Consider the following 109,805-nt stretch of genomic DNA (forward strand, 5'->3'; position numbering starts at 1 on the left):
CGTTTCCTGTCGCCCGAACTTCATCGCCGAATACTGGCGAAGCGCCAACCACCTCCTAATCTCCCCCCTTGTGGGGGAGATGGCCGGCAGGCCAGAGGGGGGGCGCGACATTGCGGATGCTTGCTAGGTTACGGCTGCACGTAGTCCGAAGCGTTGTGCTTCTTCAGCACCTCGTCGAAGCGGCGGGCAAACGCGTCGTCGGCCAGCTTCTTGCGGCGCTGGATGTCGGCCGTCGCCACCATGTTTTTCTCGTGCAGTTCGAGCAGGTCGCCGATGTGCTTCTGGGCGGCGGCGCCGATGCCGGCCATGGTCTCTTCGGCGGTGTTGTCGACCTTCGAGCCCAGCGTGTTGATCTTGTGGGCAACGTCCTGCTGCGCTGCCGTCTTCAGCGAGTCTTCCAGCGCCTTGTACAAGACGATGCGCTGCTCGGTGTCGATGGTCAGCTTGTTGATCAGCGTCGCCTGCGCTGCGATCTGGTTGTTCAGCGAATCGACGAAGGTCTGGAACATCGAGGTATAGCGTTCGAGCGTCTGGCTCTCGGCCAGGATTTCCTGCTCCTTGGCCTGCTTCTCGTTGTATTCGGTGGCGAGCTTGGAACGCTCGGATTCGAGCTCGGTGCGCTCCTTCTGGCTGGTCGAGGCCGCGATCTTGTTTTCGATGTCGAGCAGAAGCGGGTTCAGCTCCTCGATGCGCTTCTGGGTCGCTTCGAGGTTTGACATCGTCACCTTGCGGCGCTCGATCACCTGGGAAAGGCTGGCCTCCGAGGTCTTGTAGCGCTCGTCGAGGACCTGCTTCTGCGCCTTCAGGATGCCGACGATGGTGTCGGACTTGACCAGCAGTTCCTGCAGATTGCCGGCCAGCGACATGTTGCGCACGCGGTCGGTGCGCATGCGCTGCTTGCTGGAATCGGAGAAGATGCCGACGAAGGTTTCCCAGCCGGTGAAGCTCTTCATGCTCTCGAATTCCGAACCGAAGACGTTGGTGGCGTCCTCAAGTCCGATGATCAGGTCGGCGATGTTGCCTTCCATCACCTTCTGCTGCTTCAGCACGTCCTGGATGCGCGCGTTCTCGATGTCGAAGTCGGAGGCGCCGATCTTGGCGTCGGTCGTGGCAATCTTGTCGAGCACTGTGCCCGACTGCTCGATCTTGCTCCGCATGTCCTCCACGACCTGCTTGGTCTTGGCGATTTCGGCATCGAAATTCTGCAGCGTTGCCATACGTTCCTCCGGTGTCGAATGCGGGACAGTGGCGCCGAATATATGTGGCGCATCTTGCGATTGAAAGACACACAGCCGCGGGCGAAAGCAATTATGCCGGGGCTACTTAGCTTGGTGTGGCAAATCCGATGAAGTCGTCGGGCTGGGCGCGGCCCATTTCCTCTTCCCAGTGGCGCCGACACAAGGAGACGTAGACGTCCTTGCCGATCGCCACCTGCTCGCCCTGGCGGGCGACCTTGCCGTCCGGGCCGAGCCGCACGACCATCGTCGCCTTGCGGCCGCAGCGGCAGATCGTGCGCACCTCGCGCAGGTCGTCGGCGATGGCGAGCAGCGCCCGCGAGCCCGAGAACAGATTGCCCTGGAAGTCGGTGCGCAGCCCGTAGCACATGACGGGAATGCCCAGCCTGTCGGCGACGCGCGCAAGCTGCCAGACCTGCTCTTCCTCGAGGAACTGCGCCTCGTCGACAAAGATACAGTGGACGGTCGTGTGCTGGTGATGCTCGGCGATGCGGGCATAGAGGTCGTCGCCGCCGCGGAACATCTCGGCGCCTGCTTCAAGCCCGATGCGCGAGGAGATGTAGCCGGTGTCGCCCTTGCGGTAGTGGCCGGCGACAAACAGCATCGTCGTCATGCCGCGCTCGCGGTAGTTGTAGGACGCCTGCAGCAGCATGGTCGTCTTGCCGGCATTCATCGTGGCGTAATGGAAATAGAGCTTGGCCATGGTTCTTCTAATCAGAAGCCGTCGGGCGCGGGGAGGGGGCCACCCTGCCATCCACCGCAAAAAACCTTTGTGATGTCGCTGATGGATAAGCCGGCGGCGTCTGTCGTTGCGTCATGTCACTTGAATCCAAAGGAAAATGGTGTTTGGCTCGCGACAAAGACGAACAACAACAATACCGCGTTGCCGTCATAAATACGAATGGGAGATTCCATATGTCGCGCTTGAAACTACTCGCCGCCGCTGTCGGCGTGTCGGCGGTCATGACTGCCGGTGCCGCCTTTGCGGGCGATGCCGAAAGCTGCAAGAAGGTGCGCCTGTCCGATGTCGGCTGGACCGACATCCAGGCCACGACAGGCGTCGCTTCGGTGCTTTTGACCGCACTCGGCTACGAGCCGGAGGTTATCCAGCTGTCGGTGCCGGTCACCTACGCCTCGCTGAAGAACAAGGATCTCGACGTCTTTCTCGGCAACTGGATGCCGTCGATGACCGCCGACATCAAGGAATATGTCGCCGACGGCTCGGTCGAGACCATCGGCGAAAACCTGTCCGGCGCCGGCTACGGCATCGTCGTGCCGAGCTACGTCGCCGAAGGCGGGGTCAAGACGCTGACCGATCTCGGCAAGTTCAAGGACAAGTTCGGCGGCAAGATCTACGGCATCGAAGCCGGCAATGACGGCAATCGCATCATCCTCGACATGATCTCCAAGCCCGAGAACAATCTCACCGGCTTCGAACTGGTCGAATCGTCTGAGGCCGGCATGCTGACCCAGGCCGAGCAGTCGATGAAGTCGAACGAGTGGATCGCCTTCCTCGGCTGGACGCCGCATCCGGTCATGGGTGCGATGAAGATCGCCTATCTCGATGGCATGGGTGACTCGGGCTTTGGCGCTGCCACCGTCAGCACCAACGTGCGCAAGGGCTATGTCGCCGAGTGCCCGAATGTCGGTAAGTTCCTCGGCAATCTGAAGTTCAACCTGGAGATGGAAGGCACCATGATGGATGCCATCCTCAAGGGTGGTAACGCCAATGACGTTGCCAAGGACTGGCTCAAGGCCAATCCGGATGCAGCAACGCCCTGGCTCAACGGCGTCACCACCTTCGACGGCGGCGATGCAACGGCTGCGGTGAAGGCTGCTCTGGCGAGCTAAAGCCGGCGTCCTTGCCTGCAAATGACATGATGAAGGGCAGCGAAGCGAGACAGCTGCCCTTTTTCGTATCAAGTTAAGCGAGAAGCGCCGGCGCGACCGGCGCCTGCGAAAGCAATAGAGAGGGGACAGATGGATCCGGTATCGAACTTGCTGGCTGCCTACAAGATTCCGATCGGCCTGTGGGGCAAGGCGTTCTTCACCTTCCTGACCGACAATTTCAACGCCATCTTCCGCGGCTTTTCCAACGGGCTCAACTTGTTGCTCGACGGGCTCGTCGACGGGCTGCTGCTGCTGCCTCCGGTGGTGGTGGTGGCGCTGGTCGCGGCTCTCGCCTGGTATCTTCAGCGTTCGCGGGCACTGGCTATAGGGGTTGCGCTCGGCCTGCTGTTCATCATCAACCAGGGCCTTTGGAAGCAGACCGTCGAGACGCTGGTGCTGGTCGTTGCCGCCGCTGCCGCCTCGATGGCCATCGGCGTGCCGCTCGGCATTTGGGCTGCCCACAAGCCCAAGGTCTACCGCTTCATGTTGCCGGTACTCGACCTGATGCAGACACTGCCGACCTTCGTCTACCTGATCCCTGTGCTCACCTTGTTCGGCCTTGGCAACGCGCCCGGCCTGATCGTCACCATCATCTTCGTCATTCCGACGGCGGTGCGCCTGACCCATCTCGGTGTCACGTCGGTGCCGACCGCGATCATCGAGGCCGGCCAGGCCTTTGGTGCCACCAAGCGCCAGCTGCTGTGGAAGGTCGAATTGCCGGCGGCCCTACCCACCATCATGGCGGGACTCACCCAGTGCATCATGCTGTCGCTGTCGATGGTCGTGTTTGCCGCCCTCATCGGCGCCGGTGGCCTCGGCACCGAAATCAACCGCGCGCTCGGCTCGCGCAAGATCGACCTCGGACTTGAAGCAGGGCTGGCGATCGTCGTGCTCGCCATCGTTCTCGACCGCATGACGCGCATCGGCGTGGGAGGCAAGAAATGAACGTCGCCGTCGATTTCAAGAATGTCGACATCGTCTTTGGTGCCGACACCTCCGCTTCGCTCGCCATGCTCGACAAGGGTGCCACTCGCGCCGAGATCCTCGAAAAGACCGGCAATGTGCTGGGTTGCGCCGGCGCCAACCTGACCATCAACGAGGGCGAAATATCTGTCCTGATGGGCCTGTCCGGCTCCGGCAAGTCGACGCTGCTGCGCGCCGTCAATCGCCTCAACATCGTTTCGCGTGGCCAGGTCATGGTCAAGGACGGCGACAGGATGGTCGACGTCGTCTCCTGCGACGAGCCGACCTTGCGCCGCCTGCGCCAGCACCAGGTCGCCATGGTGTTCCAGCAGTTCGGCCTTTTGCCCTGGCGTACGGTCGAGGAAAATGTCGGCCTCGGCCTCGAGCTTGCCGGCATGCCCGACGCCGAGCGCAAGGCCAAGGTCGGCAAGCAGCTCGACCTGGTCAACCTGACGCCCTGGGCCAAGAAATACGCGCATGAGCTGTCCGGCGGCATGCAGCAGCGTGTCGGCCTGGCCCGCGCCTTCGCCACCGAAGCGCCGATCCTGTTGATGGACGAGCCATTCTCTGCGCTCGACCCGCTGATCCGTACCAAACTGCAGGACGAGCTGCTGCAGTTGCAGAAGACGCTGAAGAAGACGATCATCTTCGTCAGTCACGACCTCGAAGAAGCGCTCAAGATCGGCAACACCATCACCATCATGGAGGGGGGGCGCATCGTTCAGTCCGGGCCGCCAGAAGATATCGTGCTGCGTCCGGCCAATGACTATGTCCGCGACTTCATCGCCAACGTGAACCCGCTGTCGGTGCTCACCGCATGGAATGTCATGCGTGACCGCCGCGACCTTGAGGATGCGGGCGAGGGCTGGCTCTGGCTCGATCGGCGCAAGACCACGCGCTTCAAGATCGACGCGCAGGGCCTGGTTACCGCTGCCGAGCGCAACGGCCAGCCGGCCGTCTGGGTTTCGGTCGACGAGATCGACAAGTCGACCGACGAGGCTTCGCACGTCTTCTGGGCGAAACCAGGCACATCGCTCAAGCTGGTGATGCTTGCCATGCACCGCTCGCAGACATCGCCCGTGGCGCTGTTCGACGACCAGTCCCGCTTCGTTGGCGCCATCGGCATCCGCGACGTGCTAAGTGCTGTGCTGAGGCGATGACAGCTTTTCTTCTCCCCGTGAATGGGGAGGTGAGATGAGTTCCGCGTAGCCGACGAAGAGCCGGCTGCTTGGCTTTTCGATCATCGGACGCCGGCACGCAGATAAGGGGCAGCGCTAGCGTCTCAGAGTTCGCTCTGCCCGTCGGGCCATCTTCTCCCCGGTGGACGGGGAGAAGGAAAGCCTTTCACTCTTCCTCATCACCCAGAAGCTCGTCCAGCCTGGCCGCATAAGGCTGCACGGCGTCGATATATTGCGCGCCTTCGGCGCGCAGGGCCCGTGTCTCGGCGATCTTTTCCTCGACGAAGCTGCGCATTTCGGTTTTCTGCTCGGCATTCAGGTCGCTGGCATCGACCTTTTCCGTAAGGCCAGAGAACGTCGCTTCGAAGCGTTCGGCGGCGATCGTCGCGAGATAGCCGCGGAAGGTGGCGCCGAGCGCCTCCTTCCAGCTTTCCCTGGTGAATCCGGCCTTGGCGATGCGGCCTTCAAGCCCGGCATCGTCGTCGAACCACTGGTCGGCCTCTTCCTCGTCATAGGCGAGGCGACCGAGTTCGGGTTCCAGTTCACCGAGCAGTTGCACCACCTTGCCGGCCTCTTCCAGCGTCAATGCCCGGGCCGGCAGCACCAGCGCTCCGAGCGCCAGGCTCGCCGCCAGCAAGCCGCCAGCGATGCGGCGTCCGAGGATGGCGCTCATCCCATGCACTCCGCATCGAGTGCCTTGTCGGCGTCGTTCTGCGCTTTGGCCTGAACCAGCGAACCGCCGACCGAGGCGACCGAGCCGGCGATCGCGCCGCCGCGGCCAAGTCCGCCGAAGCCGCCGACCATCGACAGCGCGCCGCCGAGCATGGCGGCATTCGTCTGCGCCTGGGTCGCCTTGCGCATGGCTTCGTCGCAGCGCTGTGCTGCCGTCTGCTTCTTGCCCTTGGTGGCCAGCTGCGCCGCCGTCTTGGGCGCGCCTGCCGTTGTCGAGGTGCTGGTTGTCGACGTCGTCTGGCTGCAGGCGGCAAGCACGCCGCACATCATCAATGCAATCGCTCTTTTCATGGGTCTCTCGATTTCGCTGGAGAAGGCGCGAACTCCGTGGGGCGGGCCATGCGCGGACCGTCGACTCTGCCCAGTCGACGGTCCGGCGATGGCCGGCCTCGCATGCGTTCGAAGAGCGCCCCCGCCCGTCGGATGCATCGGTCCGCCACGGCGCCGATTTACGATGGCAGCACAAATGTCGTCTTGGCGTGGGGCGAACAGGTGCGGTCTGGAGCGAACAGGGCGGTGCGTCTAACGCATGCGCCGAGAACCGGAACCGATATTTCGGCAAGCCGATACGAAGCCTCCATGAGGTTAATCGGCTTTCATGCGTCGGGAGGCACGGCGCTTTATTGACAGCGGCGCAGCGCTGCCGCCTTGATTTCCGACGGTGTCACGCCGAAGCGCTGCCTGAAGGCACGGTTGAAGTGGGACAGGTCGTTGAAGCCGGCATCGAAGGCGATCGCCGACACCGTGCTGGCGCCGGCAAGGTCGAGCGCGTTGTAGGCGAGGTCGAGCCGAGCATCGCGCAGGAACTCGGAGAAGGTGATTCCTTCCTGCTCGAACAGTCGCTGGATGTAGCGCGGGGTCACGCCCTGGCGCCGCGCAATCGCGGTGACTGTAAGCTCTGGATCGGTCAGCTGGCGCAACATCTCGGCCTTGATCAGTTCCAGCCGCGCGGCGCCAAGGCTGGCGCGCACCGGTTCGGCGTTGGCTGAGGTCGCGCCTTGCACGACGAGGGCCGCGAGGTCGTAGATGTGGTTGCCGGCAAGCCGGCGGCCGGCCTCGCCCTCGGGTGCCTGCGACCGCAACAGGTCGGCATAACCCGTCAGCAGCCCGGCGCCGGCAGCGTCGACACGGATATGATGAAACGCCTTTTGGCGGATGCGCGGCGCAAGCGCTGCCAGCCTCGCCTCGTTCAAGGACACGACCTTCAGCAGCGTGTTGGGCAAGGCGAAGGCCATGGACGTGGCCTCGTTGAGCAGCGTGATGTCGCCGGCCTTGATCGACAAGGGCGGCTTGCCTGCGACCGCCACCTCGTAGTCGGTGGTGTGGATGGTCATCAAATAGTCCTGGCGGCCGTCGGCCGCCATCAGGTCTTTTGGGCGCTCGCCGAGCACGGCCGAATAGCAGGCAGTACCGACCGTCGTGCCGGCGTCGAGAAAGTAGGCGGAAACGTCGAAGGCAAAGTTGTCGGCATCTTGCGGCCGAAAGCGCAGGCCGGCGACATGGCGGGCGACAAAGTCGTGCAGGTAGGCGAGGCGGTCGCGCGCGGGAACATCAAAGGTCGAAAGGCGCTGCATCGAACGGTTCCGTTTCAGAATGCACCCGACAGCTACCTAGGCGGGAAGGTTTTTCTGTTTCAATCTATGCGGGGTTGCATCCTTATTCACGGAACGGCTGTTGCGGTCAAGATGGCGGTTTGCCGGTAGCTGCCAGTAACCGCCATCAATTGGCCAGAGGGATCAGGCTTCTACAAACGGCTTGAAGCCGCCATAGATCATACGCTTGCCGTCGAACGGCCATGACGCCGGATCGCCCTCCAAGCGTGGGTCGGCCATCACCTTCTTCATGATCTCGTCGCGGTCCTCGCGCGAGCGGTAGACGATCCAAGAGAAGACGACGATCTCGTCGTCCGTGGCCTGCACCGCGCGGGGAAAGGAGGTGACTTCGCCATAAGGCACGTCGTCGGCCAGGCACTCGACATAGGCGATTGCTCCGTGGTCCTTCCAGACCTCGCTCCCGAGGCGCGCCATCTCCTTGTAGGCCTCGATGTTGCCTTTCGGCACGGCGAGCAGGAATCCATCGACATAAGACATGCTTCTTCTCCTCGTGTTGTGACGTTGCAAGGACGAATGGCTGCCGGCCGATCCTACAATGCCGGCCAAAATTTCTTGCAGGCGTCCTCCAACGCATAAAGGTCGGATAGAGGGCCGGGTTCCGAAACCGTTGCGGCGCGCTGCGATCAACCCCATACTATGGCGAGGTGAGCACGAGGCGCGATTGCCATGCCCGAAACCACCACGGCTCCACGCACCAAACTCCGTCCCAAGACCGAGCGGCCGAAGCTGCACAAGGTCATTCTCGTCAATGACGACTTCACGCCGCGCGACTTCGTCGTCACGGTGCTGAAGGGCGAATTTCACATGTCGGAAGACCAGGCCTACCGGGTGATGATCACCGCACACCAGCGTGGTGTCTGCGTCGTTGCGGTGTTTACCCGGGATGTCGCCGAGACCAAGGCGACGCGGGCGACGGAAGCCGGCAAGGCCAAGGGCTATCCGCTGCAGTTCACGACAGAACCGGAGGAGTGAGGAGCGTCCGCGCAGCAGAGGGCAAGATGCCCGCAGGCAGGCTGCCGCCAATCCGCTACAATGCTGCCGGTCCCGTACCCGAGGCCGGGCCGACATAGAGTTCGTGTCCGCCCCAGTCGCAGATGCGGACCTGGTCAGGCACCTGCGGCATTGTGAGCGTATGGAAAAGCGAGCTGGCGACATCGACGGCCGCGTCGATATCCGGCGCTTCGAGGGAAATGCGGTCGAGCGTCGCGTGCGCGCCGTCTTCCTTGCGCAGGCGATAGAATTCGATGACGAAATTCACATCTGCCTCCAGCCGCCTTCGCGAACAGGTCAGCCTTTCGGCTTGCCTTTGTAGGATGTTGTCTCTGCCTGCTTGACCTGCGAACCGAAGGTGGACGCGGCTTTGACTTCGACCTTCTCCTTCTTGGGCTTTCTGGTTTCGCGGTTGCTGCGTTGTTGGCCCTTGGCCATGGTCATGCCCTTCCTGTTGCGAAGCGAACCTATTCGGCTACCGCTTCGACGCCCTCGAGATTGTCTTCCGTGGTGACCCGCTCGTGGTTTTCGCCGTCACTGCGGATGCGGTATTGCGGCGAGCCGTCCTTGGCCGGCAGCGTCGCCTTGACGTGGAAGGTCTCTGCGTCCTTCACCGCGATGCCGATCCGGCTCTTGATCCGCACCATCTGGCCGACGGTGAAGCGATGCGACGGCTTTTCCACACGCGGGGCTGAAGCCGGTCCTTTTGTGAACCTGATCATGCGGCCTTTTCCTGATCCTGCCGCAGCGCGGCTTCGAGTTCGGCATAGTCGATGGCGAGAACCTGGCTGGTCAGCAGATTGGATGATCGCGCGGGCAGGTGAATGTAGGTGGCGACGCGGCGGTAAGCGATCCACGAGATGCCGTCGATCAGCTCTTCGTCCTGGTCGATGTCGTAGTCGCCTGCCGGCTGGATCTCCTCGATCCCGCGCAAGGGGAACGGCCTGTCGAAATGGACGGTTGAACGTTTGGTGCGCCCGGTCATCGATGTCTCCCGAAATGAACGAAAAGCGGAGCAATGCCCCGCTTTCGCCGCCTCAAGCGTGCCTGGGTCGGACCGGATGGGTGCTGCCAGTACATCCGTGGTCAGCGTCCATCGATCCGGGCCAAATGAAATCAGAGCAGCTGAAGATTGGTGGCCGACTCGCGGCCCTTGTTGTCGCGCTCCAGCTCGAAATTCAGCTTCTGGCCTTCGGCCAGGCCGGAAAAGCCGGCGCGCTCGAGCGCGCTGACATGGACAAAAACGTCCTTGCCGCCGCCGGCCTGCTCGATGAAGCCAAAGCCCTTCTGGCCATTGTAGAACTTCACGGTCCCAGTGTTCATGTGAGTATCTTTCGAATGAGAAAAGTCGTCGCGCGGCAAGTATTGCCGCACATCAATAGATCGACGATTTGGAAAGAGTTTGGCGGGTCGAGAACCTCTGACGCCGCGATAGCCAAGCTGGCCCAAAAAACGATTGGTTACTTCTAAACCTTAATTGCGGTTTATGTAAGGTGTTTTTTTGCATGCTGGGTTCTATTTCAAAATTTATTTCGGATCGTGTCCGTCTAGCTGCGGTCGTGGAATGCTGATACCGTCTCAGCACTAGCAGACAATTGGCAGTTGCTTTCCCGCAGGACCGTCTGGTCCTTCGCGGCGGACTGCATTTCCCCCATGCGAGGACAAAGCCATGATGTTCACGAGAAGGCCGAAAACCTCAGTCGTCAACGTTTCCGCGCCGCCGGCCAAGCTGGTCAAGCTGACCGCGCGCAAGGACGAAATCGCGCGTCTGCGGCTCGCCGACAGCGACGGCTCGCGACGTCGCGAGCTGCAAATGATGGAAGACAATCGCCTGCGCTGATTTATTTCGAGGGGCTACCGGCCCTCGCGGTACCACATTCCGCCAAGCGCCAGCAGCAGCAAGCCAAGGCCGAGGAAACCGCCGAACAGCGGCACACGCGACACTGACTTCAGCACGCTGTCGTCGGTGGTGCGGAAGCCGAGCCAGTCGCGGCCGGAGGCTTCGGCGTTGCCGCGCACCGGTACGATGCTTGGCAGCGAGATGCCGTTGGACAGGGCCGAGATGCCGGTCGCGGCGAGGCGGCGCACGTCGCCGCCGGTTGCCTCGGCGGCTGGGCGCAGCACGTTTTCGGTCGAGACCACGTCGGCGAATTCGGGCGCGTTGACCGGCCCGACATGGGCAAGCGCGGTCAGGTCGCCATTGCCGACCTGGTAGAGGCCGATCTCGCCGACCTCGACGCTGCCGGTGAAGATGCCGGGGTCGCTCTTGGCGAGCTGGACGTCGAGCGTCTTGCCGGACGGCGTGATGACGCGGGCAGGACCAGCTTCGTCGCGCATCGTCTGGCGGCGGATATCGAGCACCATGCCACGACCGTCTGCGGTCAGGCGCTCTTCCTCGAGCTCGGGCTCCTTCATCAGCCAGTGCGCGATGCGGCGGTAGAGCGAGACATGCGGGCCGCCACCCTCGAAGCCGCGTGCCCACAGCCAGCCCTGGTCGGACAGGAACATGCCGACCCGGCCTTCGCCCTTGCGGTCGAGCAGGAGCAGGGGCCTGTCATCGGCACCCTTCATCACCACTTCGCCCTCCGGCTGTTCAATGCCGATCTGGCGGAACCAGCGGCTCCAGCGCGGCGGCTCCTGCGCCGAACCCTCGAGGCCGCGCGTCACCGGGTGGCGCTGACCGAGTTCGGTCAGGCGCGGATAGAAGGCTTTCTCGACAACGTCGCCATTGGGCATGGCGGGCAGGGCGGAGATCAGCGGTGTGTTGGCGATCGACTGCTCGCCGGCATATTCGGGGCCGGCGGCGATCAGCAGCGCGCCGCCCTTTTCGACATATTCGGCAATGTAGTCGTAATAGAGGATCGGCAGCACGTCGCGGTGCTGGTAGCGGTCGAAGATGATCAGGTCGAAGTCGTTGATGCGCTCGACGAACAGCTCGCGCGTCGGAAAGGCGATCAGCGACAGTTCGTTTATCGGCGTGCCGTCCTGCTTTTCAGGCGGCCGCAGAATGGTGAAATGCACGAGGTCGACCGAGGCGTCGGACTTCAAGAGGTTGCGCCAGGTACGCTCGCCGGCATGCGGTTCGCCCGAGACCAGAAGTACGCGCAGGTTCTCGCGGATGCCGTCGACGAGGGCTATGGCGCGATTGTTGGTGTCGGTCAGCTCGCCCGGAACCCGGTCGATCGACAGTTCGACGATGTTGCGCCCGGCCGAGGGCACGGTGATCTGCAGCGGCATTTCCTGGCCGACAAAGGCGCGCTGCACCGACACCTGGTTACCGTTGATCGACACGCGCACGTCGACCGACCCGGCCTCGCCTCCGGTGTCGATCACGCGATATGTCATGTCGAGCGGCTTGCCGACGATGCCAAAGCGGGGAGCGCTCTCGAAGCGGATGCGGCGGTCGCGCTCATTCTCCTCGCCGGTGATGAGTGCGTGCAGCGGTGCGCTGATCGCTGGGGCGCCGGGCACGTCATGCACCTGGCCGTCGGTGACCATCACGGCGCCGCCGATACGCGACGGCGGAACATCGCGGAATGCACCTTCGAGTGCCGCAAACAGCCGCGTTTCGGTGCGGTCGTCGGCGGCCTCGGAACGGCCGGCCTCGACGACACGCACCTCGAACTGCCTGAAGCGCGCCAGCCGTTCCTTGAGGCCTTCGACCGCTGCATTGGTCTGGGCGGTACGGTCGCCGATGTCCTGGCTCTGGCTGCGGTCGACGATGATCGCGACCACGCTCTTCAGCGGCTCGCGCTCTTCGTCGAGGATCACAGGGTTTGCCAGTGCCAACCCGAGCGCGCCGAGCGCAACCAGTCGCAGCCAGGCGCCGCGCTGGCGGAACCAAAGGCCGACAAAAGCGAGCAGGGCGAGCGGCACGAGCAGCGCCGCCAGAAGTGGCCACGACAGCAGGGGCTCGAAGGCGACGGACCAGTTCATGCTATTGCCCCAGCCGTTCGAGCAGGACAGGTACGTGCACCTGGTCGGATTTGTAGTTGCCGGTCAGCATGTACATCATGATGTTGACGCCGGCGCGTAGCGCATAGACGCGCTGCATCGGGTCCGAAGGCACCGTTGGCAGCATCGGGTCGCCGTTTTCGTCGATGGCCCAGGCGCCGGCGAAATCGTTGGCGGTGATCATGATCGGGGTCACGCCGTCACCTGTGCGCACCGGCCGGCCCTCCGCGTTCGATGCCTCAAGCGACGCCTCGACCCACAGCGGGCTGCCGTTGAAACGGCCGGGGAAGTCCGGAAGGATGAAGAACGCCTTGGTCAGCACATGATCGGCCGGCACCGGCTCCAGTGGGGGCACGTTGAGGCTGGAAAGGATATCGCGCAGCCGCACGGTCGCCGGGCTCGCTGCATCGGCGCCAATGCCATTGGCGAACTGGTCGCGGGTATCGAAAAGCACGGTGCCGCCCTGCTTCATGTAGGCGTCAACGCGGGCGATCGCCGCTTCGCTCGGCATCGCGGCGGCCGGGTCGATCGGCCAGTAGATCAACGGGTAGAAGGCAAGTTCGTCCTTGGCGATGTCGACGCCGGCCGGCTCGCCCGGTTCGAGCGCGGTCTTCTCGATCAGGAATTTTGTCAGCCCGGCGATGCCGGCACGGCTTATGGCATCGACCGCGGATTCGCCGGTCAGAACATAGGCGACGCGGGTCTTCGAGATAGCCTCGACGGCCTCGACGTCGCCTGGCTTGGCGTCGTCGGCATGCGCCAGATCCGGCTGCGCCATCAGTGCGCCGAGGCAAAGCAATACTGCCGCGGCCGTGCCGGCCGTTCGCCCGCGTCTCGCGCCACGGCGCGAGAACGTGCCGCCCATCCAAAGCACAGCGAGCGTGTCGAGCGCCATCAATGCCAGAGCTGCTGCCACAAGCGAGCCTTTCAGGTCGCGCGATTCGTCGAAAGCGTAACGTATTTCGGTCACCGGCGCAGAAAGCTGCGGTCGCACCAGCGGCGACAGCGTGCTGTCGGTTTTCAGCAGATTGTGGGCGAGCACACCTTCTTCGCTGCCATAGAGGCCGGGTGGGTTTTCGAGCGTGACGGGCAGGGCGCCGGCACCTGCCAGCAGCGGCCGGGCATCCGGCGTCGGCGGCACAATGCGGCCGTCCGCCGAAATCATCCGGTACGGTGCCAGCGATGCCGGCTTGCCCTCGATGCCTGTGGTTGCCGTGCCCTGGTTACGCGACAGCTGCACGATCCGGCGCAGCATCTCGACGAAGCTGCCCGAGATCGGCAGGTTCGACCATGTCGCCTGCGGCGCGATGTGGAACAGCACCAGCGTGCCCTTGCCGCGCCGGGCGCCCGTCACCAGCGGCGTGCCGTCGGCGAGATTGGCCCAGGTGCTGGCAGCAAGGTCAGGCGTCGGCTCGGCCAACACCTGCTTGCTCACAGTCACCTCGTTGGGCGGCGACAGGTCGGCAAACGGGCCGGCGTTGGGGAAGTCGCTGACCGGTTGCGGTGCCGTCCATGACAGGGCGCCGCCGAGCGAACGTTCGCCGAGCCTGAGCCGCACCGGCAGCAATTCCTCGTCATTGCCGGCCGCGGCGAGGCGGGAGCCGGCGAAACGCACCAGCGTGCCGCCCTCCTTGAGCCAGGTCAGCAATTTTTCGCGCGCCTGCGGCGGGATGGTGCCGACGTCGGCCATGACAATCATTGCCGGCTTCTGCTCCAGCATTTGCGGGATCGCCTCGGCGAGATCCGAACTCGTCGGCTCGCTCAGGTCAGCAAAGGGTTCGAGCGCGCGGCGAATGTAATAGAGCGGCGCCAGCAGCGGCTGCGAGTCGTCGGCGTCCGACTGCGACAGCAGGCCGACACGGCGGCGTTTGGAGCTGTCGTCGAGCACCCGCACGGCGCCTGCCTGGCCCTGGCCGTCGAGCGCGATCGAGGCAAAATCGTTGCGCAGTTCGAAAGGCACGGTCATCGTGCCGCTTGCCACCGTCTCGCCCGGCGCGAAGGCCAGCGTGGCGTCGGCGATGCGGCGGCCCTTGTCGTCGAAGGCACCTGCCGTCACGGCCCCCGGAGCGGGGTCGCCCGGCGCGCGGATGGCGGTCAGCGCAAAGCCGTCCATTTCGTTTTCGGCTGATGTCAGGCCCTTGGCGTCGAGCCGTTCGGGCGAGGCCCACAGCACATTGGCTGGGTTCTGGCCCAGCAGCGTCGAAAACGCTTGCTCGTCGCCTGCACCCGCCAGCCCGTCGTCGAGAATGGCTATGCTCGTGCCGGGCAAAGTTGCCAGAACGGTGGCGACGCGTGCGTAAACGGGGCCTCTGTCGGTCGGCACCGGCCGCGGTTCGGCGGCGCGCAGGCGATCGAGTGCTGCCTGCGCATCGAACGGACCGATCTCGGCATTGGGCTTTTCGGCGGTGAAGGCCAGCACGACCGGCTGTCCTGATGCACCGGCATCGGCGATAAGCCGTTCGGCCGTGGCAACGCGGCGTTTCCAGTCCGGTGCGCTCGCCCAGCCATTGTCGACCACAAGTGCCAGCGCAGCTCCGCCCGTCGGCAGTTTCTCGCGCGGATTGAACACCGGCTCGGCCAACGCCAGCACCACCAGTCCCGCCATCAGCAAGCGTAGCAGGGTGAGCCACCACGGGCTTTGATGTGGGGTCTCTTCCTTCTTGAACACCCGCGCCAAAATCTTCAGCGGCGGGAAGATTTCGGCCTGCGGCTTGGGCGGCGTCAGCCTGAGCAGCCACCAGATGACGGGCAGGGCGAGCAGCCCCCACAGCACGGCTGGAAATCCGAACGACAGCGGCAGCCAGCTCATCGGCGCCCTCCCGGTCCGTGGCCTTCCGAGGTCAACGCCATATGAACGCGCACCAGCGCCTCGGAGGCGAGGCGGTCTGTATGGTTGACCGTGTAGCTCCAGCCGAGCCGCTTGCACCAGGCGGCCAGTTCCTCGCGGCGCGCGCCGTAGAGATTGCGATAGGCGTCCGACAATTGCTCGGCGCGGCCGGCGGTCAGCTTTTCGCCCGTCTCGGGGTCGGTGAATTCGGTGCGGCCGGCATAGGGGAAACTCTCTTCTGCAGGATCGGCGACCTCGATCAGATGGGCGCGGGCGCCATGGTGGGCCAACGTATCGAGCCAGGCCATCGTCTCTTCGACCGGATCGAGGAAGTCACCGATGATGACGATGTCGGAGAAGCGACGGATGCTGGACAGATCAGGTTTCGCCGGCAGTGAAACGGCTTGCGCCAGATGCGAGGCCAGCCGCTCGGCGCCGTTGCGGGCGCTGAACGGGTCGGTCAGTCCCGGCCATGCTATGCGCTCGCCGCTGCGTGACAGAAGCTCGGCCAGCGCAAAGACCAGCACCAGTGCGCGTGATTCCTTCGACACGGTCGCCGTCTTCGACTTGTACAGCATCGACGGCGACAGGTCTGCCCACAGCCAGACCGTGTGGGCCGCTTCCCATTCGCGGTCGCGCACATAGGTGTGGTCGTCGCGGGCCGAGCGCCGCCAGTCGACGCGCGCCATCGCCTCGCCCTGCACATAGGGTCGGAACTGCCAGAAATTCTCGCCTATTCCGCGCTTCTTGCGGCCATGCCAACCGGCGATGACAGTGTTGACGATGCGGCGGGCCTCGACCAGCAGGTCAGGCACCAGCGAGGCGCGCAACCTGCCACGGGCAAGCGCATCGCTGGTCGCAACCGGTGCCGATGCCTCGCCGATGCGCGCCATCAGATGTCCTTGACCAGCCGCGCCACCACGTCGCGGACCGTCATGCCTTCGGCGCGGGCGGCGAAGGTCAGCGCCATGCGGTGCTGCAGCACCGGCTCCGCCAGCGCGCGGATGTCGTCGATCGACGGCGCAAGCCGCCCGTCATAGAGGGCACGCGCCCTGGCACACAGTGTCAGCGCCTGGCTGGCGCGCGGACCGGGCCCCCAGGAGACGTGTTTGTCAGTCTCGGCATGGCCCTGGCCGGGGCGCGCCGAACGCACCAGCTTGAGGATCGCCTCGACCACGGTTTCGGGCACCGGCATGCGCCGGATCAGCAACTGGATGTCCTTCAGGCGTTCGGGATCGAGCACATTCTGCGCCCTGGCGTCTTCGATGCCGGTGGTTTCCAGCAGGATGCGTCGCTCGGCTTCGAGCTCGGGATAAAGGATGTCGACCTGCATCAGGAACCGGTCGAGCTGGGCTTCCGGCAGCGGATAGGTGCCTTCCTGCTCGAGCGGATTCTGGGTTGCCAGCACATGGAAAGGGGCAGGTAGGTCGTGGCGCTCGCCGGCGACCGTCACGTGGTACTCCTGCATCGCCTGCAGCAGTGCTGACTGGGTGCGTGGGCTGGCGCGGTTGATCTCGTCGGCCATCAGCAATTGCGCAAAGATCGGCCCTGATATGAAGCGGAAGGAGCGTTTGCCCTGGTCGTCCTGCTCCATCACCTCGGAGCCGAGGATGTCAGATGGCATCAGGTCGGGCGTGAACTGGATGCGGCGCGAGTCGAGGCCGAGCACGATGCCGAGCGTCTCGACCAACTTGGTCTTGGCAAGGCCGGGCACGCCGACAAGCAGCGCATGGCCGCCGGCCAAAAGCGCCACCAGAGTGCGTTCAACGACGCTTTCCTGGCCGAAGATGACGCGGCCGACGCCAGCGCGGATCTTGGCGATGTCGGCAAGCGCACGTTCGGCTGCGGCGATCATCTCGCTCTCGCTCATCGCCGTTTCCTTGATCATCACGCTCATGCGGGCCGGATCCTTCTTCTGGCGCGGCGCCTGAAATCAAAACCGATTCCCGGACTGCCGATGCGCTCACTCAAAATGCTACAGCGTGCCTCTCTCGTCCATCAGAACAGGGGGCCGCTTCGTCAATCTACAAGGATTATTTGCCTCTTGGTCCGGTGCGTCGTCCGTGTGGACGTCGTGCCTGCCGCCCAATCCCCAGAGGTCAAACGATCCCGGGCGTCGCGATCTCCATGCCCGCACCTTTGCGAGGTCATGGCATTGAACTTAAATCACTTGCCTATGCTGACAAGCGCAACAACAGTGACTATTTCGTGACCATGACTGGCGACCTTGACCATAGCCGCGAGGCGGCAACTGACCTTGGCCTGACCCGCGCCGGCGACACCGCCGGCCTCGAGGCGCTGATTTCGCGTGCCGCCCGCGCCGGCAAGGGCCTGCCGCCGGTCGAGCGCTGGAATCCTGATTTTTGCGGCGATCTCGACATGGAAATCAAGCCCGACGGGACCTGGTTCTATTTGGGCACGCCGATCGGCCGCATGCCGCTGGTACAGCTGTTCTCGACCGTCCTGCGTAAGGACGAGGACGGCAAGACCTACCTAGTCACCCCGGTGGAACGGGTCGGAATCCGCGTCGTCGACGCGCATTTCGTTGCTGTCGAGATGAATGTGACGGGCGAGGGCGCTGACCAGATCCTGACCTTTCGCACCAATGTCGGCGATGTCGTCGAAGTTGGCCCGGAGCATCCGCTGCGCTTTGTCGACGAGCCGGAGACAGGCGGCCTCAAGCCATACCTGCTGGTCCGCGGGCGCCTCGAGGCGCTGGTGGCGCGTCCGGTGATGTACGAACTCGCCGAAGTTGGCGAGCGCATCGACATATCAGGTAAGGACATGTTTGCCGTGCGTTCGAAGGGTGAGGTCTACCCCATAATGCCCTGGGACAAGCTGGAGCGGCTGAGCGCGTGATGGTTCATGCCCTGACAGCGCATTATTCGGCGCAGGATTTCCGCCAGCGCGCCGCACAGGAGCATCTCAACGATGCGGTTGCCGACTATGGCGACCACGTGCTGAACCCGGACATGCGCGAACTGTTCGTGCACGACCGGCTGCGCGATGCCGCGGTGCTGATCCCCGTGGTGGATCACGGCGATGCCTCGACGGTCATCCTCACGAAGCGTGCCGAAAAGCTGAAGAGCCATTCCGGCCAGATCGCCTTTCCCGGCGGACGCATCGACCCGACTGACGTCTCGCCCGAGGCGGCGGCGCTGCGGGAAACAGTCGAGGAGATCGGCATAACCTCCGACTACATCGAAATCATCGGGCGCTTGCCGGATTATGTCACCGGCAGCGGTTACCGCATCGCGCCGGTGCTTGGCATCGTGCGTCCCGGCTTCCGCCTGACAGTCAACGAGGGTGAAGTGGACGACGTCTTCGAGGTGCCGCTCGGCTTTTTGATGGATCCGGCCAATCATGGCCGCGCCAGCCGCACCTGGCAGGACCAGGAGCGCTTCTTCTATGCCATGCCCTATGAAAAGCGTTACATCTGGGGCGTCACCGCCGGCATCATCCGCGCGCTCTATGAAAGGCTCTACACATGAGCGCAACTATCGCCGACGCCTCCTGGCTGAGCGACCCGCAGCTGCAGAAACTGCTCGCAGTGCTGAACGCCGACGGCGGCGAGGCGCGCATCGCCGGCGGTGCCGTGCGCAATACGCTGCTCGGCGAGCCCGTCGCAGATGTCGACATCGCCACGTCAAATCTGCCTGACGAGACCGTCCGCCGCGCCGAAGCGGCCGGCTTCAGGACCGCACCCACCGGCGCCGAGCATGGCACCATCACCGTTGTTGCTGGCGGCAAGCCATTTGAGGTCACCACCTTGCGCGCCGACGTCGAGACCGACGGTCGCCGCGCCAAGGTCGTCTTCGGCAGCGACTGGACGGCTGACGCCGAACGACGCGATTTCACCATCAACGCGCTCTATGCCAGTGCCGACGGCAGCGTGATCGACCTTGTCGGCGGGCTGACCGATCTCGACAGCCGGACGTTGCGCTTCATCGGCGACGCCGAGACCCGCATTCGCGAGGACTATCTGCGCATCCTGCGCTTTTTCCGCTTCTTCGCCTGGTACGGCAAAGGCCGTCCCGATGCCGAAGGGCTGAAGGCCTGCGCCCGGCTCAAGGACGGCATCGCGCGGCTGTCCGCCGAACGCGTCTGGTCGGAGCTCAAGCGGCTGCTCGGCGCGCCCGATCCGTCGCGTGCCATGTTGTGGATGCGCCAGGCCGGCGTGCTGACCGCCGCTCTGCCCGAGAGCGAAAAATGGGGCATCGATGCCATCCACGCGCTGGTCCGCGCAGAGAACGATCTCGGCTGGAAAGCCGACCCGCTGCTGCGGCTCGAATCGATCGTGCCACCGGATGCGGCGCGCATGAAAACCCTTGGCGACCGGCTGAGGCTTGCCAATGTCGAAACCGACAGGCTGGTCCAGTGGGCGGCAACCGCCAAGGTTGAGCCAACCGTTACCGAGGGCGAACTGGCCAAGCGGCTCTATCGCGGCAATGTCGACGCCATCGCCGATCGCCTGCGCCTCGATCTCGCCTCAGCGCGCGGTCGCGCCGAGCAGGACGACAAGGCGCTGATCGAAGCCGGCGGCTATTTCCGCCTGGTGTCCTTCATCGGCACATGGCAAAAGCCCGACGTTCCCTTGCGCGGCGGCGATCTTGCTGCGCTTGGCGTCGAGGGCGCGGCACTCGGTTCGTTGCTCAAGGCATTGGAAGGAGAGTGGGTCGACAGCGGCTTTGTGCTGGACCGCGACGCGCTGCTCGAGCGCGCCGCCAAGATGCTGAAAGTCTAGCGCATAGGCCCGAAAATTGGTGTCGATTTTCGGAAGGCACTATGCGTGAGATTCAGAGGTCAGGCCGCGTTGCGGACCTTCTCGATGCGCGAGCGAATGGCTTCTATCATCGTCTCGCGGATGATGGTTTCGCCATGGGTCTCGCGCATATGCTCGGCCACGCGGCGAATGATTTCAGCTTCGTCCTCGTGGCGGGTGTGCCACTGGCAGCCGGGGACAAGCGACCCGCACTGAAATTCCTTCATCGGATGTCTCCTTCCTCGTCCGTTTCGGGGGTGCACTATAACACGCAATCGGGCGATTGGTTGCGCTTGGTGGTGGGCCAGTCGACAGTTTGAGTTGGTCCGCCCGAGCATTCGTGGAAAAATCCCGCTTTGTCAGTGCGTTGACGCTGCAGGTTGAAAAAATGATTCCGCCGGCTCGCAATGAAAAGGGCGGAACCTCGTGTTCCGCCCTTTTTTGCAGCGCGCGGCTTGGGCGCTACTTCACGATCTTGACGGACTCAGCCACCTTGTTTGTGCCGCTCATGTCCCAGGTGATCGAAACCGTTTCGCCTGCCTTCAGGCCGGGATCCTTGAACTTCTTCGACAGCAAGAAGGATGTGCCGTCGGCGAGCGTCAGGCTCATCGCCTTGGCGTCGAAGGTCTTGATCGTCCCATCCGTATGCTGGACGGCGGCGAAGGATACGGCAGCGGTTGCAAAAATGGCAGCTGCGGCTGCCGGAACAAGAAGCTTGCGCATGGCATGCTCTCCGACGAATGCGGGCGCCCGAATGGACCGACCCGCCTTATGAAGGGCCGTCCAGTCACGTCGCGTCGCGGCCCAAGAGATCGAGCCGCCGGCGTTTCCCGGCCCCGGCGATAGAAATAGCCGTGCTTTGCCAGGGGCATATTAGACGAAAAACATATTTTCAAACGGTGACTTAGCCACATTCGGCGCCCAAATCTCTGTTTGTGGCGCCGAATGTGGCAACTGCGCACTTTACGAAAAAGTGAGACCCCGTGAGAGCTTGGCGATTACTCGACGAACCTCTTCTTCGGCTTGTACTTCTTGGCCGCGCCAGCACCCGCCGGTTTGTCGTAGGCCGGCTTGTCACCCGCACGCTTTTCGAACGGCTTCTTCTCGTAAGGCTTCTTTTCAAAAGCCTTCTTCTTGAAGGGTGGCTTGTCGGCGGGATCGTATTGGCCCTTGCGGTGCTGCTTCTTCGGCTTGGCGCCGTGGTCGGATGCAGGCGCGGCACCAGTACGGGTGATGGTCACGCCCTTTTCGCCGGTGCCTTGTTCCTCGACGGCCGCAGCAAAGGCGTCGGCACGCTCGGAGATGATCTCGAAATGCGAATCGTTCTCGAAGATGCGGATCGAGCCGATCTCGCGCTTGGTGACGCGGCCTGCCTTGCAGATCAGCGGCAACAGCCAGCGTGGTTCGGCGCGGTGCTTGCGGCCGACCGAGACGGCGAACCAGACGCCGCTTTCGAAGCGGTTGTCGGGACGTTCCGCCTTGGCGGCGTCGAACACTGGCACAGGGCGGTCCGAGAGCTCTTCGGCGGCGGGACGCGAGGCCATCTGCTGTCGCAGCCAGGCCAGCGCGATCGTCTCAGGCGAGTGGGCGGCGAGGATTTCGGCGACCTGCGTTGCCTCGTCCTCGGCGGCAGCCTCGATGTCGGTGAGTTCCGCCAGCATGCGCTCGCGGTTGCGGGCATCGATCTCTGCCGGGCCGGGTGCTGCCTGCGTCGTTGCCTCGAGCTTTGCCAGCTTGAGCAGGCGGGCAGCGCTGCCACGACGGTGGAACGGCACGATCAGCACGCACACGCCCTTGCGACCGGCACGGCCGGTACGGCCCGAGCGGTGCAACAACGTATCAGGGTTGGTCGGCAGGTCGGCGTGGATGACGAGGTCGAGGTTCGGCAGGTCGATGCCGCGGGCGGCGACGTCGGTCGCCACGCAGACGCGGGCGCGGCCGTCTCGCATTGCCTGCAGCGCGTTGTTGCGTTCGGCCTGGCTCAGCTCGCCCGACAGCGCCACAACGGCGAAGCCGCGATTGGCAAGGCGCGCCGAGAAGTGCTTGACCGCTTCGCGCGTCGCGCAGAACACCATTGTGCTCTGGGCATCGAAGTAAAGCAGCGTGTTGATGATGGCGTTCTCGCGCTCGGACGGAGCGACCAGCACGGAGCGGTATTCGATGTCGTCGTGCTGGCGGCTTTCGCCTGCTGCGGTGATGCGCAGCGCGTTGCGCTGGAAGCGCTTGGCCATCTGGGCGATCTGCGGCGGCACTGTTGCCGAGAACAGAAGCGTGCGGCGTTCCTGCGGTGCTGCCGCCAGGATGAACTCCAAGTCTTCGCGGAAGCCGAGGTCGAGCATCTCGTCGGCTTCGTCGAGAACCACGGCGCGCAGACCGGAAATGTCCAGGGAACCGCGGGTGATGTGGTCGCGCAGGCGGCCCGGCGTGCCGACGACGATGTCGGCGCCTTCGTCGAGTGCGCGGCGTTCCTTGCGCATGTCCATGCCGCCGACGCAGGAGGCGATGCGGGCGCCGGTCGCGGCATAGAGCCATTCGAACTCGCGGCGCACCTGAATGGCGAGCTCGCGCGTCGGCGCGATGATCACTGCCGAAGGTGCTGCGCCCGGCGTGAAGCGCTCGCGGCCGTCAAGCAGGGTCGGCGCGATGGCTATGCCGAAGGCCACCGTCTTGCCCGAGCCGGTCTGGGCCGAGACCAGGAGGTCGACGCCGCTGGCCTCGGGAGCCAGCACCGAGGTTTGCACCGGGGTCAGCGTTTCGTAGCCACGCGCGGCGAGCGCTCCGGCCAGCGCCGGAACCATGTTGTCGAAAATCGTCACGAAAATCTTCCAATGAGAGCAAGGCCCGTCACCAAAGGACGAGGGCCAAGGAAAGCGCGCTCTCTAAAGCTTTGCTGCCCGCACGTCAATGCGACGGCGGGCAGGGCAGCCATGCGTCCGGCTCAGGGCCACCTGACCTCAGGTGGCATGCTCGACAGGATCGAGGCGATGTTGCCGCCGGTCTTCAGGCCGAAGATCGTGCCGCGGTCATACAGCAGGTTGAACTCGACATAGCGGCCGCGGCGCACCAGCTGTTCGTCGCGGTCGCCGTCGGTCCAGTTGGTGTTGAAGTTCTGCCGCACCAAATGCTGGTAGGTGACGAGGAAGGCGCGGCCGACGTCCTGGACGAAGCGGAAGTCTGCGTCCCAGCCGCCCTTCTCCTCAGGCGAATGCTGCCAGTCGAAGAAGATTCCGCCGGTGCCGCGCGGCTCGTTGCGATGCGGCAGGAAGAAGTACTCGTCGCACCAATCCTTGTATTTCTGGTGGTCGGCAACACCGGCGTGCTTGGAGCAGGCAAACTGCATCGCCTTGTGGAAGGCGACGGTATCGGCGTCGTCCTGCGTGCGGCGGCGGTCGAGCACCGGCGTGAGATCGGCACCGCCGCCGAACCACCAGCGCGAGGTCACCACCATGCGTGTGTTCATGTGCACGGCGGGTACGTTCGGGTTCTGCGGGTGGGCAATCAGCGAGATGCCCGAGGCCCAGAAGCGCGGGTCTTCTTCGGCGCCCGGCATCTGCTTGCGGAATTCCGGCGAGAACTCGCCATGCACGGTCGAGGTGTGCACGCCGACCTTCTCGAAGACGCGGCCATGCATCATCGACATGATGCCGCCGCCGCCCTTGCCGTCGTCGCGCTGCCAGGGCGTGCGCTCGAAACGGCCCGGTGCCCATGACGCCAGCGGTCCCTCGACCTCATCCTCCAGCGCCTCGAAGGCGAGGCATATGCGGTCGCGCAACTCCTCGAACCAGGCGCGCGCGCGCGCCTTCCTGTCTTCGATGTCGGCCGGCAGTCCCGCCGGGATTTCAGGACGCTGCAATTTAGGCTCCGCACAAATGACTCGTAATTGTCCGGCGCGATCCCTAATCTCCTTCTCGCAAGGGTCAAGGAGTTCTTTATGGGCACACCGACCAGACCGCCGCTGGAGGATCTCGCCAAGAGGCTCCAGCGCAGCCGGGCCGAACGTGAGCGCAGGCCGCGCGACGGGTTCCTGCGCGAGACCTTCGTGTTGCCGCGCAACGACGCACGGCTCAAGGCGCAGGAGTGGTTCTCGCGCTGGCCGAAGCAGGCTTACTGGACCGAGATCGAAAGCTGGTTCGAGCGCCCCGGCGACGTCATCGAGTTCACCATCCGCCGCCTGCCGACATCGGACTGATCTTCTCTAAACCGAGACTGAGTCGGGCTGCCGCGCAACCGCAGCTGGCGTCTGCAAGCCATTGGTGCGAGATTCCAAACTGCCCTTCGGTGCCCTGGCTAACCAGTCGGCCGTTTCGCAAATCCCTTGACCAGGATCGGTCCCGTCGGCTTCCCGGTCGGCGAGCCCGGGCGCGGTTCGAGCGTGATCTCGTAGAGCTGGTCGGCCGCGGGCACAGGCAGCGTCTGGCCCTTGAGCGTGGTCACCTCGGCGCTGGACAGCGTGCCCAGCGAAACCGGGCCGACCGAGGCGTCGTAGAGCGTCCACACCTGCATGATCTTGTCCTGCGGCACCTCGAAATCGGCAAGGGGGATGATCTTGACGCTGTTGTCGGCAAAGGCCTCGAACACCGCTCCCGTGGTGTTGTCGGGCGTCTGCAGCACCACGAGCACAACCGGCTCCGGCACCGTCTTCATGACGAAGCCGCCGGCATAGCCGAGGCCGAACGCGGCCGCGAGCGACGCTGCCAGGGCGAGTTTGCGCCAGGGGGGCGTATGCGTCGCGCTGTTCTGATTGGCAGCGTTTTGTGCCGGCGGTGAGGTGCCGTGGTCCTGCGGCAGGGTTGCAATCTTGCCCAGGATTTCGTCCCACATGCCGGCAGGTACCTCGGCGGGCTTCGCCGTGTGGTCGAGGCTGGACATGCGTTCGGCGAGCCGTCGCACTGTCTCGGCAAATTCCGGGTCGCGCTCCATATCGCGCTCCGCTTCGGCGCGGGCGTCATCATCCAGCAGACCGAGCACATAGTCGCCGGCGTGGGCAAAGCGTTCGTTGTCGCGGCTCATGACAGGCACTCCTGCAAGGCGATGACGCCGCGGCGAATCCAGGCTTTGACGGTGCCCAGCGGCGCGTTCAGCTTCGCTGCGATCTCGCCATGTGTGTAGCCCAGCACATAGGCCAGCAGGATCGACCTGCGCCGCGCCTCATCCAACTGGCTCAGGCAATGCTTGAGCGCGTCGGTCTCGTCGAGAGCCTCGAAGGCCGCGTCGGCGCTGCTGTCGCTTTCGCCGTGCCTGGCCATGTCGTCACCTGTCAGACGGAGGCGCTGGCCGTCACGCAGCATGTTGAGCGCGCGGTTGCGGACGATGGTGGTCAGCCAGGCGCGGGCACTGCCGCGCGCCGGGTCGAAGCGCGGCGCATGCTTCCAGGCGGCGATGAAGCCTTCCTGTACTGCTTCCTCGGCGAGATCCTTGCGGCGCAGGATGCGGCGGGCGATGGCGATCAGCCTGCCGGCCTCGCTGGCGAAAAGGTCGCCGAGCGCCTCGCGGTCGCCGCTTGCGACCCGAAGCATCAGGCCGTCACAGAATTGGTCGCTTCGTTCGACAGCCGACATGCGGTCCCTTCTCGCCCGTTTGCAATGATACACGCCGGATGCATCTGGGGATGCAAGCCCTTCTGAGAAATTTGCGGCGTCCTGCATCCAGAACCCGATCTCGTGGGTAAGGCCGGCGAGCGACGCAAAATCACCAGCGCTCACCGACCAATGAGAAGGAGATCGACATGAACCGCATCGCACTGCATATCGCCCTTGCCGGCACAATGCTCGCCGGCTTTTCCGCAGCGGCAGTGGCTGCTCCGGCGCTTGGCCTTTCCGGCGACAAGACCTTGATCTGGTTCGACACCGACAAGCCGGGCGAGGCCAGGAAGATCGAGGTGACCGGGGTCGACAAGCTCCATGGAATCGACCTGCGATCGTCCGATAACATGGTCTATGGCTTGGCCGGCGACGGCTCGCTGGTCACCATCAACCTCGACACCGGTGCGGCTGCGGCGGTGTCGAAGCTGTCCAAGCTGCCGCCCGAGGGCGCCAAGGTCAGCGTCGACTTCAACCCGGCAGCCGACAAGCTGCGCGTTATTGCGTCCGACGGCACCAATCTGCGTGTCGATCCCGCGACCGGCGCGGTAACCGAAGACGGCAAGCTCGCCTTCGAGGCTGGCGATGCGAGCGCCGAGATGCCGACTGAGATCATTGCCACCGCCTATACCAATTCCTTCGGCAAGCCCGAAAAGACGGCGATGTACGACATCCATGCCGGCGGGCTGTTCCTGCAGCAGACCAAACCGAATGACGGTACACTGAAGACGATCGGCAAGCTCGGCATCGAGCCCGGCGACGCCGTCGGCTTCGATATCCAGACGTCGGAAGATGGCGCCAACACCGCGTGGCTGGCCACAGGCGGCATGCTCTACAAGGTCAACATGGAGAGCGGTGCTGCCGAAAAGGCGGGCGAGGGCCTCGATGCCGGCTTACGCGACCTGGCTATCCTGCGCTGACGCATCGAACACCACTGATCCGGGGAGGCAACGCCCCGGGTCGGCCTGTTTCACTCCACCAGCAGCCGCCGCGGCCCTGGGCCCTGGCGCGCCAGCCGGTCCTCGCGGTTGCGCAGCGGGCACTTGTCGATCGACATGCAGCCGCAGCCGATGCAGTCGGTCAGGCCGTCGCGCAGCTTCTTCAACTGTTCGATGCGGTGGTCGAGGTCGTGGCGCCAACCCGTTGAAAGCAGACTCCAATCTTCACGCGTCGGCGTGCGCCCGTCAGGCAGGGCGGCGAAGGCGGCGGCAATGTCGGCGAGCGAGATGCCGACGTCCTGGGCGATCCGGATCACGGCCACACGGCGCAGCACGTCCCTGGAGTAACGCCGCTGGTTGCCCGCCGTGCGGTGGCTGTGGATCAGCCCGCGCGTCTCGTAGAAATGCAGCGCCGAAACCGCAACGCCGCTGCGCTTTGCCACCTCGCCGACAGTCAGTTCGCTTGCCATCGAAATTTCCCGCTTGACCTCAATATTAGTTGAGGTTGTACGAGGATATCCTTCACCGTGCAAGGAAGGATGACGACATGGCGAGATCCGCTGCAGACGACTGGAACGACGGTTTGCCAGGAGGCTGTTTCGCCGCGGCCGCACTGCGACTCGCGGCAGCCATTTCAGCCGAGCTGGCGCATCGCCTCGCCGGAAACCATCGCAGCAGCCAGCGCGACGTTGAGGCTGCGACCGCCGCCGGGCATCAGGATGAGCAGCCGCTCGAAGGCGAGATCGTGGATGTGATCCGGCACACCGGCCGATTCGCGGCCGACCATGACGACGTCGCCTGGCTCGAAGCGGAAATCCGTGTAGGGCAGGGTGGCTTTCGTCGACAGCAGCACCAGGCGTCGGCCTTCGCCTCGGCGCCAGTTCTCGAAGCGGTCGAAGTCGACGTGCCGGGTCAACGCCGCCATTTCGAGATAGTCCATGCCGGCGCGTTTCAGCGAACGGTCGGAGATGTCGAAGCCGGCGGGTTCGATCAGGTCGACGGCGACGCCAAGGCAGGCGGCCATGCGCAGGATGGTGCCGGTGTTGCCGGCGATGTCGGGCTGGTAGAGCGCGATGCGGAATGGGCCGTTCATGTTGATATCCTAATCTGTGGCAGCAAGGCCACAGCAAGTCGTGCCCAAGCAAAAAGTGAAGATGATGCTGTGGCGTTCTGCCGCGAAGGGGAGTATACGGCCTGCATTGTCAACCCGAACCGATGGAGGGGTACATGATGCTGCTTGACACACACCGCCCCGACTGTGGGCGACGTACTGCCTGAGGGCGGACCGGTTCGACGACTTTTCCTGACAATTCCAGGCATATTCGCATCGCGGTCCGCAGAAGCCCTTATCCGGTTTTCGAAGGACAATTCCGATGTTTGTCAACATCCCCACCGGGCACAACGCCCGTAACGAACACGACTCTGCATTTTTCGCCCACCGCAACGAGTTAGCTGAAGCAAGGCACCATGCCATGATGCTGGCGCTCGGCGCGCATCAGCCCAAGGCGCACCCTCCTGTACGCCGGCGGCCGCATCGCGGCATGCTGCCAGACGTCGACCTGTCGAATGTCGTCGTCGATCCCAGCTACAGGCCGCTGTTCGGCCGCATCGCTGCCCTGATCGGCCGGCTTGCCGGCCGGTTGGGTGCTACCCGGCCTGCTGCCGGAACGATGCCAGGAGGCAATAGCTGAGGATTCGCCGAATCCTCAGCGGCCCCCTACATTTCGAAAGCCCCCGCCGGCTCTTAACTCCGAGAATCCGGCGTAATATGGCCGTGCCAGTGACCTTCCAAGATACGTCCCACGCGGAATTCGCCGCGTGCAGCATACCGAACTGAGAGACTGAAATGTTCCGCTGGTTTGAAAACAGACTGAATCCGTTCCCGGTGGAGGAACCGGTCGAGCCGCCGAAGACGCTGGTCGCCTTCTGCCTGCACTACACCAAGGGTGCCTGGCTCTACATCATTATCGCCGCCGTGCTGACGTCGCTGATCGCGCTTGCGGAAGTGTGGATGTTCGGCTTTCTCGGCAACATCGTCGACTGGCTGTCGGCCCAGAACCGCGAGACCTTCCTTCAGAACGAAGGCTGGAAGCTCGCCGGCATGGCCTTCATCGTCATGGTCGTGCTGCCGGGCATGGTGGTGCTGCAGTCGCTGGTCAACCAGCAGACGCTGATGGGCAACTATCCCATGCGCATCCGCTGGCAGGTGCACCGCTACCTGCTCAAGCAATCGATGAGCTTCTACCAGGACGAATTCGCCGGCCGCATCGCCACCAAGCTGATGCAGACCGCACTCGCCGTGCGCGAATGCGTGGTCAAGCTGATCGACGTGCTCAACTACGTCATTGTCTATTTCATCGGCGTGCTGATCATCGTCGGCTCGGCCGACCTGCGCCTTGCCGCCCCCCTGATCGTGTGGCTCGTCTGCTACGTGCTGTTGCTGCGCTACTTCGTGCCGCGTCTCGGCAAGCTGGCTGAAGAGCAGGCCGACGCGCGCTCGACAATGACCGGCCGCGTCGTCGACAGCTACACCAACATCCAGACCGTCAAGCTGTTCTCGCATTCACGCCGCGAGGCGACCTTCGCCAGGGAAGGCATGTCGCTGTTTATGGATACGGTCTACCGTTCGATGCGCCTGGTGACCTCGCTCTACGGCGTGCTCTATTTGCTCAACTCGACGCTGCTTCTGTCGGTTGGCATCCTGTCGATCTCGCTGTGGCTCAACGGCGCCGTTTCCATCGGCGCGGTCGCGGTCGTACTTGGCCTGGTGCTGCGCCTTTGGGGCATGTCGCAATGGATCATGTGGGAGGTCTCCGGCCTGTTCGAGAGCATCGGCACCGTCCAGGATGGCATCACTTCGATCGCCATGCCGCGCCTGGTCGAAGACAAGTCCGAGGCAAAGGAGATCGTCGTCGACAAGGGCGGCATTGCCTTCGACAATGTGCGTTTTCACTACGGCAAGAAGAAGGGTGTCATCGAGGATCTCACGCTCAACGTTCGTCCTGGCGAGAAGGTCGGTATCGTCGGCCGCTCGGGTGCCGGCAAGTCGACGCTGGTCAACCTGCTGCTGCGCTTCTACGACATCGAAGGCGGCCGCATCCTGATCGATGGGCAGGACATTTCGGCCGTCCAGCAGGACAGCCTGCGCGCCCGCATCGGCATGGTGACGCAGGACACCTCGCTGCTGCACCGCTCGGTCGCCGACAACATACTCTACGGCCGTCCCGACGCCACCGAAGAGATGATGATCGAGGCGGCGCGGCGCGCCGAAGCACTCGACTTCGTCGCCACTCTTGCCGATCCCAAGGGCCGCAAGGGTTTCGCGGCGCATGTCGGCGAGCGCGGCGTCAAGCTGTCGGGTGGCCAGCGTCAGCGCATCGCAATCGCCCGTGTCATGCTCAAGGACGCGCCGATCCTGATCCTCGACGAGGCGACGTCGGCGCTCGACTCCGAGGTCGAGGCGGCGATCCAGGAAAACCTCTATCGACTGATGGAAGGCAAGACCGTCATCGCCATCGCCCATCGGCTGTCCACCATCGCCGCGATGGACCGCCTGGTGGTCATGGACAAAGGCCGCATCGTCGAACAGGGCAGCCATGACGAACTGGTCGCCAAGGGCGGCATCTACGCCGCCCTCTGGCAACGCCAATCCGGCGGCTTCCTGCTCGACGACGTTGTGGATGCGGCGGCTAACGACGGCGAGGCCAAGAGCCAGGCAGCAGAGTAGTGTGGATCGATGTCGAGGCCTTCCGCCGGTGCGGAAGGCCTCTTTCATTTCGGATGGCGGGGCCAGCCCTCCTCATTTTGTGAACATGCCGCCCAAGATTCGCCTGGCTTGGCGGCACGTCTCTCCTGCCAAGTCACGGTTGCCTCAATGGTCGGTTTGGGCCGAAAATAGTGAGTCGTTGCAGCCGGATAGCCCAGAGAGCTGATGAACAGAATCTACAAATGGTTCGAAAGCTGGGTCTATCCCTTCCGGGAACCTAGGAATCTCAGGCCGCCGGCGACAGTCTGGGGCTTCCTCTGGCATTATGTCGGTCAGGCGAAATTTGCCTTCTTCGCCATGCTGGTCATCGGCGGCATCGCCCCCCTTGTCGAGGCCGGGCTGTTCTATTTCGTCGGCCGCCTCGTCGATATCCTCGACGGCTTGCCCGCCGATCGTAGCTGGGCGGCACTGTGGGATGTCGCGGGGCCCGAAGTGCTGTTCATGGCGCTCGTCGTGCTGGTCATCCGCACGTTCGTCGTCGGCCTGTCTGCGCTCGTCGACGAACAGACGATCACGCCTGGCTTCTACAACCTCGTACGCTGGCAGGCGCATCGCCATGTCTCGCGCCAGTCCTATTCCTTCTTCCAGAACGACTTTGCCGGCCGCATCGCGACAAAGGTCTGGCAGGCTGGGCAGGCGACCGGCGACCTGATGGAAAGCTTCATAGAGGTTGTCTGGTTCATGCTGGTCTACACCGTCACCACGCTTGCGGTGGTCGCCGGCCTCGACTGGCGGCTTGCGGCACTTGTCGTCGTGTGGATCGTCGCCTTCGGCTTCCTCGCCAACCATTACCTGCCGTCGATCCGCAAGCATGCAGAGGCGACCGCCGAGGCCGGCTCGATGATCAACGGCCGTATCGTCGACAGCTATTCCAACGTGCAGACGCTGAAGCTGTTCGCTGCCGACGGCGACGACCGCTACATCCGCTCCGGCTTCGACATCTATCTCGATGCGCTGCGGCCGTTCACCCGCAGGCTCACCGGTGTGCGCCTGGCGCTGACGGCACTGTCGGGCGTCATGATTACGGCCATCGCCTGGTATTCGATCCATCTCTGGATCGAGGGCGCGATCACTGTCGGCGCCGTCGCCTTCACGCTCAGCCTCGTGTTGCGCCTTAACATGCTGCTCGGCCGACTGATGATGCAGCTCAACGGAATCCTCAGGAATCTCGGTGTGCTTGAAAACTCCAAGGCGCTGATCAGCCAGCCGCTTGGCCTTGTCGACAGGCCCGATGCCGGAGAGCTGGCGGTCAAGGGCGGCGAAATCCGCGCCGACAAGGTGGTCTTCCACTATGGCAAGGGGGGCGGCGTGCTCGACGGCATCGAGCTTGTCGTCAAGCCGGGCGAGAAGGTCGGCATCGTCGGCCCGTCGGGCGCCGGCAAGACCACGCTCGCCAATCTCATCCTGCGCCTCTACGATCTTGAGGGCGGGCGCATCCTCATCGACGGCCAGGACATTTCAACCGTCACACAGAATTCGCTGCGCGGCCAGATCGGCGTCGTCAGCCAGGACACGGCGCTGTTCCACCGTTCACTGCGCGACAACATCAAGCTCGGCAAACCCGATGCATCGGACGACGAGGTCGTTGCCGCCGCACGCAAGGCCGAGGCGCACGACTTCATCCAGACGCTCGCCGACAATCGTGGCCGCCAAGGCTACGATGCCTTCGTCGGCGAACGCGGTGTCAAGCTGTCGGGCGGCCAGCGCCAGCGCGTGGCGATCGCCCGCGTCTTCCTCAAGGATGCGCCGATCCTCATCCTCGACGAGGCGACCTCGGCGCTCGACAGCGACATCGAGGCGGCGATCCAGGAAAACCTGCATGCGCTGATGCAGAACAAGACGGTGCTTGCCATCGCTCACCGCCTGTCGACGATCGCAGCCCTCGACCGGCTGGTCGTGCTCGACAAGGGCGGCATCGCCGAGCAGGGCACCCATGACGAACTGCTCGCACTCGACGGCCTCTACGCCCGCCTGTGGAAACGCCAGTCCGGCGGCTTCCTGTTCAACGAGGACGGCGTGCTCGACGAATCGAGGCCGGCGTGATGGTTACTGTCGTGCGAGGCACCCCCCTTTGGCCTGCCGGCGATCTCCCCCGCAATGGGGAAGATCGTGCCTTCATCCGCGCCGCGCCCAAATGCAGAGGTCGAAACGAAGTCTCGTGCGACGCTGCAGAAAATGGCACGATGGCGACGCGACTGGTCTCCACCGGTGCCTCGCGCCAATATTTGCGACAGGCCTCGCACCGACCTCGGCATAGTGCCTCATGCCAACCTCGGCTGAGCATCTGGTGCCAATCTGCGCGAAGCGCCTCGGGCCACCCCGTGCTGGGCACCTCCCGCCAGCCCGCGCGGAGCACGCCATGACCCCCGACCCCCTCCGCGAAAAACTCTGGCGCCGCCTCGAAGGCGCGATCGACCCGTTCCAGGACACCGACCGCGAAGTCCTGCCGGAGAGCGCCTGGGCCTTCATCCTCTACTTCGCCCGCCAGGCGAAGGGTCCGTTCACGCTGCTCCTGGTCAGCGGCTTTTTGGCCGGCGCCATCGACGCCGCCCTCTACTGGTCGGTCGGCTGGCTCATCGACCTGCTCGACGCCACCACCCCGCAGCGCCTGTTCGCCGACCACTGGCCCGAGCTTGCCGGATTGCTCGTTCTGATCCTTGTGGTCCGCGCCGTCATCATCATCGGCTCGGCGATCGTCGAACAGCAGGTCGTCGTCCCCGGCTTCTTCTCCATGGTGCGCTGGCAGGCGTTCCGGCGTGTCATCGAACAGCCCTATGACTTCTACCAGAACGATTTCGCCGGCCGCATCGCCACCAAGATCGTGCAGGGCGGCGAGGCCGTCGGCGACTTCATCGTCAACGTGCTGCAGACGATGTGGGCCTTCCTCACCTTCGTGTTGTTGTCCTTGACCATCCTTGTCTCGCTCGACCCGCTGATGGGGGCGGTGGTGCTTGCCTGGTTCCTCGGCTACGCCGCGATCGTCTATTTCCTTCTGCCCGAGATGCGCCGGGCCGGCCGTGCCACCGCCGACCAGCGCTCGATCTTCAATGGCCGCCTTGTCGATGCCTTCACCAACATCATGGCGGTCAAGCTGTTCGACAGCGGCCGGCGCGAGCATGCCTATGTCCGCGACGGGCTCGAAAGCTATCTCGGCGCAGTATTCAGGCTGACCCGCTCGATCACGACCGTGCGTTCGGCGGTGGCGCTGATCAACGGCGTGATGATGGCGGCGGTGGCTGCCATCTGCATAGTCAGCTGGTCGCGTGGCGACATCTCCACCGGCGCCATCGCCGCGGCCCTCGGCCTCGTTTTCCGGCTCAACCAGATGTCGGGCTGGATGATGTTCAACATCAACGGGCTCGTCCGCAACTACGCCACCATCCAGGACGCCACCCGCACCATCTCAGTGCGGCCGGCGATCCGCGATGCTGAAAATGCCGCTATCTTGCCGCGCGCTTCCGGCGACATCCTGTTCGACAACGTCTCCTTCCACTACGGCAAGGGCAGCGGCGTGATCGAAAACCTCAATCTGCACATCCGGCCGGGCGAGCGCGTGGCGCTCGTCGGTCCTTCAGGTGCCGGCAAGACCACAATCGTCAACCTCGCGCTGCGCCTGTTCGACGTCGAGCAGGGCCGCATCATGATCGATGGTCGCGACATTCGCGACATCACCCAGGCCTCGCTGCGCGCCCAGTTCGGCGTCGTCAGCCAGGATGCGATGCTGATGCACCGCTCGATCTCTGACAACATCGGTTATGGCAGGGCAGGGGCGTCGCAGGCCGAGATCGTCGATGCCGCCCGTCGCGCCGCAGCCCACGACTTCATCGTCGACGTCGCCGATCCACGCGGCCGCCGCGGCTACGATGCCCATGTCGGCGAGCGCGGCGTCAAGCTGTCGGGCGGCCAGCGCCAGCGTGTGGCGATCGCCCGTATGATGCTCAAGGACGCGCCGATCCTTATCCTCGACGAGGCGACCTCGGCGCTCGACTCCGAGGTCGAGGCGGCGATCCAGGACAATCTTGACCGGCTGATGGAAGGCAAGACCGTCATCGCCATCGCCCACCGGCTGTCGACCATTGCCGCCCTCGACCGGCTGATCGTGCTCGACGAGGGCCGCATCGTCGAGGAGGGCAGCCACGACGCGCTGATCGCCAAGGGCGGGCTTTACGCGCAATTGTGGAAGCGCCAGTCCGGCGGTTTTCTGGCCGACCGGCTTGCCGCGGAGTAGGATCGCGCCATGTCCTCCGTCCGCCCGCCCTCCATTCTGTCCAACCGTTCCGAACAGACGCTCAACGTTCTCGAATACGAGTTCCTCGCCGAAAAGGCGGCAGCCCTTGGCCGCGCCGGAGAGCGGGTCGGCGAAGCCCTGGCCAAGCTCTATGCGCATGAGGGCGACGCCGAGCAGCGCCGTGTGCTCGTCAAGGCTGCGGCGGACGCGGTCTATGCCTATTTCATCCAGCGCGAGCTGTGCGGCCTGCGCAAGCATGACGATGCCATCCGCGACTATGCGATCCCGCGCGAGGTGCTGGTGCGACTCGGCGCGAGTTGAGCTTTGGCGATGCTTTGCAAGTGCAGGCGCAGCCAGTCGTCGCCGACCTCAAACCGCGCGCATGTCAGGGACTGCTGAACAACCCGCAAACCCGCTGCGGCGAGCGCTTTGGCAGGGGTTTTCCACTGCTTTGCATCGCCCCCGCGACAATCTGCCCATGTGCCGTATGCCGTCTGGACAAAAAGGGCCTTCACGCATAAACCGAAGTCCAAATGCCGGAGGAATTCGCTAGCCTGGTTGCCATGCGCTGTCGGGCTTGCATCATTGAGCGGGGACAATTGCTCAGCCTCTGGTTGGAATTGAGGCAAAAGGATCAGTCCCGTGAGCGCAACCGATACGAGCGAGCCAAATCGCCGCGATTTTCTCTATGTCGCTACCGGCATGGCCGGTGCAGTCGGCGCTGCCGCCGTGGCTTGGCCCTTCATCGACCAGATGCGCCCGGACGCTTCGACGCTCGCCGCTTCGTCGGTCGAGGTTGACGTTTCGTCGCTTACGCCAGGCATGTCGCTGACCGTCAAGTGGCGCGGCAAACCTGTCTTCATCCGCAACCGCACCCCCGAAGAGATCAAGGCGGCGCAGGAAGTGCCGATGGCCGACCTCAAGGATCCGGTCGCGCGCAACGCCAACATTTCGAGCGACGCCCAGGCGACCGACATCGATCGCACCGCCGGCGAAGGCAAGGAAAACTGGCTGGTCATGGTCGGCGTCTGCACCCATCTGGGCTGCGTGCCGCTCGGCCAGCAGGGCGATTTCGGTGGCTGGTTCTGCCCGTGCCACGGCTCCCACTACGACACGGCGGGCCGCATCCGCAAAGGACCGGCGCCGGAAAACCTTCACATACCGAATTTCCAGTTTCTTTCCGACACGACGATCCGGATAGGCTGAGGCAGGGGGACATAATTCCATGAGCGGTGGACACTCGACCTATTCGCCCAAAACCGGCATCGGCCGCTGGATCGACGCACGCATGCCGCTGCCGCGGCTGGTGCACGACTCGTTCGTTTCCTACCCGGTTCCGCGCAACCTGAACTACGCCTACACCTTCGGCGGCATCCTCTCGATCATGCTGGTGGCGCAGATCCTCACCGGCGTCGTGCTGGCCATGCATTATGCCAACGACACGACGCTCGCCTTCCAGTCGGTCGAAAAGATCATGCGCGACGTCAACTCCGGTTGGCTGCTGCGCTATATGCACTCGAACGGTGCGTCGTTCTTCTTCATCGCCGTCTACATCCACATCATGCGCGGTCTCTACTACGGCTCCTACAAGGCGCCGCGTGAGCTGCTGTGGATTCTCGGCTGCATCATCTACCTCCTGATGATGGCGACCGGCTTCATGGGCTACGTTCTGCCCTGGGGTCAGATGTCCTTCTGGGGCGCCACCGTCATCACCGGCTTCTTCACCGCCATTCCTTTGGTCGGCGAGTGGGTCCAGCAGCTGCTGCTCGGCGGCTTCGCCGTCGACAATCCGACGCTGAACCGCTTCTTTGCCCTGCACTACCTGCTGCCGTTCATGATCGCCGGCGTTGTCGTGCTGCACGTCTGGGCCCTGCATGTTACCGGCCAGACCAATCCGACCGGCATTGAAGTGAAATCGAAGACCGACACCGTCGCCTTCACGCCCTATGCGACCATCAAGGATGGTTTCGCCATGGTCGTGTTCCTGGCCGTGTTCGCCTACTTCATCTTCTACATCCCGAACTTCCTCGGTCACCCCGACAACTACATCCAGGCCGACTCGCTGAAGACGCCTGCGCACATCGTTCCGGAATGGTACTATCTGCCGTTCTACGCGATCCTGCGCGCCGTCACCTTCAACATCGGGCCGATCGACTCCAAGCTTGGTGGCGTGCTCGCCATGTTCGGTTCGATCGCCGTGCTGTTCGTCGTGCCGTGGCTCGACACCTCGAAGGTCCGTTCGGCCGTCTACCGTCCGTGGTACAAGCTGTTCTTCTGGCTCTTCGTCATCAACGCGATCTTCCTCGGCTGGCTCGGTTCGCGCCCCGCTGAAGGTGCCTATGTGATCATGTCGCAGCTGGCCACGCTCTACTACTTCGCATTCTTCCTGGTCATCATGCCGGTTCTTGGCCTGATCGAGACCCCGCGCCGCTTGCCCAACTCGATCACCGAAGCGGTGCTCGAGAAGAACAAGGGCGGCTCGGCTCATCCGGCCGGTGCAAACGCTGCGCCCGAAACCCGCGGCTGAACCAACGAGAATCTGAAAGGGATTTTGGAATGAAAAAGATTCTCAACGGTCTGGCGGCCATCGGCTTCCTTCTCGCCGGCGCCGCAGGCGCGGCGGTCGCTGCCGAGGAAGCGAACCACGCTGCCGAGCCGACGCACTTCCCGATCCACAAGCCGAAGGAAATGGACTGGACCTTCGCCGGACCGTTCGGCACCTTCGACAAAGGCCAGCTGCAGCGCGGCCTCAAGATCTACAAGGAAGTGTGCTCGGCCTGTCACTCGATGAACCTGGTGGCGTTCCGCACGCTCGAGGACCTCGGCTACTCCGAAGCGCAGGTCAAGGCATTCGCCGCCGAGTATGAAGTGCAGGACGGTCCGAACGGCGAAGGCGAGATGTTCACCCGCAAGGCGCTGCCCGGCGATCACTTCCCGTCGCCCTTCCCGAACACGGCCGCCGCTGCCGCCGCCAATGGTGGTGCTGCTCCGCCCGACTTCTCGCTGATCGCCAAGGCGCGCGGCGTCGAACGCGGCTTCCCGACCTTCGTCTTCGACATCTTCACGATGTACGCGTCGAACGGCCCCGACTACATCCACGCGCTGCTTACCGGCTATGACGAACAGCCGCCGGCCGGAATGGAAATCGCCGAGGGTACGCACTACAATCCGTTCTTCATCGCCGGCAAGTCGCTGGCTATGGCCAAGCCGCTTTCGGACGGCCAGGTGACTTACGAGGATGGTTCGCCCGAGACCGTCGAGCAGTATTCGCGCGACGTCGCTGCCTTCCTGATGTGGGCTGCCGAGCCGCATCTCGAGGCACGCAAGCAGACCGGCTTCGCGGTCATGATCTTTCTGGTGCTGTTCGCTGGCCTGGTCTACGCCACCAAGCGCAGGGTCTGGGCCAACGTCGCCCACTAAGCCGCACCGCAGACTCATAGTGAAGGGCGCTCACAAGGCGCCCTTTTCTTTTGCCTTCCAAACCGTCACAACTTCCGCTGCATCTCCGGTGCCGAACCGGGACGATGCGCGAACCATAGCGCCAGGGCGTTGATTGCGGGGAGGCCCCCGCGGCGCCGCCGGCAACGGAGCCCCCGCCGATGAATACCTCGCTCGAACAGACGCTGCTCGGCGCCATCAGGACGATCCCCGACTATCCGCGCCCCGGTGTGATGTTCCGCGACATCACCACGCTGCTCGGCAATGCACGCGCCTTCCGCCGTACCATCGACGAGCTCGTTCATCCCTATGCCGGCGCCAAGATCGACCAGGTCGCTGGCATCGAAGCACGCGGCTTCATCCTCGGCGGCGCCATCGCCCACCAGATGTCTGCCGGCTTCGTGCCGATCCGCAAGAAGGGCAAGCTGCCGCACGAGACCGTGCGCATCGCCTACAGCCTCGAATACGGTCTCGACGAGATGGAGATGCACAAGGACGCGGTCAAGGCAGGCGAGAAGGTCATCCTCGTCGACGACCTCATTGCCACCGGCGGCACTGCAGAAGCGGCCGTCAAGCTGTTGCGCCAGATCGGCGCCGACATCGTCGCCGCCTGCTTCATCGTCGACCTGCCCGAGCTCGGCGGCCGCAAGAGGCTCGAAGCACTCGGCGTCGACGTCCGTACGCTGATTTCGTTCGACGGGCATTGAGCGCCACTGCTCCTTGAGGCGTTGTATCGACGCCTCTGCACTTTTCCAATTTAGTTGCTGCACATTTTGCCTCGCCGCGAACCCTGAGGCCGCTTGCGCCGGCTCTGCCGCATATCGTCTTGACGGCATGCGGAGCCTGACGCTTTCGTTGCAGTTCATAGCGGTGCCGTCTAGGCCGCCAGCGGCTGAAACAATCGAAACACTCCCGCGCCGGTTCAGAAAAACAGCTGAAATCGACGCGGCGTAGGACTGGACGTGCCGCGAGTGCGGCAGGTTCAACCGGCCAAGCGCGCCCTCCATTGCCCGAGCCCAAGATCGCGGCAGAGGCGCGAGCGCGTCTTGTTCCCCAACACGAGTGTTCAACAATGCTGAAGTCAACTGCTTCGCACGAGTTTCCCGAGCGGCTGCGCGCGCGCCTCATCGGCCAGGATGATCCCGGCTATGAGGCGGCGCGCAGCCTCTACAACGCCATGATCGACAAAAGGCCGCGCTGGATCGTGCCCTGCGCCGACGTCGGCGACGTGGTTGCGGCGGTCAATCATGCCCGCGACCGGCAACTGCTCGTCGCCATTCGCGGCGGCGGCCACAATGGCCCGGGCCTGGGCAGCTGCGACGGCGGCATGGTCATCGACATGTCGCCGATGAAGCGCATCGATATCGATCCGATTAGCCGCATCGTCCGTGTCGAGGCCGGCTGCACCCAAGGCGATGTCGACCGGGCGACCAGCTTGCACGGGCTGGCGGTGCCGGCCGGCATCGTCTCCAGCACCGGCATCGCCGGGCTGACGCTTGGCGGCGGCACCGGCTATCTCACTCGCAAGCATGGCCTGACCATCGACAACCTGCTCGCGGCCGAGGTCGTTCTGGCCGATGGCAGCGTCGTCACCGCAAATGCCCAAGAGCATCCAGAGCTGTTCTGGGCGCTACGCGGCGGCGGCGGCAATTTCGGTGTCGTCACCCGCTTCACCTTCCAGGCCCATCCGGCCAAGGACGTCTATGCCGGGCCGATCTTCTACGACATCGCCCATGCTGCCGAGATCATGCGATGGTACCGCGACTTCCTTCCGGGGGCGCCACGCGAGCTCGGCATGTTCTTCGGCATGAAGACCGTACCTTCTTGCGATCCGTTCCCGCGCGAGATCTGGGGGCGGCGCATCTGCGCGCTGATCAGCTGCTACAACGGAACCGAGGCGGATGGCATCAGGGCGATGCAGCCGATGCGCGATGCGCTTCCCCAACCGCTAATGGACGGCATGATGACAATAGGTTTTGCCGACCTGCAGGGGCTTTTCGATCCGCTGCTGCCCAAGGGGCTGCACTGGTACTGGAAGGGGGATTATGTCGATGAGCTGTCCGACGCAGCCATCGCCGCCCATGTCGCGCATGGCTCGAAAAGCCCGAGCGAGCTGTCGCTGATGCATCTCTACCCTATCGACGGGGCCGTCCACGACGTCGCTGCCGACGCCACGGCCTGGGGCGCGCGGCGTGCCCGCTGGTCGATGGTCATCGCCGGCATCGACCCCGACCCGGCGAAAGGGGCCGAGTTGAAGCACTGGGCCAGCGCCTACTGGGCCGCGGTGCACAAGCACAATGGGCATGGCGGCGCCTACATCAACTTCATGATGGATGACGAGGGCGAAGAACGCGTCCGCGCCGCCTATGGCGGCAACTACCAGCGCCTCGTCGCCGTCAAGCGCCGCTACGATCCGGCAAACCTGTTCCGGGTCAACCACAACATCCGGCCGTAGGGGTGGAGGTCTCGAGACCAACTTGCTGCCACCCGTGGAGAAGTTCTCCACGGGTGGCAGACCTTGTTGCCGCGCGGGCCCGCTTCTATTGGCCAACGTCGTGATCCTTCGCACCCCCCTCTGGCCTGCCGGCCATCTCCCCCTCAAGGGGGGAGATTAGTCTCGTCGTCGCTACGGCTAGTCGCCAACGAAGCAGGGCTTATCCTGTCTGACGTCGCAGGACAGGCGCGTCGGCGACGCGATTAATCTCCCCCCTTGAGGGGGAGATGGCCGGCAGGCCAGAGGGGGGTGCGAAGGATCACGACGTTGGCAGATTGGCTTCGTGGTACACCGCCGAGGCAGGTGGACGACGAACGCGGCCTGCCGTCTCACAAGCGGAAGTCTGGCCGCTCTACTCCACCTTCACCAGCACGGCGCTGTCGAACTCGATGACCTTGTCGCCGGTCGAGTCGAAGCCTTCGGAGTGCAGCGTCATCATGCGCCAGCCGGGGCGGGTGGCGAGCGGGCGATGGTCGATGCCGCGGCGGGTGAAGGTGATCGTTTCGCCAGCGAAGACCGGCTTCAGCCATTTCAGATTCTTGAAGCCGGGCGAGGGGCCGAATTCGGGTTTTGGGCCGGGGCCGTCCCAGGCACGGCCGCGATGGGCGAGGTTGAGCTTCATCCACGCCGCCGTGGTGTGCCAGCCGGAGGCGCAGAGGTTGCCGAAGACGCTTGCCTTGGCCGCCTCCTCGTCGGTGTGAAACGGCTGGGGATCGTATTTGCGGGCAAAGTCCTTGATCGCCTCGGCGCTGAAATGATGACTGCCAAGCGTGATGGTGACGCCGATGCCGAGATACTCGTCGAGGGTCATTGTGCTGCCTCGCGGGTCAGGAACATGCAGGTGTTGACGAGTTCGAAGACGGGCTCGCCTTTCTGGTTGACCAGTTCGGCACGCCAGGTGACGAAGCCGAGCCCGGGCTTCGACTTCGACAGGCGGCTCGACAGGATGGTCAATTTGCCGGCAAGCAAGTCGCCTGCAAGCACCGGCTTCTTCCACTTCGCGTAGTCGATGCCGGGCGCGCCCTGCGAGGTCGAGTTCAGCAGCAGCGCGTCGCACAGCATGCGCATGAACATCGAGCAGGTGTGCCAGCCCGAGGCCGCCAACCCGCCGAGAATGCTCGCCTTGCCGGCTTCCTCGTCGAGGTGGAAGAGCTGGGCGTCGAACTCCGAGGCAAACTCGATGATCTCCTCGGCGACGACGGTCTTGCTGCCGAGGTCGATGATCACGCCCTCCGCGAGGTCCTCATAGGCCCATGTCTTGCTGCTGCGCATCGGCAATCCTGTTCAAGCTTGTACGATAACCTTGGACCGGCCTCGCGGGGCGCGCAAGGCCGGCTGCAGGGCAATCATTGGCTCAGAGCCAGCCGCGGCGGCGGAACCACCAGAACGGCAGCACGGCCGAAATGACCATCAGGCCGATTGCCATGGGATAGCCGAGCATCCAGCGCAGCTCCGGCATCAGGTCGAAGTTCATGCCGTAGATCGAGGCGACAAGCGTCGGAGGCAGGAACACCACGGCCGCCACCGAGACGATCTTGATGATGCCGTTCTGCTCGATGTTGATCATGCCGAGCGTGGCATCAAGCAGGAAGGTGATCTTTTGCGACAGGAACGAGGCGTGGTCGGTCAGCGACAGCACGTCGCGCGACAGCGTCTTGACCCGTGCCTTGGCGTCCTTGCCGTTCTTGCCCTGGGCCAGCGCGTTGGCGAGGAAGCCGGACAGGCGTTGCAGCGAGGTCAGGCTGTCGCGGATGTTCGACGTAAGAGACTCTTTGCGGCCGAGGGTCTTGAGGACCTGCTGAAAGTCGCGGTCCCGCTTCGAGGCCTTGGTCGCCGTCGGGTTGAAGATGTCTTTCGACAGCAGCTCGATGTCGCGCGACACCCGTTCCAGCACGTCGGCGAGGCGATCGACGATCGCCTCCAGCAGCCCGACGAGGATGGTCTCGCCCGACGTGCAGCCGATTGCCGCCTTCTCGGCGCGCACAGGGAATGACAGGAACGCCTTCGGCTCGTGATAGCGGATGGTGACCAGCAGGTTGCGGCGCAGGACGAAGGTGACCGGCGACATCACCGGGTCGTCGCTGTCGGCCTGCGACGGCAGCGTCGCCGTCATGAAGTAGGCGCCGTCCTCGACATAGAGCCGGGACGAGATCTCGATCTCCTCCATCTCCTCGCGCGTCGGAACGCCGACGCCAAGCCACTGCTCGACTTCGGCCTCTTCTTCTCGGGTCGGGTTGAGCAGGTCGGCCCAGACAATGCTGTCTTTCGCGGCCGCAATGGAGTCTGCAAGGCGCAGACGATCGTTTTCCACGACGAATGCCTTGATCATCGCCGGTCTCCCAGATTTGGAGCTGATATCGTGCCCGATCTCGGGCGGGGTTGCTGGAGTGCGCCGGAGGGGCCAATTGCCGGGCCAGCGCCTAGGCGCGATAGACCCGGGCGGCTGCGACGTCAAGTTGCAAATCGGTAAGGTGCGACGCGGGCCGCCTAGAAGAATTCGTCGAGCAACTGGTAGTAGGAGAGCTTGCCCGCATCCGCTTCGGGCAGGCCATAAAGCGCGAGGAACGGTGCTATCCATTCTTCGCCGAGATTGAAGTGAATGCTCCAGCAGGCGAGCGCGAGGTCCTGGTGCAGGTCGGCAACGCCGAGCCGGCTACAATCGATGAAGCCGGTGAAGCGGCCGCCATCGGCGATGAAATTCGGCATCGAAGCATCGCCATGGGTGACGACGAGGGTCTCGGACGCCGGCCGTTGCGCCAGAAGCTCTGCGAACACCTGTTGCGCGGTCTGACCCAGCCGTTCATCGTCGAAATCATCCTCGTCGACCTCGCCGGCGTCGGCGCGAGCCTTTGCCATGGCGATGCGTCGGGAGAGTCTGTGATCGAAAGGGCAGGCGGCGACGTCGAGCCCATGCAGCCGGCGCAGCGCGTCGGCCATGATGGCGATTGCCTCGTCGGGTACTGTCTCTTGCAAAACGAGATCCTGCCCGGCAACCGCGCTCATCAAGAGCCAGTTGTGGCCGGCATGGGTTTCGAAGACAAGGACTTCGGGGCAGGGGATGTCCTGGCCGCCCAGCCAGCGCAATCGGGCCACTTCGTCGGGCAGTTCGGCGAAGTCGCCTGTCTGCTCGGTCTTGAGGAACAGCGTCGGCTTGCCCTGGGCGGCAAGCTTGAATACGCCCGCGTTCGAATGGCCGATTGTCTGCTGCTCCCAGTCATAGTGAGCCAGTGCCTCGCGCAGCGACGCAGGAAGGTCCATCTCGACATGTGCGTGTTGCGTCATCCGTCTCTCAAAGCAATGTTTGATGTGCAGACAGCTCACTGCCGATCCTGCTCGGGGCGCAAATAGGTGTTCGCAGTCGAACCGTCGAGAACAATCTGGCTGATCAGGCGTAATGCCCACTCACTGCTGCCGGCAGAGCGTGTGCCGCCATGTGAAATGACCGGCGCGAAAAGCAAAAAAGGCCGGGGCGGGCCCGACCTTTCTCTAGCGCCTCAACATCGAGTGCCAGTTCATCCGTGGTCAAAGGTGGAGACGATCTGCAAATCTCCAGGCGAGCGTAGCCATGCTTGGTTAGCAAAAGGTTAACGCCGTGGGGCGCAGATGGAAAGCCAGACGTCGGGGATCGGATGGTGTCATTGTCACAAGAAAAACCCCGCAACGCGGGGCTTTTCGAAGGGCGAATGCAATGGCGCGCCTGGCGATCAGGTGTTGAACTTGAACAGCATCACGTCGCCGTCCTGGACGACGTATTCCTTGCCTTCGTCGCGTGCCTTGCCGGCTTCCTTGGCAGGTACTTCGCCGCCGAGGGTGACGAAGTCGTTGAAGGCGATGGTCTGGGCGCGGATGAAGCCGCGTTCGAAGTCGGTGTGGATGACGCCGGCAGCCTGCGGCGCCTTGGCGCCCTTGTGCACGGTCCAGGCGCGCGTCTCCTTCGGGCCCACGGTAAAGTAGGTGATGAGGTGCAGAAGCTCGTAGCCGGCGCGGATCAGCTTATCGAGGCCCGGCTCGTCGAGCCCCATGTCGGCGAGGAACTCCTGCGCTTCCTCGTCAGGCAACTGCGCCACTTCGGCCTCGATTGCCGCCGAAATGATGACGACGCCGGCGCCCTGCGCCTCGGCCATCTTCTGGACGGCCGCGGTGTGCTCGTTGCCGGTCGCGGCATCGCTTTCGGCGACGTTGCAGACATAGAGCACCGGGTGCGAAGTCAGAAGGTTCAGGCCCTGCAGGATGGCGAGGTCGTCGGCCGCGATGCCCTTGAGCAGCAGGCGGGCCGGCTTGCCGTCCTGGAGCAGCGCCAGCGCCTGTTCCATCATCGGCAGGACTGTGGTCGCTTCCTTGTCCTTGCTGGCACCGCGCTTGCGGAACTGCACGATGCGGCGCTCGAGGCTTTCGAGGTCGGCGAGCATCAGCTCGGTCTCGACCGTCTCGGCGTCCGCGACGGGGTCGATGCGCCCCTCGACATGGGTGATGTCGTCGTCTTCGAAGCAGCGCAGCACGTGCACGATGGCGTCGACCTCGCGGATGTTGGCCAGGAACTGGTTGCCCAGGCCTTCACCCTTCGAGGCGCCGCGCACCAGGCCGGCGATATCGACGAAGGAGATGCGGGTCGGAATGATCTCCTTCGATTTGGCGATGTTGGCCAGCTGCTTGAGGCGCGGGTCGGGCACCGCGACCTCGCCGGTGTTCGGCTCGATGGTGCAGAAGGGGTAATTCGCCGCCTGGGCGGCAGCCGTGCGCGTCAGCGCGTTGAAAAGCGTCGATTTGCCAACGTTGGGCAGGCCGACGATGCCGCATTTGAAACCCATGGTCTTTTGGTCCTATCGGGAAATCGGAATTTGCTCAGGGCTATGGGCGATAGGGCCTTAGATCGTCAAGTCTTTCAGCGTCGCACGCGGTATTGCGCATGCACTGCGCCGTTGGCTAAGGGCTTCGCAAAGGCGAGATCAAGCCAGCGATCTGCCTGTCTGCCGCCGAAAGCCCGTAAGCCTGATCCGAGGATTATGGGGATGGTGCCGATCTCGATTGTGTCGAGCAGGCCGGCATCCATGAACTGGCGAGCCAAATCGCCTCCGCCGAGCAGCCAGATGCGGCCTTTGGCGCCCCGAGCGCGAAGATTGGCAAGCATTTCGGCTGGCGTGCCGACCATGGCTGTTGCGTTCTCGGGCAGATTGTCGAGCGGGCGCGAGGTAGCAACCAGGCAAGGGTATTTGGCGTAGGTCCATTCCGGTTCACGGCGGACGACATCATAGGTGGCGCGGCCCATGACGATGCCGCTCAGTGACGCCATGAAGCCGGAAAAGTCGTAATCGTCATCAGGTGGAAAGTTGTCGAGCCAGTCGAACGTGCCGTCCTCGCGGGCAATGAAGCCGTCTAGCGACATCGCGAACATGTAGATGACGTCGTCAATGCCTGTTGTCGCCATGATCTGCTCCCTGTTGTCAGGGATGGGTTCTATCATTGCGGCTGGTCGTCTTGTGTCAGGGGACTTTCACTGGCCGGGCGAATCCGGTGGTTCGGTCGGGCCTGGCGGATGTGGCTCTGGGCCTTCGGCGCATGCGGCCTGGGCGTCTTCGGCGGCGGGGTGTCATCAGCACTTGTCGGCTGCAGCTTGTCGCGCAGGCCCACCGTCACCTTGTTCATGAAGCCGTTGTCGTCGCCCTTGGTCAAAAGGTCGGCGCTGTCTGCCATGAGGTCGAGCAATACCTCCAGCCATTCCTTGTCGGACTTGGCGAAGTCGCTGAGCACATGGCCGTGCACCATCTGGCCGATGCCATGCGGACGCGGCGATAATCCCTGGCGATGTGCTGGTCGATGGAGCGCACGCCGTTGTGGCCGCCGGCGCCGCCGCCAACCTTGACGCGTGGCGCCATTCCTTGCCAAGGAGCTCCAGCTTCGCCGTGATCGGCGGGCTTCCTAATTCAGAGCGTAGCTCGAAAAGTTGCTTTGCTTTAGTTGGCGATCCCGTACGTGCCGCCGGCACCCGGGCGATGGATGTGGCCAGCGGGAAATTCAAGAATGGTAAGTCCAAGTTCAGATGCCAACTCCACCATGTGAGGCATAACCTCGGGGCCGCTGGAAAAATTCATATCGAGCCAGGCGTGATTTCTGCCGAACATCGCCCAAACCTCAGATCGCCAAGGAGAAAATGCTATTTCTTGCTCCTGTTCTGGCAGCGTAGTCCGACATGGGAATCGCTCTATCAGTTTCAGATACAGCGTATGCATTTTGGAGCCTGGTTCAGGCGGAGTGGGATCCGAAAGCCAATCGCCCCCATCTGCATCGAGTGAATCGAGGTAAGTTTCGAATTCGTCCCAGGCGGTCGAATCGTCCGCGCTGAGCGAGCCGGCATAAATTCCCACATCATATCCCACGGGCGTTTCTCGATGGCGACGACCATCAAGTCTAACGCTCGCTGGAGGTGCAGTCTATTCCTTGCCGAGCAGCTTCTTCAGCATGGCTGCCATCGGCCCGGTCTCCGGCACCTTGACGGCAGGCTGGTTCGGACGGGCCTGGCGTATGTGGCTCTGGGCCTTCGGCGCCTGTGGTTTGGCGGCCTTCGGCGGCGGCGCGTCGCTGGCACCAGTCGGCTGAAGCTTGTCGCGCAGCCCGACGGTGACCTTGTTCATGAAGCCGTTGTCGTCGCCCTTGGTCAAAAGTTCGGCGCTGTCGGCAAGGAGGTCGAGAAGAACGTCGAGCCACTCCTTGTCGGCCTTGGCGAAGTCGCCGAGCACGTGGCCGTGGACCATCTCCTTGACGCCGGGATGGCCGATGCCGATGCGGACGCGACGGTAGTCCCTGGCGATGTGCTGGTCGATGGAGCGGATGCCGTTGTGGCCGCCGGCGCCGCCGCCAACCTTGACCCTCACCTTGCCGGCAACGAGGTCGAGCTCGTCATAAAAGACAGTGAGTTCGGCAGGGGCGAGCTTGTAGAAACGCATGGCCTCGCCGACCGACTGGCCGGACAGGTTCATGAAAGTCTGAGGCTTGATCAGGACGATCTTCTCGCCGGCAATGTTGCCCTCGGCGACCAGGCCCTTGAACTTCTTTGTCCAGGGCGAAAACGAATGGCGGCGGGCAATTGCGTCCGCCGCCATGAAGCCGACATTGTGCCGGTTGTTCTGGTATTGCGTACCCGGATTGCCGAGACCTGCAAAGAGCAGCATGTGTCGGGTTCTCCGGGTATGCGCCGATTATGCCTCGGAGGCAGCCTCGGTTGCGCCTTCTTCCGACTTCGATGCCGAGGTGCCGGCGATCGTTGCGATGGTGAAATCGCGGTCGGAGATGACGGGCTTCACGCCCTTCGGCAGCTTGACGGCCGAGATGTGGATCGAATCGCCGATGTCGGTGCCCTCGAGGTCGACGGTGATGAACTCGGGGATCGCGTTGGCCGGGCAGTGGAACTCGACCTCGTGACGGACGATGTTCAGCGTGCCGCCGCGCTTGATGCCGGGCGACTTCTCTTCATTGATGAAGTGAACCGGAACCTGGACGTTGACTTCGGTGTTTGCGCCAACGCGCAGGAAGTCGACATGCATCGGGAAATCGCGGACCGGATCAAGCTGGTAGTCCTTCGGCAGGACCTTGATCTTCTTGCCGTCGACGTCGATCGTCGCCACGGTGGTCAGGAAGCCGCCGCCATGGATCTTGTAGAAGATGTCCTTGTAGGACAGGGCGATGGCCAGGGGAGGCTGCTTGTCGCCGTAAATGACTGCAGGCACTTTGCCGTTGCGACGAACTTCACGGGCGGACCCCTTACCGACCAGTTCGCGTGCTTCGGCCTTGAGCTCGTATGTTTCGCTCATGGCATTTCCTTTCGGTTGTATGGAGCGCCTACGGCGGGCATGAAGCCTGATCCGTAAACGTCGAAAGCCGCCGGGTGAGGCGGCCTTCCGCCGCGTTGCCTCCAAGGGTGTCTACGCGGGTGGCGGCTCTATATCGGAAGGCGGCAAAAAGTGCAACCGCCGCACCGGTTTTGGGGCTGGCTCGCTGTTGGCGCCGCTGTGGCTGCTCGCACTTATGCTGCCAAGCCTGTATCAGGCCGAGCTCAAGTAACTAAGCCGACACGTTCATCATGTACGAAATTCTCCCGCTCCAGCTTTCGACTGGTACCATCGTGGTGCTGGTCATTGCCGCCTTCGTTGCCGGTTGCGCGCGCGGCTTCTCGGGTTTTGGCGGGGCGCTGATCTTCGTGCCGGTGGCAAGCGCGCTGATTGGCGCCAAGCTTGCCGTGCCGTTGCTCTTGATCGTCGACCTGGTGCTGACGCCGGGGCTGATCCCCAAGGCGTGGCGCAGCGCTGACCGCGGCAATGTCGGGGTTATGGCGCTGGGGGCGATGATTGGCGTGCCCAGCGGCACTTACCTGCTCACCCATGTCGACGGCGTCATGATCCGCTGGGCGATCGTCGCCATCGTTGCCGGGCTGCTGGCGCTCCTGATGTCGGGCTGGCGCTATCACGGCCGCCCGCATGCCAGCCTGACGGCGGCGGTCGGCATGACCTCGGGGGTGTTTTCGGGCGCTGCCCAGGTCGGCGGGCCACCCGTCGTCGCCTACTGGCTCGGCGGCGCCATCCCGCCGCTGACGGTGCGGGCCAACATCGTGCTCTATTTCGCCATATCGAGTGTGCTGTCGATCACCAGCTACCTTATTGCCGGCCTGCTGACCTGGGAGACGGTTGGGCTGTCGCTGACCATCGGGCCGACCTTCGCAATCGGCCTCTATATCGGCTCGCGCCTGTTCAGTCGCGCCAACGAGGCAACCTTCCGGCGCATCTGCTACGGCCTGATCGCCACCGCCGCGATCATCGGCCTGCCGGCACTCGACGGCGTGCTGAGATGATTGAACCTGTCGACGCTTTCAAATAGACTTCACATATCGGGGGCATGGTGGACTCCCCGTGAGGCCGAAGGGCCCAAGCTCCGCCTTCGCGATGTTGTGCGGAGGAAAGACCATGCCCGGAATGATCTCAGCAATAGAACTAATCCATCTCATCGGTACCGAGAAGTGTCCTTTGATCGTCGACGTGCGTCGCCGCGCCGCGTTTGCTGCCGCGCCGACGCGGATCGCCGGTGCGTTGTGGCGCGACCACATGAAGGTAGGGGAATGGCTGCCGCAGTTTCCGGCGGGGAGGAGCATCGTCGTCTATTGTGCGCATGGCCACAATGTCAGCGAGATCGGGCTGACCAAGCTGCTCGCCGCCGGTGCGGATGCGCTGATGCTGGAAGGTGGCATCGACGCCTGGCTTGCGGCTGGCGGGCCTGTCGTGGCGCGCGAGGCACCAGGCCTCGAGCCGGGGCTGCCATGGCCCAGCGAATGGGTGACGCGGGCCCGGCCGAAGATCGACCGCATCGCCTGTCCATGGCTGATCAGGCGCTTCATCGACCCGCTGGCCATTTTCCACTTCGTCTCGGCCGAATGGGTCAAGGACGTCGCCGACGAGACCGGCGCCATCCCCTTCGACATCAAGGACGTGCATTATTCGCACCGTGGCGACGACTGCAGCTTCGACACACTCATAGCGGAATTCGGCCTGTCGGATCCACCGCTGCTGCATCTCGCCCGCATCGTCAGGGCTGCGGATACGGCGCGGCTTGACATGGAGCCCGAGGCTGCAGGACTTCTCGCCATGTCGCTCGGCCTGTCGGCCATCGAAGGCGACGATCATGCCCAGCTCGAAAGAGGCATGACGCTCTATGATGCGCTCTATGGCTGGTGCCGTTACGCCACCCAGGAAACCCACAACTGGCCAGCGAAGGCGGTTTGACATGGATGCCACGCTGCCAAGCCCCAACCCTTCCTTCGGAGAGGCGACGAGGACCTTCGCCAGGATCGGGCTTTTGTCGTTCGGTGGGCCGGCCGGCCAGATCGCGCTGATGCACAGGATCCTCGTCGACGAGAAACGCTGGCTCGACGAGCCGCGTTTCCTGCATGCGCTCAACTATTGCATGCTGCTGCCCGGACCCGAGGCGATGCAGCTTGCGACCTACTGCGGCTGGCTGCTGCACGGCATCAGGGGCGGTCTGGTGGCCGGACTATTGTTCGTGCTGCCCGGTGCCTTGGTCATCACCGCATTGTCGGCGATCTACCTCACCGTCGGCCATGTCGCGCTGGTGCAAGGGCTGCTGTTCGGGCTCAAGGCGGCAGTGCTTGCCGTCGTGCTCGAGGCGTTGATCAAGGTGTCAAGGCGGGCGCTGAAGGGTGGCGCGATGGTCGCACTGGCGATTGTGGCCTTCATTGCCATTGCCTTCCTCAAGCTGCCATTTCCGCTGATCGTCGTCGCGGCGGCGGCAATCGGCGCGGTGCTGCACCTCGCCGGGCTGCAACAGAGCGGCGCCGAGGCGGCTGACGAAGATGACGTCGCCTACGCCATGCCGGAATGGACAAGGCCCAGCGCGCGGCGGCTCTTCTCCACGCTCGCCGTCTGGCTGGCAATCTGGTTCGTGCCGCTGATCATCCTGTGGCAGGCGCTCGGTCCGGCCCATGTCTACACGGCGGAAGCGACCTTCTTCTCCAAGATGGCAGCGGTGACCTTTGGCGGTGCCTATGCCGTGCTTGCCTATGTCGCCCAGCAGGCGGTCGAGGTGCATGGCTGGCTGAAGCCCGACGAGATGCTGACCGGCCTCGGCCTTGCCGAGACGACGCCGGGGCCGTTGATCCTGGTGCTGGTCTTCGTCGGCTTCCTCGGCGGCGCTCGGCTTGCGGCACTGGCGCCCTTGGCCGGTGGCATTGGCGGGGCGTTGGTGACGCTGTGGTTCACCTTCGTGCCGTGTTTCCTGTGGGTCTTCGTCGGCGCGCCCTATGTCGAGACGGTGCGCCATGTGCGCTGGTTGGCGAGCGCGCTGTCGGCGGTGACGGCGGCAGTGGTCGGTATCATCGCCAATCTCGCCGTGTGGTTTGGGCTCCACGTCCTGTTCGGTAACGTCGACGAGGTGGGTTGGGGGCCGTTCGTGCTGCCGGCACCTGAAATCGGCAGCTTCGACGCGGTTGCAGCGGTCATTGCGGTCGCCGCCGGCGTGGCGCTGATCCGCTTCAAGGCCAACATGATCGCCGTACTCGCCGTCGCGGCGCTCGCCGGCATGGCCTGGCGGATGTTCTGAAACAGTGCTGCCGGGACGAAAAAGCCCCGCCTCGGCATGCCGGGCGGGGCTTTGAAATGTCTGCTTGCGGCAAAGAATCAGTCGAACAGGCTCGACACCGATTCTTCGGTCGCCGTGCGCGAAATCGCTTCGCCGATCAGGTCGCCGATCGAGACGACGCGAATGTTGTGTGCGTCCATAACAGCCTGGGTGGGCTGGATCGAGTCGGTAATAACCAGTTCCTGCAACTGCGAGCCGGCGATGCGGGCAGCGGCACCGCCCGAGAGCACGCCGTGGGTGATGTAGGCGGTGACCGAGGTGGCGCCCTTGGCGAGCAGCGCGTCGGCCGCGTTGCACAGCGTGCCGCCGGAATCGACGATGTCGTCGATCAGCAGGCAATCCTTGCCGTGCACTTCGCCGATGACGTTCATCACTTCGGATTCACCGGGGCGCTCACGGCGTTTGTCGACGATGGCAAGCTGGGCGTCGATGCGCTTGGCCAGCGCACGTGCACGCACCACGCCGCCGACATCAGGCGAAACCACCGTGACGTTGCCCAGCTGCTTGTACTTGGCCTTGACGTCGCGGGCCATCACCGGAACCGAGAACAAATTGTCGGTCGGGATGTCGAAGAAGCCCTGGATCTGGCCGGCATGCAGGTCGAGCGTCAGCACGCGGTTGGCGCCGGCACGCGCAATCATGTTGGCGACGAGCTTGGCCGAGATCGGCGTGCGGCCGGAGGCGCGGCGATCCTGCCGTGCATAGCCGAAATAGGGGATGACGGCCGTGATGCGCCGTGCCGACGAGCGCATGAAGGCATCGATCATGATGAGCAGTTCCATCAGGTGATCGTTGGTCGGGAAGGCGGTCGACTGCAGGATGAAGACATCCTCGCCGCGCACGTTCTCTTGAATTTCGACGAAGATTTCCTGGTCGGCGAAGCGCCTGACGCTGGCCTTGCCCAGGGGAATGTTGAGATAGCGAGCGACAGCTTCTGCTAGCACCCGGTTGGAATTGCCCGCGAAGAGTTTCATACGCCGATCCTGGAAGTGAATATGAGCGGGCTTTTAGCGGCCTTGGCTCGTATTGCAAGCGGAGTCGCCATTGATTCCCAAAAAAGCGACATACCGGAACGGAATGCCGCAGCTTAGCCGGGTTTTGCCGCCAGCCACTGGGCCAACTGATCGATGGTGTTGTCGGCGATGGTCTGCATGGTCGCGGGCGCTACCGTTGGCCATCCTTCACCGCTGCCGGTCGACGGCGCGGTCTGCTGGCCGTTGATGCGGTGCAGCCGGGTGCCGGCGGGGTCGTAGACGTCCCAGACATAGACGACCGTCGTGTCCTTGCCCTCGGTCATTGCCGAGAAATAGCCGCGCATGATGATGCCGGGCGGCGTGGTGTCGGTGCTGCCGGCGAGCGTGATGCCGCGTTCGCGGGCCCTGATGCCGAGGCGCTGGGTCAGCGGCGTCGCCGCTTCGACCGTCGCGCCGACGATCGGGGCGAACTGCACGCGCGCTTTGCCGACGATGGCGGCGGTCTGTGCCGGAGCGGCCGCTGCAGCCGTCGATGCAGGACCCGCTGCTGCGGCGGCGGTTGCCGCGCCCGTCACGGCGGGTGCTGCGACATCGGTGCCTTCAGTCCGGGCAAGTGCCGTCGACTGCTCGGTGGGGGCCACGGCAGACGGTTCAAGGACGTCCTTGGCGCTGTTGCAAGCGGACAGTGCGGCAGAGGCGGACAGGCAGGCTGCCGCAAAAATCCAACGTCTCATTTGCCCGAACTCCCTGGCAAACGCCCCTCAGCGCTCTGCGCAATCATCGTACGATCAAGTCGAGATCATGGCGGGACAGCGGCTTGGGTGCGGATTCAGTGGTCAGATAGGTACGACCCAACGTCATCGCGGTCTCGGTTTCCGAATCCATGATGATCATGTGGGCGAACAAAGTCATGTTGGGGGCAATCGGTTCGGGATTGCCCTGGTAGAACATCGGCATGTCCATCCAGGACGGGGTAAAGCGGGCGCCGACCGAGTAACCGCAAGCATTGAGCCGATGCTTGGTCAGGTCATGTGCTTCCAGCGTGCGAGCATGCGCGTCGAAGACGTCGCCGAAGGTGTTGCCCGGCGTCATCGCCTTTTCAACCGCCAGCAGGGCGGCCAGCGAGGCGTCGTAGAGCTCCTGGTGGCGCCTGGAGGCCTTGCCGGTCAGCACCGTGCGCATCATCGGCGCATGGTAGTGGTTGAACACGCCGGCCCATTCCAGCGTCAGCTGGTCGTTCTTGTTGAGCTTGCGGCGGCCGGACTTGTAGCGGCAGAGCAGGGCATCCGCGCCGGAGCCGATGATGAACTCGTTGGCGGGATAGTCGCCGCCGCCGGTGAAGATCGCGCCCTGCATGGCGGCCAGGATCCTGGCTTCGTCACCGCCCTGCTTGATCAGCGGCAGGGCCGCGTCGAGCGCATCGTCGGCGAGGCTCGCCGCTTTTTCCGCCTTTTCGATTTCAGCCGGGCTCTTGAACAGGCGCAAACGCCCGACGATGCCGGACGCATCGACGATCTGGCCGAAGGTCTGCAACTGCTCGTCGAGGCGGCGGCCGTTGAACGCGGTCAGGCCATGGGTGTCGTATTCGACGCCGACACGCGCTCCGAGCAGGCCGAGATCGTTGAGCAGGTTGCGCAGGTCGAGCGTCGGATTCGCATTGTCGCGGTCGGTCCACAGCACGATGTTTTCAATGATCGAGGTGTGGCGTGCCTGGCGCAGGTCGGCCGAACGGGTCAACAGCGTCATCGAGCCGTCGGCCATCACCACCAGCGACTGGAAGAAGCAGAAGCCGAACGTGTCGTAACCGGTCAGCCAATACATGCTTTCCTGCGCGAACAGGACAACGGCATCGAGCTTCTTTTCGGCCATCTCGATCATCAGCCGGTCGCGCCGGGCGTCGAATTCGGTTCGTTCGAAATGCAGCGCCATGCTGTCAGTCCTCCAATGCAATTGCCGAAATCTGCCGCCCGTAATCAGCTTCCTTGCGGTGCGTGGTGCGCCGGTAGGAATAGAACAGCTCTTCTTCCGCATAGGTGCAGCGGTTCAGAGCTTCCGCCTGAACGCCGGCCTTGCGCAGCCGGTCGACCGTGTAGAGGTTGAGGTCGAACATGTGGTGGCCGGCATTCTCCGACGGTGTGAAGTACCTGGCATTGTCGGCGTCGCCTTCGACGAAGCGGGCGACGAATTCGGGGCCGACCTCGTAATTGGCGGCGCTGATCGACGGGCCGAGCACGGCGAGGATGCGCTCGCGCCTGGCGCCGAGGCCCTCCATCGCGGCAACGGTGTTTTCGAGCACGCCCGTAAAGGCGCCTTTCCAGCCGGCATGGGCAGCACCGATGATGCGCGCTTGCGGGTCGGCAAACAGGACTGGGCCGCAATCGGCCGAAGAGGCACCTAGCGCGATGCCGGGCCTGTCGGTCACCAGCGCGTCGGCCTTGGGGCGGCCGTCGGCAAAGGGGCCGGTGGCGACGACGACGTCGGGCGAATGGACCTGGTAGAGGCTGAGCAGGTGGTCGGCCGGCACACCCATCCAACTGGCGACGCGGCGGCGATTCTCGGCCACGCGCGTCTGGTCGTCGTCGGAGCCGACGCCGATGTTGAGGCCCTGATAGATGCCTTCGGAGACCCCGCCGGTGCGGGTGAAGTAACCGTGGCGGATGCCATTGGCCTCCGCGCTGGCGAGCAAGTTGGACCGGATCGGATCCGGTTTCGAGTCGTTCAGCATTGCCGCCTTGTCATCCTCGTCAGCGATTTCGTCAAGGCCGGGCCAGCCGCCACAGGTCGCCTCGCCATATCGAGGCCGGACAGTGGGGCAGGCGCAAGCGTGCTGTCAACTGACGGCGGGGAAGGGAATTCTTGTGCCACGCGGAACAACCGCAAGCACCTTGAACAGTGTTCCCATGGCATCGGGGCCGGCCAGCCGCTCGACCTCGCCGCGGATCTTTTCACGCCCGGCGGCGTCCGCATCGGCACCGAGCTTGCCGGCGCGTTCGAGCAGCCCCATGGCGAGCAGGAACGCGCCCTGGGTTGCCAGATGCGCATCAAGCCCATGTGCCCGGGCTGCCAAAGCAAGGGCAGCGAAGTCGACATGCGAGGTGAGGTCAGCCTCGCCGGGATTTGCGAGCGCGTCGTCATAGTGGTGCTTGCGCAGCGCCTGCAGCGTGTCGCCGATGCCTGGTTCGACATGGCCGTAGTCGAAGAAAAGGCCGGCGCCGCCAAAGGTGGCGAGATGGGTGGCGATCTGCTCCATCGTGCCGGTGCGCGCCGGGGCGAATTCGAAGATCGCACCCTCTGGCGCGGTCGCGGCGGCAACCGGCAGCAGCGCCGTCTCGATCGTTGCCGGGCCGGCAACGAAGCCAAGCTCGCCTGTTTCCTCGAGGCCAACGGCGCGCTCGTGCCAAGCGGCACCGATCCTGACGAACTGGCGGGTCGGGATGGCGTCGAACAGTTCGTTGCCGACGATGAACAGTGGCGCAGTTGGCAGCGTCGACACCGTGTCGTGCCAGTCGATCCGGATGCCGCTGCTGGCGAGCGTCTGTTTCTGCACCCCTCGCAGCTTCGGGCTCGTCTCAACCAGGGCGATGGAGGCGCCGGCGACGAAAGCGCCGTCGAGTTTTTGCAGAACCCTGAGCACGTCCTTCATCAGCGTGCCGCGCCCAGGGCCGATCTCGGCCAACGTCGCGCCGGTTGGAGACCCTGCCGCCTGCCAGGCGGCATAAAGCCAGACGGCGACGAGTTCGCCGAACATCTGGCTGACCTCGGGCGCCGTAGTGAAATCGCCCTCGACACCGAACGGCTCGCGCGTCGTGTAATAGCCGTCAGTTGGATCGAACAGGCACAGCGCCATGTAGTCGGCGACGCTGATCGGGCCCGATGCCGCGATCAGGCCTGCGATGCGCGTCCTGAGCGCAGTCATGCCGGCCTGGCGATCTGCGTGACCGGCTTGGCCGACAGCATCGCCCACAGGCCGATCAGCACCATCGGCACCGACAGCACCATGCCCATGGTCAGCCAGCCGCCGAGGAGATAGCCGATCTGCTGGTCGGGCTCACGGAAGAACTCGACGAATATGCGCGACAGGCCATAGCCGCAGACGAAGGCGCCGGCGATGAAACGCGGCGTCTTCAGTTTGAGCCTGGAATGAGTCAGGAAACGCAGCACGAGGAACAGGACCAGGCCTTCGAGCAGGGCCTCGTAGATCTGGCTCGGGTGACGCAGGAAAGGTCCGCCGGTGGGAAACTCGATCGCCCATGGCACGTCGGTCACCCGGCCCCATAGCTCCGAATTGATGAAGTTGGCGAGGCGCACCAGGCCGAGGCCGACCGGCACGCCGGCGGCAACGACGTCGATCAGCGACCAGACGAGGATGCCGTGCTTGCGGGCGAACAGCACCATGGCAAGGGTGACGCCGAGCAGGCCGCCATGAAACGACATGCCGCCCTGCCAGACCGCGAAGATGTCGAGCGGATTGGAGATGTAGCGGGCGAGGTCGTAAAACAGGATGTAGCCGATGCGGCCACCAAGCACGACGCCAGCCGCTGCCCAGACCAGGAAATCGTCGAGGGCCTCGGGCTTCATCGGCAGCACGCCGTTCGGCCACAGACGGGTGTTGGTCACCAGCCGCTTGCCGTACCACCAGGCAAACAGGATGCCGACGATGTAGCCCAGCCCGTACCAGTGAATGGCCAGCGGTCCGAGTTGCACGATGACGGGATCGATGTTCGGAAAGGGCAGGGCAGCCAGCGGCAAGGCAAGGTATTCGCTCAAGTCAGTCTCCAGGGCAGGCAATCGCGGCGGACCATGCGGCAGGCTTTTGGCACGGTCAAGGCAGGCAACCCCGCAGTAACCGAGAAGTCATTGCGAGCAGGCGGGCATCTTTGCCGCAGCATTTGGCACCCTGTCGGGGCCACGATATCCTTGCATTCCGGGGCTTGCCCCACTACGTCGAATGGACAACGCGAGGGTTAGCCATGACGACCGGACCGAACCGCATTCTGGATGAATTCGCCAAGCTGATGACCGATGCCGCGGGTGCCGCCCAGGGCGTCAGGCGCGAGGTCGAAACCGCGTTCCGTTCGCAGGCCGAGCGCGCGATGAATTCGCTCGAACTGGTCCAGCGCGAGGAGTTCGAGGCGGTTCGCGACATGGCGATCAAGGCTCGTGCCGAAAACAAGGCGCTGGTTGCCCGCATCGAGGCACTCGAGGCTCAACTCGCCGGCCGCGCCGGTGAAGATGCCGACACGGCCTCACCGGCGGCCTCGCCAAAGCCCCGTACAAAGAAATAATTCGTTAACTTTTCCACAAAGCGCCATCCGAAAAAGTGCTTTGTCGTGAATCGCTTACCGGCGCTTTGTGAATCTGCGCCGCAGCCTGTTTCCACATCCGAATGGGACGTTGCGAAAAATTGGGCTGTTCACGAGAGTCACGATCAATACACTGAATTTACTGCACGATTCGAAACACCGTCGTGCACCGGATGGCGCGGTCCGGCTGGGGGGTATTGAGTCCGGCAGCGCTGGTCGTCCGAGTTCAAGAATAAGTTCGTCGTGTGTGTCCCCCGCGCGGAGCGCGATGACGCGCCCGGAACGACAGGAAGCATTTATGGAACTTCTCGAACTCGAGTTCTCCCGCGAAATCCATCCGGTGGATGTCATCGAGCAGGTGGCTCATAACAACGACTGGGCGTTCGAACGTGCCGGCGACGACGAGATCTCGATTTCGGTTGTCGGCAACTGGACCGAGTACCAGGTGTCGTTTTCCTGGATGGAAGACTTCGAGGCCCTGCACCTAGCATGCGCCTTCGATGTCAAGGTGCCGGAAAGCCGTACGCTTGAGATTCTCAGGCTCTTGTCGCTGATCAACGAGCAGATGCTGTTCGGGCATTTCGATCTTTGGGAAACCGAAGGCGCGATCATGTTCCGCCAGTCGCTGCTGCTCGCCGGCGGCGTCGAGCCGACCAGCCAGCAGGTCGAAGTGCTACTGTCATCGGCGCTTGAAGCCTGCGAATGCTATTTCCAGGCTTTCCAGTTCGTCGTCTGGTCGGGCACCTCGGCCAAGGACGCACTGGCCAGCGTGCTGTTCGAGACGCACGGCAACGCCTGAGACTGTCGGATGAGTTCGCACAAGGCGCCGAAAGCGGAGATCAGCTTTGCCGATTTCGACAAGGTCGACATACGCACCGGCACGATCGTCGAGGTCGAGCCGTTCCCGGAAGCGCGCAAGCCGGCGTTCAAGCTGAAGATCGATTTTGGCACCGATATCGGCGTCAAGAAATCGTCGGCGCAGATCACCAAATATTATACGCCCGAGACGCTGCTGGGTCGGCAGGTGTTCGCCGTCGTCAACTTCCCGCCGCGCCAGATCGGCCCGTTCATGTCGGAAGTGCTCACCCTTGGCTTCCCCGACGAGGACGGCGACGTCGTGCTCGGCGCCATAGAGCGCAAGGTGCCGGACGGCGGCCGCCTGTTCTAGGATTCAGGTGAGGCCGGCCTGCAAATGGCGGCTCCCTGCGTTTCCGGTACTCACGTACCCAAATGTAGGGTCCGTTCCGGTTCTCGGAACCCACCATTTTCGACTCGGCCTGACCTGAATCGCGGATGCGCTGGGCATCACGCGGCGTAAGCCGCCTTCACATTGTCCAGGAACATTTCGGCGCAGGCATTCCAGGTGTAGCGCATGGCCCGTTCGCGGGCCTCGGTGCGGTCGACCTTGAGTGCGCCCAGTGCTGCCTCGCGCAGGTCTTCCGAAACAACGCCTCCGATGCCGTCGCCGACGATGTCGATCGGCCCAGTCACCGGATAGGCGGCAACAGGCGTGCCGCTGGCCAGCGCCTCGATGATGACATTGCCGAAGGTGTCGGTGCGGCTCGGGAAGACGAAAACGTCTGATGAGGCGTAGATCTCGGCCAGTTCGTCGCTCGGGCGGCGCCCGAGGAAATGCGCCTCAGGATATTTTGCCTTCAGCCTTTCGAGTTCTGGCCCGTCGCCGACAAGCACCTTGGTGCCGGGCAGGTCGAGGTCGAGGAAGGCTGGCAGGTTCTTCTCCACCGCGATGCGGCCGACGCACAGGAAGATCGGCCGCGGCAGGTCCATCTCGACCTTCTTGTCGGGATGGAAGTGGTTGATGTCGACGCCGCGCGTCCATGGTCGGAGTTTTTCGAAGCCCCGCGATGCCAGGTCGTCGGCGAGCGACTGCGTTGCGACCATGCAGCCCTGGCCGGAGTTGTGGAAATTGCGCAGCAGGCCGTAGGTCCAGCTCTCCGGCAGCGGCAGACGGGCGCTTACATATTCGGGAAAGCGGGTGTGGTAGCTTGTGGTGAAGGGGCGCTTGCTGGCGAGGCAATAGCGCCGCGCCATCATGCCGAGCGGGCCTTCGGTCACCAGATGGATGTGGTCGGGTCGCCGTTGCTCGATGATCCGCGCCACGTTGCCGGGCGTGGTCAGCGCCAGCCTTATGTCGGGATAGGTCGGCATCGGCAAGGTGCGGAAGATGTTGGGTGTCAGGAAGTCGGCCTCGGCACCGAAGGCGGTCAGGGTTTCGGCCAGTCGTTCGAGCGTGTGGACGACGCCATTGATCTGCGGACGCCATGCGTCGGTGACCATCAGGATGCGCAAGGGCGTCTTCCCCGTTGTCCGCGTCCCGGCCTGCCGGGAATCAGCGGTCCTCCATTCGTTGCGAGGCGCCTTTGAGCAGCATTGCATGACGCTGGAATGACGACGGCTTTGTTCGCAACGGCTGCAGCGCCGCGCGTCCACTCGGATGCCCGCAGGACGCTGTACCGATTTGAAGTGATGCATGACCCGAAAATCGACTCGGATTCTCGGGTCATGCGCGGGCGAGGTCGGTTCTGCCCGAACCGGTATTTTCTTTGTGACGATTTTTCCCGGGGCGGGGCTCGGCGTGAAATCCGATCCTTTGCCTGGAGAGGGGCGTTTGCCGAGGATATGGCCAAGCTTCGCATTGAGCGGGGCGAGCCATCCTCCCAACGGCTCTCAGTGAGAATTCGAAATGACCGAGATCACCAAGTCCCTTTCCAACCGCAACACGATCAGCCGCCGCACGGCATTTGCCGCGCTGCTCGCCTCCGTCGTCACCGTCATCAGCTTCACCGTTCCGCAACAGGCGCTCGCCGAGGATAAGACCGCGATCAAGGTCGGCATCATCTCAGGCGAGGACGAGGATGTCTGGCGCGTGGTGAAGGCCGAGGCCGCCAAGCAGGGCCTCGCCATCGAAACCGTCGTGTTCAACGACTACACCCAACCAAACGAGGCGCTGGAGCGCGGCGAGATCGACGCCAACGCCTTCCAGCACCAGCCTTATCTCGACAACCAGATCAAGACGCAGGGCTACCATATTACCCCAGTCGGCTACACCGGCCTGTGGCCGATCGGGCTCTATTCGAAGAAGCACGCCAAGGTCGAGACGCTGCCGGAAGCCGCCATCATCGGTGTGCCCAACGATCCCTCCAACGAAGGCCGTGCCCTGCGTGTGCTCGCCGACGCCGGCCTGATCAAGCTCAAGGACGGCATCGGCATCCTGGCAACCGTCGCCGACGTCGTCGATAATCCGAAGAAGTTCGAGATCAAGGAACTCGACGCCGGCATCGTCGGCCGTTCGGTCGAGGATCTCGACGCCGCGGTGGTCAACACCGACTGGGCGCTGAAGAGCGGGCTGACGCCCGAGCACCGGATCGCCCAGGAGCCGGTCGCAGAAAATCCGTACCGCAACTTCATCGCCGTCAAGACCGGCAGCGAGAACGAAGCCTGGGTCAAGAAGCTTGTCGCCGCCTATCAGAACCCGACCGTCAAGGCCGAGTTCGACCGCGTCTACAAGGGCACCGGCGTCGCCGCCTACTGAGCTTGACGACTGATTACAATGGAGGCGGCCTGCCATGAATGGCGGGCCGCCTTCCGCATTGCCGAGGGAATTTCATGGCCCAGCATTTTGCACCCATCGAAGGGGCGTCCCCTGTCGATACTGCGCTGTCGGAGACGGTGGTGCGCATCGTCGACCTCAGGCGGCGCTTCGGCCAGACACCGGCCGTCGACGGCGTTTCGCTCACCGTGCGCAAGGGCGAGGTACTTGGTATCATCGGCCGCAGCGGCGCCGGCAAGTCGACGCTGATCCGCTGCCTGAACGGACTGGAGCGACCCGACAGTGGCCAGATCTTCGTCGAGGGCCGTGAGATCACTGGCCTCAGCGAGCGCGATCTGCAGCCGCTGCGCCGACGTATCGGCATGATCTTCCAGCACTTCAACCTGTTGTCGGCCAAGACTGTCGAGGAGAATGTCGCGCTGCCGCTCAAGATCGAAGGCCAGCCCAGGGACGAGCGGCTCAGGCGTGCCGCCGAACTGCTCGAACTCGTCGGTCTCGCCGACAAGGCCAAGGCCTACCCAGCGGCACTTTCGGGCGGGCAGAAGCAGCGTGTCGGCATCGCGCGCGCGCTCGCCGCGCGGCCGGCGGTCCTGCTCTCCGACGAGGCGACCTCGGCGCTCGATCCAGAGACGACGCGCTCGATCCTGGCATTGCTGAAGGACATCAACCAAAAGCTCGGCCTGACTATCCTGCTGATCACCCACGAGTTGGAGGTGGTCCGCAGCATTGCCGACCGCGTCGCCGTCATCGATGCCGGGCGAATCGTCGAGGAAGGGCCGGTGTGGTCGATCTTCGCCGACCCGCGCACCGAAGTGACGCGCAGCCTGCTCGCCGGCATCCGGCCGCAGCTGCCGCAGGCGATCGCCACACGGCTAACCGGCGTTGGACGCGAGGCCATCCTGCGCGTCGACATCGCAGGCGAAGCGGCGCGCCGGCCGCTGCTCCAGGAGCTGGCAACGTCGGTTCCCGGCCGGTTCCGGCTGGTCCATGGCGGCATCGACACCATACAGGGGGAGCCTGTCGGAACGCTGTTCCTCGGCGTCGACACTGCATCGCGCGGTATCGCCGAAACAATCGAATTCCTGAATGCCCGGAAAGCGCGGGTCGAGGTGCTTGGTTATGTCACAGACAATGCTTGAACTTCTTCTGCGCTCGTTGTGGGAGACCGTGCTGATGACGGCTGCATCGGGCTTGATCTCTCTGGTCTTCGGCTTGCCGCTCGGCCTGGCGCTCGTTGCCACCGACCGCGGCGGTATCGCCTGCAATCGCTGGGTCAACGGCATCCTCGGCGCACTCGTCAACGGCTTCCGCTCGGTGCCGTTCATCATCCTCCTGGTGGCGCTGATCCCAGTGACGCGGTTGATCGTCGGCACGTCGATCGGCACCTGGGCGGCGATCGTACCGCTGGCGATTGCCGCCACGCCCTATTATGCGCGCATCGCCGAAGTGTCGCTGCGCGAGGTCGATCGCGGCCTGATCGAGGCTGTGCGCGCCATGGGCGGCGGGCGCTGGGCGATCATCCGAGAGGTGCTGGTACCCGAGGCACTGCCAGGCATCGTTGCCGGCTTCACCGTTACGCTGGTGACGCTGGTCGGCGCCTCGGCCATGGCGGGTGCCATCGGTGCGGGCGGGCTCGGCGACCTCGCCATTCGCTACGGTTACCAGCGTTTCGAGACGGCTGTCATGGTTGCGGTCGTGGCTGTGCTGATCGTGCTCGTCTGTGGCATCCAGTGGATCGGCGACAGGCTGGTGACGCGGCTCGATCGCCGCGGCTGATCAGGCCGGCACGCGGATCATGGCGCGCAGGCCGCCCAGCGGGCTGTCGCTCAGCTTGATGTCGCCACCATGGCTGCGGGCGATGTCGCGGGCGACGGCCAGGCCGAGGCCGGTGCCGGTCGAATCAAGATTGCGCGCCTCGTCGAGGCGGTAGAACGGCTTGAACACCTCTTCGCGCTTCTCTTCCGGAATGCCGGGGCCGTTGTCGTCGACCATCACCACCAGCATGCCGCGATCGTGGACCGCCTTGACCTCGACCTCCTTGGCATAGCGGAAGGCGTTGCCGACGACGTTCTGCAGCAGGCGGTTGAACGCATTGGGGCGAACATGCACCTCGGGCTCGCCGACGAGCGTGATCTTGAGCTTGCGCTTGCGCAGCTTGGCTTCGTCACCCAGCCTGTCGAGATAGGTGGCAAGATCGAAGCGGCCGGGATCCTCCGAAGCCTCGCCGCGGGCGAAAGCCAGATAGGCCTCGAGCATCGACTGCATGTCGTCGACATCCTGGCTGAGTGCTTCGGTGTCGACCTTGCTGCCTGACAGAGCCAGCTGCAGCTTGAAGCGCGTCAGGATGGTGCGCAGGTCGTGGCTGACGCCGGTCAGCATCGCCGTGCGCTGCTCGATCTGGCGTTCGATGCGTTCGCGCATCTGGATGAAGGCGAAACCGGCGCGTCGCACTTCTTCGGCGCCGCGTGGCCGGAAGTTGACCGGCATCGGCCGGCCCTTGCCAAAACTTTCGGCAGCCTCGGTGAGTTGCAAGATCGGGCGGATCTGGTTGCGCAGGAACGGAATGGCGATCATCAGCAGGACCAGTGACGTGCCGACCATCCACAGCAGGAAGATGTGGGTGTTCGAGGCATAGGCCTGGCTGCGGCGCACGAACACGCGCAATACCTTGTCGTCGAGCTGGACGCGCACTTCGACGATGTTGGAGTTGCCGACGGTATCGAGCCAGAACGGCCGGTTGATCTGCTTGCGGATTTCCGACGACAGCGCCTGGTCGAGGATCGAGAAGAACGGTTTCGGGCCAGGCGGGGGCAGGGGTTCGGCCGGCAACAGGTCGATCTTCAGCGACATGCGCTCCTGGGCGATGCGGATGATCTGGGCATAACTTTCGGGCTGCGGAAAGGTGTCGAGCAGGTCGATGATGCCGGCGATGTCACGCGTCACCGCCTGTGACAGGCGCACAGTCACCGTCTGCCAGTGCCGCTCCATGAAGACGAAGGCGACGACCGACTGCAGCAGGATCATCGGCGTGATGACGATGAGCAGCGAGCGCGCGTAGAGCCGCTTCGGCATATAGATGGAGACACGTCGCCAGAAGCGGTTCCAGCTGCGCGGCACAGCCGTCAGCGCACGCCACATGCGTGTGCCGAGCCTGCCTCCGCCGGGCCGTTCCATGTCGGTGGTTGCCATCCGCCCTTCCACTTGCCGCTAACCGGTCAGGTTCCGGCCGGCTCGCCTCGATCCTAGCCCACGCCGGATCGTTCTGAAACTGTCTTTGAAGTTCAACAGCTTACGTTGTCAAACTCCGTCTCGCCCGATGCTGAAAACATAGGGCTTTTTCCTACAGCGCCAGATGGCTCTGGATTTACCGATGCCTGGAGAAGATCACCCGGAACTGTGCCGAGACTGTGTCGCCAGTGCGTCGATGATCTCGGGCGCGGACAGACAGAGCGTCCGACCCACGTGTTGCGGCACAACAAAATTTGCCCGCCGTTGCGACCAGGTTGATGAACGGGGGATGACGAGGTTCGGGCCGCTGACACGGCCCGAAGTCGTCTGGCGGTCAGATGCCGAGCAGTTTCTTGGCTTCGTTGAGGGCTGCTTCCGATCCGGCGTGGTCGCCGGATGCGTGCAACTGTTCGCCCTTGGCGCGCAGTTCCTTGACCTTCGTCATGTCCGCCTCGGCAAGCGTCGAGGTGGGCAGAGCGGCGTCGATCGCCGCCATGATGCTGGGGCAGGAATTGGCGAATGCGGTGGCTGGCAAGACAGACAGGGCAAATGCAAGCGTGATTGCGCGTAACATGGCCGTTTCTCCCACGCCGGCCCGCTTGATGCGGCAGAGGTGTTGCCGGCGCGCCATGTTACCTCGGAGTGACCGGCTTCAACAACCGGCCATCCGGAACTGCCCGGCTACTCCACGCTGAGCCGGTAGCCGATGCCGCGTACCGTCTGGAGCCAGACGGGATTGGCCGGATCGCGCTCGATCTTGCGGCGCAGACGGTTGATCTGGACGTCGATGGTGCGCTCGCCGACTTCCGAGTCGCCGGTCACCAGTTCATGGCGCGGGATGGTCTCGCCGGCACGCGCGGCAAAGATCGCCAGGATTTCCTGCTCGCGATCGGTCAGCTTGAGGGCTTCGCCGCCACGCTTCAGTTCGCGCCGCGCAATCTGGAAGGTGTAGGGGCCAAACACCAGTTGCTCGACCTTCGGAGTTGCCGCCGGGCCGCCGCGGCGCAGGATGTTGTTGATCCTGAGGATCAGTTCGCGCGGGTCGAACGGCTTGGGCAGATAGTCGTCGGCGCCGGCCTCAAGACCGGTGATGCGGCTGTCGGTCTCCGACAGGGCCGTCAGCATCAGGATCGGCACGTCCTTCTGGTCACGCAGCGACTTGGTCAGTTCGATGCCGTTTTCGCCCGGCATCATCACGTCGAGGATGAGAAGGTCGAAATCAAGGCCGGCAAGCTTGCGCCGCGCCTCATCGGCATTGCCAGCGACAGTAACGCGAAAGCCGTTTTCGGTCAGATACTGCTTGAGCAGGTTGCGGATGCGCGTGTCGTCGTCGACGACGAGCAGATGCGGGGCATCGTCGCCCAACGTGGCCTGGCTGGCCGTCTTGTCGTTATTCTCCATGGTCTTTCCCCGGCGTGTTTCCGGGCAGATGATCAATCTGCGCCCTTAATTCGGGATTGACCATCGCCTTGAGGAATCTTTCGATCCAGGCGCGCTCGGTCTCTCCCGCGCCTTCAAGTGCCGCATGGATGCGGCGTGACTGTGGCCGCGCCAGCGCCAGTGTCAATGTGCGGCCCTTGGGCGTCGGGTAGAGTTCACGCTGGCGCCGGTCGCGCGGCCCCTGCACCTGAACGATATAGCCGGCGTCGATGAGCTGCTTGAGCACCCGCGCCAGGCTCTGCTTGGTGATTTTCAGCACGTCGAGCAGCTCGGCGACCGTCAGTCCGGGCAGGCGATTGACGAAGTGAAGCACGCGGTGATGGGCGCGGCCGAAACCGTATTCGGCGAGGATCTGGTCGGGGTCGGAGGTGAAGTCGCGATAGGCGAAATACATCAGTTCGATGATCGAGAAATCGATGCCTTCGTCTGCCGTCACGGCGGTGCGGATCGGTTGGGCGGTTGCGCCGCTGCGTTGTGCCATAGAATTCCTGTTCGTCAATTTATGTCAGCACTGTTGACATAAATTAGGTGCGATGGTAATTTTTGCCAAGCTTTTCGGCGGATTGCGAACGAAAAGGCAAGGTGCGGTGGTTTTTTCCGAAACATCGTGAGTTTGCTTTGGTATTCTAGCCCGCCTACGCTTTATCCAGCAGGCCCCTTTGCGGGCCACCAAGAACGATATGAAACGATAGGCAGGCTCCCGCCTGCGGGAAGGTTTACCATGGCATCCGTTCCTTTCGACCAGCTCGATGGATACATCTGGATGAACGGCGAGTTCATCAAATGGGCCGACGCCAAGATTCACGTACTAACCCATGGTCTGCACTATGCAAGTGCGGTGTTCGAAGGTGAGCGCGCCTATGGCGGCGAGATCTTCAAGCTGACCGAGCACACCGAGCGCCTGCATGAGTCTGCTCGCCTCCTGGGCTTCACCATTCCTTATTCGGTCGAGGTGATCGACGATGCCTGCCGCGAGCTCTTGAAGAAGCAGGGCTTCAAGGACGCCTATGTGCGCCCGATCGCCTGGCGTGGCAGCGAGGAAATGGGCGTCGCCGCCCATAAGAACCGCATCAATCTCGCCGTCGCGATCTGGCAGTGGCCGAGCTATTTCGACCCGGCGCAGAAGCTGAAAGGCATCCGCCTCGACATCGCCGAATGGCGCCGCCCCGACCCGCGTACGGCACCGTCGAAGTCCAAGGCTGCCGGCCTCTACATGATCTGCACGCTGTCCAAGCATGCGGCCGAGGCCAAGGGTTATGCCGATGCGATGATGCTCGACTGGCGCGGCCAGGTCGCCGAGGCCACAGGCGCCAACATCTTCTTCGTCAAGGACGGCAAGGTGCATACACCGAAGCCGGACTGCTTCCTCGATGGCATCACGCGCCGCACTGTCATTGGCCTCGCCAAGGATCGCGGCCTCGAAGTCGTCGAGCGGGTGATCATGCCGGACGAACTGGAAGGCTTCGAGCAATGCTTCCTGACCGGCACGGCGGCTGAAGTGACGCCGGTTTCGGAGATCGGGCAGTACCGATTCGAGGTCGGCGAAATCGCCAAGACGCTGATGAACGACTATTCTGCGGCGGTTCAGCCCAAGCACGCGATTGCTGCTGAATAACAAGCAGAATCAATTAATTGACCTTGAAGAAGGGCGGTTTTCGGACCGCCCTTTTTGCGTCTTCCTCGTCCAATTTGACATTCCCCGATTTCGGGGTCTGATGTTGCTGTCGGCATACTGAGGGCCGGCATGCAATTTGGAGGGAATTGTTATGGAATCGCTTCTTCCTATCATCATACAAATTGTAACCGGCGTTATCGGTGGACAGGCCGTCGGCGCGGCGATCAAGACGGCGGCGATGGGGCAGGTGACGAAATTGCTCGCCGGTGGCGTCGGCGGTCTCGCGGGCGGACAGATCCTCGGCAGCCTTCTCGGCGGCGCGGCTGATCCGGCAACGGCAGGTGCACTCAGCGGCATTCTCGGCGATGTGGTTGGTGGTGCCGGCGGCGGCGCCATCGTGACGGCCATCGTCGGCGCGATCATGGGTGCCATGAAGAAATAATCCCGCTACAGATTGGAATTCGGATTGGGCGGCTGCGGCCGCCCCTTTCATTTTCTGGATCAGAGGCGCTGCCTGCCACCCACCAGAATGGGCATGGACGAAGCGCGCGTCAGTCCTTATGTCGGGGCGAACTTGGCGCATCGGCCCGAAAATTGGTGTCGATCTTCGGAAAGCACGATGCGCAGATTCACACAGTTGGAGCGTCCTTTGTGCGTCCATTCGGACGCACGGCGCTCCAAGGAAAGGACCCGCCATGGGACAGCTCAATGCCGGGATCGTGCCGGTTACGCCCTTCCAGCAGAACTGCACGATCCTGTTCGATACCGACGACAAGACCGGCGTCGTGGTCGATCCGGGCGGCGATGTCGACACCATCCTGTCGGTGCTCAAGCAAGACGGCATCACGATCACGGCGATCTGGCTGACCCACGGCCATATCGACCATGCCGGTGGCGCGATGGAGCTGAAAGATGCGCTCGGCGTCGACATCATCGGCCCGCACGAGGCCGACAAGCCGCTGCTCGACAATCTGGTGACCCAGGCCCAGAAATTCGGCATGGACGGTTCGGTGCGCAATTGCGTGCCTGACCGGTTCCTCACCGAGGGCGAAACCGTGTCCTTCGGAACTCATGTTTTCGAGGTGCTGCATTGCCCCGGCCACGCGCCCGGCCACGTCGTCTTCTACAACCGTGACGCGAAATTCGCCCATGTCGGCGACGTGCTGTTCCAGGGCTCTGTCGGCCGCACCGACCTCTATGGTGGCGACCACGCCACCTTGATCCGGTCGATCAAGGAGAAACTCCTGCCGCTCGGCGACGAGATCGGCTTCATCTGTGGCCACGGCCCGGGCAGCCGCTTCGGCGACGAACGCCGCAGCAATCCCTATCTGGTTTGATTGGATCGATCAGGCCGTCTGCCTGATCTGAGGCGGCCGCTGTCGGTCTGCTCCGCAGCAGCCTTTCGCCCAACGGACTACCTCACATGAAAAACGGCGCCAACCGCAAGGCTGGCGCCGTTTTGTCATTGTTTCAGGTTTGGCTGCCGCGGCCGGGCAGGGAGGGCCGACACAGTCCATGCCCGTGGCTGCGGTCAGTTGGCTTCGCAGAAGCGCTCGACGCCGTCATAGCCGGTGAAGGTGCCGCTGCGCGGCTTGAAGCTGCGGTAGCGGTCCGAACAGTAGCTGTACCATTCGGGCGTCCAAGGCTCGATCGCGTAGCTCTCGCGATAGACCACACGGCGCTGCACCGGGGTGGGGCGATAGTAGTCCTGGCCATAATCCTGGCGGTAGACGCGGCGCGGCTGCGGCTCGTAGTCGTAATAGTCGTCATAGACCGGCTGCGAACGGTTGGCGTTGCCAGCAATCACGGCGCCCGCGATGAGGCCGAGCGCACCCGCAGCGACGATCGCGCCGGTGTTGTCGTGGCGGTTGTGACGGCGCCAGCGCTCGCCGGCCTCGGCCGCGGGCAGGGCGGTCAACGTGGTAGCGGCAACTGCCGCCGAAAGGACGAGGGTCTTGAAAATACGGTTCATGTCGGTCTCCTTCGCCGTCCGGCCCGTATCAAGGCCAGAATTTAGCGTCGACACTATGTCTAGGGGAGCCCGCCTGAACGCAGCCTGAACGGATCTTCAGGTGCAATGGGTCAAAGAGACTACCGCCGACAAACGCCAATATGCGTTGCGGCGAATACAGCAGCATGCTTGGCCGGAGCACGAACTCCGGCCTCCTTGAAGGTTCTCAGCCGACGGTCAGATTGACGGCCTTCGGACCCTTGCCGCGCTTGTCCGGCTCGGTGTCGAAAGAAACCTTCTGCCCATCCTCAAGACCGGGAAGACCCGACGCCTGCACGGCCGAAATATGAACGAAGACATCCTTCGCTCCGTCGTCCGGCGTGATGAAGCCGAAGCCTTTGGCATGATTGAAGAACTTGACGGTGCCGGTCTGCGGCATGGGAAACTCCTCTGATCCCATCAATTCCAGTCTTCGGGCCGGCAAATGCCCGAAGTGGAAATTTGTCGTTCATTTTTGGGTCATCGGCAAGCAAAAGTTTTGCCTGCCGATACCTGTCCTAAGGCTGCTCAGGCCCGGCAATTACCGGGCCCAAGTGGCCAAATGCAACGCGTTTCGCGGCTTAGTATTCGCAGTAGCGGATCGGGCCGATCTGGATGCAGGAGGGTGGCCGCGGACGCAGCGGATCGAACCTCGAATAGACACGCACGCGGCAATTGGGGCCGACATGGCGGTGGGGCACGTTGCCGTAACGCGGCAGGAAGTGGCGGCGAACCTCACGATGGCAGTCGCGCACCTGGACCGGCGGGCGGACCCGGATCGGCCGGCAGTCGGGGCGGCGGTGGACATGCCACTCGGTACGGCCGAACTGAGGAACAAAATGGCGCTGCGGGTCGCCGTGGCAACCACGGACCTGGATCACCAACCCGCCATCGGCCTGCGGCGCATTACCCGCCGGCATCGCCTCGACCGGCCCGCCATATCCTAGCCCTGCGGCCAGGAGCATTGCGCCCAGAGACTTCAGCAACTTCATGGTCTGCCTCCTCTGCGTGGGAAGCAGATACTGCCTCCGCGGCAAGACTATGTCACGGTTGGCTGTGGCTCGCCAGAGTGGCGCCGGCTGGACGCAGAGACTATCTCGTTGATTTGGCGACGGATAATTGCGGAGCCACCCACCAAAGAAGAAGGGCGCGATGGTGATCCACCGCGCCCCTCTTCAAAGCAAAAAACCTTACGCGGCTTAGCCGGCGCGGAGGTTGACCGCCTTAGGACCCTTGCCCATACGGTCGGGCTCGACGTCGAAGCTGACCTTCTGGCCGTCGACGAGCGTGCGCAGGCCCGAAGCCTCGATAGCGGAGATATGGACGAACACGTCCTTCGCGCCGCCATCCGGCGTGATGAAGCCGAAGCCTTTGGTTGCGTTGAAGAACTTTACGGTACCGGTCTGGGTCATTGGGAGAACTCCTTCACCCGTTCAGTGGTCTGGACATGCCGACCGCCTGGCGTCGGCGGCACGTCGGTGGTTTGCTTGGCGGTCATGCATTTGCGCACGATTAAACCCCCCGCCGAGTCACGGGGTCGTCAGAGATTCACAGTATCGGGGAAAGGGTCGTGCAAAACGTTCCAGTCTCCGGGTCAGCAAACGCCCGAACTGAAACTGATATTGCATGGAAACGCGTAGGTTGCAAGATGTCGCGGCAAGGGCGGTAGGCACTTCGCAGCGTCGCATAAATATACGACATTTCTAAAGGCGCCATTGGCCAGATTGCCGCGCCTGTTGGCGCCAGTTTCGCCGATCCCGATTGCATTCGTTGACAGAATCGCCAGGATCGGGGCAGGGGCTGGAACATTTCCCGCACGGGCGGGGATGAGAGGGAGCTGTTTTCATGGTTTTTTCGGCAAAGACCTTTGCGCGAAAAGCAACTGTCGCCTCGTTGCTGTCGCTGATGCTGGCCTCTTGCGTGGTCGTCGAGGACGGCCCGGGTCCCGGCCCGCGCCCGCCGCGCCCCGATCCGGGCCCGCAATTCTGCACCCGCGAGTATGACCCGGTCTGCGCGCGCCGTGGCGGCGACCGTCAGACCTTCGCCAATTCCTGCATGGCGGAGGCCGCCGGCTACCGCATTATCCGTGGCGGCGAATGCCGTGGTGGCGGTGACGATGGCTGGGGCGGTGGTGGCGGCGGTGGCCGGGGAGACCAGTTCTGTACCAGGGAGTATCGCCCTGTTTGCGGCCGCCGCGGTGACACGCTCCGGACCTTCCCGAACGCCTGTGAAGCCGATTCCTCGGGCTATCGCGTCATCGACGACCAGGGCCCCTGCTGAGCGTATCGAGCTGGTATCTCCCGGCAGCCCATGCCGGGAGTTATCTTCGCGTGGCATCAGTCGCCAACCGACGAACACATCACCTTGTGGATGCGGCAATCGTCGCCGACATGGCGATGCTTGACGCTTCATGTCATCGCCTTGCGCGCGAACATCGCCCACGCGGCTGTTCGGCAATGCTGTGTAGGAGCCCGGACCGGCTCATGAGGCCGGTTGCCCGCACAGCCTGGTTCAGCGCTGCCGGACAATCGCGCCGATCGCATTGACGATCAGGCGAGACGCGGTCTCGGCCGTCAGGCCGTCGATGTCTGCGGGCGGATAAAACTCGACGAGGTCGAAGCCTGCGATCCGCGCACGCTTGCCGAGGCCGGCGATCAGATCGATCGCCTGCGTGTAGGTGAGGCCGCCGGGCGTTCGTGCGGCGACCCCCGGCATGATGCTTGGATCGAGACCGTCGCAATCGAGGGTGACGACGACCCGCGCGCCTTCAGGTATGTGTCGGAGTGCTGCCTCGACGCCATGGGCATGAAGCTCGCGGGCGGTGACGAAGCGGCTGCCGTAGCGCCGAGCCGCCTCGATCTCGGCGAGCCGGGCGCTGCCGACGCTGCGCATGCCGACCTGGACCATGCCTGCGACATGCGGCATCTCGCTGGCCCGACGCATCGGGTTCGAATAGCCGTAGCGTTCGCCGAGCACCTCGTCGCGCCAGTCGATATGGGCATCGATTTGCAGAACCCAAACCGGGCCGTGATCGGCAAAGCCGGCGAGGAAGGGGATCGGCACGGAATCGTCACCGCCGAGCAATATCGGCACAGCGCCAAGTGCCAGGATCTCGCGCGTCCTGGCTTCGATGCGGGCGCGGTTGGCCGCATTGTCGTGCATGATGGTCGCGATGTCGCCGGCGTCGGTGCAGCAGACAGGCTTGCCGTCGAACAGCGGGCCGCCGAGGTCAAAATCCCAGTGTTCGACGAGCGTGGCGTCGTCCTGGCTGGCAGCGCGGATGGCGTCGGCGGCCAAGGCATATCCGCTGCTGTCCTTGCCGGGATAGGTGGTGCCATGAGCGGCGGAGAAGATCACCGCACGGGGCGTGCTGCCATCAGCGAGGCGATCGGGAAGGCCGAGGAAGCGGAGCGATGCGGTCATGTCGATCTGGTCTCAATGGCGTGGGTGCGGTTGCGGTGAAGTCTAGGCTGCGCCCGCAAACGCTGGAGGTGTGGCGCGACAGATTCGACTGGTTTACTCCCGGGTGCGTCGCAGCGTGCCGAGACCGTTGCCGTCGAGCGCCTCGATGGTGATTGTCGACGCCGTGCCGTCGGCGCCGATCACGAAGCTGACCGCCGACGGCATGTCGGGGAGTTCGGGCGAGGGAAAGCTCAGGAACATGTCGCGGTCGAAATGGCTGAGCGGATAGGATCTGGCACCGTCCGGGCCAAGCGTGAGAACGAGACCGTCTCCGGCTGCCGCGACGACGGCCTCGCCGACGAAATCGTTGGCGTAGCGGCCGGCATAGGCGGTGGCTGGACGTGCCGGCGTGGCAGGCGAGGGTAAGGTGGCGTAGGTCGCCTGGGCGGCCGCGACGGCGGGGCCAAACATGCCGGCGTAGATCGCATTCCAGTTCTTCAGCCAATCCTTGCCGACTTTGCCGTCGAAGACGAGGTCGGCGAAGCTGTCCGACAGGCCCTCGGGCACGCCGGTCGGGAAAGCGTTGGCGAGAATGACGATGCCGAGCTGCCGTTCAGGGAACAAGGTGACGAGGCTGCGAGCGCCGACGCTGAAGGCGCCGGCGTGGCCCCAGCTCAGGCCATGGCGGCCGAACTCGACATTCCAGCCGAGGCCGTAGAAGGACTGGCCGCCGCTGACCGGGTTTTTGCCGCGCGTCATCAGCGGGATATGTGTCTGGTCGAGTGCTGCGGCTGCGATGAGCTGCTTGCCGTCATGGCTGCCGTTGGCCAGTTCGAGCCGAAGCCACTGGGCGAGGTCGCGCACCGTGGAGCTGACGCCGCCGGCCGGCGCCTGTGCGTCCGGCTGCCGCTCGACCCTGGCGGCCCAGCCACCGTCGGCCTTGACGTGGAGCGCGGCGCGGTTGGCGCGACCGACGAAATCGGCATGGCGGGAGCTTGTCGAAGTCATGCCGAGTGGACGGTAGAGCTTTTCCTCGGCGATGTCCTCCCAGGTCTTGCCCGTCGGGATGGCTGCGGCGACCGCGCCCTCGGTCAGGCCGAAATTGCTGTAGGAATAGCCGGCGCGGAAGCTCGACGAAGGCGATACGAACCGGAGCCGTCCAGGATTTCGACGCGCTCGTAGCCGATTTCCTCGAGATCGTCGCCGGCGGTGCCGGGAAGTCCGCTGCGATGGGAAAACAGGTCGCGAACGGTGAGCTGGCTTGTCGGGTAAGGGTCATTGAGGCGGAAGGCGGGGTCGAGATCAGATATCTTCGCATCCCAGGAAACGGTGCCGTCGCCGACCAGTGCTGCCACGACCGTTGCCGAGATCGGCTTGGACATCGACGCGATCTGGAACACCGTGTCGGCGTCGACCTTTTCCGGCTTGCCGGCCTCGCGCAGCCCAAAACCCTTGAGGAAGACAACCTTGTCGTCGTGGACGACGCCGATGGCGAGCGCCGGCACGCTGCCGTCTGAAATGGCTGCTTCGGCCAACTGCTCCAGCTGCGCCAGCGCGGCGGTAACTTGCTCGGTCGTCGCGGTCTGAGCGGATAAGGGCGTCGGTCCAAGGGCAAGGGCGGGGAGGAGCCACGCCAGACGGCGGACGAACGACCTTGCGGACAGCAGCATCGCCGGCCCCCCCCCCTGCTTTATGGCCTGCCTTCGAGGCTACAGCCTGCCATTGAGGAAGCCAAGAGCTGGAACGGCTACCTGATCGTGCCGGCCGGGTCGCGGCCGTCGCGAAAGCCTAGGTCCCTGCCAAGGTGGAGCGACAGCTCGCGCGGATCGAACCCGGCGCGGCGACGGCCATGGCGGCTGCTCGTTGCGAGCTGCGTCAGCCATGTCTGGAGCGGGCCTAGGGTGGCGGCCAGGGTGAGGTGGGTCATGGACTTGGCTTTCAATAGTCAAATTCTGTTGAGGAAGTGCCTCCTCTTTCCTCCTGTTTTTGCTATGAATCCAACTGAACGTAAGGATGAGTGCATAAGGAAAACTTATGGCGATTGTTCAGCTGCCGCCGCTGACGGCGATCCGTGCCTTCGAAGCGGCGGCGCGGCTCGGCAACTTCACCCGGGCTGCGGAAGAGCTTGGTACGACGCAAGCGGCGGTGAGCTACCAGATCAAGCTCCTGGAGGAGCGTGCCGGCACGCCGCTGTTTTTGAGACGGCCCAAGCAGACCGAACTGACCGAAGCAGGTCGGGCGCTGGCGCCGAAAGTCAGTGCCGCCTTCGAGATGCTGGGCGAGGCGTGGGGCGAAACCCGCGGCGGGGCGCGCGGTGTGCTGGTCGTCTCGACGCTGCCGACATTCGCCGCGAGCTGGCTGGCGCGGCACCTCGGCGCGTTCCAGATGGTGCAGCCGGATCTTGCGGTGCGGCTCGAGACGACGACCCGCAACACCGACTTCAGGACCGAGCAGGTCGATGTCGTCATCCGCAGGGATGACGGGAATTTGCCGCTCGGGCTGGCTGGGCATCTGATCGTGCCGACCGATTTCGCGCCGATGCTGAGCCCGAAGCTGGCCGCGACGATCGGCGGGGTCAAGGAACCGGCCGACCTGCTCAGGCTGCCGCAGATAGACCCCGGCGACCTGTGGTGGGGCGAGTGGTTCGTGGGCGCCGGCCTGCCCGCCGACATGCTGCCGCAGCGCCCGGCACCGAAGATGGGCTCGCAGGCCTATGAGGCGATCGCCGCCATCGCCGGCCATGGCGTGGCGATGCTGACGCCGACCTTCTACCGCGAAGAACTTGCCAATGGCACGCTGATCCAGCCCTTCGAGCATGTCGGCTCCGACGGCTCCGGCTTCTGGCTGGTCTATCCCGAGGAGCGCCGCAACGTGCCCAAGATCAAGGTCTTTCGCGAGTGGATCCTGGCCGAGGTCGAACGGACACTGGGCAGAGGCGGGCAGTGTTAGGGAGAGACGCTGCGGACATCAAATTCCTGGCTACCATTTCTTGCGCCGTTTCGAGGCGCCGGCAAAAATCCGCGAACGTCAATGTGTGAGGCTACTGTGAGCATCGGCGATAATCGAAAACGGGCGCAAGGGGTGAAAGCGGGCACCGTCAGCTCGCTTGAGCTGGATTGCGCGCGCGGCATCCTTCGAGCGCATGGGGGTGACATCAATTCAGCCTTGTATGTCGTCGGACTTTGCGCAGCCGCCGACGATGCCTTGTTGATCGAGCCCTATCTTCGCGGTCCGGCACGTGACGTCCATGGCGAAACAGCACTCAAGGCGTTGGTCCGCTACCTGGGTCTCGCAGATCGTTACCGTCCGCTTCTACGGAAGCTGATCATGTCTCCGACCGATCTGGGTTGGATGAACAGCCGTATGTCGGCGATCCATCTCGCCAAGGACTACTTCAAAGACTTCCGCGACGATGAGTTGGGCTGCGAGCTCGTTGCAATATTCTGCAACCCGTCTGATCAGGGTCAGCCGTCGGCGCGCGGCACACTCGTCGACATTCTGGGCATCAGGGATGAGCTCGGAGATCCTTTCGGCCTTGAGCTGGAAGCTGGCGATACCGATGCCGGCTACATCGTGAAGATGGCCCGGCAACGCTTCAATTGCCACGGCGGATTGCACTGACGCATGATCATCCCGGTAGTCGTCCCGGCGCGCTTGTCCCCTACGGCGATGGCGCGATAGACCGGCCGGGTTGGAAACTGCGGTCGAGCGAGCAGAGGCAGGGGCGAAATGGCTCAGAAGGTCATTGGTCTGATCGGCGGATTTGAGCTGGGAGAGCTCGGCGGAATATTACCGCATCATCAATGAGCGGGTGCGCACACTACGTGGCGGGCTGCATTCGGCGCGCATGCTGATGTGGTCGTTCGATTTCGCCGAGATCGAGGCGCTGCAGGGCAGCGGACGCTGGGCCCGGAAACGAGGTTGTAGAATCTGCGCGTTGCCTCCGAAAATCGATGCCGGACTTTGGGCTCTGCGTTTAGGCGCGCGGGACGAGCGCTTCGATGGCCTTCATCGCCATATCGAGGCCATGCTCGGCGCCGATCGCCTGGCCCATTGCAGTCGCCGTCTGGCGCATACCAGGTGCGTCTGTGGCGGTGAATGCTGCTGCGAGCGCCGCAACGGTCAGCGATTCCCGGTCCAGTGGGGCGGGCCCCGCGCCGAGGTCAGCGACGCGGCGGCTCCAGAATGGCTGGTCGCCGAAAAACGGGCAGATGATCGTTGGCAATCCGGCGCGTAGCGAAGCAGCGGTTGTGCCGGCACCACCGTGGTGCAAGGCTGCGCTCATCTGAGGCAGCAGCCGGTCATGCGGCGCCGCGGTCATGACATGGACATGCGCCGGGGGTGAGGGCACCTCGAGAGCGCCGCCGCCGAGCGCCAGAACGCCGCGCTTGCCGGTGCGGGCCAACGCCTCGATGACATCGGCCGCCAGCTTGCCGGGGGCGAGACCGGGCATGCTGCCGAAGCCGACATAGATGGGCTTGTCGCCAGCGGCAAGGAATGCCCTGAGATCGGTCGGCAACTGCCAGTCGTCCTCGTCGAGAAACCAGTATCCGGTGACAAGGACATCGCCGCCCCAATCGGTCGGCCTGGGGACGACGGCCGGACTGTAAGCGTAGAGCGTGACAGCCGGCGCGCCGGGTCGATGGCCGGACGGCACGCCGAGCGACTGCGCGCGCCAACGCGCGAGTTCCTTCCGAAACAGCAGGCCCGGGCCGCGCGTTGCCAGCAGATGGCTGAGGCGGTTGAGCGGGCCCAGGTTGGCGAAAGGCAGGAGCGGGCTTGGAAACGCGGTCGTCGGCGTGAAGCCGGGCAATGGCGAGGCGAGAACCGCCGGTCGGCCTATTCGCGCGGCAATGTCTGGAGAGGCGATCGACTTGGGGTGATGAATGATGACATCGGGACCGAAACGGCCGATTGCCGCCGATTCGGCATCGAGCAGGCGGCGCATCAGTGGGCGGACATGCTTGAGCAGCTTCAGCCCGGCGCCGAATCCCCGACTTCCAGCAATCGCCGCCTTGCCCTCAGGCGTGTCCAGCAACGCCAGGAACTCCCCCGGCAAAGGCCAGAAGTCGATGCCGTGGCGGGTGACCATCGATTCGAACTGCTCGGGCGCCGCGAGTTGGACCTCGTGGCCACGCCGCAAGAGGCCGCGAGCCAATGCAACATAGGGCTGGACGTCACCCCGCGTGCCAAGCGTCTGGATGGCGATGCGCATGGCGGCTCCCCTGTGCGGACTGACCAGTAGTCAGTTATACTGACTGGCGGTCACTAGCAAGAGGCGATAAGGTGGGAGCATGCGGCATAGGCGGTGAGTGGAGGTGAGATGCCCCGGATTGTCAGGCATCCTGAAGTAAGACGGGCGGAACTGCTTGCGGCGGCGGCTCGGCTGTTCGGCGCGCGCGGCTATGAGGCGGCATCGGTCGACGACATCATTGGCGACGTCGGGCTGTCGAAGGGTGCGTTCTATTACTACTTCCCTTCGAAGGACGCGTTGCTGGAGGCGTTGGCACGTCAGGCCGCTGAGCGCGCCCGGGCCGAACTCGAGGCGATTCTGGCAACGCCTGCCATGAGCGCAGTCGAGCAACTCAACGCGTTCTTGCGCCGCGGCCGCGACACCGACAGGGCGGCCGAGGCGATTGCCACCTTCGCCAGCATCTTCTTGCCTGAAAATATCGTGCTCTACCACCGCATGCACCGAACGGTGATGGCCGTGATGGCGCCCGCGCTGGCGCGCATCATCGAAAAGGGCCGGCGCGAAGGCAGCATGGCAAGCAACGATCCTCTGATCTCGGCCGAACTGGTGCTGCTGCTCGGCGCGGTCACTCATGGCGCCGTGGCCGACCTGCTCGCGGCCGAAGGCGCCGATGCCTTGAGCCAGGCGATCGCCGCCTTCGAGCGCCGACTGGCCGAGCAGGGATTGGCCGTCGACCGCATTCTCGGCCTGCCGGACGGCACGGCACGGTTCGTGGAGCCGGGGTTCGTCGCGGCGATGGCGGCAGCCAGGCCGAACCGGAACCCGCTTGGCGCGACCGTTGCCGCAGGCTAGTGCTTGGGGTTCGGATTCGTCACCCAGGAGCCTGGGATATGCCACAGAAGGTTATTGGTCTTATCGGCGGGTTGAGCTGGGAAAGCTCGGCCGAATACTACCGGATCATCAACGAGCAGGTGCGCGCGCGGCTGGGCGGGCTGCATTCGGCTCGCATGCTGATGTGGTCGTTCGACTTCGCCAAGATCGAGGCTTTGCAGAGCAGCGACCGTTGGCAGGAGGCGACGCTGGAGATGATCGGCGCCGCGCGACGGCTGGAGCGCGGCGGGGCCGACTTTGTCGTCATCTGCTCCAACACCATGCATCGCATGGCGTCAGAGGTGCAGGCGGCAATTGGCATTCCGCTGTTGCACATCGCCGACCCGACCGCCGAACGCATCCGCGCCGCAGGACTTGGCCGCGTTGGTCTCCTCGGCACTGCCTTCACCATGGAGCAGGACTTCTACAAGGGCAGGCTTGCCGAGCTACATGGACTCGAGGTGCTGGTGCCTGAGGCCGAGGACCGGGCGGTGGTGCATCGCATCATCTATGACGAGCTGGTGCAGGGTCGCGTCGAGGCACGCTCGCGCCTGGCCTATCGCGAGGTGATCGCGCGGCTCGTCGCGCGCGGGGCAGAGGCCGTGATCCTCGGCTGCACCGAGATCATGCTGCTGGTCGGGTCGGAAGACAGCGCCGTGCCTTTGTTCGACACCACTGGCATCCACGCCGAAGCGATGGTGGAGCGGGCGCTGGGCTGAAGTCTGGTCGAGTAACGGCCGGCGCGCTTCTTCTCGCCCGAAGCGACGGGTGAGGCTGCGCGCCGAGGCCCGTCCTGCATGGCAATTGACAAAGGCGCGCCAGCCGGGGCAGGATTTCAGGGCTGCGTAGGGCGCATCGGCGAAGGCCGAAAGGGCAATGCCCGCCTACTGTCAGACCAAGTCCAACAGTTGCGCCCATGCCGAACCTCGAAAATCTCAAGAAGCAGGCCAAGCAATATCTGCGCTGGTATCGCGAAGGCTATCATCCCGTCGCCGCCGAGATCAGGGCGGCGTTGCCGCGCTTCCAGCATCTCGACGACAGCGAGGTGATGCAGGCTGCTTTCAAGCTCGCCGATGCGCAGGAGCTTGTCGCACGACAGCAAGGTTTTGAAAGCTGGCAGGCGCTCAAATCAGAAGCCCTTGTGATGAATGACCAAGAAACGCGGACCACACGTCCAACCCTGACCGCGACCGCAGCGCAGCTGTTCGTCGCCGATATCACGGCATCATGCGATTTCTTTACCGGCAAACTCGGCTTTTCGGTCGACTTCGTCTATGGCGAGCCGCCTTTCTACGGGCAGGTTGTCAGGGACAGGGCGCAACTGGCGCTCAGGCTGGTGTGTGAGCCGGTGTTTGCAGGTGACATCCGCCAACGCGAGCACCTGCTATCCGCCTCGATCACCGTCGATACGGCCAGCGAGATCAAGCAGTTGTTCCTCGACTTCCAGGCGGCGGGCGTGGTCTTTCACCAGACGCTGCGCAAGGAACCGTGGGGCGCCAGGAACTTCATCGTGCTCGATCCCGACGGCAATCTGATCCTGTTTGCCGGCCCCGCGGATTAGGCGGGCCAACCGGGCCGATCGCCCCAAATCACGGCAATCTGAACGGCGGATATGCACAAATGCCGCCGCGACATGTATCGTATGGGACCAGCCTCTTAGAGTTCTTTGCCGCAAAACTTTTGTTGGTGTCCGTGCGGACGCCAGAACAGGGAGGAACAGGATATGGCTTCAGTTTCGATACATCCGGCGCTCGACGGCGGGGTCAAACCCGGCAGTGCCGCCTTTACCGGCGGCACGCTCGTCTGCGCCTGCGCCGACAAACCGGTCAAGGTGGCGATCAGGGGCCAGGTTGCCCACAACCACGCCTGCGGCTGCACCAAATGCTGGAAGCCGGAAGGCGCCAGGTTCTCGGTCGTGGCGGTCACCGCACATGAGAACGTGACGGTGTTGGAAAATGGCGACAAGCTCGCGGTGGTCGATCCGTCGGCGCTGATCCAGCGCCACGCCTGCAAGGGCTGCGGTGTGCACATGTATGGCCCGGTCGAGCGCGACCATGCCTTCAAGGGCCTCGACTTCATCCATCCCGAGCGCTTCCAGGAAGCGGGCTGGGCCGAACCGGGCTTCGCCGCCTTCGTGTCGTCGATCATCGAGGCGGGTGTCGACCCCTCCGAAATGGACGGCGTGCGCGGCCGGCTGAGGGAACTCGGGCTTGAACCCTATGACTGCCTGTCGCCCGGACTGATGGATTACATCGCCACATGGGTGGCCAAGAAGTCGGGCGTGCTGAAGGCCTGAGCCGCATTCCTTGAAGGCATTGGGGCTGGTCGGTCCTAGCTCCTAAAGCCTATGCCCTGCCTGCATCCAGCCACGGTGACCCGTGCTAGGGTGCGGGCGGGAGAAACGGCGGCAACGCCTGATGCGCCCGCACGCCTCCGCAACTGAGGGAGGTCAGCATGGGATATTATGTTTTCCTGACGAATTTCACGGACCAAGGAGTCAAATCGGTACGGGAGACGACCAAACGTGCCGATGTGTTCAGGGCGATGGCCGACAAGGGTGGCGCCAAGGTTCACACGCTGTTGTGGACGCTCGGCAAGCATGACGTGGTGGCGATTGTCGAAGCACCCGACGACCTGACGGTGACGGCGCTCAGCTTGTCCATTTCTGCACTTGGCAATGTCAAGACACAGACGCTCAAGGCGTTCGATGCCGCGGACATGAACAAGATCCTGGCAAAGATGGCCTGATTTTCATTCCCGTCGCGGGGCGGGAGCCTTCGATTTCCAACCTCTTCCGGCTTCTGCCCGGCGCGGGTGCGTTTCCGCTTTTCGTCGAACCGCGGAATCTCTCCGCCTTCCTGTTCTTGCGCAATTCCGGACGGAGAACCGCTGCACAGTTTTCCTGGGATTGCGCTAGTTCAACGGGTCGTAATCGGGGATGTGCCCGAAGCTGTAGCCGCGCTGCCTGAGCCCCTGGATGAGGGCGGTGAGATTGGCGGTGCCGTTGAAGGTGTCCTGGAACATCTCGTCATGCATCAACAGGATCAGCCTGTTCGGCCTGACGAAGCGGACCTTGCCTGTGAACATGTGGTCGATCTCGCTGACGAGCCTGGTGACGCTTTGCACCGGCTTGCCGGTGCCGTCATGGACCCATTCGTGATCCCAACCATAGAGCCAGAAGCCGGTGGCGGCGACGAACTCGTAGTCCGGTTCCTCGATGCCGATCTCGATGCGGTCGATCGAAAGGTCGTTGGTCGAGATGTTGGGCAGGCGAAAGACGTTGCGGCCGGGGAGCCGGGCATGGGTCGGCACGTCCAACCCGAGGGCCGCATTGGCCCGCACCATGTCGGCGACGACACCTTCGGTGTCGGCATAGAACTTGCGGTACCGGTTGAAGGCGTGGCTGTAGCTGTGGTTGCCCAAGGTGACCAAGGGCATGCTTTTGGCGCGGGCGACAAGCGCCTTGCTCTCCGGACTGGACTTGGCGTGCAAGCCGACCATGAACATGGTGGCGGGCACGTTTTCCGCCTGCAGCACATCGAGGATGTTGCCGGTGCCGTCGAGCGGGCCGTCGTCGAAGGTGAGATAGATGGTGCGGTCCGCCGCCTGTACCGGCGAGCAGGCCAGGACAAGGGCGGCCAACAACCAGAGGATGGTCATGCCCGGAGCGCCATGCCTTTTGCCTGCTGCTTTCAGCATCGTTCTGCCTGTGACTCGCAACCTCTCACCGGCGCCATCGGTACCCTGTGATTACAGGGCGTGCAAAGGTGGGGTCTGGACCTACTGAATTCAGCGGTGCGGTGGCCGGCTGCGTGCTAGATGTCGCGGCAAGTTTGCCGGGGCCGGACATTGAACCATCAGGGCATGACGCAGCAGCCTGACATCGCCGATTTCATCGTCGCGAACATGCATGTCGTGGCGGTGCCTTCGGTTCCCGAAATCAGGCTTTACACCGCGCATCCGGCCAGCGGGCTGTGGCGGCTCGCGCCCGATGACGCCGGCGACGATGCGCCGCCGCCCTACTGGGCCTATCAATGGGCCGGCGGGCTGGTTCTGGCGCGACATTTTCTGGAGCGACCCGAGACGGTGAGGGGGCGGCGCGTGCTCGACCTTGGCGCCGGTTCGGGGTTGGTCGGCATCGCCGCTGGTATGGCGGGGGCAAGTTCCGTGCTCGCGGCCGAGGTGGACCGCAATGGCGTTGCCGCGATCGGGCTCAATGCGGCGCTGAACGGCGTCGACATCATTGCCATCGACGGTGACGTGACCGGTGGCCGGGTGCCCGAGGTGGATATCGTTGCGGTCGGCGACATGTTCTACGACGCCGAACTGGGTGCGCGGGTGACCGCCTTTCTCGACCGCTGCGTCGACGCAGGCATCGAGGCGCTCGTCGGTGACCCCGGCCGGGCCCACCTTCCGCATGCACGGCTTCGACTGGTAGCCGAACATGCGGTGGCTGATGTCGGCACCGGCCAAGCGGCCACGACCAAGCCGAGTGCGGTGTTTTCGTTCGGCTGAGGTCTCAGCCGATTCGACAGTCAGGATGCAGGGTCATTTGCCGAAGCTCCTGAGCATGCGGATCGTCAGGACCGTGGTCAGCACCGAGAGCGGAAATTGGGCGAGACCTGAAATCTCGAAGAACAGGTCCTTGGGCATTTCGTAGGGCGGGGTCGGGAAGATGGCGTGGAAGGCCGCTTCGCCGAAGCCGAAATAGACGACGTTCTTGAAGACATGATTGTAGCCGCCCTCGACATAACCGACCAGCACGATGGGAATGACGAAAACGACGACTGCCGCCGCCCAGGTGAGCAGGCGTGCCGAGCGCTCCGTGTTGGCAAACCAACCTGCATACAGCAGGGCAGCGATCATGATTGCCGCAGGTGCGACGAAAAGCAGGACATGCAGGCGCCAGGACGTGCCGAAGATTACGGCGCCATATGCGTGGTGCAGCGAGGTCAGCGCGAGCAGCAGCAAGGCGCTCTCGGCGACGCGCAGATGGGTGTTGACCGAGATGGCGGGCGTCGAAGCGGCTGTCATGGAATTGTCTCCTGTTGACGGAAGGCGCTTCGGCTATCACGATACCGGACACGGTGTTCGGAAATTGCCGGACAGTGGGTGGGCCAAAGTCCGGAAACGGACCGCTGGCTTGGAACGTCCGGAAAATCGGAGACTGAAATGGCGATCGACCGGCGGGTGGTCCGCACGCGCACGGCACTCTATGACGCGCTGGTGGCGCTGATCCGCGCCAAGGATTATGAAGCGATCACCGTCGAGGACATTCTCGACGAAGCCAATGTCGGGCGCTCGACTTTCTATGCCCATTTCACCTCGAAGGACGACCTGTTGCAGCGCAGCCTGGAGAGGCTGCGTGATCTGCTCGTCGGGGTTCGTCGGGACGGCGACCAGGGCGACTGGGATCCGGCGCGGGCGCTGTTCGAGCATGTCGGCGAATATGCCGACGTCCAGGCCGCACTGGCCGGCGGCCATGGCGGGGCTGTGCTGCGCGAGGCGGTGGACAAGGTGCTGGCCGATGTGCTGCGCCAGACGATGGGTGCCGGCCCCGCCGGCGGGCTGCCGCGCGAACTGGTGATCCAGCACATGGTGGCGACCTTCAACACGACCTTGCGCTGGTGGCGGGAACACCGACCTGCCATGACGCCCGCCGAGGCCGACGCGCTATTCCGGCAGTTGCTCTTGCGCGGACTGCCACCCGATGTCGCCACGCCGTTCATTGGTGCGGACGAACGGGTGGTAAAGTCGCTTTCCTGTGCTTGACTCCTTCTCCATTGTGGGAATATTTCTCATATATGGAAAGTTATCTCGCTGATGAGACTGGCATTGACCGGCGCATTGCCCAGCGGCTGCGCTCGCTCCGGGCCGGGCGCGGTTGGCCGCTGGATGAGCTGGCGCGGCGCAGCACTGTCAGCCGGGCAACCCTGTCGCGGCTGGAAAACGCCGAGGTCAGCCCGACGGCGAGCGTGCTCGGCAAGCTCTGCGCTGCCTACGGGCTGACAATGTCGCGGCTGATGCACATGGTGGAAGGCGAGTTCGCGCCGCTGGTGCGGCGTGAGGCGCAAACGGTTTGGTCGGACCCGGAGGTCGGTTTTCGCCGTCGCTCGATCTCGCCGCCGGCGCAGACGCTGGCCGGCGAGACGCTGGAATGCACGCTCGATGCGGCCGTCACGATCACCTATGACGCGCCGCCGCGGCCGGGGCTCGAGCATCATCTGGTGCTGGTCGAGGGGCAGCTCACGGTGACTGTCGACGGACGGGCGCATGAGCTCAGGCCCGGCGACTGCCTGAGATACCAGCTGTTCGGTCCGAGCGCCTTCGCCACACCGGCGGAGACGGGCGCCAGGTATTTTCTGTTTGTCGTGTGAGGTTTCATGAGCGTGGCCATTTCGACATTTTCGGCCGAGGACATTTCGCATCATCTCGGCGAGCTCGGCGCGCTGCTGCATGCCTGTGTGCATGACGGGGCAAGCATCGGCTTCGTTTTGCCATACGCCCAGAGCGAGGCCGAGGCGTTCTGGCGCGACAAGGTGCTGCCGGGCGTGGGCGCCGGGATGCGCATCATGCTGGTGGCGCACAAGGACGGGCGCATCGCCGGCACCGTGCAACTGGGCTGCGATACCATGCCCAACCAGCCGCACCGCGCCGACGTCAACAAGCTGATGGTGCATCCCGACTTCCGCCGCCAGGGCATTGCGCAATTGCTGATGCGGGAGCTGGAGGCGCGGGCGCGGGAGCTGGGGCGCAGCCTGCTGACGCTCGACACGCGCACCGGCGACAGTGCGGAGCCGCTCTACACGGCACTGGGCTACCAGATGGTGGGAACAATCCCTGCCTATGCCCGCGATCCCTTCGGTAGCGACCGGCTTGATGCGACGACGGTGATGTACAAGCTGCTGTAGCAAGGAATCCGGAGGGCCTGATGCTGCCGGAATAGGCAGGCTTCTGACGGCGCGGGTCGAAAGGTCCGGTAGGCGCGGGTTCGGAAACCGATTCCGGAAATACGGCTAAATCCCTGGCTGCCATATTCTTTCTTCGCATCCCTCGTTCCCGAGGGCATAAATGATCGGCGAGACTGACGTTGAGTCGGTCTCGGCACGCAAGCCGATCCGCCGGGGGCGCATATGGGCGAGGACCTTCACAACATCTGGCTCAATGATGCGCTGGTGTTCCTGTTTGCGGCGGGTGTGCTGGTGCCGCTGATGCGGGTGGCGTCCATTCCGAGCGTGCTCGGCTTCCTGCTTGCCGGCCTGGCGCTTGGGCCGTTCGGCATGGGCGCGCTGGCCGAAAGCTGGCCGGTGCTCAGCCATTTCACCTTTGCCGATCCCGAGGCGGCGAAGCCGTTTGCCGAACTCGGCGTGCTGTTCCTGCTGTTTTTGCTCGGGCTCGAACTGTCCTTCGAGAAGCTGTGGTCGCTCCGGCGCCTGGTGGTTGGCGCGGGCGGGCTGCAGGCGCTTGCGAGCGTTGCCGGCATCACCGCCATTGCTGCGTGGTTCGGAGCCGAAAGCCGCGTCGCACTGGCGATCGGTCTTGCCCTGGCGCTGTCGTCGACGGCTATCGTCATGCAGACGCTGACCGAGCAGAAGCGCGTCGCCGGTCCCGTGGGGCGGGCGGCGCTCGCGGTGCTGCTGTTCCAGGACATGCTGGTGGCGCCGATCCTGATCCTCATCGGCTTTCTCGGGCAGGGGCCTGACGCCAACCTGCTGCCGGCGCTGCTGGAGGCGCTGATCCAGGGCGGCATCGCCGTCGTCATCATCCTGCTGTTCGGGCGCTTCGTGCTCAAGGACGCGTTCCGACTGGCGGCGCGCGCCGGCGGCCGCGATTTCCTGATGGGGCTGACGCTGCTGGTCATCGTCGGCGGCGCGGTGTTCACGGCGGCTGCCGGCCTGTCCTTGGCGCTCGGCGCCTTCATGGCCGGGCTGCTGCTCGGCGAAACCGAGTTCAAGCACCAGGCCGAGGTCGACCTCGAACCCTTCAAGGGGTTGCTGCTCGGCCTGTTCTTCATGACTGTCGGCATCGGTCTCGACCTTGCGACGGTGTGGAGCGAGTTGCCGATCGTGCTGGCCGGGCTGGTGGCGCTGCTGGTGGTCAAGGCGGCCATCGTTACCTTTGCCTGCCGCGCCTTCGGGCTGGAGCGGGGACGGGCTGTGGAGACCGGCTTCCTGCTCGCGCCGGCAAGCGAGTTCGCTTTCGTGGTTGTTACGACGGCGGCGGCAGCCAATGTGCTGGACGCGCCAACGGCGACGCTGGTGACGGGCATTGCCGGTCTGTCGATGCTGGTGACGCCGCTGGTGGCGATGATCGGCCGGCGGATCGCCGCGCGGATCGATGCGAGGCAGCCGGTGGAGGTTTCGACCGAGACCTATCCTGACCTCCGGGGGCATGTCGTCATCGCCGGTTTCGGGCGGGTCGGGCGCACCATCGCCCGCATCCTCGATGCCGAGGACACCGACATCGTCGCGCTCGAGCGCAATCCCGAAATCGTGGCGCGCGAGCGCAAGGCGGGCCGTAAGATCTATCTCGGTGACGCCGCGCGCCCCGAAATCCTGGCCCATGCCGGTGCCGCGGGCGCGAGCCTGTTCATCGTCACCGTCGACGACGCCAGGGACGCGGCGGCGATGGTCAATGCTGTCCGGCAGATGCGCGGCGATGCGCCCGTGCTCGCCCGGGCCCAGGATGCCGCCCATGCGCGCCAGCTCTACGAGGCGGGCGCGGAATTCGTTATTCCCGACGCCGTCGAGGCGGGTTTGCAGCTGGCGGGACGGGCGCTTCTGGAGTTCGGCTACTCCAATGAAGTGCTGAAGGACCGCATCGCGACCGAGCGCAGCGTCGAATACCAGCGTGCCGGGGCGGAGTAGTCATCTGCTCGAAGATTGATTCAGTTGGGCGGCGTAAGTGACGAAGTCAAAACGTTTTTCGCTCCCACTGGCCGTCGCTCGCGGCGAAGGGGCAGCCGCGAGGCCGTGTCAGTAGGCTGCATTTTTTGCGGTGCAGCGGATTGACGCGAGATGAATTACGTTTTACGACTGACGAAATTCGAAAATCGTCAGTCGTAAAATCGAGCGACCCGAAATGAACGATGTAGCCGAAAGCCCCGTGGATCTGGCGCGACAGGAGACTGTCGGGCGCATTCTCGATTCAGCCGAGCGGCTGTTCCGGCACTACGGCTACACCAAGACCAATGTCGCCGACATCGCCCGCGACCTCGGCATGTCGCCGGCCAATATCTATCGTTTCTTCGCCTCAAAGGTGGAAATCCACCAGGCGATCTGCGGCCGCATGCTCGGCGCCGTCTATCAGATGGCCTGCCAGATCCTGCGTGCCGAAGGCAGTGCCACCGAGCGCCTGCGCAGTTTCATCTATGCCCAGCACAACCTGACCGTCGAGACGATGCTCGACCAGGAGAAAGTGCATGAGATGGTGATCGTGGCGTTGGAGCGCGACTGGCACGTCATCGAAAAGCATATCGACCGACTGCATGATCTGATGGCTGAAGTCATCGCCCAGGGCATCGCCGCTGGCGAATTTGCCGAGCAGGATCCGCGGATCGCCGCGCGCTGCTTCGGTGCCGCAACAGCTACTTTGTGCCATCCGCAGATGGTCTCGCAGTGCGTCAACAAGCCCAATCGGGCGACGTTCGAGGAACTTACTGATTACGCGCTCAGGGCGCTGAAGAAATAGCCGGGACCCTTGGGCCGACATCCAGATCAATAGACAACCAGGAGTGCGAACGATGATTTCGTTCAAGACCTTCAATGCGAATCTGCGTCCTCTTGCCAGCCTAGCGCTGGTGTCGCTGCTTGGCGTTGGCCTTTCTGCCTGCTCCGAAGCCAAGACCGAGACGGTCGAAGCAGTCCGCCCAGTCAAGGTGGTCGAGATCGCCAGCACGGGCACGACCCGCGAGCTCGACTATTCGGGTTCGGTGAAGGCGCGCACCGAGGTGAATCTCGGCTTCCGCGTCGCCGGCAAGATCACCGAAAGGGTGGTCAATATCGGTGACAAGGTGAAGACGGGAGACCTGCTCGCTCGCATCGACGCGACCGACTATCAGCTGGGTGTCAGCACGGCGGAAGCCAACCTTCACGCGGCGGAAAAGCAGGTCGAGACGGCCAAGCTGGCCGATGAGCGGGCAGCACAGCTTTATGCCAAGAAGTTCGCCTCCGAAGCGCAGCGTGAGCAGGCGGCACTTGCCTACAGGCAAGCGTCGTCGCAGCGCGACGCTGCTGCCTCGTCGCTGAAGCAGGCGAGGAACCAGGTCGGTTATGCTGAGCTGCGCGCCGACCAGAACGGCATCGTCACATCGGTCAGCGCCGATACCGGTCAGGTGGTCGGGGCCGGAACGCCTGTCGTCGCGGTCGCCGTCGATGGCGACAAGGAAGTGCAGATCGCCGTGCCCGAGCTGGAGATTGCCCAGTTCCAGCGGGGCAAGCCGGTCAAGGTCAGCTTCTGGTCCGACGCCGGGCTGGTGCTCGACGGCAAGGTGCGCGAGGTCGCCGGCAGTGCCGACCCGCAGTCCAGGACGTTTTCGGTGCGCGTCAGCCTGCCCGACGACAACAGGGTGCTTTTGGGCATGAGCGCGACGATCGAGGCGTCGGTCGAGAACGGCAAGGCGTTCGTCGCGATCCCGCTCAGCGCGCTGGCCAAGCAGGGCGACAAGGACATCGTCTGGGTGGTCAACGGCGAACAGGTACATGCCCGCGACATCAAAGTGGCGGGCTTCGCCGACGCCGGCGTCCAGGTTGCCGACGGCCTGAAGCCGGGTGACTTGGTGGTGGCGGCCGGTACGCAGTTCATGGCCGAGAATCTGAGGGTCAAGGTGCCGACGCCGGAGCAGCGCGCGGCATCGAAAGAGGCCACTGCGGCAATTCGCTAAGACAGCATAAGGCGGCGGCCGAGGGCCGCCGCGAACGCCATTCACATTTGAACCTGCGCATCTGCTGTGCCGGATACCGGCCGCGTGCGCCTTTTCGGAACCACGGCCATGGACAATTCCAGCCAGGACAAGCAGCCCTTCAACCTGTCACGCTGGGCGATCGGGCACCCGAGCATCGCACGCTTCCTGTTCGGGCTGATCATCATCACCGGTGCGCTCGGCCTGATGCGCATGGGCCAGAGTGAGGATCCGGAATTCACCTTCCGCGTCATGGTGGTGCAGGCAGTGTGGCCGGGCGCCTCGATCGAGGAGATGCAGGACCAGGTCGTCAACAAGATCGAGCGCAAGCTGCAGGAAACGCCGCATCTCGACTGGGTCAAGTCCTACACGCGCGCCGGCAGCGCCATCATCACCGTGCAGGTCAAGGGCGACACCGACACCGCCGAGGTGAAGGACGCCTTCTATCAGGTGCGCAAGAAGGTCGGCGACATCTCGAGCGAGCTGCCGCAAGGCCTGCTCGGACCCTATTTCAACGACGAGTTTGGCGATACCTTCATCACGCTGCACTCGATCGCGGGCGAGGGCTACAGCTATCCCGAACTGAAGACGCTGGCGATCAAGGCACGCGACATGCTGCTGACGACGCCCGGCGTCGAAAAGGCCGTCATCCTCGGCGACCAGCCGCAGCGCATCTATATCGACGTCTCGTCCAAGGCATTGGCCGAACGCGGCCTGACGCTGAACGACGTGCGCAACACCATCGCCGGGCAGAACAACATCGACCCGGCGGGTGCTGTCGACACCGGCACGCATTCGGTGCGCATCTCGGTCGAGGGCGACCTGTCCAAGACGGCCGATATCCGCGAGCTGCGACTGCGCGCCGGCAACCAGGTCACCCGCCTCGGCGACATCGCCACGGTGACATCGGGTCTTGAGGATCCCTACCAGCGCAAGTTCCGCTACAACGGCCAGGACAGCGTCCAGGTCGGCGTGGTGATGGCCAAGGGCTTCAAGGTCACCGACGTCGGCAAGGCTGTCGAAGAGACCTACAAGCGTTTCGAGGAATCGCTACCTTACGGCGTGTCGGTCGACCAGATCTCCAATCAGCCGGAAGTGGTCAAGGAAGCCATCGGCGAGTTCATGAAGGCGCTGATCGAGGCGCTGCTGATCGTGCTGGTGGTGTCGTTCCTGTCGATTGGCTGGCGCTCGGGCCTGGTCATCGCGATCACCATTCCGCTGGTGCTCGCCGCCACCTTCGCTGTCATGTACCAGCTGGGCATTGACCTGCAGCGCATCTCGCTCGGCGCACTGATCATTGCGCTTGGCCTGCTCGTCGACGATGCGATGATTGTCGTCGAGATGATGGAGCGAAAGCTCGAGGAGGGGCTGGTCAAGGTAGAGGCGGCGTCGTTCGCCTATTCCTCGACAGCGTTCCCGATGCTGACGGGCACGCTGATCACCACGGCAGGCTTCATTCCCGTCGGCTTCGCCGAATCCACGGCGGGTGAATATGTGCGCTCGCTGTTCTATGTCGTCGGCATCGCGCTCGTCATCTCGTGGTTCGTGGCCGTCTATTTCACGCCATGGCTCGGCAACATGATCCTGAAGCAGCGCAAGCATGCCGGCAGTCATCACGATGCCTTCGATACCAACTTCTACCGCCGCCTGCGCGCGACGGTGAGCTGGGCCGTGCGCCACCGCATCATCGTGCTTGTCATGACGCTGGTGACCTTCTTCGGCTCGCTGTTTGCCTTCCAGCTCATCCCGCAGAACTTCTTCCCGCAGTCGTCGCGGCCGGAAATTCTCGTCGACCTGTGGCTGCCCGAGGGCACAAGCATCAAGGAGGTCGAAAAGCAGGCCCAGGCGCTGGAAAAGCGCATGATGGACGACCCCGACAAGAAGTTCGTCGCCACCTATGTCGGCGAGGGCGCGCCGCGCTTCTTCCTGCCGCTGGACCAGCAGCTGCGCAACCCGAACTATGCCCAGCTTCTGATCATGGCCAATGACGAGCCGGCGCGCGAACGACTGATCACCAAGCTGCGCGGTATCCTGGCCGAGGATTTCCCCTCGATCCGCGGCAAGGTCGATCGCCTGTTCCTCGGACCGCCGACAGGCTGGCCGGTGCAGCTGCGCGTCATGGGGCCGGACCGGGCCGAAGTGCGCCGCATCGCCGACGAGGTGAAGGCCAAGTTCGCGGCGACGCCGGAACTCGGCGCCATCCATGACGACTGGCTGGAACAGGTGCCCGGCATGAAGCTGGTGGTCGATCAGGACAGGGCGCGGGCGCTTGGCGTATCGTCGCAACGCATCCGCCAGATGCTGCAGGCAACGATGCAGGGCGCGCCGCTCGACAATTTCCGCGACGGCGAGGAGACGGTATCGATCGTCGCCCGCGAGCCGGAGGCCAACCGTCACCTTCTGACGGCGGTCAACTCCGTCTATATTCCGACCGACTTTGGTGGGTTCGTGCCGCTGTCGCAGGTGGCCAAGGTGGTGCCTGTCATGGAGCAGGGCATCGAATGGCGCCGCGACCGCCTGCCGACGATCACGGTCAGGGCGACACTGCCCGACCACATCCAGCCCAACGACGTGGCGATGAAGCTCTATGCCGATCTCAAGCCGCTGCGCGACGGCCTGGCTCCCGGCTACAAGGTCGAGATCCAGGGCGGTGCCGAGGACGCGGCCGAAAGCCAGGCCTCGATCGCCGCCAAGGCGCCGGTGATGTTGCTCGTCATCGTGCTTTTGTTGATGGTGCAATTGCAGCACTTCGGCAAGGCAATGCTGGTGCTGGCGACAGGTCCGCTCGGCATCATCGGGGCCGCTGCGGCATTGTTGATCTCAGGCGCGCCGTTCGGCTTCGTGGCGATCCTCGGCGTCATCGCGCTGCTCGGCATCATCATCCGCAACTCGATCATCCTCGTCGACCAGATCGACCAGGACATCGCGGCGGGCATGGAGCGCTCAGAGGCGATCATTGGCGCTGCCGTGCGCCGCTTCCGGCCGATCGTTCTGACGGCGATGACGGCGGTGCTGGCGCTGATCCCGATTTCCTGGGGCGTGTTCTGGGGCCCGCTCGCCTATTCGATGATGGGCGGCATCCTGGTCGCCACCTTGCTGACCATCCTGGTGCTGCCGGCCGGCTATGCGCTGTTCTTTGGCCGTGAGCCGAAGACCAAGTCGGCCGAACCGCTCGCGGCGAAGGGCGAAAACACCGCTGCGGTCGTTCAGCACCCGGCGCTGGCGGCGGAATAGTCGCGCGCCAAGCGCTGAGCTTTCAACCGGCTCCTGCCGCATGCAGGGGCCGGTGTTCGTTTGTGCAGGCCGTCGTGGTTAGGGCGCCACCTTCGGCGCCCGCTGGTCGATACCGTTCTGGTGCAGCGTCATGCCGGTGGTACGGCCGTCGGCGCCGACGTCGAAGCTGAGCTGGGCGTTGACGACCTTGAGAAAGAACTGGCTGTCGTTCTCGGCAAAAATCTCTTGGCGGCCCTGGCCGGTCGCCTGGGCGAAAAGGCTTGAGCCTTCGCGGGTGATGGCGATCTCGAACTCCGGGGCCAGACTGTAGACGCCGACATAACGGTCGTAGATCGCCGGATCGAGCGTGATGGCGACACGTTCTCTTGGCGGTTCGGCGAGCGGGTTCTTGCTGTCGAGCAGGTGTCGGCCGATGTCGTCGACGCCGGCTTCGGTCGAGGTGTTGGAAAGGGCTACAACCCCGACACTCTTGGCCGGCATGAAGCCGAGATAGGAGCGATAGCCGCCGGTGCCGCCATTGTGCCAGATGACCTGGTCGTCGCCACTTCCCGAGATGACCCAGCCGAGCCCGGTCTCGTCGCCTTCGGCGCCGGTCGGGCGACGGATGGCCAAGGTGGTGGCAAGGGCCGCATGAAGCGGCGAAGCGGGCGCATCCACCAGCATCTCGACGAAGTTCAGCATGTCGTCGGCGGTCGACAACAGGGCGCCGGCGCCGGCGAGCGTCGGCAGGTCCCAGTTCAGCACCGGCATCAACTGGGCGTCGTGGCCATTGGCCAGGCGCGACTTCATGTAGACGGCCGGCGTATCGGCGGTGGAGTGCATGTTGAGCGGCGCAAGGATGCGCTCGCGCACCAGCGCCCCATAACTCAGACCGGCCCGGCGTGACAACGCATGGCCGAGCAGGCCCATTCCGAGATTGGAGTATTCGTACTGGCTGCCGATGGCGCGCGGCAGTTCGTAGGCCGACAGGAACGCGTACATCTGATCGACGGAATAGTCGGCATACGGATTGTCGTCGTCGGCCGGTGCCATGTTTTCGGGCAGACGTGGCAGGCCGGAGGTGTGGGTGGCGAGGTCGGTCAGGGTGATCTCGCAGCCGTCGCGCGTCGGCATATGGACGGTGGCTGGCAGATGCATGGCGACCGGGTCGTCGAGCCCGACCTCGCCGCGCCCAGCCATCTCGGCGAGCAGCAGCGTGGTGAAGACCTTGGTGATCGAGCCGATCTCGAAGCCGGTGTCGGCGTCGACCGGGCGGGCGTAGAAGGCGCCGAAATTGCCATGCGAGACGATGACGCGGCCCTCCGGGCCGAAAGTGCCGACGACGATGCCGACGCTCTGGCGCTGCTGGTCGATGCGCTCAACGAGGATGCGCTTGATCTCGGCCGGGGATGGAAAGTGCGGGTTGGAGGAAACTGCCGCGGCAGAAAAGGTCATCTCGGACGTGCCCTCATATCAGATTGGAAATCGCTGATAGGCGGCGGACATTGCACTAGCATGGCGCGATGAAGCGCTGCCGTGCGTCACTTCCCCGCGATGGCAATATCTCCCGGCGTCAGGCCGACGAGCTCGCGGTAGCGGTCGGGGTCGGTGGCACCCTCGGTGATGACGAGCAGGACGCGCGAATGTACGTCGAGGCCGATAGCGGCGCGCATGCCGGCGTCACGCGCGGCGACGAGCAGGCCGGCGAGGCCGGCGCCGCCGCTTTCGCCCGCGACCACCACGGGATCATGGTCGAAGGGGCGGGCAAGCAGGTTCATAACTTCGACGGCTGTCTCGTCCTCGACGGTCATGAAGGCATCGGCGACGCGCGACAGCACGCGCCAGGCGACCTGCGACGGCTCGTAACATTCGAGCATCGCCATGACGGTCGGTTCGCCATGGGCGATCTTGACCGGTTTGCCTTGCCGCGCGGTCTCGAAGATGCAGGCGGCGCGGGCGGGATCGACGACGACGAAGGTCGGGCGCGCCTCGCCATAGCGGTTGGCGAGATAGCCGGCAGCGGCAGCGGCGATGCCGCCGACGCCGGCCTGGATGAAGACATGGGTCGGCGCTTCAGGCAGCTTTTCGAGGGCTTCGCGGAAGATCGCCGTGTAACCCTGCATGACTAGGCCCGGGATGCGCTCGTAGCCGGGCCAGGAGGTGTCGGAGACGACGGTCCAGCCATTGGCCTCGCAGACCCGCGCCGCCTCGGCGACGGAGTCGTCATAGGTGCCGGCGACGCGCTCCATCACAGCGCCGTAGCGGGCGATGGCCGCAACGCGCGCGTCGCTGACCCCGCCATGGACGAAGATCACCGAGCGCGCTCCGACAAGCTGCGCCCCTTGCGCGACCGAGCGGCCGTGGTTGCCGTCGGTGGCGCAGCCGAAAGTCATGGCGGCGGAGATTTTTGCCACTTCGGGGCTGTGCAGTTCGGCGATGGCGACCGGACGGCCGAGCCGCGCTTCCGCCGCCTCCAGCACGAGGCGAATGACGGCATAGGCGCCGCCGAGGGCCTTGAAGCTGCCGAGGCCGAGGCGAAAACCCTCGTCCTTCAGATGGACGGCGCCGATGCCAAGTTCCCGGGCCAGCGCCGGCAGCGAGCGAAGCGGAGTCGGGCGATGGTTGGGCCGGTGCGACAGGAAGCGTTCGACCGTCTCGGCGGCTTCGATACCAAGCGTTTCCGCATCGACCGCTTCGAGCGGCTTGCGATAGTCGGCGTGCTGGTTGCGGATAAGCATGGGCGATATCTCCTCGATCGACGCATTCATATTGCACCGGTCATGAGAAATGCGCTCTTATCTGGCCAGTATTGTGCAAGTTTGTATCGCGGGGACGATGTCTTGAGGAATGTCGGCAAAGCTGTCGAGCTCGACGATTTCGACCTGAGGATCCTCGATATTCTGCAACGCGACAATGCAACGCCGCAGCGCCAGATCGGCGAGGCGGTGCATTTGTCGGCGCCGGCGGTGCAGCGGCGCATCAAGCGTATGGAGGAGGGGGGCGTCATCGCGGCCAACGTCGCTGTCGTCGACCCCGACAAGGTCGGGCGGCCGATCACCATCATCATCGAGATTTCAATCGAGAGCGAGCAGATCGACCTGCTCGATGCCACCAAGGCAAGTTTTGGCGCGGCACCCGAAGTGCAGCAGTGCTACTACGTCACCGGCGAGGCGGATTTCGTGCTGGTGGTGACGGTGGCCAGCATGGCCGAATATGAGGCGCTGACGCGGCGGCTTTTCTTCGCCAACCCCAACATCAAGAAGTTCCGGACGCTGGTGGCGATGGACCGGGTCAAGGCCGGGCTGACGGTACCGCTGGGTGCTTGATATTCCCATGAGGCCGACTTGATCTGAATCCCAACGGCCCGATGGGCGAAAAAAGAGACCCGCCGGAGCGGGTCGGTGAGGTGCTGGGGATCGGCATTGAAAACTGAATGGAGCGATATCGGATCAGTTCGAATTGGTGTTCGAGTTGCTCGAAGAGTTGGTACTCGTCGAGGTGCTTGTCGAGGAACTGGTACCCGTATTGCTCTGGGAGTCGCTGTCGGTGGTGCAACTGCCGTTGGAGCAGCTTTTCGAGCGCGAACTGGATTTGCTTGTCGATTTCGAGACGGTGACCGACTTGCTGCCGATCAGGACGAGTCCGTTGCTGCTGGAGAGGGCCGCAAGGTCTGAAGGCGCGGATACAGTGGGTACCGCATTGGCAGCCGAAAGGGCGACGCCGAGGATGCCTGCCGCGAGGGCGAATGCGCTGGGACTTGCCATGGCACGTGCTCCTTTGTCGCTTGCCGCCCGGAATGGGCGGCTGTCAGGGCATTTGAACACGGATGGTCGGTTCGCGTGAATTCAACCGTTGGAGCTACTGCTCCGGGGCTAGAGCATGATCCCGAGAACTGGGATCGGTTCCCGGAAAAGTCCATGTTCCAACAGAAGGACAGGCATCCATTCCGATTCATCGGAATGGATGTGCTCTAGTGGTGACCGGCGGCGGTTCCGCGACCGGCAAGCGGGTCGAGATTGAGCGTGACTTCGCAAGGCGCGCAGAACACGGCGCCCGGCATGTGGTCGCTCTCGGCCAGGGCAAAGCGGACGGCCGAGTCCTTGTCGGCGAAGATGCCGCCAACCATGCCGAGTTCGTCGCTGACGATCCAGCGCCCCTGCGGGTCGCGGCCGACCAAGAAGCGGTGGGCGTGAAGTGCAGGGTGGATGTCGCGAGCCAGAGTGCCCATGGTAATGTGCCTTTCCTGAAGTTCCCGTGGAGCGGCAGCACCGCGCATTTCGGGAGGTTCATTGCATTTCATGATGTGATGTCCTCGCCATATGAATTCGATTGGTGGCGAGACGCGAAGAAATTCAGATCTCATAAATGCCTGGTGTTCGAGGCCGTGCGGGCGGCCATTCGGATGGGACGGAGCGCGCGCGAGGGGCCCGCCTGCGCGTCGAGCACCGACAGGTTGTCGCTGATAGCGGATGCAGTGTTCGACTCGACCTCGACCAGGGGTAGCCGGACGTCTGATGCCATCTTGCCCATCAAGTGCAGCGCGTGCTTGACCGGCACAGGGTTGGTTTCGAGTTCGAGCGCTGCGATGAGTGGGCGCAGGCGGTTGTGGATTTCGCGCGCCGCGTGCGGATCGCCACGCGTGCAGGCGTCGTGCATGGCCACGCAAAGGCGCGGCGCAACATTGGAAACCACTGAAATGGTGCCGCTGCCGCCCATGGTGTTGAAGCCGAAAGCGGTGGCGTCGTGGCCGGACAGCCAGGTGAAGCGGTTGCCGAACCTTTGGGCGAACGCCATGGGGCGCGACAGGTCGCCGGTCGCATCCTTAAAGCCGACGATGCTCGGGATCGCCGCCAGTTGCTCGATGGTGGCCGGTGCCAGGTCGACGCCGGTGCGGCCCGGAACGTTGTAGACGATGATGGGGATGTCGACCTTGGCCGCGATCGTCTCGAAATGCCTGACGATGCCGGCCTGGCTTGGCTTGTTGTAGTAGGGCGTGACGATCAGCGCTGCGTCGGCGCCGAAATCGCGCGCCGCCGCGGTGAAAGCAACCGTCGATTCCGTGCTGTTGGTGCCGGTGCCGGCAATGACCGGCACGCGCCCGTTGGAGGAAGCCACTGTCTTGCGGATGACCATGATGCGCTCATGCCAGGACAGGGTCGGAGCTTCGCCCGTGGTGCCGCAGGTAACGATGCCGTTGATGCCTTCTGTTATCTGCCAGTCGACAAAAGCTGCGAGGCTTTGCAGGTCCACTTCATCGTCCCTGAAAGGTGTGGGCAGGGCGGAAATGGCGCCGAAAAGGCGACCGCGAAGCTGGTCATTGGTCGTGGCGTTGGTGTTCATGGCTGGAAGATCCATCATGCTGGTGGGAAGGGGGCGGTGGCGGCGCACCGCAGCCGGCTGCTGGAAGCTGGCCAGCAGTGACGCAAGAACAGCGGCGGCGAGGTCGGCGTGTTCGGCCGTGGCGGTTCGTCTGCTGCCGGCTGCGCCGCAGCGCACGAAACAGACCCAGTGTCCTCTCTTGTTGCTGATGTTCTCGACCGATCTCGGCGGTTTGGCGTTGGCGGCAAGCGAGAGCACTGCATCGAGCAGTGCGTCGGCTTCCATCAGCGCCCTGAACTTGCGGCGCGTCGTGCTGTCGCGGTCATCGAAGCCGAAAATTTCGGCGGCTGCCCAGACGTGGTGCTCGCGGAGGATCCTGACGTCGGCGACACGGTCGATCAGGGCTGCGATGGTTTCCGGCTTCATGACGGAAGAGATAGTCCTCCGCGCCATGTGAATTCGAGAGAGGGAAGCGGGCTGCTTTATATGAATCGCATAGGGACGAAGCGGCCTGTTGCCATATGCGGAAACGTATCGAAACGGCAGGCAGGCGTGCAACGAAGTTGCGCCAGCGTGCGCCAATGAGAGCGCAATTCTCGCTGCGTGCAGGCTAGAACGGCGTAGCTAACTGGCTAACTGGCGCCAGCCTGCATGGGAAAACGATGATCCTTTATTACCAGACGCATTCGCCTTTCGCCCGCAAGGCGCTGGTGTTCGCCCAAGAGGCCGGCATCGTCGACCGGCTGGAGGTGATCCACCACGAGACAAGCCCGACCCTGCGCAATGCGCGTGTCTACGCCGAAAACCCGCTCGGGAAGGTGCCGGTGCTTTTGCGCGACGGCGGCGAGCCGATCTTCGATTCCGACGTCATCTGCGCCTATTTCGACACGTTGCATGACGGTGCGAAGCTGATTCCTGAGGCGGGCGAGGCGCGCTGGCGGGCCCTGCGGCTGCAGGCAGTGGCGCAGGGGCTGGCGCAGGCGGGCATCGGCCTGCGCTGGGAGACGGAACGGCGACCCGAGCATCTGCGCTATCAGCCCCTTGCCGAGGGCTACAGCGACAAGATCGAGGCGAGCTACGACTGGCTTGAGGGTGCCATCGATGCCGATGCGCCGCTCAATGTCGGGCACATCGCGGTGGCGACGGCGCTGTCGTGGATGGCGTTTCGCGAGCTTCCGTCGTTTCGCGGGCGGGCGCGGCTGACGGCCTGGTTCGACGCGTTCGAGCAACGTCCGTCGATGCTGGCGACACCCTTGTCGGGCGAGACGCACGACCGGTAGGTCGCTGCGCGCCTTGGCGGCGCGCAGCGTGGTTTAGGACTGTCAGGCCGGCTTGACCGGCGCGTTCATCGCCCAGGCGACGCCGAACGGATCGCGCAGCTGGCCCCAGCGGTCGCCCCAGAACATGATGTCGAGCGGCACGACCACTTCGCAGCCGGCATCGACGGCGCGCTTCCACCAGGCATCGATGTCGTCGCCGAGGATGAGCTGCATGACGTAGCCCTGCGCCTTCTCGTGCGCATGGCCGTGTTCGGGATAAGCATCGTTCAGCATCAGCGACGAGCCATTGATGTAGAGGTGGCAGTGCATGGTCCGGCCCTGCTCATCGGCGGGGTAGGCGAAGACCTGCTCGGCGCCGAAGGCACGCTTGTAGAACTCGGCCGCCTTGAAGGCGCCGTCGACCTGCAAGTAGGCGATCAGGCCACCAAGGACCTTCGGGGCAGGGTATGCTTGAGCTTCCGACATCAGTTGTCTCCGTTCCTCGCTTGAGCCGATTGCCACTTGCGGTGGCGCATTTCAGGACATCCGTAGCCGCCGTCGGCCGATGCCTCACTGCAAGGACGAGCGGCGACCGCCACATCCGACATGGTCGGCGAGATTCTTTTGTATCGGAGCCGAAGTAGGCTGAAAGCGTGCGGCTCCGTTGCAAACAACGACCTGGATCACGCTACCAACTGCGAACGGGTGCCGACCACGTCGCGTATGTGCACTGCCAATTCTGCCGAGAGGCGCGTCGGCCCAGCATGCGGCTGATAGAGATTGATCCAGAAGCTTGGCAAGGACGGCAGCCCATGCCGCTCGCCCAGAACTTCAAAACCCGGCGGTATGGTCGAGGCCAGCAGCGGTGCTACCGCAATATCGGCGTCGAGTGTCGCCAGGATGGGATCGAAATTGCTGTCTTCGCAGACCCAGCGCCAGACGCGCCCATGGTCTGCCAGAGCCTTGAGCGCGAAGGGCCTGAGGAAACAGGTTTCGTCGTCCGTCGATATCGGCAGGGGATCGCGTTCGAAGGCCTGGCCACCCTTGGCACCGACCCAGACCAGTGGGTCAGATAGTAGCGTCTCGCCATTGTGGCCACATTTTTTCTCCACCGCGAAGGTCAAGTCGACTTCGCCGCCGTCGAGCTTTTCAAGCAGGCGCTGGCTTGAGCCGCAGACAAGGGACACCCGCACGCGGGGCCAAGCCTGGTCGAATTGCCTGAGGATCGGTGCGCCGAAGCAGCGGACGAAATCGGAAGGCATGCCGAGACGGATTTCTCCCTCGAATTCGGCTTCGTTCATCGCCGACCAGACCTCGTCATTGTTGCGGACAAGGCGGCGCGCCTGAACGACAAGGCGCTGGCCCGTTGGCGTCAGCTTCAGGCCCTTGCGGTCGCGTTCGAAGAGTGCGCAGCCGAAGCTGTCCTCGAGCCGCTTCACCTGCTGGCTTACGGCTGCCTGGGTGAGGTTGAGCACCTTGGCCGAACTGGTCATGCCGCCGGTATCGACGACGGCCAAGAATGCACGCAGCAAGCTGATGTCGATATTATGGGGCATAAGAACCTCTTATTGAGGCCATAATATGCATTCGTTTCCATTATGCCAATCGCGTCGCTAGCCTGTTCCCAACCCTGGAGAACGGCCATGACGACCATGATCGACAATCAAGGCAAGACCGCACATCGCGGCCGTCAGTCCTTCGCGCTGCTCGCCCGCGCCGTGCTGGCATCAGTCAGATCGGCCGCATCGGCCCCGGGCGAATGGCGCGCCGCGCGCAGCCTGTCGCGGCTGGACGATGCCACCTTGAAGGACCTCTGCATCCCGCGCGGCAACATCGACTGGCTGGTGCGGGAACGGACGGATGGCGGCAGGGCGATGAATGACCGTGCTTCAGATGAAAAGTAAGGGAACTTTTCCTGATCTAATATTTTTGTTCTTTGAAATTACCGAAAGATTGTATTCCAGCTGAGAAATCTTGTATGTAAGGTCCTTTCTAGCGAGGGCTGGAACCCACTCGTTCTTAAGTATTTCCTCAAAAAACATGAAGACAATAATTGATATTGTGTATACGCCAGCTATCTCGTCGTCTTCTGCAGTGAGCTGTAATCTTCCTTTTGTTAAGGAATTTATGAGCTTTTGACTCAGGTCCCTGTGAACATAGTAAGATAGGTTCTTGTATATAATATTGTAAAAAATATAATCTTCCGGCTCTCCAGTTTTTTGAGCTAGAGAGGAGTAAGTTAGCGAAACATCAACATGGGAGCCGTCTAGATTTATTACTCTGGAATAGTCGATTTTTCCACTTTTCTTCCTTGCGTATTCAAGGATTCCTTGACTTGCAAGGGATGCGCATAGGATGGCTTCAGGATCTAAGGTGCCAACTCGCAGAGTCTTGCATCTTAGATATTGTTCGAAGATGCCCCTTCCAATCGAAAGGCAATCATCACTGTATCTTTCTTGTATTATATTGCTTATCGTGTATATTGCATGTAATACTGAGTTGTAACTAAGAAGTATTGGTAGATTTTTGTCTTTCTGCGATGTTATATTTATTTTGTTTGTTATCTTGTCTAGAGATAGGTCGGCGACTGATATGATTTCTTTTAATACTGATTCCATTTCCAAAAAAGATTCAAACTCTTCTGAATCAAGGTAAGTGAATATATAAAGCGGGTTTACTCCGCTATCCAGTATTTCCTCATATTCAGCGATGGCGTCGCCCCACTCCTCTTTTTCTTCCTTGGTGAATAAGTGTAGAGTTTCCTCTGAGATGATTACTTCGGTCTTGCGCCATGCATAAATAAGAGCCTCGTCTACACCGGCGCTGTTTGCAGCTCTTAAGGCCTTGTCAAAAAAGTGCGTCTCTTCACCGATTCTGAATTTTTCAAATATGATTGGCTCATTGTTCCGTGGCGCGCGCCCAAAGATTTTCTTAAACCGCTTCCTGCTATCGGTCAGGCTCTCCTGCAGTTTTGGGGAATATGGAACTTGAAGGCTATATTTTCCATTCTTGTCAATAAAGTATTTCTTTGAAGTTTTCTTGTGACATTTGACGTAGGTCAAGCCTGAGCCACAGCCGCAAATCTCGTTAGGTTCTAGCTCGCGCAATTCCTGCTGCTCTCTCGCCTGTTGTTGGTACCGTCAGTATTCTCAATACATATGCAACAATTTTACGGCGGCTATTGCCCTGGCCGCCCTGATTTGCCCGGCTTCTTTTTCGCACGCGCGGCTTCGGCCGGATCCTCGTAGGAGCCGGCGCCGATCTTGGCGCGCTTGATCGGCTTGACGCCTTCGACCGGCTTTTCAGTGCGGCGGACGGTCATCTCGTCGAGGTCGTTCTTCCTGAACAGCGACTTGCCGTCGTCAGGGACGCCGTAATCGGAGCCGTGGGCTTCGGCGGCCGACTGCTTCTTGAACAGCGACCGCGAGACCGCGCCGGCGGGCGTGGTCATGTCGGTGCCTGGTCCCATGTCGTCGATGTGAGGCTTGGCAAACAGCGACTTGCCTGCGGGAACCGTACCGTCGGCGCCCATCTCGTCGAGCTTCGGCTTGCGGAACAGGTTCGGGCGGGCAGCCTTGGCCGCTTCCTCGGCGGCGCGGGCCTCGTCCAGCTTGCGGAAACGCTCCTGTTCCTCGACCGTGCGGTGCTTGGCGACGCCCTTGTTGTGCTTGCCTTTCTCGCGGCCGGAAGCGGGGCTTTGGCCCTCGACCTCGCGCGCCAGCGGATCGTCCGAAATGGCGAGCTCCATGTCGCGCAGGCGCTTGATCTCGTCGCGGATGCGGGCGGCCTTCTCGAAATCGAGGTCGGTGGCGGCGTTGCGCATCTGCTTGTCGAGCGCTTCGAGATGGGCCTTCAGATTGTTGCCCATCATGGCACCGGCACCGTCGGTGAACTGCGAGATGTCGGCGCGGACGTGATCCTTCTCGTAGACCGAGTCGAGGATGTCGGAGATGCGCGACTTGACGCTCTCCGGCGTAATGCCGTTGGCTTCGTTCCACACCATCTGCTTTTCGCGGCGGCGCGTGGTCTCGGCCATTGCGCGCTCCATCGAGCCGGTGATCTGGTCGGCGTAGAGGATGACCTTGCCGTCGACGTTACGAGCCGCGCGGCCGATGGTCTGGATCAGCGAGGTTTCCGAGCGGAGGAAACCCTCCTTGTCGGCATCGAGAATGGCGACGAAACCGCATTCGGGAATATCAAGGCCTTCGCGCAAAAGGTTGATGCCGACCAGCACGTCAAAAGCGCCAAGGCGCAGGTCGCGAAGAATCTCGATGCGCTCCAGCGTGTCGATGTCGGAGTGCATGTAACGGACGCGGACGCCGTTCTCGTGCAGGTATTCGGTCAGGTCCTCGGCCATGCGCTTGGTCAGCACAGTGACCAGCGTGCGGTAGCCGGCCTGGGTGGTGGCACGGATCTCGCCGACGACGTCGTCGACCTGATTCTTGGCCGGGCGCACCTCGACCGGCGGGTCGATCAGGCCGGTCGGGCGGATGACCTGCTCGGCAAAGACGCCGCCAGCCTCTTCCATCTCCCAGCTCCCCGGCGTCGCCGACACGGCGACCGAGAGCGGGCGCATGGCGTCCCATTCCTCGAAACGCAGCGGCCGATTGTCCATGCAGGAGGGCAGGCGGAAGCCGTATTCGGCCAGCGTCGCCTTTCGCCTGAAGTCGCCCCGGTACATGCCGCCGATCTGGGGCACGGTGACGTGGCTTTCGTCGATGAAGACGAGCGCATTGTCGGGGATGTACTCGAACAGCGTCGGCGGCGGATCGCCGGGGCGGCGGCCGGTGAGATAGCGTGAATAGTTTTCGATGCCGGCGCAGGAGCCAGTCGCTTCCAGCATCTCCAGGTCGAAGCGGGTGCGCTGTTCCAGGCGCTGGGCTTCAAGCAGGCGGCCAGCCTTTTCAAGCTCTTGCAGGCGATGCTGCAGCTCTTCCTTGATCGACTTGATGGCCTGATTCAAGGTCGGCCGCGGCGTCACATAGTGCGAATTGGCGTAGATCTTGACCGACTTGAGGTCGCCGGTCTTCTGGCCGGTGAGCGGATCGAACTCGGTGATGGCATCGATTTCGTCACCGAACAGCGAGATGCGCCATGCCGAGTCTTCCAGGTGGGCGGGGAAGATCTCGATGGTGTCGCCGCGGACACGGAACGAGCCGCGGACGAAATTGATGTCCTGGCGCTTGTATTGCTGGGCGACGAGGTCGGCGAGCAACTGGCGCTGATCGAGGCGGTCGCCGACCTGCATCTGGAAGGTCATTGCCGTGTAGGTCTCGACCGAGCCGATACCGTAGATGCAGGAGACCGAGGCGACGATGATGACGTCGTCGCGTTCGAGCAGCGAGCGCGTCGCCGAATGGCGCATGCGGTCGATCTGCTCGTTGATGGTCGATTCCTTCTCGATATAGGTGTCGGTGCGCGGGACGTAGGCCTCGGGCTGGTAGTAGTCGTAGTAGGAGACGAAATACTCGACCGCGTTGTCGGGGAAGAACTTCTTGAACTCGGCATATAGCTGGGCTGCCAGCGTCTTGTTGGGCGCGAGAATCAGCGCCGGGCGCTGCGTCTGCTCGATCACCTTGGCCATGGTGAAGGTCTTGCCGGAGCCGGTGACGCCGAGCAGCACCTGGGTGCGGTCGGCATTGCCGACGCCCTCGACGAGGTCCTTGATGGCAGTAGGCTGATCGCCGGCCGGCTCGAATTCCGACTGCATGACGATCTGGATGCCACCTTCGGATTTTTCCGGTCGAGCGGGGCGGTGGGGAACCCAGATCTCGCCGTTCTTGTGCAGCGGGTTGCCGCTCTCGATCAGGGCCGAGAGCGCCGCGACGGTGGCGGTGACGCCGGAGTTGGACAGCGACGCCGCGTCCTCCAACGAAATGTCGAGGCCGGCGACAGGGTTGAGACCGGCGGCGGCACGCTCCTTGGCGGAGGCAGCACCGCCCATCGAGGTGCCACGCGCCGAACGGGTCGGGGCCGAGCTCTTCTCCGGGATTTTCTTGGCCTTGGGCTTCTCAGCCTCGCGGGCAATCTCTTCGGCCCAATCCGAAATCGAACCGGACAGCGGTGCGCCCGAGAACGCGGCCTGCGGCGCTTCGCCGAAGCCGGGGCGATGCAACGGCTCGGAGGCGTCGAGGAAGTCGGTTACGCCATTGCCGCCGCGCTTGCGCTGTGCGGCACGGTTGTCGCTTCCCGAAGCGGGCGATTTCTTGTCAGGAGATTTGGCCATGAGCGAAATATGGGCGGTCTCGGCAAAAATGGAAAGGGCGCGGATGCCGGAAAGCCGGCACCCGCATGGAGAGGTAATTCGGCTCCTGACATCAGGCTGTCAGGAGGTTGTCACCTTGGGCAGGGAAAGCCGGGCGCGATCTTGCAGTTGGCGCCGGGCGGGCGTGGCCTCGGCGGCCGTGGCTTGGGCGGGCGATTCAAGTGAGGAGGGCGGTTCCAGTGCGCTGGCCGCACGATGATGGTGGGCGCGACGACCACGGCCGTCGGACGACCGACATATTCGTCGAGATAGTTGGCCGAGACCCAGCCGCGCAGGCGCGGGCCGTAGACGTTGCACCAGTTGCCGTCGCAGCCGCGCAAGTCGACGCGCGTGCCCTCGTAGAGCATGCCGATCCTGGCATAGCCAATGCCGGGGCCGCTGCGGACGTTGACGCTGCCGGTGGTGTAGGCTTCGGCGGCGATCGCACCGGCAGGCAACGCCATCAACCCGGCCAGCAAGGCCGCAGCGGTGGCAAGTCTTCGAAGCATCATGGGCAGTCCCTCCAGACCCGTTCATTGCGAACTGCTTGAGATTACTGGCAATTGTTGCGCGCGCCAGTGTGCGGAAGGCATCATGCTTTATGCCTGGGTAACAAGGCGGCAAGAGCTGCGGGCGCGGCGAGGTGGCGTCCATAAGCCGTGTTTGCCTGATCGTCGCGGGATGTTAGAGAGCGTGCACTCAGTTCCTGACCCGGACGCCAGATGACCTTTCCGATCCACTTTCCGCAGCAGACATCGGCGCTATGAAGATCGCGCATCTTGTCGGCCATGGCGCGCTCAATGGCGTTGCCACCAGTTCCAGGATCCTGATCCAGGCCCAGCTCGACGCCGGGCACGAGGTGATGCTGGTGCATTCGCTGGGTTCGTGGATCGAGCATCAGCATTTCGACGGCCCGGTCCGGATGATGGGATCGAGCTTCGCCACGACGCCCAGGGAAATCCGCCGCGTCGGCTATGCCATCCGCGATTGGGGAGAGGACGTGGTGCACTGCCATGGCAGCCGCGGCAACAAGTTCGGGCTGGTGTTCCGCTGCGCGGCCGGTACGCCGATCGTGATGACGGCGCATGCGCGCCAGTACCAGCTGCCATGGCTGTTTGCCCATGAGGTCATCGGGCTGAGCCAGTGGACAGTGGACTATTACGTCAAGCACTGGCTGGTTTCGCGCCGGCACATCCACCTGCTGCCCAACATGTTCGACGTCGGCCGGATCGACCCGGTGTCGGTCGCCTCGCGGGCGCGGGCTCGCGCTGCCCTCGGCATTCGCGATGAGGCGTTCCTGATCGGCTCGGTCGGCCAACTCGGCGGGCGCAAGAACCAGATCGACATGGTGCGCGTGCTGCGCAAGCTGCTGGACGAGGATGTCGACGCCGAACTGCTGGTCATCGGCTCGACAAATCAGGGCAACGACATCATGGCCGAGTGGGACGCGGCGATCGCGGCGCCTGAGCTCACGGGCCGAATCCATTTGCCGGGACTGCGCAACGACGCGCTCGAGCTGCTGCCGGCCTTCGACCTGTTTCTGATGACCTCGCGCGACGAGCAGGCGCCGATCGCGCCGCTGGAGGCGATGGCGGCCGGGCTACCGGTTCTGTCGACGCGGGTCGGCAACATGGTCGATCTCTTGCCGAGGGAGCAGAGCTTTGCCGTCGGCGACGTCGATGGCATGGCGGCGGCAGCACTCGACCTGCGCGACGCGACGCAGCGTCGAGCCGTCGGGCAGGCGGGGCGACAGGAGATCGCACGGCAGCTCGACCCCAAGCGGATCGTCGGCGAGATCGACAGAATCTATCGCCTGGCCATCGGCCGCTCGAGCAAGAAGCGGCGGCAAAAGTAACGGCCGGCCGAAAGCGCCAGCTGTACGCAATGAAAAGCTGCTAGGGTGGCCGCAGTCAATTTCAGGCGTGGCGTGTCCAACTATCCTTTCTCCTACAAGATCTCCTGGCCAGCGCGGTTCATCAGGCCGTCGCTGCGGCGTAACGGTCCGGGCTATCTGCCTGATCAGGTGCGTTTCCTGCCCAAGCCCGGGCAGAGCGTGCGCCTGGCATTCGTCGGCGACATTTCCGCCGTCGCCAACAAACAGCCGCCGATTTTCGACCGCGAGCTGACGGCCCTCCTGGCCGCGGCCGATCTGGTGGTCGGCAATTGCGAGAGCCCTGTCGTGGAGCGGCCGAGCGCGCGGCTGGGAACGCGGCTCGGAACGCATCATGCGATGACAGAAGAATTTCTCACCGGAACGCTGGCGGCGGCTGCCATCGCGCCAGAGCGGCTGGTGCTGTCGCTGGCCAACAACCATGTGCTCGACCAGGGGGCAGACGGTTATCATGCGACGCTTGCGGCATTGGGCAGGCTTGGCATTGCGACTATCGGGACGACCACCGAGGTGAGCAAGGTGGCAGCCGGCTCGTTGACGCTGGGGCTCGTCGCATTCACGCAGTGGCGCAATGCGCCCGCGGAGGCTTTCGCTGGGCGCGTGGCCATGGCCGACGATTTCTTTGCCGCGGCCGACAACGGGTTAGCGGGCGCAGAAGGCGCCGATCTCGTTTGCGCGGTGCCGCACTGGGACTGGGAGTTCCGGCATTTTCCGCGCGCCGTCACGCGTGGCTGGGCGCGGATACTGGCTGCGCTGGGTGTCGGGCTCGTTGTCGGGCATCACGCCCATGTCGTGCAGCCGATGGCGCGCGCCGACGACACGCTGGTGGCCTACGGCCTGGGCGATTTTCTCGGCACGGCGCTGGCGCGGCAGCCCTGGCCGGGACGGATCGGCGCGATCCTCGTCGTCGATGTCAGCGCCGACGCTCACACGCGTGGCGAGATTGCAAGCTACCGGCTGGTGCCGTTCATGCGCCAGCGCGACGGCGCGCACGAGAGCATGGTGCCGCTCGACAAGGTCGACGGCGAGCTTGGAACGAAAGTGCGGGCGCGCTGGCAGGCGGTTTACGGAGCCGCTGCCGCCAGCCTCACCAGCTGAGTCCGGATACCGTTGCATCTCCTTGTTTACGCCGCGACATTTGGCGAAAAGCCGCTATCATCCGGTAAGTGGGCGGCACGATCTCGGCGCGCCATGGGGGCACATATGAGCGCAGCTGGTTTCATGCCCGACGAGGCGACGACCGCGGGCATCAAGAAGGACCTCGAAGCCTATCAGGCCGAGCGCAATGCGATCAGGCTTTCGACGGCGTGGCGGGTGCCCCTCTATCTCGGCGGCGTGATCGTTGCGGTTCTGGTTCTGGCGCTGATCTTCAACTTCATAGCCGACCTCAACGAGCAGTGGCTGTCGACGCCGCATGTCTATCTTTATGTCGTGGGCTTCATCGCTGCGTTCTTCGCCTATTTCCGTGCGATGCGGCCGCTCGAAGCCGCCAACGCATCGTTTCGAAACAAGCTGCTGCCGATCGTCTTCGGCTTCATCAAAAATATGCGCCATGAACGGGGCGCGACGCCACCGTCCTTTGTTAACTTACCGGAATCTACGGTTGGCAAGTACAACAACCTCGAGATCGATGATTTCATTTCCGGCAATTACGATGGTTTCGATTTCG

The 109,805-nt window shown here is 63.7% G+C and carries 117 protein-coding genes and 1 pseudogene (1 of these 118 running past the window's edge); 55 read left to right on the top strand and 63 right to left on the bottom strand.

Annotation, left to right across the window (positions count from 1 at the left end):
• Positions 1-128: 128 nt before the first annotated feature.
• The gene (locus N7E70_RS11210) at positions 129-1,217 is read right to left on the bottom strand and encodes a hypothetical protein (RefSeq protein ID WP_067959283.1); all 1,089 of its coding nucleotides are present in this window, start codon (positions 1,215-1,217) and stop codon (positions 129-131) included.
• A 106-nt stretch (positions 1,218-1,323) separates the two neighbouring features.
• A complete protein-coding gene (locus tag N7E70_RS11215) occupies positions 1,324-1,938 on the bottom strand; it encodes a thymidine kinase (RefSeq protein ID WP_067959286.1) in 615 nt (204 codons plus the stop codon).
• A gap of 212 nt (positions 1,939-2,150) precedes the next feature.
• On the opposite strand from N7E70_RS11215, the gene choX reads away from it, so the two are divergent.
• From choX to choV, 3 genes are all read left to right on the top strand, one after another.
• Positions 2,151-3,086: a choline ABC transporter substrate-binding protein gene (gene choX / locus N7E70_RS11220; protein ID WP_154384741.1), complete on the top strand. Its 936-nt coding sequence runs from the start codon at positions 2,151-2,153 to the stop codon at positions 3,084-3,086.
• A gap of 129 nt (positions 3,087-3,215) precedes the next feature.
• Positions 3,216-4,070, top strand: coding sequence for a choline ABC transporter permease subunit (gene choW / locus N7E70_RS11225; RefSeq protein WP_067959292.1), 855 nt, complete (start codon positions 3,216-3,218; stop codon positions 4,068-4,070).
• The gene (gene choV, locus N7E70_RS11230; RefSeq protein ID WP_263006386.1) at positions 4,067-5,248 is read left to right on the top strand and encodes a choline ABC transporter ATP-binding protein; all 1,182 of its coding nucleotides are present in this window, start codon (positions 4,067-4,069) and stop codon (positions 5,246-5,248) included. Before choW ends, choV begins: the two co-directional genes overlap by 4 nt.
• Positions 5,249-5,432: 184 nt before the next feature.
• On the opposite strand, the gene N7E70_RS11235 is transcribed toward choV, so the two are convergent.
• The 4 genes from N7E70_RS11235 to N7E70_RS11250 all read right to left on the bottom strand — a co-directional run bounded on the left by N7E70_RS11235 (position 5,433) and on the right by N7E70_RS11250 (position 8,088).
• Positions 5,433-5,939, bottom strand: a complete 507-nt coding sequence (locus N7E70_RS11235) for a hypothetical protein (RefSeq protein ID WP_263006387.1) — start codon at positions 5,937-5,939, stop codon at positions 5,433-5,435.
• Positions 5,936-6,289 (bottom strand): hypothetical protein, encoded by a 354-nt coding sequence (locus N7E70_RS11240; protein WP_192315054.1) that lies wholly within the window; start codon positions 6,287-6,289, stop codon positions 5,936-5,938. Before N7E70_RS11240 ends, N7E70_RS11235 begins: the two co-directional genes overlap by 4 nt.
• Before the next feature lie 329 nt (positions 6,290-6,618).
• Positions 6,619-7,572: a helix-turn-helix transcriptional regulator gene (locus N7E70_RS11245; protein ID WP_263006388.1), complete on the bottom strand. Its 954-nt coding sequence runs from the start codon at positions 7,570-7,572 to the stop codon at positions 6,619-6,621.
• A gap of 162 nt (positions 7,573-7,734) precedes the next feature.
• Entirely contained in the window at positions 7,735-8,088 is a 354-nt protein-coding gene (locus N7E70_RS11250; protein WP_263006389.1) for a DUF1428 domain-containing protein, read from the bottom strand.
• Positions 8,089-8,277: 189 nt separating this feature from the next.
• On the opposite strand from N7E70_RS11250, the gene clpS reads away from it, so the two are divergent.
• Positions 8,278-8,583 (top strand): ATP-dependent Clp protease adapter ClpS, encoded by a 306-nt coding sequence (gene clpS, locus N7E70_RS11255; RefSeq protein WP_067959308.1) that lies wholly within the window; start codon positions 8,278-8,280, stop codon positions 8,581-8,583.
• 55 nt (positions 8,584-8,638) lie between these two features.
• Here the strand turns inward: clpS and N7E70_RS11260 are convergent, their stop codons facing one another.
• The 5 genes from N7E70_RS11260 to N7E70_RS11280 all read right to left on the bottom strand — a co-directional run bounded on the left by N7E70_RS11260 (position 8,639) and on the right by N7E70_RS11280 (position 9,924).
• Complete coding sequence (locus tag N7E70_RS11260; protein ID WP_263006390.1) at positions 8,639-8,869, bottom strand: hypothetical protein; 231 nt, start codon at positions 8,867-8,869, stop codon at positions 8,639-8,641.
• Between the two features lie 29 nt (positions 8,870-8,898).
• On the bottom strand, positions 8,899-9,045 hold the full coding sequence (locus N7E70_RS11265) for a hypothetical protein (RefSeq protein ID WP_263006530.1): 147 nt from the start codon (positions 9,043-9,045) through the stop codon (positions 8,899-8,901).
• A 23-nt stretch (positions 9,046-9,068) separates the two neighbouring features.
• Entirely contained in the window at positions 9,069-9,323 is a 255-nt protein-coding gene (locus N7E70_RS11270; protein WP_067959314.1) for a hypothetical protein, read from the bottom strand.
• Positions 9,320-9,586, bottom strand: a complete 267-nt coding sequence (locus tag N7E70_RS11275) for a hypothetical protein (RefSeq protein WP_263006391.1) — start codon at positions 9,584-9,586, stop codon at positions 9,320-9,322. Before N7E70_RS11275 ends, N7E70_RS11270 begins: the two co-directional genes overlap by 4 nt.
• A gap of 131 nt (positions 9,587-9,717) precedes the next feature.
• The gene (locus N7E70_RS11280) at positions 9,718-9,924 is read right to left on the bottom strand and encodes a cold-shock protein (protein WP_067959320.1); all 207 of its coding nucleotides are present in this window, start codon (positions 9,922-9,924) and stop codon (positions 9,718-9,720) included.
• 346 nt (positions 9,925-10,270) lie between these two features.
• Between N7E70_RS11280 and N7E70_RS11285 the strand changes: the two genes are divergently transcribed.
• Complete coding sequence (locus N7E70_RS11285) at positions 10,271-10,441, top strand: hypothetical protein (RefSeq protein ID WP_154384744.1); 171 nt, start codon at positions 10,271-10,273, stop codon at positions 10,439-10,441.
• Between the two features lie 14 nt (positions 10,442-10,455).
• Here N7E70_RS11285 and N7E70_RS11290 read toward each other — a convergent pair whose 3' ends face one another.
• The 4 genes from N7E70_RS11290 to N7E70_RS11305 are packed head-to-tail and all read right to left on the bottom strand — an operon-like array spanning position 10,456 to position 17,279.
• A complete protein-coding gene (locus N7E70_RS11290) occupies positions 10,456-12,537 on the bottom strand; it encodes a hypothetical protein (RefSeq protein WP_263006392.1) in 2,082 nt (693 codons plus the stop codon).
• A gap of 1 nt (position 12,538) precedes the next feature.
• Complete coding sequence (locus N7E70_RS11295) at positions 12,539-15,364, bottom strand: DUF4159 domain-containing protein (RefSeq protein ID WP_263006393.1); 2,826 nt, start codon at positions 15,362-15,364, stop codon at positions 12,539-12,541.
• Positions 15,361-16,275 (bottom strand): DUF58 domain-containing protein, encoded by a 915-nt coding sequence (locus N7E70_RS11300; protein ID WP_263006394.1) that lies wholly within the window; start codon positions 16,273-16,275, stop codon positions 15,361-15,363. Before N7E70_RS11300 ends, N7E70_RS11295 begins: the two co-directional genes overlap by 4 nt.
• On the bottom strand, positions 16,275-17,279 hold the full coding sequence (locus N7E70_RS11305) for an AAA family ATPase (protein ID WP_182573330.1): 1,005 nt from the start codon (positions 17,277-17,279) through the stop codon (positions 16,275-16,277). The genes N7E70_RS11300 and N7E70_RS11305 overlap by 1 nt, the downstream gene beginning before the upstream one ends.
• 317 nt (positions 17,280-17,596) lie before the next feature.
• On the opposite strand from N7E70_RS11305, the gene N7E70_RS11310 reads away from it, so the two are divergent.
• From N7E70_RS11310 to N7E70_RS11320, 3 genes are read left to right on the top strand one after another with little or no spacing between them, the layout of a single operon-like run.
• The gene (locus N7E70_RS11310; protein ID WP_067966250.1) at positions 17,597-18,241 is read left to right on the top strand and encodes a DUF1285 domain-containing protein; all 645 of its coding nucleotides are present in this window, start codon (positions 17,597-17,599) and stop codon (positions 18,239-18,241) included.
• A complete protein-coding gene (locus N7E70_RS11315; RefSeq protein WP_263006526.1) occupies positions 18,241-18,873 on the top strand; it encodes a CoA pyrophosphatase in 633 nt (210 codons plus the stop codon). Before N7E70_RS11310 ends, N7E70_RS11315 begins: the two co-directional genes overlap by 1 nt.
• Positions 18,870-20,126: a CCA tRNA nucleotidyltransferase gene (locus tag N7E70_RS11320; RefSeq protein ID WP_263006395.1), complete on the top strand. Its 1,257-nt coding sequence runs from the start codon at positions 18,870-18,872 to the stop codon at positions 20,124-20,126. The genes N7E70_RS11315 and N7E70_RS11320 overlap by 4 nt, the downstream gene beginning before the upstream one ends.
• Before the next feature lie 59 nt (positions 20,127-20,185).
• Here N7E70_RS11320 and N7E70_RS11325 read toward each other — a convergent pair whose 3' ends face one another.
• From N7E70_RS11325 to hemF, 4 genes are all read right to left on the bottom strand, one after another.
• Positions 20,186-20,371 (bottom strand): DUF1059 domain-containing protein, encoded by a 186-nt coding sequence (locus N7E70_RS11325; RefSeq protein WP_067959336.1) that lies wholly within the window; start codon positions 20,369-20,371, stop codon positions 20,186-20,188.
• A 235-nt stretch (positions 20,372-20,606) separates the two neighbouring features.
• Positions 20,607-20,867 carry a DUF1344 domain-containing protein gene (locus tag N7E70_RS11330; protein ID WP_263006396.1) on the bottom strand — a complete coding sequence of 87 codons (261 nt, stop codon included), beginning with the start codon at positions 20,865-20,867 and terminating at the stop codon, positions 20,607-20,609.
• 275 nt (positions 20,868-21,142) lie between these two features.
• Positions 21,143-22,960 (bottom strand): DEAD/DEAH box helicase, encoded by a 1,818-nt coding sequence (locus N7E70_RS11335; protein ID WP_263006397.1) that lies wholly within the window; start codon positions 22,958-22,960, stop codon positions 21,143-21,145.
• Between the two features lie 122 nt (positions 22,961-23,082).
• Positions 23,083-23,997, bottom strand: coding sequence for an oxygen-dependent coproporphyrinogen oxidase (gene hemF, locus N7E70_RS11340; protein WP_182573325.1), 915 nt, complete (start codon positions 23,995-23,997; stop codon positions 23,083-23,085).
• Between the two features lie 78 nt (positions 23,998-24,075).
• On the opposite strand from hemF, the gene N7E70_RS11345 reads away from it, so the two are divergent.
• On the top strand, positions 24,076-24,333 hold the full coding sequence (locus tag N7E70_RS11345; protein ID WP_184766810.1) for a hypothetical protein: 258 nt from the start codon (positions 24,076-24,078) through the stop codon (positions 24,331-24,333).
• A 98-nt stretch (positions 24,334-24,431) separates the two neighbouring features.
• On the opposite strand, the gene N7E70_RS11350 is transcribed toward N7E70_RS11345, so the two are convergent.
• The gene (locus N7E70_RS11350) at positions 24,432-25,154 is read right to left on the bottom strand and encodes an anti-sigma factor (RefSeq protein WP_263006398.1); all 723 of its coding nucleotides are present in this window, start codon (positions 25,152-25,154) and stop codon (positions 24,432-24,434) included.
• Positions 25,151-25,660 carry a sigma-70 family RNA polymerase sigma factor gene (locus tag N7E70_RS11355; RefSeq protein WP_263006399.1) on the bottom strand — a complete coding sequence of 170 codons (510 nt, stop codon included), beginning with the start codon at positions 25,658-25,660 and terminating at the stop codon, positions 25,151-25,153. The genes N7E70_RS11350 and N7E70_RS11355 overlap by 4 nt, the downstream gene beginning before the upstream one ends.
• 209 nt (positions 25,661-25,869) lie before the next feature.
• Here N7E70_RS11355 and N7E70_RS11360 point away from each other — a divergent pair, with 209 nt between their 5' ends.
• On the top strand, positions 25,870-26,643 hold the full coding sequence (locus tag N7E70_RS11360) for a DUF4394 domain-containing protein (protein WP_263006400.1): 774 nt from the start codon (positions 25,870-25,872) through the stop codon (positions 26,641-26,643).
• 50 nt (positions 26,644-26,693) lie between these two features.
• Here the strand turns inward: N7E70_RS11360 and soxR are convergent, their stop codons facing one another.
• Positions 26,694-27,131 carry a redox-sensitive transcriptional activator SoxR gene (gene soxR, locus N7E70_RS11365; protein ID WP_154384750.1) on the bottom strand — a complete coding sequence of 146 codons (438 nt, stop codon included), beginning with the start codon at positions 27,129-27,131 and terminating at the stop codon, positions 26,694-26,696.
• A gap of 164 nt (positions 27,132-27,295) precedes the next feature.
• Positions 27,296-27,754: a tRNA (cytidine(34)-2'-O)-methyltransferase gene (locus N7E70_RS11370; RefSeq protein ID WP_263006401.1), complete on the bottom strand. Its 459-nt coding sequence runs from the start codon at positions 27,752-27,754 to the stop codon at positions 27,296-27,298.
• A 280-nt stretch (positions 27,755-28,034) separates the two neighbouring features.
• On the opposite strand from N7E70_RS11370, the gene N7E70_RS11375 reads away from it, so the two are divergent.
• The 10 genes from N7E70_RS11375 to N7E70_RS11420 all read left to right on the top strand — a co-directional run bounded on the left by N7E70_RS11375 (position 28,035) and on the right by N7E70_RS11420 (position 40,548).
• Positions 28,035-28,352, top strand: a complete 318-nt coding sequence (locus N7E70_RS11375; RefSeq protein ID WP_263006402.1) for a hypothetical protein — start codon at positions 28,035-28,037, stop codon at positions 28,350-28,352.
• A 155-nt stretch (positions 28,353-28,507) separates the two neighbouring features.
• Positions 28,508-30,388, top strand: coding sequence for an ABC transporter ATP-binding protein (locus tag N7E70_RS11380; RefSeq protein WP_067959362.1), 1,881 nt, complete (start codon positions 28,508-28,510; stop codon positions 30,386-30,388).
• A 204-nt stretch (positions 30,389-30,592) separates the two neighbouring features.
• Positions 30,593-32,470 (top strand): ABC transporter ATP-binding protein, encoded by a 1,878-nt coding sequence (locus tag N7E70_RS11385; RefSeq protein WP_183195016.1) that lies wholly within the window; start codon positions 30,593-30,595, stop codon positions 32,468-32,470.
• Positions 32,471-32,786: 316 nt separating this feature from the next.
• Complete coding sequence (locus N7E70_RS11390; protein ID WP_263006403.1) at positions 32,787-34,655, top strand: ABC transporter ATP-binding protein; 1,869 nt, start codon at positions 32,787-32,789, stop codon at positions 34,653-34,655.
• A 9-nt stretch (positions 34,656-34,664) separates the two neighbouring features.
• Entirely contained in the window at positions 34,665-34,976 is a 312-nt protein-coding gene (locus N7E70_RS11395) for a DUF6665 family protein (RefSeq protein WP_067959373.1), read from the top strand.
• 381 nt (positions 34,977-35,357) lie between these two features.
• Entirely contained in the window at positions 35,358-35,861 is a 504-nt protein-coding gene (petA, locus tag N7E70_RS11400; protein WP_245432124.1) for a ubiquinol-cytochrome c reductase iron-sulfur subunit, read from the top strand.
• A gap of 19 nt (positions 35,862-35,880) precedes the next feature.
• Positions 35,881-37,182 (top strand): cytochrome b, encoded by a 1,302-nt coding sequence (locus N7E70_RS11405; RefSeq protein ID WP_067959379.1) that lies wholly within the window; start codon positions 35,881-35,883, stop codon positions 37,180-37,182.
• Positions 37,183-37,211: 29 nt separating this feature from the next.
• Complete coding sequence (locus tag N7E70_RS11410) at positions 37,212-38,075, top strand: cytochrome c1 (protein ID WP_263006404.1); 864 nt, start codon at positions 37,212-37,214, stop codon at positions 38,073-38,075.
• Between the two features lie 179 nt (positions 38,076-38,254).
• Positions 38,255-38,800, top strand: a complete 546-nt coding sequence (locus tag N7E70_RS11415; RefSeq protein ID WP_154384755.1) for an adenine phosphoribosyltransferase — start codon at positions 38,255-38,257, stop codon at positions 38,798-38,800.
• A 365-nt stretch (positions 38,801-39,165) separates the two neighbouring features.
• Entirely contained in the window at positions 39,166-40,548 is a 1,383-nt protein-coding gene (locus N7E70_RS11420; protein ID WP_263006405.1) for an FAD-binding oxidoreductase, read from the top strand.
• Positions 40,549-40,939: 391 nt separating this feature from the next.
• Here the strand turns inward: N7E70_RS11420 and N7E70_RS11425 are convergent, their stop codons facing one another.
• From N7E70_RS11425 to N7E70_RS11470, 11 genes are all read right to left on the bottom strand, one after another.
• Positions 40,940-41,398 carry a MaoC family dehydratase gene (locus N7E70_RS11425; RefSeq protein WP_154384757.1) on the bottom strand — a complete coding sequence of 153 codons (459 nt, stop codon included), beginning with the start codon at positions 41,396-41,398 and terminating at the stop codon, positions 40,940-40,942.
• Positions 41,395-41,859, bottom strand: coding sequence for a MaoC family dehydratase (locus N7E70_RS11430; protein ID WP_263006406.1), 465 nt, complete (start codon positions 41,857-41,859; stop codon positions 41,395-41,397). Before N7E70_RS11430 ends, N7E70_RS11425 begins: the two co-directional genes overlap by 4 nt.
• An 82-nt stretch (positions 41,860-41,941) precedes the next feature.
• On the bottom strand, positions 41,942-42,916 hold the full coding sequence (gene corA / locus N7E70_RS11435) for a magnesium/cobalt transporter CorA (RefSeq protein WP_067959398.1): 975 nt from the start codon (positions 42,914-42,916) through the stop codon (positions 41,942-41,944).
• Positions 42,917-43,074: 158 nt separating this feature from the next.
• The gene (locus N7E70_RS11440; protein WP_263006407.1) at positions 43,075-43,869 is read right to left on the bottom strand and encodes an APH(3')-II family aminoglycoside O-phosphotransferase; all 795 of its coding nucleotides are present in this window, start codon (positions 43,867-43,869) and stop codon (positions 43,075-43,077) included.
• A gap of 422 nt (positions 43,870-44,291) precedes the next feature.
• Positions 44,292-45,395 (bottom strand): redox-regulated ATPase YchF, encoded by a 1,104-nt coding sequence (gene ychF, locus N7E70_RS11445; protein WP_263006408.1) that lies wholly within the window; start codon positions 45,393-45,395, stop codon positions 44,292-44,294.
• Between the two features lie 74 nt (positions 45,396-45,469).
• Positions 45,470-46,012 (bottom strand): dihydrofolate reductase family protein, encoded by a 543-nt coding sequence (locus N7E70_RS11450; RefSeq protein WP_263006527.1) that lies wholly within the window; start codon positions 46,010-46,012, stop codon positions 45,470-45,472.
• A 32-nt stretch (positions 46,013-46,044) separates the two neighbouring features.
• The gene (locus N7E70_RS11455; protein WP_331461950.1) at positions 46,045-46,350 is read right to left on the bottom strand and encodes a hypothetical protein; all 306 of its coding nucleotides are present in this window, start codon (positions 46,348-46,350) and stop codon (positions 46,045-46,047) included.
• The gene (locus N7E70_RS30835) at positions 46,254-46,460 is read right to left on the bottom strand and encodes a hypothetical protein (protein ID WP_331461921.1); all 207 of its coding nucleotides are present in this window, start codon (positions 46,458-46,460) and stop codon (positions 46,254-46,256) included. Before N7E70_RS30835 ends, N7E70_RS11455 begins: the two co-directional genes overlap by 97 nt.
• 78 nt (positions 46,461-46,538) lie before the next feature.
• Positions 46,539-46,961 carry a hypothetical protein gene (locus N7E70_RS11460; protein ID WP_263006409.1) on the bottom strand — a complete coding sequence of 141 codons (423 nt, stop codon included), beginning with the start codon at positions 46,959-46,961 and terminating at the stop codon, positions 46,539-46,541.
• Positions 46,962-47,015: 54 nt separating this feature from the next.
• Positions 47,016-47,753 (bottom strand): aminoacyl-tRNA hydrolase, encoded by a 738-nt coding sequence (gene pth, locus N7E70_RS11465; protein ID WP_263006410.1) that lies wholly within the window; start codon positions 47,751-47,753, stop codon positions 47,016-47,018.
• Between the two features lie 27 nt (positions 47,754-47,780).
• Entirely contained in the window at positions 47,781-48,392 is a 612-nt protein-coding gene (locus tag N7E70_RS11470; RefSeq protein WP_263006411.1) for a 50S ribosomal protein L25/general stress protein Ctc, read from the bottom strand.
• A gap of 269 nt (positions 48,393-48,661) precedes the next feature.
• Here N7E70_RS11470 and N7E70_RS11475 point away from each other — a divergent pair, with 269 nt between their 5' ends.
• The 3 genes from N7E70_RS11475 (at position 48,662) to chrA (ending at position 51,684) form a co-directional block, all read left to right on the top strand.
• Positions 48,662-49,426: a sulfite exporter TauE/SafE family protein gene (locus N7E70_RS11475; protein ID WP_067959410.1), complete on the top strand. Its 765-nt coding sequence runs from the start codon at positions 48,662-48,664 to the stop codon at positions 49,424-49,426.
• Between the two features lie 121 nt (positions 49,427-49,547).
• Positions 49,548-50,351, top strand: a complete 804-nt coding sequence (locus tag N7E70_RS11480) for a chromate resistance protein ChrB domain-containing protein (protein WP_442866518.1) — start codon at positions 49,548-49,550, stop codon at positions 50,349-50,351.
• A gap of 1 nt (position 50,352) precedes the next feature.
• Entirely contained in the window at positions 50,353-51,684 is a 1,332-nt protein-coding gene (gene chrA / locus N7E70_RS11485) for a chromate efflux transporter (RefSeq protein WP_263006413.1), read from the top strand.
• 77 nt (positions 51,685-51,761) lie between these two features.
• Here chrA and N7E70_RS11490 read toward each other — a convergent pair whose 3' ends face one another.
• The 6 genes from N7E70_RS11490 to lgt all read right to left on the bottom strand — a co-directional run bounded on the left by N7E70_RS11490 (position 51,762) and on the right by lgt (position 57,464).
• Positions 51,762-52,697, bottom strand: coding sequence for a ribose-phosphate pyrophosphokinase (locus tag N7E70_RS11490; protein WP_067959419.1), 936 nt, complete (start codon positions 52,695-52,697; stop codon positions 51,762-51,764).
• Positions 52,698-52,810: 113 nt separating this feature from the next.
• Positions 52,811-53,431 (bottom strand): hypothetical protein, encoded by a 621-nt coding sequence (locus N7E70_RS11495; protein ID WP_067959422.1) that lies wholly within the window; start codon positions 53,429-53,431, stop codon positions 52,811-52,813.
• Positions 53,432-53,474: 43 nt separating this feature from the next.
• The gene (locus N7E70_RS11500) at positions 53,475-54,626 is read right to left on the bottom strand and encodes a M24 family metallopeptidase (RefSeq protein WP_067959425.1); all 1,152 of its coding nucleotides are present in this window, start codon (positions 54,624-54,626) and stop codon (positions 53,475-53,477) included.
• A 4-nt stretch (positions 54,627-54,630) separates the two neighbouring features.
• Positions 54,631-55,422: a peptidoglycan editing factor PgeF gene (gene pgeF, locus N7E70_RS11505; protein ID WP_067959427.1), complete on the bottom strand. Its 792-nt coding sequence runs from the start codon at positions 55,420-55,422 to the stop codon at positions 54,631-54,633.
• A 105-nt stretch (positions 55,423-55,527) separates the two neighbouring features.
• Positions 55,528-56,613 (bottom strand): class I SAM-dependent methyltransferase, encoded by a 1,086-nt coding sequence (locus tag N7E70_RS11510; RefSeq protein WP_263006414.1) that lies wholly within the window; start codon positions 56,611-56,613, stop codon positions 55,528-55,530.
• Complete coding sequence (gene lgt / locus N7E70_RS11515; RefSeq protein WP_154384765.1) at positions 56,610-57,464, bottom strand: prolipoprotein diacylglyceryl transferase; 855 nt, start codon at positions 57,462-57,464, stop codon at positions 56,610-56,612. Before lgt ends, N7E70_RS11510 begins: the two co-directional genes overlap by 4 nt.
• 203 nt (positions 57,465-57,667) lie before the next feature.
• On the opposite strand from lgt, the gene N7E70_RS11520 reads away from it, so the two are divergent.
• The 3 genes from N7E70_RS11520 (at position 57,668) to N7E70_RS11530 (ending at position 59,168) form a co-directional block, all read left to right on the top strand.
• Positions 57,668-57,982, top strand: coding sequence for an accessory factor UbiK family protein (locus N7E70_RS11520; RefSeq protein ID WP_067959433.1), 315 nt, complete (start codon positions 57,668-57,670; stop codon positions 57,980-57,982).
• A 316-nt stretch (positions 57,983-58,298) separates the two neighbouring features.
• Positions 58,299-58,799, top strand: coding sequence for a YbjN domain-containing protein (locus tag N7E70_RS11525; RefSeq protein WP_067959436.1), 501 nt, complete (start codon positions 58,299-58,301; stop codon positions 58,797-58,799).
• Between the two features lie 9 nt (positions 58,800-58,808).
• The gene (locus N7E70_RS11530; protein WP_067959441.1) at positions 58,809-59,168 is read left to right on the top strand and encodes a tRNA-binding protein; all 360 of its coding nucleotides are present in this window, start codon (positions 58,809-58,811) and stop codon (positions 59,166-59,168) included.
• A 137-nt stretch (positions 59,169-59,305) separates the two neighbouring features.
• Here the strand turns inward: N7E70_RS11530 and N7E70_RS11535 are convergent, their stop codons facing one another.
• Positions 59,306-60,310, bottom strand: coding sequence for a glycosyltransferase family 4 protein (locus N7E70_RS11535; protein ID WP_263006415.1), 1,005 nt, complete (start codon positions 60,308-60,310; stop codon positions 59,306-59,308).
• 394 nt (positions 60,311-60,704) lie between these two features.
• Between N7E70_RS11535 and N7E70_RS11540 the strand changes: the two genes are divergently transcribed.
• From N7E70_RS11540 to N7E70_RS11550, 3 genes are all read left to right on the top strand, one after another.
• Positions 60,705-61,553 (top strand): MetQ/NlpA family ABC transporter substrate-binding protein, encoded by an 849-nt coding sequence (locus tag N7E70_RS11540; RefSeq protein WP_263006416.1) that lies wholly within the window; start codon positions 60,705-60,707, stop codon positions 61,551-61,553.
• Positions 61,554-61,627: 74 nt separating this feature from the next.
• Positions 61,628-62,710, top strand: coding sequence for a methionine ABC transporter ATP-binding protein (locus tag N7E70_RS11545; protein WP_263006417.1), 1,083 nt, complete (start codon positions 61,628-61,630; stop codon positions 62,708-62,710).
• Entirely contained in the window at positions 62,691-63,347 is a 657-nt protein-coding gene (locus tag N7E70_RS11550) for a methionine ABC transporter permease (protein ID WP_067959453.1), read from the top strand. Before N7E70_RS11545 ends, N7E70_RS11550 begins: the two co-directional genes overlap by 20 nt.
• On the opposite strand, the gene N7E70_RS11555 is transcribed toward N7E70_RS11550, so the two are convergent.
• From N7E70_RS11555 to N7E70_RS11570, 4 genes are all read right to left on the bottom strand, one after another.
• Positions 63,348-64,760: an ATP-binding protein gene (locus tag N7E70_RS11555; protein WP_154384767.1), complete on the bottom strand. Its 1,413-nt coding sequence runs from the start codon at positions 64,758-64,760 to the stop codon at positions 63,348-63,350.
• A 373-nt stretch (positions 64,761-65,133) separates the two neighbouring features.
• On the bottom strand, positions 65,134-65,373 hold the full coding sequence (locus N7E70_RS11560) for a hypothetical protein (protein WP_263006418.1): 240 nt from the start codon (positions 65,371-65,373) through the stop codon (positions 65,134-65,136).
• Positions 65,374-65,480: 107 nt separating this feature from the next.
• Positions 65,481-66,200, bottom strand: a complete 720-nt coding sequence (locus N7E70_RS11565) for a response regulator (RefSeq protein ID WP_067959456.1) — start codon at positions 66,198-66,200, stop codon at positions 65,481-65,483.
• Positions 66,190-66,720, bottom strand: a complete 531-nt coding sequence (locus N7E70_RS11570; RefSeq protein ID WP_067959459.1) for a MarR family winged helix-turn-helix transcriptional regulator — start codon at positions 66,718-66,720, stop codon at positions 66,190-66,192. The genes N7E70_RS11565 and N7E70_RS11570 overlap by 11 nt, the downstream gene beginning before the upstream one ends.
• A 240-nt stretch (positions 66,721-66,960) precedes the next feature.
• On the opposite strand from N7E70_RS11570, the gene N7E70_RS11575 reads away from it, so the two are divergent.
• The 3 genes from N7E70_RS11575 to N7E70_RS11585 all read left to right on the top strand — a co-directional run bounded on the left by N7E70_RS11575 (position 66,961) and on the right by N7E70_RS11585 (position 69,191).
• Positions 66,961-67,854, top strand: coding sequence for a branched-chain amino acid aminotransferase (locus tag N7E70_RS11575; protein WP_263006419.1), 894 nt, complete (start codon positions 66,961-66,963; stop codon positions 67,852-67,854).
• 151 nt (positions 67,855-68,005) lie between these two features.
• A complete protein-coding gene (locus N7E70_RS11580; RefSeq protein WP_154384769.1) occupies positions 68,006-68,296 on the top strand; it encodes a hypothetical protein in 291 nt (96 codons plus the stop codon).
• 253 nt (positions 68,297-68,549) lie between these two features.
• Entirely contained in the window at positions 68,550-69,191 is a 642-nt protein-coding gene (locus N7E70_RS11585) for an MBL fold metallo-hydrolase (RefSeq protein ID WP_263006420.1), read from the top strand.
• A 194-nt stretch (positions 69,192-69,385) separates the two neighbouring features.
• Here N7E70_RS11585 and N7E70_RS11590 read toward each other — a convergent pair whose 3' ends face one another.
• The 4 genes from N7E70_RS11590 to N7E70_RS11605 all read right to left on the bottom strand — a co-directional run bounded on the left by N7E70_RS11590 (position 69,386) and on the right by N7E70_RS11605 (position 71,256).
• On the bottom strand, positions 69,386-69,826 hold the full coding sequence (locus N7E70_RS11590) for a BA14K family protein (RefSeq protein WP_192315084.1): 441 nt from the start codon (positions 69,824-69,826) through the stop codon (positions 69,386-69,388).
• A 205-nt stretch (positions 69,827-70,031) separates the two neighbouring features.
• Positions 70,032-70,244 (bottom strand): cold-shock protein, encoded by a 213-nt coding sequence (locus N7E70_RS11595; protein ID WP_018428999.1) that lies wholly within the window; start codon positions 70,242-70,244, stop codon positions 70,032-70,034.
• Positions 70,245-70,425: 181 nt separating this feature from the next.
• The gene (locus N7E70_RS11600; RefSeq protein WP_067959474.1) at positions 70,426-70,836 is read right to left on the bottom strand and encodes a hypothetical protein; all 411 of its coding nucleotides are present in this window, start codon (positions 70,834-70,836) and stop codon (positions 70,426-70,428) included.
• A 207-nt stretch (positions 70,837-71,043) separates the two neighbouring features.
• A complete protein-coding gene (locus N7E70_RS11605; RefSeq protein WP_067959476.1) occupies positions 71,044-71,256 on the bottom strand; it encodes a cold-shock protein in 213 nt (70 codons plus the stop codon).
• A 433-nt stretch (positions 71,257-71,689) separates the two neighbouring features.
• Here N7E70_RS11605 and N7E70_RS11610 point away from each other — a divergent pair, with 433 nt between their 5' ends.
• Positions 71,690-72,124: a Kazal-type serine protease inhibitor domain-containing protein gene (locus N7E70_RS11610; protein ID WP_067959479.1), complete on the top strand. Its 435-nt coding sequence runs from the start codon at positions 71,690-71,692 to the stop codon at positions 72,122-72,124.
• Between the two features lie 231 nt (positions 72,125-72,355).
• Here the strand turns inward: N7E70_RS11610 and N7E70_RS11615 are convergent, their stop codons facing one another.
• Together N7E70_RS11615 and N7E70_RS11620 are read right to left on the bottom strand one after the other, a co-directional pair.
• Positions 72,356-73,267, bottom strand: coding sequence for an agmatinase (locus N7E70_RS11615; protein WP_263006421.1), 912 nt, complete (start codon positions 73,265-73,267; stop codon positions 72,356-72,358).
• A 93-nt stretch (positions 73,268-73,360) separates the two neighbouring features.
• A pseudogene (locus tag N7E70_RS11620) lies at positions 73,361-74,916 on the bottom strand (serine hydrolase).
• 364 nt (positions 74,917-75,280) lie between these two features.
• On the opposite strand from N7E70_RS11620, the gene N7E70_RS11625 reads away from it, so the two are divergent.
• Both N7E70_RS11625 and N7E70_RS11630 read left to right on the top strand, forming a co-directional pair.
• Positions 75,281-76,195: a LysR substrate-binding domain-containing protein gene (locus N7E70_RS11625; protein ID WP_263006422.1), complete on the top strand. Its 915-nt coding sequence runs from the start codon at positions 75,281-75,283 to the stop codon at positions 76,193-76,195.
• Between the two features lie 96 nt (positions 76,196-76,291).
• A complete protein-coding gene (locus N7E70_RS11630; protein WP_263006423.1) occupies positions 76,292-76,867 on the top strand; it encodes a hypothetical protein in 576 nt (191 codons plus the stop codon).
• A 355-nt stretch (positions 76,868-77,222) separates the two neighbouring features.
• On the opposite strand, the gene N7E70_RS11635 is transcribed toward N7E70_RS11630, so the two are convergent.
• Positions 77,223-78,461 carry a glycosyltransferase gene (locus N7E70_RS11635; protein ID WP_263006424.1) on the bottom strand — a complete coding sequence of 413 codons (1,239 nt, stop codon included), beginning with the start codon at positions 78,459-78,461 and terminating at the stop codon, positions 77,223-77,225.
• 108 nt (positions 78,462-78,569) lie between these two features.
• Between N7E70_RS11635 and N7E70_RS11640 the strand changes: the two genes are divergently transcribed.
• The 5 genes from N7E70_RS11640 to N7E70_RS11660 all read left to right on the top strand — a co-directional run bounded on the left by N7E70_RS11640 (position 78,570) and on the right by N7E70_RS11660 (position 82,058).
• Entirely contained in the window at positions 78,570-79,292 is a 723-nt protein-coding gene (locus N7E70_RS11640; RefSeq protein ID WP_182573315.1) for a TetR/AcrR family transcriptional regulator, read from the top strand.
• Positions 79,293-79,330: 38 nt separating this feature from the next.
• Positions 79,331-80,029, top strand: a complete 699-nt coding sequence (locus N7E70_RS11645; RefSeq protein ID WP_263006425.1) for an aspartate/glutamate racemase family protein — start codon at positions 79,331-79,333, stop codon at positions 80,027-80,029.
• Positions 80,030-80,226: 197 nt separating this feature from the next.
• Entirely contained in the window at positions 80,227-80,871 is a 645-nt protein-coding gene (locus N7E70_RS11650) for a VOC family protein (RefSeq protein ID WP_263006426.1), read from the top strand.
• A 162-nt stretch (positions 80,872-81,033) separates the two neighbouring features.
• Positions 81,034-81,606 carry an S-(hydroxymethyl)glutathione synthase gene (gene gfa, locus N7E70_RS11655; RefSeq protein WP_067959508.1) on the top strand — a complete coding sequence of 191 codons (573 nt, stop codon included), beginning with the start codon at positions 81,034-81,036 and terminating at the stop codon, positions 81,604-81,606.
• 158 nt (positions 81,607-81,764) lie between these two features.
• Positions 81,765-82,058 (top strand): GYD domain-containing protein, encoded by a 294-nt coding sequence (locus N7E70_RS11660; protein WP_263006427.1) that lies wholly within the window; start codon positions 81,765-81,767, stop codon positions 82,056-82,058.
• Positions 82,059-82,223: 165 nt separating this feature from the next.
• Here N7E70_RS11660 and N7E70_RS11665 read toward each other — a convergent pair whose 3' ends face one another.
• Entirely contained in the window at positions 82,224-82,970 is a 747-nt protein-coding gene (locus N7E70_RS11665) for a polysaccharide deacetylase family protein (protein WP_263006428.1), read from the bottom strand.
• Between the two features lie 204 nt (positions 82,971-83,174).
• On the opposite strand from N7E70_RS11665, the gene N7E70_RS11670 reads away from it, so the two are divergent.
• Entirely contained in the window at positions 83,175-83,825 is a 651-nt protein-coding gene (locus N7E70_RS11670; protein ID WP_263006429.1) for a class I SAM-dependent methyltransferase, read from the top strand.
• A 33-nt stretch (positions 83,826-83,858) separates the two neighbouring features.
• On the opposite strand, the gene N7E70_RS11675 is transcribed toward N7E70_RS11670, so the two are convergent.
• Positions 83,859-84,344, bottom strand: a complete 486-nt coding sequence (locus tag N7E70_RS11675; protein ID WP_263006430.1) for a hypothetical protein — start codon at positions 84,342-84,344, stop codon at positions 83,859-83,861.
• Positions 84,345-84,482: 138 nt separating this feature from the next.
• Between N7E70_RS11675 and N7E70_RS11680 the strand changes: the two genes are divergently transcribed.
• The 7 genes from N7E70_RS11680 to N7E70_RS11710 all read left to right on the top strand — a co-directional run bounded on the left by N7E70_RS11680 (position 84,483) and on the right by N7E70_RS11710 (position 93,444).
• Entirely contained in the window at positions 84,483-85,082 is a 600-nt protein-coding gene (locus tag N7E70_RS11680) for a TetR/AcrR family transcriptional regulator (protein WP_263006431.1), read from the top strand.
• 32 nt (positions 85,083-85,114) lie between these two features.
• On the top strand, positions 85,115-85,687 hold the full coding sequence (locus N7E70_RS11685) for a helix-turn-helix domain-containing protein (RefSeq protein ID WP_263006432.1): 573 nt from the start codon (positions 85,115-85,117) through the stop codon (positions 85,685-85,687).
• A 6-nt stretch (positions 85,688-85,693) separates the two neighbouring features.
• Entirely contained in the window at positions 85,694-86,221 is a 528-nt protein-coding gene (locus N7E70_RS11690; RefSeq protein ID WP_263006433.1) for a GNAT family N-acetyltransferase, read from the top strand.
• Between the two features lie 222 nt (positions 86,222-86,443).
• Positions 86,444-88,177, top strand: coding sequence for a cation:proton antiporter domain-containing protein (locus N7E70_RS11695; RefSeq protein ID WP_263006434.1), 1,734 nt, complete (start codon positions 86,444-86,446; stop codon positions 88,175-88,177).
• 214 nt (positions 88,178-88,391) lie between these two features.
• Positions 88,392-89,000 (top strand): TetR family transcriptional regulator, encoded by a 609-nt coding sequence (locus tag N7E70_RS11700; RefSeq protein ID WP_067959534.1) that lies wholly within the window; start codon positions 88,392-88,394, stop codon positions 88,998-89,000.
• 52 nt (positions 89,001-89,052) lie between these two features.
• On the top strand, positions 89,053-90,192 hold the full coding sequence (locus tag N7E70_RS11705) for an efflux RND transporter periplasmic adaptor subunit (protein WP_263006435.1): 1,140 nt from the start codon (positions 89,053-89,055) through the stop codon (positions 90,190-90,192).
• 108 nt (positions 90,193-90,300) lie between these two features.
• A complete protein-coding gene (locus tag N7E70_RS11710) occupies positions 90,301-93,444 on the top strand; it encodes an efflux RND transporter permease subunit (RefSeq protein ID WP_263006436.1) in 3,144 nt (1,047 codons plus the stop codon).
• Between the two features lie 78 nt (positions 93,445-93,522).
• On the opposite strand, the gene N7E70_RS11715 is transcribed toward N7E70_RS11710, so the two are convergent.
• Together N7E70_RS11715 and N7E70_RS11720 are read right to left on the bottom strand one after the other, a co-directional pair.
• Positions 93,523-94,878: a serine hydrolase gene (locus N7E70_RS11715; protein WP_154384788.1), complete on the bottom strand. Its 1,356-nt coding sequence runs from the start codon at positions 94,876-94,878 to the stop codon at positions 93,523-93,525.
• Between the two features lie 86 nt (positions 94,879-94,964).
• Positions 94,965-96,161, bottom strand: coding sequence for a diaminopropionate ammonia-lyase (locus N7E70_RS11720; protein WP_154384789.1), 1,197 nt, complete (start codon positions 96,159-96,161; stop codon positions 94,965-94,967).
• A 102-nt stretch (positions 96,162-96,263) separates the two neighbouring features.
• Between N7E70_RS11720 and N7E70_RS11725 the strand changes: the two genes are divergently transcribed.
• Both N7E70_RS11725 and N7E70_RS11730 read left to right on the top strand, forming a co-directional pair.
• Positions 96,264-96,749, top strand: coding sequence for an Lrp/AsnC family transcriptional regulator (locus tag N7E70_RS11725; protein WP_067966271.1), 486 nt, complete (start codon positions 96,264-96,266; stop codon positions 96,747-96,749).
• A gap of 136 nt (positions 96,750-96,885) precedes the next feature.
• Positions 96,886-97,266, top strand: coding sequence for a hypothetical protein (locus N7E70_RS11730; RefSeq protein ID WP_269441458.1), 381 nt, complete (start codon positions 96,886-96,888; stop codon positions 97,264-97,266).
• Positions 97,267-97,393: 127 nt separating this feature from the next.
• On the opposite strand, the gene N7E70_RS11735 is transcribed toward N7E70_RS11730, so the two are convergent.
• Together N7E70_RS11735 and dapA are read right to left on the bottom strand one after the other, a co-directional pair.
• Positions 97,394-97,651, bottom strand: coding sequence for a hypothetical protein (locus tag N7E70_RS11735; protein ID WP_263006438.1), 258 nt, complete (start codon positions 97,649-97,651; stop codon positions 97,394-97,396).
• A gap of 131 nt (positions 97,652-97,782) precedes the next feature.
• Positions 97,783-99,195, bottom strand: coding sequence for a 4-hydroxy-tetrahydrodipicolinate synthase (gene dapA / locus N7E70_RS11740; RefSeq protein ID WP_263006439.1), 1,413 nt, complete (start codon positions 99,193-99,195; stop codon positions 97,783-97,785).
• A 209-nt stretch (positions 99,196-99,404) separates the two neighbouring features.
• Here dapA and N7E70_RS11745 point away from each other — a divergent pair, with 209 nt between their 5' ends.
• Positions 99,405-100,022: a glutathione S-transferase family protein gene (locus N7E70_RS11745; RefSeq protein WP_067959561.1), complete on the top strand. Its 618-nt coding sequence runs from the start codon at positions 99,405-99,407 to the stop codon at positions 100,020-100,022.
• A gap of 42 nt (positions 100,023-100,064) precedes the next feature.
• Here N7E70_RS11745 and N7E70_RS11750 read toward each other — a convergent pair whose 3' ends face one another.
• Positions 100,065-100,487, bottom strand: coding sequence for a VOC family protein (locus N7E70_RS11750; RefSeq protein WP_067959564.1), 423 nt, complete (start codon positions 100,485-100,487; stop codon positions 100,065-100,067).
• A gap of 197 nt (positions 100,488-100,684) precedes the next feature.
• Positions 100,685-101,557, bottom strand: coding sequence for a LysR family transcriptional regulator (locus N7E70_RS11755; protein WP_067959567.1), 873 nt, complete (start codon positions 101,555-101,557; stop codon positions 100,685-100,687).
• Positions 101,558-101,644: 87 nt separating this feature from the next.
• Here N7E70_RS11755 and N7E70_RS11760 point away from each other — a divergent pair, with 87 nt between their 5' ends.
• Positions 101,645-101,905, top strand: a complete 261-nt coding sequence (locus N7E70_RS11760) for a hypothetical protein (RefSeq protein ID WP_263006440.1) — start codon at positions 101,645-101,647, stop codon at positions 101,903-101,905.
• Here the strand turns inward: N7E70_RS11760 and N7E70_RS11765 are convergent.
• The 3 genes from N7E70_RS11765 to N7E70_RS11775 form a co-directional block, all read right to left on the bottom strand.
• Positions 101,891-103,063, bottom strand: coding sequence for a hypothetical protein (locus N7E70_RS11765; RefSeq protein WP_263006441.1), 1,173 nt, complete (start codon positions 103,061-103,063; stop codon positions 101,891-101,893). The genes N7E70_RS11760 and N7E70_RS11765 overlap by 15 nt on opposite strands.
• A 116-nt stretch (positions 103,064-103,179) precedes the next feature.
• Complete coding sequence (gene uvrB, locus N7E70_RS11770) at positions 103,180-106,227, bottom strand: excinuclease ABC subunit UvrB (RefSeq protein WP_263006442.1); 3,048 nt, start codon at positions 106,225-106,227, stop codon at positions 103,180-103,182.
• 110 nt (positions 106,228-106,337) lie between these two features.
• Positions 106,338-106,757, bottom strand: coding sequence for an SH3 domain-containing protein (locus N7E70_RS11775; protein WP_263006443.1), 420 nt, complete (start codon positions 106,755-106,757; stop codon positions 106,338-106,340).
• Positions 106,758-107,008: 251 nt separating this feature from the next.
• Here N7E70_RS11775 and N7E70_RS11780 point away from each other — a divergent pair, with 251 nt between their 5' ends.
• The 3 genes from N7E70_RS11780 to N7E70_RS11790 form a co-directional block, all read left to right on the top strand.
• A complete protein-coding gene (locus tag N7E70_RS11780; RefSeq protein WP_263006444.1) occupies positions 107,009-108,100 on the top strand; it encodes a glycosyltransferase family 4 protein in 1,092 nt (363 codons plus the stop codon).
• Positions 108,101-108,172: 72 nt separating this feature from the next.
• Entirely contained in the window at positions 108,173-109,234 is a 1,062-nt protein-coding gene (locus N7E70_RS11785; RefSeq protein WP_263006445.1) for a CapA family protein, read from the top strand.
• A gap of 123 nt (positions 109,235-109,357) precedes the next feature.
• Positions 109,358-109,805, top strand: partial view of a DUF3137 domain-containing protein gene (locus N7E70_RS11790; RefSeq protein ID WP_263006446.1) — the 5' portion only. The gene runs 488 nt beyond the window's last position; 448 of the gene's 936 nt are visible here — the first part of the coding sequence; its start codon is at positions 109,358-109,360; its stop codon lies beyond the right edge, outside the window.

Origin of the sequence: Aminobacter sp. NyZ550, assembly GCF_025628925.2 — a bacterium.
GTDB classification, from domain to species: Bacteria; Pseudomonadota; Alphaproteobacteria; order Rhizobiales; family Rhizobiaceae; genus Aminobacter; species Aminobacter ciceronei.

Bases quoted from the DNA above. Each gene is read 5' to 3' on its own strand.
- N7E70_RS11585 (WP_263006420.1), top strand. From the start codon at position 68,550: ATGGGACAGCTCAATGCCGGGATCGTGCCGGTTACGCCCTTCCAGCAG.
- N7E70_RS11670 (WP_263006429.1), top strand. From the start codon at position 83,175: ATGACGCAGCAGCCTGACATCGCCGATTTCATCGTCGCGAACATGCAT.
- N7E70_RS11480 (WP_442866518.1), top strand. From the start codon at position 49,548: ATGATCTCAGCAATAGAACTAATCCATCTCATCGGTACCGAGAAGTGT.
- N7E70_RS11690 (WP_263006433.1), top strand. From the start codon at position 85,694: ATGAGCGTGGCCATTTCGACATTTTCGGCCGAGGACATTTCGCATCAT.
- N7E70_RS11590 (WP_192315084.1), bottom strand. From the start codon at position 69,826: ATGAACCGTATTTTCAAGACCCTCGTCCTTTCGGCGGCAGTTGCCGCT.
- N7E70_RS11665 (WP_263006428.1), bottom strand. From the start codon at position 82,970: ATGACCATCCTCTGGTTGTTGGCCGCCCTTGTCCTGGCCTGCTCGCCG.
- N7E70_RS30835 (WP_331461921.1), bottom strand. From the start codon at position 46,460: ATGGCGCCACGCGTCAAGGTTGGCGGCGGCGCCGGCGGCCACAACGGC.
- N7E70_RS11780 (WP_263006444.1), top strand. From the start codon at position 107,009: ATGAAGATCGCGCATCTTGTCGGCCATGGCGCGCTCAATGGCGTTGCC.
- N7E70_RS11635 (WP_263006424.1), bottom strand. From the start codon at position 78,461: ATGCGCATCGCCATCCAGACGCTTGGCACGCGGGGTGACGTCCAGCCC.
- N7E70_RS11530 (WP_067959441.1), top strand. From the start codon at position 58,809: ATGAGTTCGCACAAGGCGCCGAAAGCGGAGATCAGCTTTGCCGATTTC.
- N7E70_RS11570 (WP_067959459.1), bottom strand. From the start codon at position 66,720: ATGGCACAACGCAGCGGCGCAACCGCCCAACCGATCCGCACCGCCGTG.
- N7E70_RS11440 (WP_263006407.1), bottom strand. From the start codon at position 43,869: ATGACGCAACACGCACATGTCGAGATGGACCTTCCTGCGTCGCTGCGC.
- N7E70_RS11475 (WP_067959410.1), top strand. From the start codon at position 48,662: ATGTACGAAATTCTCCCGCTCCAGCTTTCGACTGGTACCATCGTGGTG.
- N7E70_RS11600 (WP_067959474.1), bottom strand. From the start codon at position 70,836: ATGAAGTTGCTGAAGTCTCTGGGCGCAATGCTCCTGGCCGCAGGGCTA.
- corA (WP_067959398.1), bottom strand. From the start codon at position 42,916: ATGATCAAGGCATTCGTCGTGGAAAACGATCGTCTGCGCCTTGCAGAC.
- N7E70_RS11425 (WP_154384757.1), bottom strand. From the start codon at position 41,398: ATGACCCTCGACGAGTATCTCGGCATCGGCGTCACCATCACGCTTGGC.
- N7E70_RS11420 (WP_263006405.1), top strand. From the start codon at position 39,166: ATGCTGAAGTCAACTGCTTCGCACGAGTTTCCCGAGCGGCTGCGCGCG.
- N7E70_RS11755 (WP_067959567.1), bottom strand. From the start codon at position 101,557: ATGCCCCATAATATCGACATCAGCTTGCTGCGTGCATTCTTGGCCGTC.
- N7E70_RS11345 (WP_184766810.1), top strand. From the start codon at position 24,076: ATGGGCACACCGACCAGACCGCCGCTGGAGGATCTCGCCAAGAGGCTC.
- N7E70_RS11410 (WP_263006404.1), top strand. From the start codon at position 37,212: ATGAAAAAGATTCTCAACGGTCTGGCGGCCATCGGCTTCCTTCTCGCC.
- N7E70_RS11495 (WP_067959422.1), bottom strand. From the start codon at position 53,431: ATGAGACGTTGGATTTTTGCGGCAGCCTGCCTGTCCGCCTCTGCCGCA.
- N7E70_RS11700 (WP_067959534.1), top strand. From the start codon at position 88,392: ATGAACGATGTAGCCGAAAGCCCCGTGGATCTGGCGCGACAGGAGACT.
- N7E70_RS11640 (WP_182573315.1), top strand. From the start codon at position 78,570: ATGCCCCGGATTGTCAGGCATCCTGAAGTAAGACGGGCGGAACTGCTT.
- choX (WP_154384741.1), top strand. From the start codon at position 2,151: ATGTCGCGCTTGAAACTACTCGCCGCCGCTGTCGGCGTGTCGGCGGTC.
- N7E70_RS11550 (WP_067959453.1), top strand. From the start codon at position 62,691: ATGTCACAGACAATGCTTGAACTTCTTCTGCGCTCGTTGTGGGAGACC.
- N7E70_RS11710 (WP_263006436.1), top strand. From the start codon at position 90,301: ATGGACAATTCCAGCCAGGACAAGCAGCCCTTCAACCTGTCACGCTGG.
- gfa (WP_067959508.1), top strand. From the start codon at position 81,034: ATGGCTTCAGTTTCGATACATCCGGCGCTCGACGGCGGGGTCAAACCC.
- N7E70_RS11520 (WP_067959433.1), top strand. From the start codon at position 57,668: ATGACGACCGGACCGAACCGCATTCTGGATGAATTCGCCAAGCTGATG.
- N7E70_RS11735 (WP_263006438.1), bottom strand. From the start codon at position 97,651: ATGGGCACTCTGGCTCGCGACATCCACCCTGCACTTCACGCCCACCGC.
- N7E70_RS11645 (WP_263006425.1), top strand. From the start codon at position 79,331: ATGCCACAGAAGGTTATTGGTCTTATCGGCGGGTTGAGCTGGGAAAGC.
- N7E70_RS11680 (WP_263006431.1), top strand. From the start codon at position 84,483: ATGGCGATCGACCGGCGGGTGGTCCGCACGCGCACGGCACTCTATGAC.
- N7E70_RS11580 (WP_154384769.1), top strand. From the start codon at position 68,006: ATGGAATCGCTTCTTCCTATCATCATACAAATTGTAACCGGCGTTATC.
- petA (WP_245432124.1), top strand. From the start codon at position 35,358: ATGGCCGGTGCAGTCGGCGCTGCCGCCGTGGCTTGGCCCTTCATCGAC.
- N7E70_RS11240 (WP_192315054.1), bottom strand. From the start codon at position 6,289: ATGAAAAGAGCGATTGCATTGATGATGTGCGGCGTGCTTGCCGCCTGC.
- N7E70_RS11265 (WP_263006530.1), bottom strand. From the start codon at position 9,045: ATGACCATGGCCAAGGGCCAACAACGCAGCAACCGCGAAACCAGAAAG.
- N7E70_RS11605 (WP_067959476.1), bottom strand. From the start codon at position 71,256: ATGACCCAGACCGGTACCGTAAAGTTCTTCAACGCAACCAAAGGCTTC.
- N7E70_RS11720 (WP_154384789.1), bottom strand. From the start codon at position 96,161: ATGCTTATCCGCAACCAGCACGCCGACTATCGCAAGCCGCTCGAAGCG.
- N7E70_RS11490 (WP_067959419.1), bottom strand. From the start codon at position 52,697: ATGAAACTCTTCGCGGGCAATTCCAACCGGGTGCTAGCAGAAGCTGTC.
- N7E70_RS11270 (WP_067959314.1), bottom strand. From the start codon at position 9,323: ATGATCAGGTTCACAAAAGGACCGGCTTCAGCCCCGCGTGTGGAAAAG.
- N7E70_RS11415 (WP_154384755.1), top strand. From the start codon at position 38,255: ATGAATACCTCGCTCGAACAGACGCTGCTCGGCGCCATCAGGACGATC.
- N7E70_RS11715 (WP_154384788.1), bottom strand. From the start codon at position 94,878: ATGACCTTTTCTGCCGCGGCAGTTTCCTCCAACCCGCACTTTCCATCC.
- N7E70_RS11395 (WP_067959373.1), top strand. From the start codon at position 34,665: ATGTCCTCCGTCCGCCCGCCCTCCATTCTGTCCAACCGTTCCGAACAG.
- N7E70_RS11285 (WP_154384744.1), top strand. From the start codon at position 10,271: ATGATGTTCACGAGAAGGCCGAAAACCTCAGTCGTCAACGTTTCCGCG.
- N7E70_RS11320 (WP_263006395.1), top strand. From the start codon at position 18,870: ATGAGCGCAACTATCGCCGACGCCTCCTGGCTGAGCGACCCGCAGCTG.
- N7E70_RS11500 (WP_067959425.1), bottom strand. From the start codon at position 54,626: ATGGCGCTGCATTTCGAACGAACCGAATTCGACGCCCGGCGCGACCGG.
- N7E70_RS11595 (WP_018428999.1), bottom strand. From the start codon at position 70,244: ATGCCGCAGACCGGCACCGTCAAGTTCTTCAATCATGCCAAAGGCTTC.
- N7E70_RS11695 (WP_263006434.1), top strand. From the start codon at position 86,444: ATGGGCGAGGACCTTCACAACATCTGGCTCAATGATGCGCTGGTGTTC.
- chrA (WP_263006413.1), top strand. From the start codon at position 50,353: ATGGATGCCACGCTGCCAAGCCCCAACCCTTCCTTCGGAGAGGCGACG.
- N7E70_RS11405 (WP_067959379.1), top strand. From the start codon at position 35,881: ATGAGCGGTGGACACTCGACCTATTCGCCCAAAACCGGCATCGGCCGC.
- N7E70_RS11525 (WP_067959436.1), top strand. From the start codon at position 58,299: ATGGAACTTCTCGAACTCGAGTTCTCCCGCGAAATCCATCCGGTGGAT.
- pgeF (WP_067959427.1), bottom strand. From the start codon at position 55,422: ATGCTGAACGACTCGAAACCGGATCCGATCCGGTCCAACTTGCTCGCC.
- N7E70_RS11450 (WP_263006527.1), bottom strand. From the start codon at position 46,012: ATGGCGACAACAGGCATTGACGACGTCATCTACATGTTCGCGATGTCG.
- N7E70_RS11545 (WP_263006417.1), top strand. From the start codon at position 61,628: ATGGCCCAGCATTTTGCACCCATCGAAGGGGCGTCCCCTGTCGATACT.
- N7E70_RS11560 (WP_263006418.1), bottom strand. From the start codon at position 65,373: ATGTTACGCGCAATCACGCTTGCATTTGCCCTGTCTGTCTTGCCAGCC.
- N7E70_RS11705 (WP_263006435.1), top strand. From the start codon at position 89,053: ATGATTTCGTTCAAGACCTTCAATGCGAATCTGCGTCCTCTTGCCAGC.
- N7E70_RS11610 (WP_067959479.1), top strand. From the start codon at position 71,690: ATGGTTTTTTCGGCAAAGACCTTTGCGCGAAAAGCAACTGTCGCCTCG.
- N7E70_RS11300 (WP_263006394.1), bottom strand. From the start codon at position 16,275: ATGGCGCGCATCGGCGAGGCATCGGCACCGGTTGCGACCAGCGATGCG.
- N7E70_RS11275 (WP_263006391.1), bottom strand. From the start codon at position 9,586: ATGACCGGGCGCACCAAACGTTCAACCGTCCATTTCGACAGGCCGTTC.
- N7E70_RS11615 (WP_263006421.1), bottom strand. From the start codon at position 73,267: ATGACCGCATCGCTCCGCTTCCTCGGCCTTCCCGATCGCCTCGCTGAT.
- N7E70_RS11360 (WP_263006400.1), top strand. From the start codon at position 25,870: ATGAACCGCATCGCACTGCATATCGCCCTTGCCGGCACAATGCTCGCC.
- N7E70_RS11565 (WP_067959456.1), bottom strand. From the start codon at position 66,200: ATGGAGAATAACGACAAGACGGCCAGCCAGGCCACGTTGGGCGACGAT.
- N7E70_RS11750 (WP_067959564.1), bottom strand. From the start codon at position 100,487: ATGTCGGAAGCTCAAGCATACCCTGCCCCGAAGGTCCTTGGTGGCCTG.
- N7E70_RS11510 (WP_263006414.1), bottom strand. From the start codon at position 56,613: ATGACTGCGCTCAGGACGCGCATCGCAGGCCTGATCGCGGCATCGGGC.
- N7E70_RS11305 (WP_182573330.1), bottom strand. From the start codon at position 17,279: ATGAGCGTGATGATCAAGGAAACGGCGATGAGCGAGAGCGAGATGATC.
- N7E70_RS11370 (WP_263006401.1), bottom strand. From the start codon at position 27,754: ATGAACGGCCCATTCCGCATCGCGCTCTACCAGCCCGACATCGCCGGC.
- N7E70_RS11210 (WP_067959283.1), bottom strand. From the start codon at position 1,217: ATGGCAACGCTGCAGAATTTCGATGCCGAAATCGCCAAGACCAAGCAG.
- pth (WP_263006410.1), bottom strand. From the start codon at position 47,753: ATGCTGCTCTTTGCAGGTCTCGGCAATCCGGGTACGCAATACCAGAAC.
- choV (WP_263006386.1), top strand. From the start codon at position 4,067: ATGAACGTCGCCGTCGATTTCAAGAATGTCGACATCGTCTTTGGTGCC.
- N7E70_RS11350 (WP_263006398.1), bottom strand. From the start codon at position 25,154: ATGAGCCGCGACAACGAACGCTTTGCCCACGCCGGCGACTATGTGCTC.
- N7E70_RS11280 (WP_067959320.1), bottom strand. From the start codon at position 9,924: ATGAACACTGGGACCGTGAAGTTCTACAATGGCCAGAAGGGCTTTGGC.
- N7E70_RS11330 (WP_263006396.1), bottom strand. From the start codon at position 20,867: ATGCGCAAGCTTCTTGTTCCGGCAGCCGCAGCTGCCATTTTTGCAACC.
- N7E70_RS11290 (WP_263006392.1), bottom strand. From the start codon at position 12,537: ATGAACTGGTCCGTCGCCTTCGAGCCCCTGCTGTCGTGGCCACTTCTG.
- soxR (WP_154384750.1), bottom strand. From the start codon at position 27,131: ATGGCAAGCGAACTGACTGTCGGCGAGGTGGCAAAGCGCAGCGGCGTT.
- N7E70_RS11760 (WP_263006440.1), top strand. From the start codon at position 101,645: ATGACGACCATGATCGACAATCAAGGCAAGACCGCACATCGCGGCCGT.
- N7E70_RS11470 (WP_263006411.1), bottom strand. From the start codon at position 48,392: ATGAGCGAAACATACGAGCTCAAGGCCGAAGCACGCGAACTGGTCGGT.
- N7E70_RS11555 (WP_154384767.1), bottom strand. From the start codon at position 64,760: ATGGCAACCACCGACATGGAACGGCCCGGCGGAGGCAGGCTCGGCACA.
- N7E70_RS11235 (WP_263006387.1), bottom strand. From the start codon at position 5,939: ATGAGCGCCATCCTCGGACGCCGCATCGCTGGCGGCTTGCTGGCGGCG.
- N7E70_RS11380 (WP_067959362.1), top strand. From the start codon at position 28,508: ATGTTCCGCTGGTTTGAAAACAGACTGAATCCGTTCCCGGTGGAGGAA.
- N7E70_RS11215 (WP_067959286.1), bottom strand. From the start codon at position 1,938: ATGGCCAAGCTCTATTTCCATTACGCCACGATGAATGCCGGCAAGACG.
- N7E70_RS11430 (WP_263006406.1), bottom strand. From the start codon at position 41,859: ATGCGCAGCAGCAAGACATGGGCCTATGAGGACCTCGCGGAGGGCGTG.
- N7E70_RS11315 (WP_263006526.1), top strand. From the start codon at position 18,241: ATGGTTCATGCCCTGACAGCGCATTATTCGGCGCAGGATTTCCGCCAG.
- N7E70_RS11245 (WP_263006388.1), bottom strand. From the start codon at position 7,572: ATGCAGCGCCTTTCGACCTTTGATGTTCCCGCGCGCGACCGCCTCGCC.
- N7E70_RS11325 (WP_067959336.1), bottom strand. From the start codon at position 20,371: ATGAAGGAATTTCAGTGCGGGTCGCTTGTCCCCGGCTGCCAGTGGCAC.
- N7E70_RS11625 (WP_263006422.1), top strand. From the start codon at position 75,281: ATGGCGATTGTTCAGCTGCCGCCGCTGACGGCGATCCGTGCCTTCGAA.
- N7E70_RS11575 (WP_263006419.1), top strand. From the start codon at position 66,961: ATGGCATCCGTTCCTTTCGACCAGCTCGATGGATACATCTGGATGAAC.
- N7E70_RS11455 (WP_331461950.1), bottom strand. From the start codon at position 46,350: ATGGTGCACGGCCATGTGCTCAGCGACTTCGCCAAGTCCGACAAGGAA.
- ychF (WP_263006408.1), bottom strand. From the start codon at position 45,395: ATGGGTTTCAAATGCGGCATCGTCGGCCTGCCCAACGTTGGCAAATCG.
- N7E70_RS11675 (WP_263006430.1), bottom strand. From the start codon at position 84,344: ATGACAGCCGCTTCGACGCCCGCCATCTCGGTCAACACCCATCTGCGC.
- N7E70_RS11660 (WP_263006427.1), top strand. From the start codon at position 81,765: ATGGGATATTATGTTTTCCTGACGAATTTCACGGACCAAGGAGTCAAA.
- dapA (WP_263006439.1), bottom strand. From the start codon at position 99,195: ATGGCGCGGAGGACTATCTCTTCCGTCATGAAGCCGGAAACCATCGCA.
- N7E70_RS11775 (WP_263006443.1), bottom strand. From the start codon at position 106,757: ATGATGCTTCGAAGACTTGCCACCGCTGCGGCCTTGCTGGCCGGGTTG.
- N7E70_RS11385 (WP_183195016.1), top strand. From the start codon at position 30,593: ATGAACAGAATCTACAAATGGTTCGAAAGCTGGGTCTATCCCTTCCGG.
- clpS (WP_067959308.1), top strand. From the start codon at position 8,278: ATGCCCGAAACCACCACGGCTCCACGCACCAAACTCCGTCCCAAGACC.
- N7E70_RS11390 (WP_263006403.1), top strand. From the start codon at position 32,787: ATGACCCCCGACCCCCTCCGCGAAAAACTCTGGCGCCGCCTCGAAGGC.
- uvrB (WP_263006442.1), bottom strand. From the start codon at position 106,227: ATGGCCAAATCTCCTGACAAGAAATCGCCCGCTTCGGGAAGCGACAAC.
- N7E70_RS11650 (WP_263006426.1), top strand. From the start codon at position 80,227: ATGCCGAACCTCGAAAATCTCAAGAAGCAGGCCAAGCAATATCTGCGC.
- N7E70_RS11295 (WP_263006393.1), bottom strand. From the start codon at position 15,364: ATGAGCTGGCTGCCGCTGTCGTTCGGATTTCCAGCCGTGCTGTGGGGG.
- choW (WP_067959292.1), top strand. From the start codon at position 3,216: ATGGATCCGGTATCGAACTTGCTGGCTGCCTACAAGATTCCGATCGGC.
- N7E70_RS11355 (WP_263006399.1), bottom strand. From the start codon at position 25,660: ATGCTTCGGGTCGCAAGCGGCGACCGCGAGGCGCTCGGCGACCTTTTC.
- N7E70_RS11375 (WP_263006402.1), top strand. From the start codon at position 28,035: ATGTTTGTCAACATCCCCACCGGGCACAACGCCCGTAACGAACACGAC.
- N7E70_RS11310 (WP_067966250.1), top strand. From the start codon at position 17,597: ATGACTGGCGACCTTGACCATAGCCGCGAGGCGGCAACTGACCTTGGC.
- N7E70_RS11540 (WP_263006416.1), top strand. From the start codon at position 60,705: ATGACCGAGATCACCAAGTCCCTTTCCAACCGCAACACGATCAGCCGC.
- N7E70_RS11250 (WP_263006389.1), bottom strand. From the start codon at position 8,088: ATGTCTTATGTCGATGGATTCCTGCTCGCCGTGCCGAAAGGCAACATC.
- N7E70_RS11685 (WP_263006432.1), top strand. From the start codon at position 85,115: ATGGAAAGTTATCTCGCTGATGAGACTGGCATTGACCGGCGCATTGCC.
- N7E70_RS11745 (WP_067959561.1), top strand. From the start codon at position 99,405: ATGATCCTTTATTACCAGACGCATTCGCCTTTCGCCCGCAAGGCGCTG.